Annotated in this window: 101 protein-coding genes (2 of these 101 running past the window's edge); 62 read left to right on the top strand and 39 right to left on the bottom strand. The window is 74.4% G+C overall.

The window, feature by feature from the left end:
* A protein-coding gene (locus CLV37_RS11735; RefSeq protein WP_106210454.1) for a sugar phosphate isomerase/epimerase family protein crosses the window boundary here: on the bottom strand, positions 1-688 show its 5' portion. It extends 65 nt beyond the left edge of the window; 688 of the gene's 753 nt are visible here — the first part of the coding sequence; it begins with the start codon at positions 686-688; its stop codon lies off the left edge, out of view.
* A gap of 86 nt (positions 689-774) precedes the next feature.
* Between CLV37_RS11735 and CLV37_RS11730 the strand changes: the two genes are divergently transcribed.
* Both CLV37_RS11730 and CLV37_RS11725 read left to right on the top strand, forming a co-directional pair.
* The gene (locus CLV37_RS11730) at positions 775-1923 is read left to right on the top strand and encodes a Gfo/Idh/MocA family protein (protein WP_106210452.1); all 1149 of its coding nucleotides are present in this window, start codon (positions 775-777) and stop codon (positions 1921-1923) included.
* Positions 1920-3101 carry a dihydrodipicolinate synthase family protein gene (locus tag CLV37_RS11725; protein ID WP_211298580.1) on the top strand — a complete coding sequence of 394 codons (1182 nt, stop codon included), beginning with the start codon at positions 1920-1922 and terminating at the stop codon, positions 3099-3101. Before CLV37_RS11730 ends, CLV37_RS11725 begins: the two co-directional genes overlap by 4 nt.
* A gap of 23 nt (positions 3102-3124) precedes the next feature.
* On the opposite strand, the gene CLV37_RS11720 is transcribed toward CLV37_RS11725, so the two are convergent.
* From CLV37_RS11720 to msrA, 4 genes are all read right to left on the bottom strand, one after another.
* Positions 3125-4213, bottom strand: a complete 1089-nt coding sequence (locus CLV37_RS11720) for a hypothetical protein (RefSeq protein WP_106210450.1) — start codon at positions 4211-4213, stop codon at positions 3125-3127.
* The gene (locus tag CLV37_RS11715; protein ID WP_106210448.1) at positions 4210-5361 is read right to left on the bottom strand and encodes an ATP-binding protein; all 1152 of its coding nucleotides are present in this window, start codon (positions 5359-5361) and stop codon (positions 4210-4212) included. The genes CLV37_RS11720 and CLV37_RS11715 overlap by 4 nt, the downstream gene beginning before the upstream one ends.
* Before the next feature lie 12 nt (positions 5362-5373).
* The gene (locus CLV37_RS27575; protein ID WP_170127209.1) at positions 5374-6081 is read right to left on the bottom strand and encodes a response regulator; all 708 of its coding nucleotides are present in this window, start codon (positions 6079-6081) and stop codon (positions 5374-5376) included.
* 236 nt (positions 6082-6317) lie between these two features.
* A complete protein-coding gene (gene msrA / locus CLV37_RS11705; protein WP_106210446.1) occupies positions 6318-6986 on the bottom strand; it encodes a peptide-methionine (S)-S-oxide reductase MsrA in 669 nt (222 codons plus the stop codon).
* Positions 6987-7099: 113 nt separating this feature from the next.
* Here msrA and CLV37_RS11700 point away from each other — a divergent pair, with 113 nt between their 5' ends.
* A complete protein-coding gene (locus CLV37_RS11700) occupies positions 7100-8281 on the top strand; it encodes a cystathionine gamma-synthase (RefSeq protein WP_106210444.1) in 1182 nt (393 codons plus the stop codon).
* An 18-nt stretch (positions 8282-8299) separates the two neighbouring features.
* On the opposite strand, the gene CLV37_RS11695 is transcribed toward CLV37_RS11700, so the two are convergent.
* Positions 8300-9544 carry an MFS transporter gene (locus tag CLV37_RS11695; RefSeq protein ID WP_106210442.1) on the bottom strand — a complete coding sequence of 415 codons (1245 nt, stop codon included), beginning with the start codon at positions 9542-9544 and terminating at the stop codon, positions 8300-8302.
* Between the two features lie 171 nt (positions 9545-9715).
* Positions 9716-11731: a vWA domain-containing protein gene (locus CLV37_RS11690; protein WP_106210440.1), complete on the bottom strand. Its 2016-nt coding sequence runs from the start codon at positions 11729-11731 to the stop codon at positions 9716-9718.
* Positions 11732-11968: 237 nt separating this feature from the next.
* Here CLV37_RS11690 and CLV37_RS11685 point away from each other — a divergent pair, with 237 nt between their 5' ends.
* Entirely contained in the window at positions 11969-13450 is a 1482-nt protein-coding gene (locus CLV37_RS11685; protein ID WP_425433618.1) for a CoA-acylating methylmalonate-semialdehyde dehydrogenase, read from the top strand.
* Positions 13451-13509: 59 nt separating this feature from the next.
* Here the strand turns inward: CLV37_RS11685 and CLV37_RS11680 are convergent, their stop codons facing one another.
* Positions 13510-14988, bottom strand: coding sequence for an MFS transporter (locus tag CLV37_RS11680; protein ID WP_106210438.1), 1479 nt, complete (start codon positions 14986-14988; stop codon positions 13510-13512).
* A gap of 222 nt (positions 14989-15210) precedes the next feature.
* Here CLV37_RS11680 and CLV37_RS11675 point away from each other — a divergent pair, with 222 nt between their 5' ends.
* Positions 15211-15897 carry a rhomboid-like protein gene (locus tag CLV37_RS11675; protein WP_146149375.1) on the top strand — a complete coding sequence of 229 codons (687 nt, stop codon included), beginning with the start codon at positions 15211-15213 and terminating at the stop codon, positions 15895-15897.
* Here the strand turns inward: CLV37_RS11675 and CLV37_RS11670 are convergent.
* Positions 15885-17312, bottom strand: a complete 1428-nt coding sequence (locus tag CLV37_RS11670; protein ID WP_106210434.1) for a sigma 54-interacting transcriptional regulator — start codon at positions 17310-17312, stop codon at positions 15885-15887. The two genes, CLV37_RS11675 and CLV37_RS11670, sit on opposite strands and share 13 nt — an antisense overlap.
* A gap of 157 nt (positions 17313-17469) precedes the next feature.
* Here CLV37_RS11670 and CLV37_RS11665 point away from each other — a divergent pair, with 157 nt between their 5' ends.
* Positions 17470-18669, top strand: a complete 1200-nt coding sequence (locus CLV37_RS11665) for an AI-2E family transporter (RefSeq protein ID WP_106210432.1) — start codon at positions 17470-17472, stop codon at positions 18667-18669.
* A gap of 69 nt (positions 18670-18738) precedes the next feature.
* Here the strand turns inward: CLV37_RS11665 and greA are convergent, their stop codons facing one another.
* Positions 18739-19236, bottom strand: coding sequence for a transcription elongation factor GreA (greA, locus tag CLV37_RS11660; protein ID WP_106210430.1), 498 nt, complete (start codon positions 19234-19236; stop codon positions 18739-18741).
* A 123-nt stretch (positions 19237-19359) separates the two neighbouring features.
* Positions 19360-19821, bottom strand: a complete 462-nt coding sequence (locus CLV37_RS27570; protein ID WP_170127207.1) for a DUF4307 domain-containing protein — start codon at positions 19819-19821, stop codon at positions 19360-19362.
* A gap of 139 nt (positions 19822-19960) precedes the next feature.
* On the opposite strand from CLV37_RS27570, the gene mca reads away from it, so the two are divergent.
* Both mca and CLV37_RS11645 read left to right on the top strand, forming a co-directional pair.
* Positions 19961-20839 (top strand): mycothiol conjugate amidase Mca, encoded by an 879-nt coding sequence (gene mca / locus CLV37_RS11650; RefSeq protein WP_106210428.1) that lies wholly within the window; start codon positions 19961-19963, stop codon positions 20837-20839.
* Complete coding sequence (locus CLV37_RS11645; protein WP_106210426.1) at positions 20836-21084, top strand: hypothetical protein; 249 nt, start codon at positions 20836-20838, stop codon at positions 21082-21084. Before mca ends, CLV37_RS11645 begins: the two co-directional genes overlap by 4 nt.
* 1 nt (position 21085) lies before the next feature.
* On the opposite strand, the gene CLV37_RS11640 is transcribed toward CLV37_RS11645, so the two are convergent.
* Positions 21086-22015: a Gfo/Idh/MocA family protein gene (locus CLV37_RS11640; protein WP_106210424.1), complete on the bottom strand. Its 930-nt coding sequence runs from the start codon at positions 22013-22015 to the stop codon at positions 21086-21088.
* A 52-nt stretch (positions 22016-22067) separates the two neighbouring features.
* Between CLV37_RS11640 and CLV37_RS11635 the strand changes: the two genes are divergently transcribed.
* Positions 22068-22430, top strand: a complete 363-nt coding sequence (locus tag CLV37_RS11635) for a hypothetical protein (RefSeq protein WP_106210763.1) — start codon at positions 22068-22070, stop codon at positions 22428-22430.
* Positions 22431-22506: 76 nt separating this feature from the next.
* Positions 22507-24558 (top strand): thioredoxin domain-containing protein, encoded by a 2052-nt coding sequence (locus CLV37_RS11630; protein ID WP_106210422.1) that lies wholly within the window; start codon positions 22507-22509, stop codon positions 24556-24558.
* Between the two features lie 21 nt (positions 24559-24579).
* On the opposite strand, the gene trhA is transcribed toward CLV37_RS11630, so the two are convergent.
* Positions 24580-25251, bottom strand: coding sequence for a PAQR family membrane homeostasis protein TrhA (trhA, locus tag CLV37_RS11625; protein ID WP_106210420.1), 672 nt, complete (start codon positions 25249-25251; stop codon positions 24580-24582).
* A gap of 48 nt (positions 25252-25299) precedes the next feature.
* Complete coding sequence (locus CLV37_RS11620) at positions 25300-26640, bottom strand: extracellular solute-binding protein (protein WP_106210418.1); 1341 nt, start codon at positions 26638-26640, stop codon at positions 25300-25302.
* 172 nt (positions 26641-26812) lie between these two features.
* Here CLV37_RS11620 and CLV37_RS11615 point away from each other — a divergent pair, with 172 nt between their 5' ends.
* The 3 genes from CLV37_RS11615 (at position 26813) to CLV37_RS11605 (ending at position 30409) form a co-directional block, all read left to right on the top strand.
* Positions 26813-27574 (top strand): isoprenyl transferase, encoded by a 762-nt coding sequence (locus CLV37_RS11615; protein ID WP_106210416.1) that lies wholly within the window; start codon positions 26813-26815, stop codon positions 27572-27574.
* A gap of 387 nt (positions 27575-27961) precedes the next feature.
* Complete coding sequence (gene phoH2, locus CLV37_RS11610; RefSeq protein WP_342762268.1) at positions 27962-29308, top strand: RNA 5'-3' helicase PhoH2; 1347 nt, start codon at positions 27962-27964, stop codon at positions 29306-29308.
* A gap of 405 nt (positions 29309-29713) precedes the next feature.
* Positions 29714-30409: an aggregation-promoting factor C-terminal-like domain-containing protein gene (locus CLV37_RS11605; protein WP_146149373.1), complete on the top strand. Its 696-nt coding sequence runs from the start codon at positions 29714-29716 to the stop codon at positions 30407-30409.
* A 42-nt stretch (positions 30410-30451) separates the two neighbouring features.
* Here the strand turns inward: CLV37_RS11605 and CLV37_RS11600 are convergent, their stop codons facing one another.
* Complete coding sequence (locus CLV37_RS11600) at positions 30452-31321, bottom strand: DUF2470 domain-containing protein (RefSeq protein WP_106210410.1); 870 nt, start codon at positions 31319-31321, stop codon at positions 30452-30454.
* A 192-nt stretch (positions 31322-31513) separates the two neighbouring features.
* Here CLV37_RS11600 and rpsD point away from each other — a divergent pair, with 192 nt between their 5' ends.
* Positions 31514-32122 (top strand): 30S ribosomal protein S4, encoded by a 609-nt coding sequence (gene rpsD, locus CLV37_RS11595; RefSeq protein ID WP_106210408.1) that lies wholly within the window; start codon positions 31514-31516, stop codon positions 32120-32122.
* A gap of 147 nt (positions 32123-32269) precedes the next feature.
* Here rpsD and CLV37_RS11590 read toward each other — a convergent pair whose 3' ends face one another.
* Together CLV37_RS11590 and CLV37_RS11585 are read right to left on the bottom strand one after the other, a co-directional pair.
* Complete coding sequence (locus tag CLV37_RS11590) at positions 32270-33868, bottom strand: cation:proton antiporter (RefSeq protein ID WP_170127206.1); 1599 nt, start codon at positions 33866-33868, stop codon at positions 32270-32272.
* A gap of 94 nt (positions 33869-33962) precedes the next feature.
* Positions 33963-35378: a class II fumarate hydratase gene (locus CLV37_RS11585; protein WP_106210404.1), complete on the bottom strand. Its 1416-nt coding sequence runs from the start codon at positions 35376-35378 to the stop codon at positions 33963-33965.
* A gap of 161 nt (positions 35379-35539) precedes the next feature.
* Between CLV37_RS11585 and CLV37_RS11580 the strand changes: the two genes are divergently transcribed.
* From CLV37_RS11580 to CLV37_RS11560, 5 genes are all read left to right on the top strand, one after another.
* Complete coding sequence (locus CLV37_RS11580; RefSeq protein WP_106210402.1) at positions 35540-36841, top strand: extracellular solute-binding protein; 1302 nt, start codon at positions 35540-35542, stop codon at positions 36839-36841.
* Positions 36838-37791: a carbohydrate ABC transporter permease gene (locus CLV37_RS11575; protein WP_106210400.1), complete on the top strand. Its 954-nt coding sequence runs from the start codon at positions 36838-36840 to the stop codon at positions 37789-37791. Before CLV37_RS11580 ends, CLV37_RS11575 begins: the two co-directional genes overlap by 4 nt.
* A gap of 8 nt (positions 37792-37799) precedes the next feature.
* Complete coding sequence (locus tag CLV37_RS11570) at positions 37800-38633, top strand: ABC transporter permease subunit (RefSeq protein ID WP_106210761.1); 834 nt, start codon at positions 37800-37802, stop codon at positions 38631-38633.
* Positions 38634-38641: 8 nt separating this feature from the next.
* Positions 38642-39898 (top strand): ABC transporter ATP-binding protein, encoded by a 1257-nt coding sequence (locus CLV37_RS11565; protein WP_106210398.1) that lies wholly within the window; start codon positions 38642-38644, stop codon positions 39896-39898.
* A 207-nt stretch (positions 39899-40105) separates the two neighbouring features.
* Positions 40106-41425 (top strand): GNAT family N-acetyltransferase, encoded by a 1320-nt coding sequence (locus CLV37_RS11560; protein WP_170127205.1) that lies wholly within the window; start codon positions 40106-40108, stop codon positions 41423-41425.
* Here the strand turns inward: CLV37_RS11560 and CLV37_RS11555 are convergent.
* From CLV37_RS11555 to glpX, 3 genes are read right to left on the bottom strand one after another with little or no spacing between them, the layout of a single operon-like run.
* A complete protein-coding gene (locus CLV37_RS11555; RefSeq protein WP_245885367.1) occupies positions 41396-42235 on the bottom strand; it encodes a PrsW family glutamic-type intramembrane protease in 840 nt (279 codons plus the stop codon). The genes CLV37_RS11560 and CLV37_RS11555 overlap by 30 nt on opposite strands.
* Before the next feature lie 15 nt (positions 42236-42250).
* Complete coding sequence (locus CLV37_RS11550; RefSeq protein WP_106210394.1) at positions 42251-43192, bottom strand: carbohydrate kinase family protein; 942 nt, start codon at positions 43190-43192, stop codon at positions 42251-42253.
* Positions 43192-44157 carry a class II fructose-bisphosphatase gene (gene glpX / locus CLV37_RS11545; protein WP_211298596.1) on the bottom strand — a complete coding sequence of 322 codons (966 nt, stop codon included), beginning with the start codon at positions 44155-44157 and terminating at the stop codon, positions 43192-43194. The genes CLV37_RS11550 and glpX overlap by 1 nt, the downstream gene beginning before the upstream one ends.
* Positions 44158-44347: 190 nt before the next feature.
* Here glpX and CLV37_RS11540 point away from each other — a divergent pair, with 190 nt between their 5' ends.
* Positions 44348-44974, top strand: coding sequence for a DUF4245 domain-containing protein (locus CLV37_RS11540; protein WP_170127204.1), 627 nt, complete (start codon positions 44348-44350; stop codon positions 44972-44974).
* Here the strand turns inward: CLV37_RS11540 and CLV37_RS11535 are convergent.
* On the bottom strand, positions 44971-45216 hold the full coding sequence (locus tag CLV37_RS11535) for an exodeoxyribonuclease VII small subunit (protein ID WP_106210390.1): 246 nt from the start codon (positions 45214-45216) through the stop codon (positions 44971-44973). The two genes, CLV37_RS11540 and CLV37_RS11535, sit on opposite strands and share 4 nt — an antisense overlap.
* 9 nt (positions 45217-45225) lie before the next feature.
* Positions 45226-46488, bottom strand: a complete 1263-nt coding sequence (gene xseA, locus CLV37_RS11530; RefSeq protein ID WP_106210388.1) for an exodeoxyribonuclease VII large subunit — start codon at positions 46486-46488, stop codon at positions 45226-45228.
* 157 nt (positions 46489-46645) lie between these two features.
* On the opposite strand from xseA, the gene CLV37_RS11525 reads away from it, so the two are divergent.
* Positions 46646-47668, top strand: coding sequence for a 4-hydroxy-3-methylbut-2-enyl diphosphate reductase (locus CLV37_RS11525; protein WP_106210755.1), 1023 nt, complete (start codon positions 46646-46648; stop codon positions 47666-47668).
* Here CLV37_RS11525 and CLV37_RS11520 read toward each other — a convergent pair.
* Positions 47655-48809 carry a DNA recombination protein RmuC gene (locus CLV37_RS11520; protein WP_106210386.1) on the bottom strand — a complete coding sequence of 385 codons (1155 nt, stop codon included), beginning with the start codon at positions 48807-48809 and terminating at the stop codon, positions 47655-47657. The two genes, CLV37_RS11525 and CLV37_RS11520, sit on opposite strands and share 14 nt — an antisense overlap.
* A 115-nt stretch (positions 48810-48924) precedes the next feature.
* Here CLV37_RS11520 and ychF point away from each other — a divergent pair, with 115 nt between their 5' ends.
* The 3 genes from ychF (at position 48925) to CLV37_RS11505 (ending at position 55359) form a co-directional block, all read left to right on the top strand.
* A complete protein-coding gene (ychF, locus tag CLV37_RS11515; protein WP_106210384.1) occupies positions 48925-50010 on the top strand; it encodes a redox-regulated ATPase YchF in 1086 nt (361 codons plus the stop codon).
* 75 nt (positions 50011-50085) lie between these two features.
* A complete protein-coding gene (locus tag CLV37_RS11510; RefSeq protein ID WP_146149371.1) occupies positions 50086-52158 on the top strand; it encodes a diguanylate cyclase domain-containing protein in 2073 nt (690 codons plus the stop codon).
* A gap of 129 nt (positions 52159-52287) precedes the next feature.
* Entirely contained in the window at positions 52288-55359 is a 3072-nt protein-coding gene (locus tag CLV37_RS11505) for a PAS domain S-box protein (protein ID WP_106210380.1), read from the top strand.
* Positions 55360-55421: 62 nt separating this feature from the next.
* On the opposite strand, the gene CLV37_RS11500 is transcribed toward CLV37_RS11505, so the two are convergent.
* A complete protein-coding gene (locus CLV37_RS11500) occupies positions 55422-56207 on the bottom strand; it encodes an SDR family NAD(P)-dependent oxidoreductase (RefSeq protein ID WP_106210378.1) in 786 nt (261 codons plus the stop codon).
* 1 nt (position 56208) lies between these two features.
* Complete coding sequence (locus CLV37_RS11495; RefSeq protein WP_106210376.1) at positions 56209-57003, bottom strand: alpha/beta hydrolase; 795 nt, start codon at positions 57001-57003, stop codon at positions 56209-56211.
* A gap of 115 nt (positions 57004-57118) precedes the next feature.
* Between CLV37_RS11495 and CLV37_RS28845 the strand changes: the two genes are divergently transcribed.
* From CLV37_RS28845 to CLV37_RS11455, 9 genes are all read left to right on the top strand, one after another.
* Positions 57119-57727, top strand: coding sequence for a TetR/AcrR family transcriptional regulator (locus tag CLV37_RS28845; protein WP_106210374.1), 609 nt, complete (start codon positions 57119-57121; stop codon positions 57725-57727).
* A gap of 566 nt (positions 57728-58293) precedes the next feature.
* A complete protein-coding gene (locus tag CLV37_RS11485; RefSeq protein WP_211298595.1) occupies positions 58294-59919 on the top strand; it encodes a peptide ABC transporter substrate-binding protein in 1626 nt (541 codons plus the stop codon).
* Positions 59920-60049: 130 nt separating this feature from the next.
* Entirely contained in the window at positions 60050-60976 is a 927-nt protein-coding gene (locus CLV37_RS11480) for an ABC transporter permease (RefSeq protein WP_106210370.1), read from the top strand.
* Positions 60969-61940: an ABC transporter permease gene (locus tag CLV37_RS11475; protein WP_106210368.1), complete on the top strand. Its 972-nt coding sequence runs from the start codon at positions 60969-60971 to the stop codon at positions 61938-61940. The genes CLV37_RS11480 and CLV37_RS11475 overlap by 8 nt, the downstream gene beginning before the upstream one ends.
* Positions 61937-63667: a dipeptide ABC transporter ATP-binding protein gene (locus CLV37_RS11470; protein ID WP_106210366.1), complete on the top strand. Its 1731-nt coding sequence runs from the start codon at positions 61937-61939 to the stop codon at positions 63665-63667. The genes CLV37_RS11475 and CLV37_RS11470 overlap by 4 nt, the downstream gene beginning before the upstream one ends.
* 107 nt (positions 63668-63774) lie before the next feature.
* Positions 63775-63933, top strand: coding sequence for a hypothetical protein (locus tag CLV37_RS27565; protein WP_170127203.1), 159 nt, complete (start codon positions 63775-63777; stop codon positions 63931-63933).
* 115 nt (positions 63934-64048) lie between these two features.
* On the top strand, positions 64049-64672 hold the full coding sequence (locus CLV37_RS11465; protein WP_245885364.1) for a thioredoxin-like domain-containing protein: 624 nt from the start codon (positions 64049-64051) through the stop codon (positions 64670-64672).
* The gene (locus CLV37_RS11460) at positions 64672-65313 is read left to right on the top strand and encodes a DUF305 domain-containing protein (RefSeq protein ID WP_146149370.1); all 642 of its coding nucleotides are present in this window, start codon (positions 64672-64674) and stop codon (positions 65311-65313) included. The genes CLV37_RS11465 and CLV37_RS11460 overlap by 1 nt, the downstream gene beginning before the upstream one ends.
* Positions 65310-65705 (top strand): (deoxy)nucleoside triphosphate pyrophosphohydrolase, encoded by a 396-nt coding sequence (locus tag CLV37_RS11455; RefSeq protein WP_211298579.1) that lies wholly within the window; start codon positions 65310-65312, stop codon positions 65703-65705. The genes CLV37_RS11460 and CLV37_RS11455 overlap by 4 nt, the downstream gene beginning before the upstream one ends.
* A gap of 65 nt (positions 65706-65770) precedes the next feature.
* Here the strand turns inward: CLV37_RS11455 and CLV37_RS11450 are convergent, their stop codons facing one another.
* A complete protein-coding gene (locus CLV37_RS11450; protein ID WP_106210360.1) occupies positions 65771-67423 on the bottom strand; it encodes a BCCT family transporter in 1653 nt (550 codons plus the stop codon).
* Between the two features lie 239 nt (positions 67424-67662).
* Here CLV37_RS11450 and typA point away from each other — a divergent pair, with 239 nt between their 5' ends.
* The 3 genes from typA (at position 67663) to CLV37_RS11435 (ending at position 72994) form a co-directional block, all read left to right on the top strand.
* Positions 67663-69555, top strand: a complete 1893-nt coding sequence (typA, locus tag CLV37_RS11445) for a translational GTPase TypA (RefSeq protein WP_106210358.1) — start codon at positions 67663-67665, stop codon at positions 69553-69555.
* A gap of 286 nt (positions 69556-69841) precedes the next feature.
* The gene (gene mshB, locus CLV37_RS11440) at positions 69842-70891 is read left to right on the top strand and encodes an N-acetyl-1-D-myo-inositol-2-amino-2-deoxy-alpha-D-glucopyranoside deacetylase (RefSeq protein WP_211298578.1); all 1050 of its coding nucleotides are present in this window, start codon (positions 69842-69844) and stop codon (positions 70889-70891) included.
* Positions 70892-71056: 165 nt separating this feature from the next.
* Complete coding sequence (locus CLV37_RS11435; RefSeq protein ID WP_106210356.1) at positions 71057-72994, top strand: AAA family ATPase; 1938 nt, start codon at positions 71057-71059, stop codon at positions 72992-72994.
* 90 nt (positions 72995-73084) lie between these two features.
* On the opposite strand, the gene CLV37_RS11430 is transcribed toward CLV37_RS11435, so the two are convergent.
* On the bottom strand, positions 73085-74074 hold the full coding sequence (locus tag CLV37_RS11430; RefSeq protein WP_211298577.1) for a GNAT family N-acetyltransferase: 990 nt from the start codon (positions 74072-74074) through the stop codon (positions 73085-73087).
* 130 nt (positions 74075-74204) lie between these two features.
* Between CLV37_RS11430 and fdxA the strand changes: the two genes are divergently transcribed.
* From fdxA to CLV37_RS11415, 3 genes are all read left to right on the top strand, one after another.
* Positions 74205-74531 carry a ferredoxin gene (fdxA, locus tag CLV37_RS11425; protein ID WP_106210354.1) on the top strand — a complete coding sequence of 109 codons (327 nt, stop codon included), beginning with the start codon at positions 74205-74207 and terminating at the stop codon, positions 74529-74531.
* Complete coding sequence (gene dapC / locus CLV37_RS11420) at positions 74531-75715, top strand: succinyldiaminopimelate transaminase (protein ID WP_106210352.1); 1185 nt, start codon at positions 74531-74533, stop codon at positions 75713-75715. The genes fdxA and dapC overlap by 1 nt, the downstream gene beginning before the upstream one ends.
* 64 nt (positions 75716-75779) lie before the next feature.
* Positions 75780-77066 carry a citrate synthase gene (locus tag CLV37_RS11415; RefSeq protein ID WP_106210350.1) on the top strand — a complete coding sequence of 429 codons (1287 nt, stop codon included), beginning with the start codon at positions 75780-75782 and terminating at the stop codon, positions 77064-77066.
* On the opposite strand, the gene CLV37_RS11410 is transcribed toward CLV37_RS11415, so the two are convergent.
* Positions 77063-77998 (bottom strand): hypothetical protein, encoded by a 936-nt coding sequence (locus CLV37_RS11410; RefSeq protein ID WP_106210348.1) that lies wholly within the window; start codon positions 77996-77998, stop codon positions 77063-77065. The two genes, CLV37_RS11415 and CLV37_RS11410, sit on opposite strands and share 4 nt — an antisense overlap.
* Position 77999: 1 nt before the next feature.
* Positions 78000-78983, bottom strand: coding sequence for a 2,3,4,5-tetrahydropyridine-2,6-dicarboxylate N-succinyltransferase (gene dapD / locus CLV37_RS11405; protein ID WP_106210346.1), 984 nt, complete (start codon positions 78981-78983; stop codon positions 78000-78002).
* A 70-nt stretch (positions 78984-79053) separates the two neighbouring features.
* On the opposite strand from dapD, the gene dapE reads away from it, so the two are divergent.
* The 7 genes from dapE to CLV37_RS11370 all read left to right on the top strand — a co-directional run bounded on the left by dapE (position 79054) and on the right by CLV37_RS11370 (position 84843).
* The gene (dapE, locus tag CLV37_RS11400; protein WP_245885362.1) at positions 79054-80178 is read left to right on the top strand and encodes a succinyl-diaminopimelate desuccinylase; all 1125 of its coding nucleotides are present in this window, start codon (positions 79054-79056) and stop codon (positions 80176-80178) included.
* Entirely contained in the window at positions 80175-80831 is a 657-nt protein-coding gene (locus CLV37_RS11395) for an LOG family protein (protein ID WP_106210344.1), read from the top strand. Before dapE ends, CLV37_RS11395 begins: the two co-directional genes overlap by 4 nt.
* The gene (locus tag CLV37_RS11390) at positions 80828-81109 is read left to right on the top strand and encodes a DivIVA domain-containing protein (protein WP_211298576.1); all 282 of its coding nucleotides are present in this window, start codon (positions 80828-80830) and stop codon (positions 81107-81109) included. The genes CLV37_RS11395 and CLV37_RS11390 overlap by 4 nt, the downstream gene beginning before the upstream one ends.
* A 3-nt stretch (positions 81110-81112) precedes the next feature.
* A complete protein-coding gene (locus CLV37_RS11385) occupies positions 81113-81607 on the top strand; it encodes a hypothetical protein (protein ID WP_106210342.1) in 495 nt (164 codons plus the stop codon).
* Positions 81604-82851 (top strand): hypothetical protein, encoded by a 1248-nt coding sequence (locus CLV37_RS11380; protein WP_106210340.1) that lies wholly within the window; start codon positions 81604-81606, stop codon positions 82849-82851. Before CLV37_RS11385 ends, CLV37_RS11380 begins: the two co-directional genes overlap by 4 nt.
* A gap of 134 nt (positions 82852-82985) precedes the next feature.
* Positions 82986-83153, top strand: coding sequence for a DUF3117 domain-containing protein (locus CLV37_RS11375; protein WP_106210338.1), 168 nt, complete (start codon positions 82986-82988; stop codon positions 83151-83153).
* A 130-nt stretch (positions 83154-83283) separates the two neighbouring features.
* A complete protein-coding gene (locus tag CLV37_RS11370; RefSeq protein WP_106210742.1) occupies positions 83284-84843 on the top strand; it encodes a leucyl aminopeptidase family protein in 1560 nt (519 codons plus the stop codon).
* An 18-nt stretch (positions 84844-84861) separates the two neighbouring features.
* On the opposite strand, the gene CLV37_RS11365 is transcribed toward CLV37_RS11370, so the two are convergent.
* Complete coding sequence (locus tag CLV37_RS11365) at positions 84862-85518, bottom strand: O-methyltransferase (protein WP_106210336.1); 657 nt, start codon at positions 85516-85518, stop codon at positions 84862-84864.
* Between the two features lie 284 nt (positions 85519-85802).
* On the opposite strand from CLV37_RS11365, the gene sigE reads away from it, so the two are divergent.
* Genes sigE through CLV37_RS11350 form a run of 4 tightly spaced genes read left to right on the top strand, consistent with a single transcriptional unit; the run spans position 85803 to position 88761 of the window.
* Entirely contained in the window at positions 85803-86444 is a 642-nt protein-coding gene (sigE, locus tag CLV37_RS11360; protein ID WP_245885361.1) for an RNA polymerase sigma factor SigE, read from the top strand.
* Positions 86441-87046 (top strand): anti-sigma factor family protein, encoded by a 606-nt coding sequence (locus tag CLV37_RS28080; RefSeq protein WP_211298575.1) that lies wholly within the window; start codon positions 86441-86443, stop codon positions 87044-87046. Before sigE ends, CLV37_RS28080 begins: the two co-directional genes overlap by 4 nt.
* Positions 87043-88368 carry a S1C family serine protease gene (locus tag CLV37_RS11355; RefSeq protein ID WP_211298574.1) on the top strand — a complete coding sequence of 442 codons (1326 nt, stop codon included), beginning with the start codon at positions 87043-87045 and terminating at the stop codon, positions 88366-88368. The genes CLV37_RS28080 and CLV37_RS11355 overlap by 4 nt, the downstream gene beginning before the upstream one ends.
* 9 nt (positions 88369-88377) lie before the next feature.
* On the top strand, positions 88378-88761 hold the full coding sequence (locus tag CLV37_RS11350; protein WP_106210330.1) for a twin-arginine translocase TatA/TatE family subunit: 384 nt from the start codon (positions 88378-88380) through the stop codon (positions 88759-88761).
* Between the two features lie 24 nt (positions 88762-88785).
* Here the strand turns inward: CLV37_RS11350 and CLV37_RS11345 are convergent, their stop codons facing one another.
* Entirely contained in the window at positions 88786-89922 is a 1137-nt protein-coding gene (locus tag CLV37_RS11345; RefSeq protein ID WP_106210328.1) for a P-loop NTPase, read from the bottom strand.
* Between the two features lie 99 nt (positions 89923-90021).
* Here CLV37_RS11345 and CLV37_RS11340 point away from each other — a divergent pair, with 99 nt between their 5' ends.
* Positions 90022-91380, top strand: a complete 1359-nt coding sequence (locus CLV37_RS11340) for a Gfo/Idh/MocA family protein (RefSeq protein WP_106210326.1) — start codon at positions 90022-90024, stop codon at positions 91378-91380.
* A gap of 85 nt (positions 91381-91465) precedes the next feature.
* Here CLV37_RS11340 and CLV37_RS11335 read toward each other — a convergent pair whose 3' ends face one another.
* From CLV37_RS11335 to CLV37_RS11320, 4 genes are all read right to left on the bottom strand, one after another.
* Positions 91466-92512, bottom strand: a complete 1047-nt coding sequence (locus tag CLV37_RS11335; RefSeq protein ID WP_106210324.1) for an NAD(P)-dependent alcohol dehydrogenase — start codon at positions 92510-92512, stop codon at positions 91466-91468.
* Between the two features lie 67 nt (positions 92513-92579).
* Positions 92580-94334 carry a GspE/PulE family protein gene (locus tag CLV37_RS11330; protein WP_106210322.1) on the bottom strand — a complete coding sequence of 585 codons (1755 nt, stop codon included), beginning with the start codon at positions 94332-94334 and terminating at the stop codon, positions 92580-92582.
* Complete coding sequence (locus tag CLV37_RS11325) at positions 94331-94978, bottom strand: DUF1003 domain-containing protein (protein ID WP_106210320.1); 648 nt, start codon at positions 94976-94978, stop codon at positions 94331-94333. The genes CLV37_RS11330 and CLV37_RS11325 overlap by 4 nt, the downstream gene beginning before the upstream one ends.
* Entirely contained in the window at positions 94971-96296 is a 1326-nt protein-coding gene (locus CLV37_RS11320) for a magnesium transporter MgtE N-terminal domain-containing protein (protein ID WP_106210318.1), read from the bottom strand. Before CLV37_RS11320 ends, CLV37_RS11325 begins: the two co-directional genes overlap by 8 nt.
* Positions 96297-96357: 61 nt before the next feature.
* Here CLV37_RS11320 and CLV37_RS11315 point away from each other — a divergent pair, with 61 nt between their 5' ends.
* Both CLV37_RS11315 and CLV37_RS11310 read left to right on the top strand, forming a co-directional pair.
* On the top strand, positions 96358-96960 hold the full coding sequence (locus CLV37_RS11315; protein WP_211298573.1) for a Dps family protein: 603 nt from the start codon (positions 96358-96360) through the stop codon (positions 96958-96960).
* A gap of 145 nt (positions 96961-97105) precedes the next feature.
* The gene (locus CLV37_RS11310; protein WP_106210316.1) at positions 97106-97882 is read left to right on the top strand and encodes a YflT domain-containing protein; all 777 of its coding nucleotides are present in this window, start codon (positions 97106-97108) and stop codon (positions 97880-97882) included.
* 89 nt (positions 97883-97971) lie between these two features.
* Here CLV37_RS11310 and CLV37_RS11305 read toward each other — a convergent pair whose 3' ends face one another.
* The gene (locus tag CLV37_RS11305; RefSeq protein WP_170127202.1) at positions 97972-99528 is read right to left on the bottom strand and encodes an aminopeptidase P family protein; all 1557 of its coding nucleotides are present in this window, start codon (positions 99526-99528) and stop codon (positions 97972-97974) included.
* Between the two features lie 108 nt (positions 99529-99636).
* Between CLV37_RS11305 and CLV37_RS11300 the strand changes: the two genes are divergently transcribed.
* Genes CLV37_RS11300 through CLV37_RS11290 form a run of 3 tightly spaced genes read left to right on the top strand, consistent with a single transcriptional unit; the run spans position 99637 to position 101788 of the window.
* Positions 99637-100305 carry a DUF6758 family protein gene (locus tag CLV37_RS11300; RefSeq protein ID WP_106210314.1) on the top strand — a complete coding sequence of 223 codons (669 nt, stop codon included), beginning with the start codon at positions 99637-99639 and terminating at the stop codon, positions 100303-100305.
* A gap of 35 nt (positions 100306-100340) precedes the next feature.
* Positions 100341-101186, top strand: a complete 846-nt coding sequence (locus CLV37_RS11295; protein ID WP_106210312.1) for a PHP domain-containing protein — start codon at positions 100341-100343, stop codon at positions 101184-101186.
* Positions 101183-101788: a MarC family protein gene (locus tag CLV37_RS11290; RefSeq protein WP_106210310.1), complete on the top strand. Its 606-nt coding sequence runs from the start codon at positions 101183-101185 to the stop codon at positions 101786-101788. The genes CLV37_RS11295 and CLV37_RS11290 overlap by 4 nt, the downstream gene beginning before the upstream one ends.
* Positions 101789-101830: 42 nt before the next feature.
* On the opposite strand, the gene CLV37_RS11285 is transcribed toward CLV37_RS11290, so the two are convergent.
* Both CLV37_RS11285 and CLV37_RS11280 read right to left on the bottom strand, forming a co-directional pair.
* Positions 101831-103597: a DEAD/DEAH box helicase gene (locus tag CLV37_RS11285; protein ID WP_106210308.1), complete on the bottom strand. Its 1767-nt coding sequence runs from the start codon at positions 103595-103597 to the stop codon at positions 101831-101833.
* A gap of 292 nt (positions 103598-103889) precedes the next feature.
* The gene (locus tag CLV37_RS11280) at positions 103890-104114 is read right to left on the bottom strand and encodes a DUF3107 domain-containing protein (protein WP_106210736.1); all 225 of its coding nucleotides are present in this window, start codon (positions 104112-104114) and stop codon (positions 103890-103892) included.
* Positions 104115-104291: 177 nt separating this feature from the next.
* On the opposite strand from CLV37_RS11280, the gene CLV37_RS11270 reads away from it, so the two are divergent.
* Positions 104292-105122 carry a DUF3152 domain-containing protein gene (locus CLV37_RS11270; protein WP_211298571.1) on the top strand — a complete coding sequence of 277 codons (831 nt, stop codon included), beginning with the start codon at positions 104292-104294 and terminating at the stop codon, positions 105120-105122.
* Between the two features lie 12 nt (positions 105123-105134).
* Here the strand turns inward: CLV37_RS11270 and CLV37_RS11265 are convergent, their stop codons facing one another.
* Entirely contained in the window at positions 105135-105653 is a 519-nt protein-coding gene (locus CLV37_RS11265) for a pyridoxamine 5'-phosphate oxidase family protein (protein ID WP_211298570.1), read from the bottom strand.
* Between the two features lie 62 nt (positions 105654-105715).
* Here CLV37_RS11265 and CLV37_RS11260 point away from each other — a divergent pair, with 62 nt between their 5' ends.
* The 5 genes from CLV37_RS11260 to CLV37_RS11240 all read left to right on the top strand — a co-directional run.
* Positions 105716-106087 (top strand): MGMT family protein, encoded by a 372-nt coding sequence (locus tag CLV37_RS11260; RefSeq protein WP_106210306.1) that lies wholly within the window; start codon positions 105716-105718, stop codon positions 106085-106087.
* Positions 106084-107025 carry a methylenetetrahydrofolate reductase gene (locus CLV37_RS11255; protein WP_106210304.1) on the top strand — a complete coding sequence of 314 codons (942 nt, stop codon included), beginning with the start codon at positions 106084-106086 and terminating at the stop codon, positions 107023-107025. Before CLV37_RS11260 ends, CLV37_RS11255 begins: the two co-directional genes overlap by 4 nt.
* Positions 107026-107030: 5 nt before the next feature.
* A complete protein-coding gene (locus CLV37_RS11250) occupies positions 107031-110402 on the top strand; it encodes an ATP-dependent helicase (RefSeq protein ID WP_211298569.1) in 3372 nt (1123 codons plus the stop codon).
* Positions 110402-113755 carry a UvrD/REP family DEAD/DEAH box helicase gene (locus CLV37_RS11245; RefSeq protein ID WP_106210303.1) on the top strand — a complete coding sequence of 1118 codons (3354 nt, stop codon included), beginning with the start codon at positions 110402-110404 and terminating at the stop codon, positions 113753-113755. The genes CLV37_RS11250 and CLV37_RS11245 overlap by 1 nt, the downstream gene beginning before the upstream one ends.
* Before the next feature lie 65 nt (positions 113756-113820).
* On the top strand, positions 113821-115343 hold the 5' portion of the coding sequence (locus CLV37_RS11240; protein ID WP_146149369.1) for an HD-GYP domain-containing protein. 385 nt of this gene lie beyond the right edge of the window; 1523 of the gene's 1908 nt are visible here — the first part of the coding sequence; the start codon lies at positions 113821-113823; its stop codon lies beyond the right edge, outside the window.

Genomic DNA, 115343 nt, shown 5'->3' with positions numbered 1-115343 from the left:
GCACGAACTCCAGCAGGACGTCGTGGTCGCCGCCGGAGGAGGCCAGCAGCCCGACCGCGCGCCGCCACAGCGACTCCCGGCTCGCGAGCGGCTGCCGGGTCGTGCCGGGGGACCAGGAGAACGCGTGGACGGTGCTGGTCCGGGGGAGCAGGACCGCCAGTTCGGCGACGGCGTCGTCGTCGGGGGCGTCGACGGTGGGCTGCCAGTACGTCGTGAGCGCCTCGGTCCCGGTGCGTCCGTCGACGTCGGCGAGCAGGGCGAGGGTCGAGGCCGTCGTGTCGGTGAGGGTCCCGCCGTGCGACTCGGTGCCGATCTGGACCCCGGCGTCGGCGGCGCGGCGCACGGCGTCGGCCAGGGCGGCGACGACGGGTCCGCGCTCGGCGCCGGCCGACCCCTGCGCCCCGGCCCACACGCGGACCCGGGGGGCGCCCAGGGCGACGGCGGTGGCCAGCACGTCGGCGAACCCCTCGCTCACCCCGGCGCGGAAGTAGGACCCGTAGGAGGCCACCCGCAGGCCCGCGGCGGCGGTGCGGGCCGCCACCGAGCGGGCGGTGTCCAGGTCGCCCACGGGCACGTGGACGTCGGCGCCCCACTCCACGGCGGCCAGCCCGGCGCGGGCGGCGACGTCGAGGACGCCGTCGACGTCGAGCTGGCGGAACGTGATCGAGCACAGACCGGGAGTCAGCACAGGCCGGATCCTTGCACGGGCGCCCTCCGCTGGCCTAGCCTCTGGAAAGCGCATTCCCAACACTCTCGGAACTGGAGGAGGCCGCGATGGTGCAACGCCTCGGTGTGGTCATGAACGGTGTCACCGGACGGATGGGGTACCGCCAGCACCTGCTGCGCTCGGTGCTGGCCATCCGCGAGCAGGGCGGGGTCGAACTGCCCGACGGTTCGCGCGTGCAGCTCGAACCCCTGCTCGTCGGGCGCTCGGAGGACAAGCTGCGCGACATCGCGCGCCGGCACGACCTGGAGCACTGGACCACCGACGTCGACGCCGCGCTGGCCGACGACGACTACCCGCTCTACTTCGACGCGCAGCTCACCTCTGCGCGCGAACGCTCCATCCTCAAGGCCATCGAGGCCGGCCGGCACGTCTACACCGAGAAACCCACCGCCGAGACCCTCGAGGGCGCGATCGAACTGGCCCGCGCCGCCACCCGCGCCGGGGTCAAGAACGGCGTCGTGCACGACAAGGTGTTCCTGCCCGGCCTCGTCAAGCTCAAGCGGCTCGTCGACTCCGGGTTCTTCGGCGAGATCCTCTCGGTGCGCGGCGAGTTCGGGTACTGGGTCTTCGAGGGCGACTGGCAGCCCGCCCAGCGCCCCAGCTGGAACTACCGGGCCGAGGACGGCGGCGGCATCGTCGCCGACATGTTCTGCCACTGGAACTACGTGCTGGAGCAGACCATCGCCCCCGTCGAGGCCGTCACCGCCAAGGCCGTCACCCACGTCCCCGTCCGGTACGACGAGAACGGCGAGGCGTACAAGGCCACGGCCGACGACGCGGCGTATGCCATCTTCGAGCTCGAGGGCGGGATCGTCGCCCAGCTGAACTCCTCCTGGGCCGTGCGCGTCGACCGCGACGAACTCGTCGAGTTCCAGGTCGACGGGACCCTCGGCAGCGCCGTCGCCGGGTTGTGGAACTGCCGCGTCCAGCCGCGCTCGGCGACCCCGAAGGCCGTGTGGAACCCCGACCTGGCCGAGCAGCACCGCTACCGCGACGACTGGCTCACCGTCCCCGACAACACCGTCTTCGACAACGGGTTCAAGGCGCAGTGGGAGCAGTTCGTCCGGCACGTCGTGGCCGACACCCCCCACCCGTACGACTTCCTCTCCGGCGCACGGGGTGTGCGGCTCGCCCAGGCCGGGTTGCAGTCCTCCGCCGAGGGCCGACGCGTGGAACTGCAGGAGATCACGCTGTGACGGTCACCGTGGAGCGCGGGCTGACCGGTCAGACGCTCCTGCTGCCCACCGCGGACGGCCTCGTCGAGCACGCCGTCCGCGAACCCGTCGCCTGGGAGGTCCCCACCGGCCCGGCGCGCTCGCGGACGGTGTTCGCCGCCGCGCACGTCGTCCCCCGCGCGGGCGCCGAGAACGTCCCCGGCGCCCCGGCCGACCTCGACTGGGACGCCACCCTGGCGTTCCGGCACCGGTTGTGGAGCCTCGGCCTCGGGGTGGCCGAGGCCATGGACACCGCCCAGCGCGGGATGGGGCTGGACTTCGCCGCGACGACCGAGCTCGTGCGGCGCAGTGCCCGCGAGGCCGCGGCCGTCGGGGGCGCCGTCGCCGCGGGCGCGGGGACCGACCAGCTCGCCCCCGGCGTGCACCCCCTGCCCGCCGTGCGCGCCGCCTACGAGGAGCAGCTCGCCCTCGTCGAGGACGCCGGTGCCCAGCCCATCCTCATGGCCTCGCGCCACCTGGCCGCGGCCGCCACCGGCCCCGACGACTACCTCGCGCTGTACGACGGTCTGCTCGCCCAGGTCCGCCGCCCCGCCGTCCTGCACTGGCTGGGGGAGGTGTTCGACCCGGCGCTGGCCGGGTACTGGGGCTCGCGCGACGTCGCCGCCGCCACCGACGTCTTCGTGGAGCTGGTCCGCCGCAACGCCGCGCACGTCGACGGCGTGAAGGTGTCGCTGCTGGACGCCGAGCACGAGAAGGAACTGCGCCGCCGGCTGCCGGCCGGGGTCCGCCTCTACACCGGCGACGACTTCAACTACCCCGACCTCGTCGCCGGCGACGGGCAGCACCACTCCGACGCCCTGCTGGGGATCTTCGCCGGGATCGCGAACGTCGCGGCGGCCTCGCTGGTCCGGCTCGACGCCGGGGACGTCGCGGGGTTCCGCGCCGCCCTCGACCCGACGGTCCCGCTGGCCCGGCACGTGTTCGGGGCGCCGACCCCGTACTACAAGGCGGGCATCGCGTTCCTCAACTGGCTCGACGGCCGGCAGCCGGGGTACGCGATGGTCGGCGGGCTGCACTCCGCGCGCAGCGCCGTCCACCAGGCGACGACGTTCAGGCTGGCCGACGAGGCCGGTGTCCTGACCGACCCCGTCGGGGCGGCCTCCCGGATGCGGCAGTACCTCGCCGTCCACGGGTTCTGAAGCCCTCCGCGGACCCCTCGGGATCAGGGGCGGAGCTCGGCCCACAGCGAGCCGGCTCCGCCCTCGGTCTGCAGGTCCGTCTCGACCCGCAGGTCGACCCCCCGCAGGTGGGCCAGCCGCAGCGCGGCCGCGACCGCGTCCGCCTCGCGCGCCGACCCGTCGACCGACACCGTCGCCCAGCCCCCGCCGGGCGGCAGGCGGAACGTGACCCGCGCCGTGCCGCAGGCGTTCAGCAGCGGGGCCAGGACGGCCCGCAGCTGCGCCACGAACTCCCGGTCGTGCGCGGCACCCGGACCCCGGTCGTCGACGACGTCGACCTCGCAGCCCCGGTCGCGGGCCGCGCGCAGGCCGGCCCTGACGTCGTCGTCGAGCAGTTCCCGGGCCCGCAGGTCGTCGCGCAGCCGGCGCTCCAGGGTCAGGGCGGCCCGCGACAGCAGCGGCCAGGCGGGGGAGTCCGGCCCGGTCACCGCGACCCGCCGCAGCAGGGGGGCCGCGCTGTGCTCGAGGTCCTCGCGGCGCTGGGCGGCGCTGCGCTCGCGGGCCTCGGCCCCGGCGCGCGCGGCCACGGCCCGGCCGGCGTCGGCCTCGAAGCGGGCCACGTCGCGCGCCGTGCGGTCGAACAGCAGGCGCACCCCCAGCGACGCCGAGAACCACACGATGGCCGGCTGGTTCAGCGCCGCGAAGGCGATGCCCCGGTGCGGCAGGTCCGACGCCAGGAGGCAGGCCCCGAGGACGGCGGCCGAGGCGATCTCCGCGGCCAGGGCCGGCAGCCAGCGCCGGCGCATCACCAGGGCCGAGACGACGATCTGCGTCAGCCCCGGCCAGTAGTTCGCGTACGTGCGCCACAGCGAGTCGTCGAGGAACGGCGTGACCGCCAGACCGCTCACCGGGACCACCGCCGCCAGGAGCAGGGCCGCGGGCAGGCGCAGCTCCAGGGGCCCGCCGAGCAGCGGCCGCACCGCCCACGCGCTGGCCACGAGCACGACGGCGAGCGCCGTCAGCGACAACCACGGCGCCCGGTGCTCGTGCAGGGACAGCAGCGCCACCAGCGGCCCGTGCGAGGACAGCCAGATGACGACGCCGAGCAGGCAGGCGCGCTGCACCCCGCTCACCGGTCCTCCTCCCGCACCGGCACGCTCAGGAGCACGACCGTCCCCACCCCCGGCGCGGACCGGACCAGGGCCCGCCCGCCCACGAGGTCGGCCCGGCGCCGCACGGACAGGGCCAGCCCGAGCCGCGGGGTGGCCGTGCGCGGGTCGAACCCCGCACCGTCGTCGCGCACCTCCACGCGCAACCGCCCGCCGCCGACCCGCACGCGGACCCGGACCGCGGGTGCCGTCCCGCCGGAACCGCCGTGCCGCAGCGCGTTGCGGCACGCCTCGACGGTCGCGGCGCTCAGCGCGTCGAGGGTGTCCTCGTCCAGGGCCCCCGCGGGCGCGGCGGGCAGCTCGACCGCGGCGGCCGGGTGCAGGTCCAGGACGGCGAGGTGCAGGCGGCCGACGGCCTCGGCCACGGTCGTCGGGCCCGCCGCGACGGTGTCGTGGTCGATGCTCGCCAGGGCCCTGGCGGCCGCCGCGCGGGCCCGGAGCCGGTCGGCGTCGTCGCGCACGTGCGCGGTCAGGGACAGCGAGGCCAGGACGTCGTCGTGCACGATGCCGTCCCAGCGCGAGTTCTCCAGCTCCACGGCCCGCGCCGCCGCGGCGGCGGCCGCGGCGCGGTCGGCGCCCGTGCGCGCCGCCTCCACCTGGCGGGCCGCGCCGCGCACCGACAGCACCGCGACCGAGGCGGCCGTCGCGATGACCAGCAGGCCCACCGCCTCCTGGACGCCGACGTCGACGGGCACCGTCCACACCCCCGACAGCTGCAGGGCCAGCCGCAGCCCGAGGTGCAGGCCCGTCAGGGCGAGGGCGCCCGCCAGCGACGGGGTCGCCACCGCGCCGGCGCCCACCGTGACGGGGGACAGCGCCAGCACCCAGGGGACGTCGTCGTCGGCGTCCCGCGCGACGAGGGGGTAGGTGGCGAGCGCGAGGTTCCCGACGACCACGAGCGCCCAGGCCGGGACCCCCGCGGCACCGCGCCGGACGGCCTGCACGAGCAGCAGCCCCAGGACCGCCGCGTACGCGGTGAGCACCGCGACCGACCACGGGACGGGGGCGCCCACCCGGCCGCCGACGAGGTTCGCGACGACGGTCGGCACGATCGAGACCACCGCCAGGGCCAGCACCAGCGCGAGCAGGCGCTGGACCCCGTGCCGGGTCACGAGAGCGCCGGCTCAGTCGGCACTCGGGTCCGGTGCGGCGGGGGAGGCGAGCGGGGCCAGGACGCCGTCCTCCACCGCCCGCCGGTACAGCTCCATGCGCGTGTACGCGGGCCGGTCGACGGCCGCGTACTTGGCGCGGATGCGCTTGAGGTAGCTCTTGGCCGTCTCCAGCGTGACCCCCAGGCGCAGGGCCACCGACCGCGCGGGCATCCCGCCGGCGTACAGCTCGAGCACGCGCAGCTCCTGGGGCGACAGGTGCGAGGTGAGCGCCTCGTCGACCTGCAGGGCGGCCGCGGTCTCGGCCGAGGAGACCGTGTCCCCGTCGGCGACGGCGTGCAGGGCCGCGGCGACGGTGGCCACGGGCCGGTCCTTCAGCAGCACCCCCTGGGCCCCGGCCCGCATGGCCTGCAGCGCCTCGGCGTGCTGCCGGCCCTCGGTGTAGACGAGGACGCGGGAACCGGCCGCCACGACGGCGGCGACGTTCTGCGCCGGGGTCGAGGAGTCCCCCAGGCGCAGGTCGAGCAGCACGACGTCGGGGGGTGGGGACCCCTCGACCTGGGTGAGCAGGTCGGGCACGGTCGGGGCGGTCGCGACGAACTCGATGGACGCGTCGAGGCGCGCCAGTTCGAGCCGCAGCCCCGCCAGCAACGCCGGGTGGTCGTCGACGGCGGCGATGCGCAGCCTCCCCGGCCCCGGGCCGGATCCGGTACTCGTAGCCACGTGAAGATCCCCTCCTGCGGGGAGGGTACCGAGCGCGGGGCCCCTCGGCGTGCCGGACGGCCGAAGGTCCCGCCCCCGAAAGGGGGGTACCGCGACGGTGTCCCGCGCTCCTCGGCTCTGACAGGATCGGGGCAGGCACCCCGCCGGGGGGACGGGTGGCCACGCGAGCGCTGGGGGGCGTACGCAGCAGAGGGGGGACGGTGCCCACGGGCACCGTCCCCCCTCTGCCTCTGCGCTCAGTCCGAGGTGACCAGACCGATCTGGCAGGTCAGGCCGTTCGGGCCGTGGTTGCAGTACCCGTTGGGGACCTTCTGCAGGTACTGCTGGTGGTAGTCCTCGGCGTACCAGAACCGGCCTGCCTCGCTCACGGGACGGATCTCGGTCGTGATGCGGCCGTGGCCGTGCTCGGTCAGCTCGCGCTGGAACGTCTCCCGCGTGCGCTGCGCCGCCTCGAACTGCTCGTCCGTCGTCGTGAAGACCGCCGAGCGGTACTCCGTGCCGCGGTCGTTGCCCTGCCGGTAGCCCTGCGTCGGGTCGTGGTTCTCCCAGAACACCTTCAGCAGCTGCTCCGCCGACGTCACCGTCGGGTCGTAGGCCACCAGGACCGTCTCGGCGTGGCCCGTGCGGCCCGTCGTCGACTCCTCGTACGTCGGGTTGGGCGTGAACCCGCCCTGGAACCCGACGGCGGTCGTCACGACCCCCGGCTGCTGCCAGAAGATGCGCTCGGCACCCCAGTAGCAGCCCATGCCGAACGAGATGACCTGCGTGCCCTCGGGCCACGGGCCCTCCAGCGGGGTGCCGAGGACCGTGTGCGTCGCCGGGACCTCGAAGCGGCGCTCCTGCGAGCCCTTCAGGGCCTCGTCCGCGGTGACCATGGTCGTCTTGAACGGGTTGCCGAACAGCATCCATCGCTCCCTTCAGCGGTGTCGACGGGTTCAACAGCGCGCCGGCGTCATCCGTTCCCCGCGCGGCCCCACCGGTGGACGCCGCGGGGGACGGGCTTCCGTAGGCTCGCCCCGTGACTGACGAGCAGATCCCCGGCTTCTCGACCCGCGCGATCCACGCCGGCCAGGAGGCGGACCCCGCCACCGGCGCCGTCGTGACCCCGATCTACCAGGTCTCCACCTACAAGCAGGACGGCGTCGGCGCGCTGCGGACCGGGCTGGGCACCGGCTACGAGTACTCCCGCTCGGGCAACCCGACGCGCACCTCGCTGGAGACCCAGCTCGCGGCCCTGGAGCAGGGCGCGGCCGGGTTCGCCTTCGCCTCCGGGCTGGCCGCCGAGGACGCGATCCTGCGGGCGCTGTGCCGCCCCGGCGATCACGTCGTCATCCCGAACGACGCCTACGGCGGCACCTACCGGCTCGTGAAGAAGGTCGCCGAGCCGTGGGGCGTGGAGCACACCCCGGTGGACCTGGCCGACCTGGACGCCGTGCGCGGGGCGGTCCGGCCCGGCCGCACCCGGCTGGTGTGGCTGGAGACCCCGACCAACCCGCTGCTGACGGTGGGGGACATCGCCGCGATCGCCGAGATCGCCCACGCCGCGGGCGCGCTGCTCGTCGTCGACAACACCTTCGCCACCCCCTACCTGCAGACCCCGCTGACCCTGGGCGCCGACCTCGTCGTGCACTCCACGACGAAGTACGCCGGCGGGCACTCCGACGTCGTCGGCGGCGCGGTGGTCGTGCGCGACGGCGACGACGGGCGCGGGGAGTCCCTGGCCGAGCGGATCGGGTTCCACCAGAACTCCATGGGCGCCGTCCCGGGCCCGTTCGACTCCTGGCTGGTGCAGCGGGGCCTGAAGACCCTCGCCGTCCGGATGGAACGGCACTGCGACAACGCCGAGCGCGTCGTGGAGTTCCTGCAGTCGCACCCGCGCGTGACGCGGATCCTGTACCCGGGCCTGCCCGAGCACCGCAACCACGACGTCGCGGCCCGGCAGATGAAGCGGTTCGGCGGGATGATCTCGTTCCGCACCGCCTCGGTCGACGACGCGCTGGCGGTGTGCGGGGCGACCGAGCTGTTCACCCTCGGGGAGTCCCTGGGCGGCGTGGAGTCCCTCGTCGAGCACCCCGGGAAGATGACCCACGCCTCCGTGGCGGGGTCGCTGCTGGAGGTCCCCGACGACCTCGTGCGCCTGTCCGTCGGGATCGAGGACGCCGACGACCTCGTCGCCGACCTCGCGCAGGCCCTGGGCTGAGACCCGGCGGGGGCCCGGTCACGCGGTGGCCGGGTCCTCGTCGGCGTGCGCCACGTGGGTCAGGGACCGCCACAGCAGCGCGACGAGCACCGCCGAGCCCGCGAAGGCGAACCAGAACGGCGCGCTCACCCCGAGGTGCTGGGCCAGGACGCCGCCGACCCCGCTGCCGATGGCGAGCCCGCCGAACGTCCCGACGGTGTTCACCGCGCCGACCCGCCCCTGCAGCTCGTGCGGCACGGCGCGCTGGCGGACGGTGATCGACGTGGTGCCCCACACGAAGGCGTGGGCGCCGAACACCACGAAGACCGGCAGCGCGACCCACGGGTTCGTCGTCAGCGCCAGGGCGAGGTGGGTCAGGGTCTCCACGACGAGGCCGACCCGCATGAGGTCGCCGAGCGAGACGCGCCGGGTGATCCAGCCGTACGCCAGCGTGCCCGCGACGCCGCCGACCGCCCCGGCCGTCGTCACGAGGCCGTAGCCGACGGGCCCCAGGCCCAGGCGCTGCGTCGCGTACAGGACGAGGACCGACCAGGCGGCGCCGAACGTGACGTTGAAGGTGAAGATCGTCACGACGAGGGTGCGGACCGCCGCGTGGTGGGCGCTCCAGCGGATCCCCTCGACGACGTCGTGCCACGGTCTCGACGGCGGTCGCGGGTCACGGGCGGGCAGCCGCAACCGGCTGACGAAGACGCCCGCCAGCGCGCACAGCCCGGCCTGCGCGGCGAACGGCGAGGCGGCGCCGAGGGTGAACAGCGCCGCCCCCAGCGGGGGGCCGGCGAGCTGGTTGACCGTCACGAACCCGGTCTGGACGCGGGCGTTCGCCACGGCCAGGTCGTCGCGCCCGACCAGCATCGGCAGCAGCGTGCTCGCGGTGTTGTCGGCGAACACCTCGCAGGTGGCGAGCAGGAACAGGGCCCCCAGGACGAGCGGGACCGTGGCGTGGCCGGTCGCGACGACCGCCGCCAGCGCGACCAGCAGCACCGCACGGGCCACGTCGACCGTCACGACGATCAGCCGCCGGTCGGCCCGGTCGGACAGCACCCCGGCGCTGAGGCCGAACAGCAGCGGCGGCAACCACGCCGCCAGCGCCGCCAGGGCGACGGGGAACGCGTCGCGGGTCAGTGACGCCACGAGCAGGGGACCGGCCGCCAGGGCCAGCCCGTCACCCAGGTTGCTCGCCCAGCTGGAGGCGATGAGCCAGCGGAACCCGGTGCCGAGCCGCCGGGGCAGGACGGTCTCCACGACCCGGGCGGCGGTGCTCACCCGGGCACGCTGCCACACCCCCGCCGTCCCCGGCCATGCCGTTTCCGCCCCGCCGCGATCGAGGAACCCTGTACCGCGATCAAGGAACCCTGTACCGCGATCAAGGAACGTCGTCCGCCGAGGAGGGGCGGGCGTCCTTGATCGCCGCGGAGGATTCCTTGATCGCCGTGGTCAGGAGGCGCGGCGGGCGGAGCGTCGGCCGGCGCGGGCCTTGAGGTAGTCGTCGACGACGTACTGCCCGAGCCGGTCGGGGCTGGGGGACAGCACGCGCCCACCGTTGCGGCGGGCCACGGCGTCGACGAACCGGCGCAGGCCGGGGTCCTCGCCCAGCATGAACAGGTTGATCGTCGCGCCGAACCGGGTGAGCAGGTCCACCTCGTGGACCGTGGCCCGGATCGTCTCGGGCGTCGGCGGCCACTGGAACACGGCCTGGGGCGTGCCGTACGAGTCGTCGAGGTGCGCCGTCGGTTCGCCGTCGGTGATGACGAGGACGACGGGTTCGGCGTCGGGGTGCCGGCGCACGTGCCGGCGGGCGATGCTCAGGGCGTGCTGCAGGTTGGTGCCCTGCACGAAGTCGGGTTCGACCTCGGCCAGTTCCCCGACGGTCATGGGCGCCGCGTGCAGGCCGAACCCGATGATCTGCAGCTCGTCGTAGGGGAACTTCGTCGCGATGAGGTGCGAGAGGGCGAGCGCCGTCTCCTTCATGGGGCCCCAGCGCCCCTCGGCGGCCATCGAGAACGACAGGTCGACGCACAGCGCCACGGCGGCACCGGCCCGGCGTTCGGTCTCGACGACCTCGAAGTCCTCCCAGGACAGCTTCACCGCCCCGCCGGAGGCGGTGCCGCGCTTGAGGGCGTTGGAGACGGTGCGCACGACGTCGAGGGGTTGCTCGTCGCCGAACTGCCAGCGCCGGGTGGCGCCCGTGGGTTCGCCGCCCGACCCGGCGTCGGTGTTCTCGTGGTCGCCGCGGCCACCGGTGTCCAGCCGGCCGAGGACCTCCTGCAGCGCGGTCTGCCCCAGGCGTCGCAACGCCTTGGGGGAGAGCGTGAGTCCTTCGGAGTTCCGCGTCAGCCAGCCCTGCCGCTGCAGTTCGCGCTCGAGTTCGCGCAGGCGCCGCAGGTCGTCGGCGGCGCCGCGGCCGAGCTGGCGTTCCAGCGCCTCGACGTCGACGTCGTCGAGGGTCGCGCCGGGGTGCTCCTGGCCGAGGGAGTCGAGCAGGTCGTCGAGCTCGGAGATGTCCTGCAGGGCGTCGGCGGCCTCGCCGTACCCCAGCGGCTCGTCCCCGCGGCCGCGGACGCGCTCACCCCGGGAGAAGTCGAGGTCGGGCCGCAGGGCGCGCAGGTTGTCGTTGAGCTGGGCCATCTGCGCCTGCAGGTCGACGTCGGAACCCATCGCCTGCTGCATGAGCGAGGACAGTTCCTCGCGCTGCTGCGCGGACAGGGACCGCATCAGCCGGGAGGCCGCGGCGGCGCGGCGGGCGAGGGCGTCGACGAGGTCGTCGAGGGTCTCCACCCCCTCCTCGCCGAGGGTGTCCCCGTGCTTGTCCATGAACTCGGCGAAGTCCTCGGGGGTGTCCTCGCCGCGGGCCTTCTTGGCCAGCAGGTCGTTGAGGTCGCTCATCATGTCCTTGAGCGCCTGCATCGTCTCGGGGCTGCCGTTCTGCAGGGCGTCCTTCATGCCCTTGAACTGCTGGCCCACGACGTCCTCGCGCAGCGCGTCGAGGATCTGCTGGTACTGCTGCCGCGCCTGCTCCGAGGTCCAGGGGTAGTCCTCGAGGTCGCGCACGGCCTGCGCGGTGGAGCGGGGCAGGGCGTCGAGGCGGGCCTCGGCGAAGCGGGCGTCGTCGCCGTCGCGGCCGGCGAGCTCCTCGCGCTCGGCGGCCAGCGCCTGGTCGAGCTGGGCGCGGGCCTTGGTCAGGGCGCCGTCGAGGTCGCCGCGGCGGGCGGCCTCGCGGCGCATCCGGGCCGCGCGGGCCCGCAGGTCGTCCAGGCCGGAGCGGCCGTCCGGGCCGTTGCGCAGGAGGTTGCGCAGGGCCTCGCGCAGCGAGCCGCCGCCCAGGACCTCCCGGCCGACCTCGTCGAGGGCGGCGCGGACGTCGTAGGGCGGGGCCAGCGGGTCGGGTCCGCCCGCCCACTCGCCGTACCGGTACCGACCGCCCCGTCGCCTGCTCCACGCGTCACGTGCCACGACGGCGACGCTACGTCGGCTCCCGCGGGCACGCCACGGGGTTGCCCCGTCGATCCGTCGCCCCCGCGGGAAAGGTCATGACAGTTTGTCTGGACAAAGGTGGGTCGAGGAGTGGCATGATGCTCCCCGATCGCACCGTGGCGGGGTTCGTCCCGCCGCCGACGTCCGAGGAGGGCCTCCGTGACCACCACCACCGCCAGCACCACCGCCGACGCCGGTGCGGCCGAGCTGCCGCACGTGACGCACTGGATCGCCGGTGCCGCCACGGCCGGTTCCGGTGACCGCACGGCGGACGTGTACGACCCCGCGACGGGCAAGCGCACCAAGACCCTGGGCCTGGCCTCCGGCGAGGACGTCGAGGCCGCGGTCGCCGCCGCCAAGGCCGCCTTCCCCGCCTGGCGCGACACCTCCCTGGCCCGGCGCACCACGATCCTGTTCAAGTTCCGCGAGCTGCTCAACGCCCGCAAGCCCGAGCTGGCCGAGATCATCACCGCCGAGCACGGCAAGGTCCTGTCCGACGCCCTGGGCGAGGTCTCGCGCGGTCAGGAGATCGTCGAGCTGGCCTGCGGCATCAACCACCTCGTCAAGGGCGCGTTCACCGAGAACGCCTCCACCAAGGTCGACGTCTTCTCCATCCGCCAGCCGCTGGGCGTCGTCTCGATCATCTCCCCGTTCAACTTCCCCGCGATGGTCCCGATGTGGTTCTTCCCCATCGCCATCGCCGCGGGCAACACCGTCGTCCTCAAGCCCAGCGAGAAGGACCCCTCGGCGGCGAACTTCATCGCCCAGCTGTGGAAGGACGCGGGCCTGCCCGACGGGGTGTTCAACGTCCTGCACGGGGACAAGGTCGCCGTCGACGGGCTGCTGACCCACCCCGACGTGGCCGCGGTCTCCTTCGTCGGCTCCACCCCGATCGCGCAGTACGTGTACGAGACCGGCACGAAGCACGGCAAGCGCGTGCAGGCCCTGGGCGGGGCGAAGAACCACATGCTGGTCCTGCCCGACGCCGACCTGGACCTGGCCGCCGACGCCGCCGTCAACGGCGGGTTCGGCTCGGCCGGGGAACGCTGCATGGCGGTCTCGGCCCTGGTCGCGGTCGACTCCGTCGCCGACGAGCTCATCGCCAAGATCAAGGAGCGGGTGGCGACCCTGCGCACCGGCGACGGCCGCCGCGGCTGCGACATGGGCCCGCTGGTCACCGGCCCGCACCGCGACAAGGTCACCGGCTACGTCGACGCGGGTGTGGCCGAAGGCGCCGAGCTCGTCATCGACGGCCGCGAGGTCGTCCCGGACGGTGACGCCGACGGGTTCTGGCTCGGCCCGACCCTGTTCGACAAGGTCGGTACGGACATGTCCATCTACACGGACGAGATCTTCGGGCCGGTCCTGTCCGTGGTCCGCGTCTCGGGCTACGACGAGGGCCTGGAGCTCATCAACGCCAACCGCTACGGCAACGGCGTGGCGATCTTCACCAACGACGGCGGCGCGGCGCGCAAGTTCCGCAACGAGGTCCAGGTCGGCATGATCGGCATCAACGTGCCCGTCCCGGTGCCGGTGGGGTACTTCTCCTTCGGCGGCTGGAAGCAGTCGCTGTTCGGCGACAGCCACGCCCACGGCACCGAGGGCGTGCACTTCTTCACCCGCGGCAAGGTCGTCACCGAGCGCTGGCTGGACCCCTCCCACGGGGGCCTGAACCTGGGCTTCCCCCAGAACGACTGACCCGCACCCGGCCGCTCCCCGTCACTGCAGGTGGTGACCGGGAGCGGCCGGGGGAGTGCTCAGGCCGGCTGCAGCGCGGCGGGCGCCTTCTCGCGCACGAGAGCGTAGAGCACGACCGAGACGGCCATGACGGCGGCGGCGACGAACACGGCCAGGACCCAGTCACCCGTCGCGTCGCGCAGCAGCCCGCCGACCACCGGGCTGGCGACGGCGCCGATCTCGGCCACGAGGTTGAAGATCCCGAACACCGAGCCGCGGTCGGCCGCGTCCACCAGGTCGCCCGTGATGCTGTGCACGATCGGCTGCAGGGCGTTGAAGAACAGGCCGGCGGTGAACAGCACGCCCCCCATCATCCACAGCGACGGGTGCCCGGAGGCGATGGTGAGGCCGAAGGCGGCCGCCAGCAGCGCGTGCGCCGCGGCACAGGCGATGGCCAGGGGTTTGCGGCCCCGCCCGCGGCGGACCTGCCGGTCCGCGAGCCAGCCGCCGACGGGCATGCCGACGATCCCCGCGCCCGCGTTGAACGCCGCGGTCAGCGACGCCGTGAGCAGCGAGCTGCCGGACACCTCCCGGACGATCTCGACGGACCAGAAGCTGAAGAACCACAGGTTCCACATCACCGCGATGAACGCCGTGTAGACGAGCCACGCGTCGCGGCTCAGCAGGGCCCGCCCGGGCGTGCCGCGGACGTTCTCGCGCGAGACCTGCCGCACCACCCAGGCGATCATCAGCGCCGCCAGCACCCCGGAGCCGACGGCGGTCAGCCAGGACGGCCAGCCGAACTCCTCGGAGAGCAGGAACAGCACGACGATCGCGGCGAAGACGGGGGCGGAGTGCAGCGCGAGCCGGCCCGCCGGGCGGCCCAGGCGCAGCGGTCGGCCGCTCTCGCGGGTGAAGAAGCGCCGGCTGAGCAGGCCCACGACGAGGGTCGCCGCGCCGCAGACGTACAGCGGCATCGCCCAGGCGTGGCCGCCGAGCCCCACCGCGGTCCCGAGGTCGATGAGCCAGGGCGTGGCAACCAGCCCGATGGTCAGCCCCACGGTGAGCCCGCTGGCGACGACGCCGAGGCCCAGCGTGCGCCGGTGCGGCGGGGTGGTGGCGATGACCAGGGTCCGGTCGTTGGAGTAGAAGACCCCCTCGCCGAGACCGGTCAGCACCCGGGCCGCGACGAAGGCGACGAGCCCGGTCACCACGCCGGACAGCACGGTGGTCAGACCGGCCCAGACCAGGCTGACGACGAGCATGTCGCGGTGCCCGAAGCGGTCGCCGAGGCGCCCGCCGGCGTACTGGGTGAGCATGTAGCCGGTGAAGAACATCGACCCGACGAGCCCGCCGATGGTGGCCGGGTTCGCGGCGTCCCCGATGAACCCGGCCCGCTCGGAGATCATCCAGGAGACGATCGGGCCCGTGACGGTGCGGTCGGCGTAGCTGACGACCCAGCCGAGGAAGAGGAAGACCCACACGCGGGTGTGGAGCGGGCCGCCCCCCGACCGGGACAGCCGCAGGGAGGCCGACGTGCCTCCGGTGACCTGGCTCATGCGTCCTCCTCGACGACGGCCGCACCGCGCGACGTCGCGCGGAGCATGCGGGTGCACAGCGACGGAAAGCGCTTGCCTCATGAAACTAGGACGCCACCGGTCACAGGTCAAGGAGCCGCCCCGCGGCTCCGTCGCGACGGGCCGTGCGCCCTCCCGCCCGGTCCTGGCGGGAGGACAGGGCTTCCCCACGCGGGACACGGGGTGCGCACCGACACTGGAGCGGTGCGCACCCTCCTCCGCCCCGGGTGGCTGTCGGCCCGCGGCACCGACCTGGCGGTCCTCTACGTCCTGACCGTCCTGGTCGTCTTCGTCGGCGTCCACCGCGGGACGCCCCGCGAGCAGTACGAGTACGTCCAGGGAGCCAGCACGAACGTCGACAACCTGCGGCACTCCCCGTTCCGGGTGCTCGTCGCGTCCTCGGTCGTCATCCCGCACGCTACGGGGCTCGTGATCCTGCTCCCGCTCGTCGTGGCCCTCGTCGCCGTCCAGCGCTGGCTGGGGCGGCTGGCGACGATCGTCGTGTTCGGCGTCGGCCACGTCGGGGCGACGCTGTTCGTCGCGGTCGTCATCGCCGCCGGCCTCACCCACGGCCGGCTCGACCCGGGCGTGGCCCACGCCCCGGACGTCGGCGTCAGCTACGGGATGGCGTGCCTGTTCGGGCTGCTGGCGGCCCGCGTCCCGCGCCGCCCGCGGTTCCCCTACTGCGTGCTGCCGGTGGCGGGACTGGTGGCCGTCCTGCTGATCGCCCCCGACTTCACCGCCGTCGGGCACCTCGTGGCCTTCGTCGTGGGCCTGGGACTGGCCCAGGTCGCGCACCGGGCCGCGACCTCCGCCGTGGCCGCAGCCGCGGCCGGGGGAGGACGGGACGCCTCCGCCCGGCCGGTGCCGGCCCGCGCTCAGCTGCCGTAGACCGTGCGGCCGTCGTCGAGGACGAGCTTGTCCAGGCGCCGGGTCAGGTGCAGGGACTCCAGGACGAACTCCACGCCCGACGCGGCCCGCCCGGGCGTGGCGTCGGCCAGCCCGAGCCGGTCCAGGACCTGCGCGAGCCCGGCGACGGTCCCCACCTGCTCCAGCAGCCGTTCGGCCGGGACCAGGTCGCCGGTCTCGATGGTCCGGCCGCCGGTGACGAGCTCGGAGAACCCGGACAGCTCCGCCCCGCCCAGCAGGGACCGGTAGGTCTCGGCGATCGCGGTGCGCAGCAGGTGCTCCAGGACCTCGATCTCACGGCCCTCCTCGCCCTGCTCGAACTCGACCTTGCCGCCCAGGACGCTGACGACGGTGTGCAGGTCGCCCACGCGCGCCACCGGCGCGGTGACCTCCCCCGACAGCGCGTGCCGGCGCAGGGCCGCCGCCGAGACGGTCTCGGCCGCCGCGATGGAGAAGCGCGCCGAGACGCCCGAGGCGGGGTCGACGGCCGGGGACTCGCGCACGCCCCGGGTGAACCGCGCGATGACCTCCAGCAGGTGCTCGGGCACCTCGGCGACCGTGGCGGCCTCCTGTCGGACGAGGTCGACCTCCAGGGACAGCTCCAGCGGGTAGTGGGTGCGGACCTCGGCGCCGAACCGGTCCTTGAGCGGGGTGATGATCCGCCCGCGGTTGGTGTAGTCCTCGGGGTTGGCGCTGGCCACCAGCAGCAGGTCCAGCGGCAGCCGCAGCTGGTACCCGCGGACCTGGATGTCGCGCTCCTCCAGCACGTTCAGCAGGGAGACCTGGATGCGCTCGGCGAGGTCGGGCAGCTCGTTGATCGCGAAGACGCCGCGGTTGGTGCGGGGCACGAGGCCGAAGTGGATGGTCTCGGGGTCGCCCAGGGCACGGCCCTCGGCGACCTTGACGGGGTCGACGTCGCCGATGAGGTCGCCGACGGACGTGTCCGGCGTGGCGAGCTTCTCGCCGTAGCGCAGCGAGCGGTGCAACCAGGCCACGGGCAGGTCCTCGCCCTCCTCGCGCACGCGGCGGCGGGAGGCGGGGGTCAGCGGCGCGTAGGGGTGCTCGTTGAGCTCTGAGCCCTCGATGACGGGGGTCCACTCGTCGAGCAGGCCGACCAGGGAGCGCAGCAGGCGGGTCTTGCCCTGGCCGCGCTCACCGAGCAGGACGACGTCGTGCCCGGCGAGCAGGGCCCGTTCGAGTTCGGGGGCCACGGTGTCCTCGTAGCCGACGACGCCGGGGAAGCGGTCCTGGCCGGCCTTCATGCGGGCGACGAGGTTGGCGCGCAGCTCGTCCTTGACGGACACGTGCTCGTGGCCGGAGGCGCGCAGCGCGCCGAGGGTGCGGGGCAGGTCGGCGGGGGGTTCGAGGGGCAGCGTGGAGGTGTCGCTGGTGCTCACACGGGTGAACCTACGTCCGCTCCGCCGAGTTGGCGACGGGGTCCGGGGCGGGCCCGCGGCCCGGCCGCGGGGGCGCCCCGTGCCCGCGGTGTGGTGGAACCGTGCTCGTCCCGGCCCCCGCAGGCCCCCTGACCTGCACGGGGGCAGGATGATCCCCATGTCCGAACGCCCCCCGGGACCCGACGCGGTCCACCGTCCGTACGTCAGCCCGGCCCTGCGGACGGCCGCCGACTGGTCGTGGCGGTTCGTGATCGTCGTCGCCGGTGTCGTGCTGCTGGCCTACGGCCTCAGCTTCGTCAGCGAGATCTTCATCCCGGTGCTCATCGCCATGCTCATCACGGCGCTGCTGTCCCCGGTGGTGAACCTGCTCAACCTGCGGCTGCACGTGCCGCGGGCCGTCTCGGTGCTCGTGACGCTGCTCGTGGCCGCGGGCATCGTGGCCGGCCTGGTGACGATCGTGGGCTCGCAGGCCTCCAGCCAGTGGTCCAAGCTCGCCGACTCGGCCACCCAGGGGGTCACCGAGGTGGAGCGCTGGCTGTCCACCGGCCCGCTGCACCTGACCTCGACGGCGATCTCCGACTACGTGTCGCAGATCGAGACGGCCATCTCGGACAACAAGAACACCCTCATCGCCGGGGCCACGGGGGTCGTGTCCACGGCCGGGCACGTCGTCGCCGGGTTCTTCATCTGCCTGTTCACGTCGTTCTTCTTCCTGCTGGAGGGGCGCCGGATCTGGTCCTGGCTGCTGCACCTGCTGCCCGTCCCGGCCCGCGACCCGCTCGACGACGCCTCCCGGCAGTCGTGGGTGACGCTGACGCACTACATGCGGGCCACGATCATCGTGGCCTTCGTCGACGGCCTCGGCGTGGCGATCGGCGCGGCGGTCCTGAAGGTGCCCCTGGCGACGTCGCTGGGGCTGCTGGTCTTCCTCGGCGCCTTCATCCCGATCGTCGGTGCGCTGCTGTCGGGGACGGTGGCCGTGCTCGTCGCCCTCGTCGCCCACGACTTCGTGACCGCCCTGATCATGCTGGGCGTGGTGATCCTCGTGCAGCAGGTCGAGTCGCACCTGCTGCAGCCGTTCCTCATGGGGCGCGCGGTGGCGGTCCACCCGCTGGCCGTCATCCTGGCCGTCGCGGGCGGGGCGACCGTCTTCGGCATCGTCGGGGCCCTGTTCGCGGTGCCGCTGGTGGCGGTGCTCAAGACCGGGGTCGGGGCGCTGGCCCGTGGTGGCCGCCCCAGCGAGGAGGTCCGCCAGATCGAGGACTCCGACGCCCCGCTGGCCCCGGACACCCCCGCGCCCAACGACGCCACCGAGCACGAGCGGCCCGTCGCCGGTGACGGGGAGCTGCGGCGCTAGCCGGCAGGTACGTGGTGGCGCGGCGCTCGGGGACCGGGCGCCGCGCCACCGCGCGCCCGGAGCGGGCGCTCAGCCGGTGTACGGCTCGGAGCTGACGACCTTGACGGGGAAGACCTTGCCGTTGGGGGCCGTGTACTGGACCTCGTCACCGGGCTTGTGGCCCAGGATGGCCGAACCGAGCGGGGACTTCTCGGAGTAGACGTCGAGACCGGCGGCGTCGCCCATCTCCCGGCTGCCGAGCAGGAACCTCATCTCGTCGCCCGCCAGTTCCACGGTCACGACGTGCCCGAGGGAGACCTCGCCCGCGGCGGACACCGGGGCGTCGCCGACCTGGGCGGTCTCCAGCAGGTGGCGCAGCTGCCGGATGCGCAGCTCCTGCTTGCCCTGCTCCTCCTTGGCCGCGTGGTAGCCGGCGTTCTCCTTGAGGTCGCCCTCCTCGCGCGCCTGCTCGATGCGCTTGGCCAGTTCCGTGCGGCCTTCACCGGCGAGGTGCTCGTACTCGGCCTTGAGGCGGTCGTAGGCGTCCTGCGTCAGCCACGTGGTGCTGCCGGTGGTCGTCTCGCTCACGGTCTGCTCCCTGTCACGTACCTCCCGGGAGGCCTCCTGCCCCCCGGCGCAAAAAACCGAGTCGCCCGGCCCCGCGACCGCGGGAGCGAGCGACTCGAAAGGACAAGCCTAGCCCCGAAAGGCTCAGGAGGACACCGCCGAACAGGACTCGACCCCGACGGTGACGGCCCTCGACGTGGTCCTGACCTGCACCGTCTCCTCCACGTCCCTCTCGGGCGAGGCGGGCACGTCCACCTGCAGCAGGCCGACCTCGGAGGAGGAGTCGTCCAGCGCGTGCACCTGGCAGCGCACGGCCGTCCCGGGGTCGCGGGTCACGCTGAACCGGATCTGCGCCGTCCGGTCGTCGAGGACCTCGTGGCTGATCTCGGTGTACGAGGGCCCCTGGGACTGCGCGACCGCCAGCCACACGCCGTACGCCAGGACGAGCGCGGCCCCCACGACCGCGGCGGCGAGCCGCGCCGGGCGCCGGTACCACGGCGGCCCGCTGCGCGGCGGGCGACGGCCGTACCGGGCGGCGAGGACGTCGGGGTCCAGGGGCCGGTCGGCGGGTCGAGGGACGTCCCGGGGGGCCTGGGGGCTGCTCACGAGGTCGGGGCTCCTGCTGCGGGGGCGGGCGGGTCGAGGGCGGTGCTCGGTGGGCGCCGCGGATCGGCGAGGATGGACCCCGATGGTCGCACCCCCGCCGCGGGGGTGACGACGGCAGACCTGTGTGAGAGGAGCCACGGTGGCGGAGACGTTGCGGCTGATGGCCGTGCACGCCCACCCGGACGACGAGTCCAGCAAGGGTGCGGCGTCGATGGCCAGGTACGTGGCCGAGGGCGTCGAGGTGCTCGTCGTGTCGTGCACGGGCGGGGAGCGCGGGGACGTGCTCAACCCCCGGCTGAAGGAGAACGCGTCGCTGCTGCGCGACATGGGGGAGTACCGCCGGCACGAGATGGCCGAGGCCGCCCGCATCCTCGGGGTGCAGCACCGCTGGCTGGGCTACGTCGACTCCGGGCTGCCCGAGGGGAATCCGCTGCCGCCGCTGCCGGCGGGCTGCTTCGCGCTGACGCCCGAGCAGTTCACCGTCGACGCTCTCGTGCACGTCGTGCGCGAGTTCCGCCCGCACGTCATGACGACGTACGACGAGTCCGGCGGCTACCCGCACCCGGACCACATCATGACCCACACGGTGTCCCTGGCGGCCTTCCACGCCGCCGCCGACCCCGAGCGGTTCCCCAAGGCCGGCGAGGCCTGGCGGACGTCGAAGCTCTACTACCACGCCAGCTTCTCGCGCGACCGGATGCGCACCTTCCACGAGGCGCTCATCGCCCAGGGCAAGGAGTCGCCCTTCGCGGAGTGGATGAAGCGCATCGCGGAGGAGGAGCCCGGCAAGCGCACCGAGCTGGAGATCACCACGCGCGTGGAGTGCGGGGAGTTCTTCGAGACGCGCGACCGGGCGCTGCTCGCGCACGCCACGCAGATCGACCCCGACGGCTGGTTCTTCGGCGTCCCCCTGGACCTGCAGCGCGAGCTGTGGCCGACCGAGGACTTCCACCTCGCCATCAGCCACGTGCCCACGACGACGCCCGAGACCGACCTGTTCGCGGGGCTGCGGCCGTGATCACGTCGTTCCTGCTGGCCACGGTGACTCCCTCGGCGACCGCGACCCCGAAGGTCGACGCCGACCTCGTCACCCCGGGGCTGAAGGGCTTCCTGATCCTCTTCGTGCTCGCGGTGGCCGTGTACTTCCTGGGGCGCAGCATGGCCCGCCGCATCCGGCGGGTGAACCTCGAGGCGCGCGCCGAGGCCGAGGCGAAGGCCGAGGCCGAGGCCGAGGCTCGGGAGCGCAGCGGCCCTCAGGGCTGAGTCAGGGCTGGGGGACGGCCGTCGTGGAGCCCGGCCGCGCGAGGTGCTCCTCGACCGCGGCCAGGACCGCGACGGCCCGCGCCGCGTTCGCCGCGTCCAGCGGGTCCGGCTCACCCGTGCGCGCGGCCTCGCGCAACCGGTCCACGGCCCGGCCGAACCCCTCCTGCGGGGTGCCGCCGAAGCGCGGCAGGTCGTGCCGGCCGCCCGGGCCCCAGACCGTCGCGAACGACCCGCCGGTCCCCACCGGGGCCGTCAGGGTCAGCGCCAGCGCCGTGCCGGCCCCGTTCGCGTGCTCCAGGGCCACGGTCACCGCGTCGCGCGGGCCCCGGGCCGCCGCGAGGCGCTCGACGTCGCCGAACAGGTCGTGGACGACGCTCAGGGCGTGCGGTCCGGTGTCCCACAACCCGCCGCGCTCGCGCCGCCAGGCCGAGCCCGCGTAGGGGTTGCCCGGGGCGTCGATGGTGCCCGCCCAGCGGAACACCCCGCCCTCCCACGGGCCGTGCTCGGCCGCCAGCGCGCGCATCCCGTCCAGCCAGCCGGTGATGTCGGGCTGGAACAGGTACGTGAGGTACTCCACCGAGGCGACCGCGTTGCGCTGCACCGCCTCCACCACCCGCACCGCGTCCTCCAGCGAGGTCGCGAGGGGTTTGTCCAGCAGCAGGTGCCGGCCCGCGTCCGCGGCGCGCACCGCGACGTCGGCCTGCACGTCCGGCGGCAGCGCCACCGTCACGGCGTCGACGTCGGCGAGCAGGTCGTCGAGGTCGGCGTAGGCGCGGGTCCCGTGCTCCTCGGCGGCCGCCCGGGCGTGGCCGGGGTCGCGGCCCCAGAAGCCGACGAGCTCGACGTCGGGGTGCGCGCGCAGCGCCGCGCCGTGGGTGGTGCGGGCCCAGTGCCCGGTGCCGAGGACGCCGAACCGGGTGGGGGTGCTCACGCGGACGACGCTACCGGGCTGCCCGCGGGTGCGGTGGGCTACCGTCCTGGGCGTGATCGAGGCGGGCTCGCGGCGCAGGAACCAGCCCGCCCCGCCGCACGTGGTCTGCGAGGCGCTGGTGCACCCCGACCGCGACCCGGCGCGGCCCTGGCTGGACCTGCGCCCCGACGAGGTCCGGCCCGAGGTGGTGGACCTCGACGCCCCGCACCTCGTCGTCTGGTCCTCGCTGTGGCCCGTGCGCCCCGACGCCCGGCTGCGCTTCGACCTGCCCTGGGACGCCGGGCACCAGGGGACCGACCTGCGCTGGACCCTGTTCGTCGCCGGCGAGCTGCCGGGTCCGTCGCTGCTCGGGCACCTGCGCCGTCGGGTGCAGCAGCTGATCAACGCGGACCTGCGGTACTCCTTCGGGCAGTGAGGAACCCGCGGCGCTCGTGTCCGTGGTGATCGCGTCCCGGGTGTCCGGGGTCCGGACCCCGTGACACGGTGGTCCCGTGCCCAACCGCCTCGCCCGCTCCACCAGCCCCTACCTGCTCCAACACGCCGACAACCCCGTCGACTGGCAGGAGTGGGGCGCCGAGGCGTTCGCCGAGGCCCGCCGCCGCGACGTGCCCGTCCTCGTCTCCACCGGGTACGCGGCCTGCCACTGGTGCCACGTCATGGCCCACGAGTCCTTCGAGGACGAGGCCACCGCCACCGAGATGAACGCCTGGTTCGTCAACGTCAAGGTCGACCGCGAGGAACGCCCCGACGTCGACGCCGTCCACATGGCCGCCACGACCGCGATGACCGGGCAGGGCGGCTGGCCCATGACGACGTTCTGCACCCCCGACGGGCAGGTCTTCTACGCCGGGACGTACTTCCCGGACCGCCCGCACCCGCAGCTGCCCTCCTTCCGGCAGGTGCTCGCCGCCGTCAGCGAGGCGTGGCGGGAACGCCGGGAGGAGGTCCTCGCCTCCAGCGAGCGGATCGCGGCGGCGCTCGCGGCCATGGTCCCCGCGTCCGGCGCGGTCCCGGGGCCCGACGACCTCGAGGCCGCCGTGGCGCGGCTGGCCGCCGAGGAGGACGTGGTCCACGGGGGCTTCGGCGGGGCCCCGAAGTTCCCGCCGTCGATGGTGTGCGAGTTCCTGCTGCGGCACGCCGCCCGCACCGGCTCGCCCGTCGCGGCCGGTCTGGTGCAGCGGACCCTGACCGCCATGGCCCGCAGCGGCACCGCCGACCAGGTCGGCGGGGGCTTCGCCCGCTACGCCGTCGACGCCGGCTGGGTCGTCCCGCACTTCGAGAAGATGCTGTACGACAACGCCCTGCTGGCACGGGTCTACCTGCACTCCTGGCGCGCGACGGGTGACGCCGAGCACCGCCGCGTCGCCGAGCACGCCTGCGAGTTCCTGGTCCGCGACCTGCGCACCCCGCAGGGCGCCTTCGCCGCCTCGCTGGACGCGGACACCCCGGTGCCGGACGCCGACGGGCACGTCCGGGCCGTCGAGGGGGCCACCTACGTGTGGACCCCGGGCGACCTCGTCGAGGTCCTCGGCCTCGACGACGGGCCGTGGGCCGCGGAGCTGCTGGGGGTCACCGAGGCCGGGACGTTCGAGCACGGCACCTCCACCGCGCGACTGACGCGGGACCCCGGGCCGGAGGTGGAGCGCTGGGAACGGGTCCGCGAACGCCTCGCCGCCGCCCGCGCGGACCGTCCCCAGCCGGCCCGCGACGACAAGGTCGTGCTGGCCTGGAACGGGCTGGCGGTCGCGGCGCTGGCCGAGGCGGGGGCGCTGCTGGAGCGGCCCGACCTGCTGCTCGCCGCGCACGAGGCGGCCGGGTTCCTGCTCGACGTCCACCGCGTCGACGGGTCCTGGCGGCGCGTGTCCCGGGACGGCGTCGTGGGCCGGCCCGCGGCGGTGCTGGAGGACCTCGCCGACCTCGCCGAGGGGCTGCTCGCCCTGCACGCCGCGACGGGGGAGCGGCGGTTCTTCGACGTCGCCCTCGAACTGGGGCAGGAGGTCCTCGCCCGGTTCCGCGGTGAGGACGGGTTGCTCGACGTCGCCGACGTCGACCCCGCCCTGTCGGCCGCGCGCGCCGGGGCGGGCTCCCCGTCCGACCCCTCCGACGGCGCGACGCCGTCGGGGGGCTCCGCGGCGGCGGGGGTGCTGCTCACGCTCGGGGCGCTGACCGGTGAGGCACGCTTCCGGGACGCCGCCGTGGCGGCGCTGGGGGCCGCGGGGGCGGTCGCCGCGGCCTCGCCCCGGTTCGCGGGGTGGGGCCTGGCCGTCGCCGAGGCCCTCGCGGACGGGCCGCGCGAGGTGGCCGTCATCGGTGCGTCGGCGGACGCGGGGACGGCCGCGCTGCACCGGGTCGCGCTGGCCGGGACGGCCCCCGGGCTCGTGGTGGCGCGCGGCGTGCCCGGCGACGCGGTCCCGGAGCTGCTGGCCCAGCGCGACCTCGTGGGCGGTCTGGCCGCGGCGTACGTGTGCCGCGGGCAGGTGTGCGAGGTGCCGACGACGTCTCCGCAGGACCTGGCCGCCGCGGTGGGCGCACGCGGGGAGTGAGGCGGGAGGTCAGGCGGGGGCTCAGGCGGCGAGGGAGTACGTGGCCAGGGAGATCCCCACGTAGTGCGCCGCGAACGCGACGACTGTGAACGCGTGGAACACCTCGTGGAAGCCGAACCACCGCGGGCTCGGGTTCGGCCGCTTCGTCCCGTAGGCGACGGCCCCGAGGGAGTACAGCAGCCCGCCCACGACGACCAGCACCGCGACCGCGGTCCCGCCGCCGCGGGCGAAGTCGCCCAAGTAGCCCACCGCCACCCAGCCCAGGGCCAGGTACACCGGGGTGTACAGCCAGCGCGGGGCGCCGATCCAGAACACGCGGAACGCGATCCCGGCCAGCGCACCCGCCCACACGATCGTCAGCAGCCCCCGCGCCTCGGCGGCCGGCAGCGTCGTCACCGCCAGCGGGGTGTAGGTGCCGGCGATGATGAGGAAGATGTTGCTGTGGTCCATCCGGCGCAGCACGCCGGCCCACCGCGGTGACCAGTCCCCGCGGTGGTACACCGCGCTCGTGCCGAACAGCAGGGCCGCGGTGGTCGTGAAGACCGCCGCGGCCCAGCGGGCGCTCGTCGTCGGGGCCAGGCACACCAGCACGACACCGGCGGCCAGCGCCGCCGGGAACGTGCCGGCGTGCAGCCAGCCGCGCAGCCTGGGCTTGACCGCGGCCAGGGCCGCGCGGGGCAGGTCGGTCTCCACGACCCGACCGTAACCGTCGCGGCTGCGCCCCGGACACCTACCGCGGTACTACCCCGCGAGGGTGGCGTTCATGTTCTTCGCGAACTCCTCGGGCGTGATGGCGAGCCCGAACAGCTTCTCGATGTTGTCCAGCAGCGTCTCGGCCTGCGTCGGCGACAGCGCCTGGTCCCAGGACTGCTGGAAGACCTTCGCGCCCGAGGCCGTGTCGTAGATGAACTTCAGCCAGTCGGCGTCGTCGGACCCGCTGAACTCGCTGTCCGAGCCGTTGACGATCGGGACGGCCCCGGACTCCACCCACGCCTTGACGGTGGCGTCGGTGACCAGACCCTCGGCGAGGAACTTCTTCGCCGCCGTCTTGGCCTCGTCGCTGGCCTTGGAGGACAGCGCGTAGTAGGAGGACGGGTTGCCGACGGTGTCGGTCGGGTCCCCCTTGCCGCCCGTCACGGTCGGGAACGACGACCACGCCAGGTTGCCGCCGGTCACGAAGTCGCCGCCGTCGCTCTTCATCGACGAGTACGTCCACGCCCCGTGCAGCATCATCGCCGCCTTGCCCGAGTACAGCAGCGCCTGGTCGGCGTTGGAGTCGGCCGTGATCGAGGCGAACCCGTTGATGAAGCCCTTGGCCTTGACCAGGTCCTGCACCTTGGTCAGCGCGGTGATGGAGTCCGGGTGCGACCACGCGTCGGGCTTGCCCTGGTAGATCGAGTCGAACAGCTCCGAGCCGCCGATGCGGTCGTAGAGGAACTCCAGCCACATCATGTTCGTCCAGCGCGACTGCCCGCCCAGGGAGAACGGCGCGATGCCCGCGGCGTTGAACTTCGGGACCAGGGCCATGACGTCGTCCCAGGTCGTGGGCAGCTCCGCCCCCACCTGCTGGAACAGCTTCTTGTTGTAGAACATGACGATCGGGGAGACGTTCTCGCACGGGACGGCGTAGATCTTGTCGTCGACCGTGGCGGCCCCGAAGGCGCTCGCGAACAGCTTGTCCTTCAACGCCGCGTTGTCGGCGAAGAACGACGTGAGGTCCTCGACCTGGCCGTTCTTCACGTAGTCACGCAGCCCGCCGCCGCCCCAGGTCCAGATGATCGTGGGGCTCTGGTTGGCGCCGATGGCCGTGCGGATCTTCGTCTTGAAGGCGTCGTTCTGGTACGTCGACACCGTCAGCTTGGAGTCGGGGTTGGCCTTGTTGAAGGCGTTGACCGAATCCGTGCGGATGCCCTCGGCGGGCTGACCGGTGAGGATCCAGATCGTGGCGGCGCCACCGCCGCCGCCACCCGAGCCCGAGCTGCCGGCCGGGCCGGAGTCCCCGCAGGCGGCGAGGGCGGTGCCGACCAGCGGCGCGGACAGGGCCAGGGCCAGGAGCGATCGGCGAGAGGTCGTGGCGGACATGCGGTTCCTCCGGGACGAGCCGCGTCGTCGCGGCAGCGCGGACCCCGGGCGGGGCCGGGGCCACCGACGGCGCCGTCGGTGACAAGAACTTAGGTAACCAGTGGCAACCGGTCAAGGAAGACGCCCCGTGCGGCGTCCGACCGTGTCGGGCCCGGGTATAGCGTGAGCGCCGATGGGCCTCCGCGATCTCCTCTACGGCGCGTACGGGCGGCGGCTGGAACGGTCGCTGGACCCCGACGTGCTGCCCCGCCACGTGGGCATCATCCTCGACGGCAACCGCCGCTGGGCCAAGGCCTTCGGCGCCCCCAGCTCCCACGGCCACCGCGCCGGGGCGGACAAGGTCGTCGAGGTCATGGGCTGGTGCGCCGACGAGGGCATCGAGGTCGTGACCCTGTACCTGCTGTCGACGGACAACCTCAACCGTTCGGCCGACGAGCTCGAGCCCCTCATCCGGATCGTCGAGGACGCCGTCGCCCGGGTCGCGGCGACGAAGCGGTGGAAGGTGCACCCGGTCGGCTCCCTCGACCTGCTCCCCGAGCCCAGCGCGGCCCGGCTGCGCGAGCTCGCGGAGCAGACCGCGGACATCACCTCCGGGGTCGTCAACGTCGCCATCGGCTACGGCGGCCGGCAGGAGATCGCCGCCGCGGTCCGTTCGCTGCTGCGCGAGCACGCCGACCGCGGGACCTCGATGCGCGACCTCGCCGAGGTGCTCGACGTCGAGCACATCGCCGACCACCTCTACACCAAGGGCCAGCCCGACCCCGACCTCGTCATCCGTACCTCGGGGGAGCAGCGCCTGTCCGGCTTCCTGCTGTGGCAGAGCGCGCACTCTGAGTTCTTCTTCACCGAGGTGCTCTGGCCCGACTTCCGCAAGGTCGACTTCCTGCGCGCGCTGCGGTCCTACGCCGCGCGGGAGCGGCGGTACGGCGCCTGAGGCGTGACGGCACGCTGACTCCCCGGTCCCGATCAAAGGGACCGGGGATGGAGCCAGCGCGCAGCGCTGGACAACGTGCCGATTCCCACCCCGCGCCGCGCCCCAGGGAGGTCGCCCGGATGTCACCCACTCGTCACAGCCCCGCGCGTGTTCCTGCCTGCGCGCGGGGGCCGGGGGACTACCGTCGGGAGCGGACGGGGAGCAACCGCTGCCCGCCCTCGGGAGGTCACCGTGCACGCTGCCCAGCGCAGCAGGGAGGCCCGGCCCCGGGTCGCCCGCACGACGACCTGAGTCCCGGTCCGCCGCTGCTGAGGGGAGTCCGGGCGCGCACGCGCACCGGGTTCCCGAGAACGGGAGACGTTCGTGGCCACCACCTCCAGCCCCGCCGTGCCGAACACCTCCGTGTCGACCACCTCCGTGCACCCCGACCCGACCCGCCGCACGTTCGTCCTGGACACTTCCGTCCTGCTGTCCGACCCCGGCGCCCTGTTCCGCTTCGCCGAGCACGACGTCGTCCTGCCGCTGGTCGTCGTCAGCGAGCTCGAGGGCAAGCGCCACCACCCCGAGCTCGGGTACTTCGCCCGCGAGTCGCTGCGGCGCCTGGACGACCTGCGCATCGAGTTCGGGCGTCTCGACCAGCCCATGCCCGTCGGCGACCAGGGCGGGACGCTGCGCGTCGAGCTGAACCACTCCGAGGTCTCCACGCTGCCGTCGGCGCTGCGCAACGGCCCGCTGGCCACGGCCGGCGACACCCGCATCCTGGCCGTGGCCCGCAACCTGGCCGACGAAGGTCACGACGTCACCGTCGTCTCCAAGGACGTCCCGCTGCGGGTCAAGGCGTCCGCGGTCGGGCTGACCGCCGACGAGTACCGCGCCGAGCTCGCCCCCGACTCCGGCTGGACGGGCGTCGTGGAGCTCGACGCCAGCGCCGAGGACGTCGCGACCCTCTACGACGACGGCAGGCTGGACACCCCCGAGATCCGGGAGCTGCCCGCCAACACCGGTGTCGTCCTGTCCTCCCCGCGCGGGCACGCGCTGGGCCGGGTCACCGCCGACAAGCACCTGCGCGTGATCAAGGGCGACCGGGAGGCGTTCGGCGTCCGGGGCCGCTCGGCCGAGCAGCGCATCGCGCTCGACGCCCTGCTCGACTCCACCGTCAGCATCGTCTCCCTCGGTGGCCGGGCCGGGACGGGGAAGTCGGCGCTCGCGCTCGCGGCGGGTCTGGAGGCCGTCATGGAGCGCCGCGAGCACCGCAAGGTCGTGGTCTTCCGGCCGCTGTACGCCGTCGGGGGGCAGGACCTCGGGTACCTGCCCGGCACCGAGGCCGAGAAGATGGGGCCCTGGGGGCAGGCGGTCTTCGACACCCTCGAGGCGGTCGTGGACCCGCGCGTCGTCGAGGAGGTCTTCGCCCGCGGGATGCTCGAGGTCCTGCCGCTGACCCACATCCGGGGCCGGTCCCTGCACGACTCCTTCGTGGTCGTCGACGAGGCGCAGTCCCTCGAGCGCAACGTCCTGCTGACGGTCCTGTCGCGCATCGGGCAGAACTCCAAGGTCGTGCTGACCCACGACGTCGCCCAGCGCGACAACCTGCGGGTCGGTCGCCACGACGGCGTGGCGGCCGTCGTCGAGGCCCTCAAGGGCCACCCGCTGTTCGCGCACGTGACGCTGACGCGCTCCGAGCGCTCGCCGGTGGCGGCGCTCGTGACGGAGCTGCTGGCCGACTTCGGGGCGTGAGTCGACTCTTGATACGCGTGGTTCCGGCTCCGGGTTCGTGCCCAGAGCCGGAACCGGACCCGGTTCCGGTGCGTCGAAACCTCAGCCCATAGCGCGATCGGTGTGAGAAGTTCCACAAAAGTCGACAGACCGTCGCTCATTCGTGACCTCACCGTGACGAACCGGAGGGTCTGAGTTTGCCTGGACGCGGGTCCGCGGGGCAGCGTTGCCGTCCGACAGCACCTCCGAGCCCCTGGTCGACCGGCACGCCGGCCGGCCGCGGACGTCGGCCGCCCGGACGCACGACGCGTCCCGCGGCCGACCGGGTCCCACGGTGCAGCCCCCTGCGAGGGGGTTGCCACGGCCCGGCCGACGAGGTGGACAGCTCGACCGGGCGTGGGCCGGGAGAACGTCGGAAGGTTCGGCTTGCCGCCCCACCGCCCCACCGCGCCCACGGACGAGCAGACCGCTCAGACCCCTCAGGACCGGAAGACCCGCACGGCCCGTCGCCGCTGGTCGTGGATCGCCGCCCCGGGCGTCGTCGCCGTCTCGGCGTCCGTCCTCGCCGGCGCCGCCCTCACCTCGGGCCCGGCCCCCCGCGCCGAGGCCGCCGTGCCCGACCACCTCGTGGTCGCGGCCACCGCCGAGCGCCAGAGCACCACTTCGGACAACTGGTTCCAGCAGGCGGACGTCCGCGTCGCCAGCGACCAGCGCGTCGCCGCCGAGCAGGCCGCCGCGGAAGCCGCTGCGGCCGCCGAGGCCGCGCGCCTGGCGGAGGAGGCCCGGCAGGCCGCGGCCGCCGAGGCCACCCGGAACGCGCAGCGCGACCCGAGGGGCATCGCGAGGATCATGGTCGCGGACCGCGGCTGGAACGACGCGCAGTTCGGCTGCCTGGACTCGCTGTGGACCAAGGAGAGCGGCTGGGACTACACGGCCGACAACCCCTCCTCGAGCGCCTACGGGATCCCGCAGGCCCTGCCCGGCAGCAAGATGGCCTCCATCGCCGCCGACTGGGAGACCAACCCCGTCACCCAGATCACCTGGGGGCTGAACTACATCGCCAGCCGGTACGGGACCCCCTGCGGCGCGTGGTCGCACTCCAGGGCCAGCAACTGGTACTGAGCACGCCGAGCACCCGCGCAGGCGCGTGACCCCTCGGGGGGATCACGCGCCTGCGTGCATGCAACCCGTTGCGGCGCAGGGACGTTCGAAGAGCCGGCAGAGGGCGCGGGCGACGTCGTGCTCGTGCGTGACGGGTTCGGCGAACCCGGCGCGCAGGGTCGTCGTGCCATCGCCGACCGTCACCAGGACGTCGAGGCCGTAGCGGTCGGCGCCCACGACGGCCACCTCGCGCGTCTCGCGGGCCTGCTCCGCGGGCAGGGTGTCCAGGACCCAGCCGACGAGCGCGTCGCGGTGGTGGGTCTCCAGGTGCGCGACGAGGCCGTCCTCGTCGTCGTACAGCGGGTCCGGGGCGGCGGCGGTGAACTGCTCGTCCTCCAGCAGGTGCACCCCGCCGGCCGTCGTGACGCGCACGTCGGCCACCTCCAGGCGCCAGATCGAGCGCGTGGTGCCGACGTCCAGCAGGGCGCCCAGGGGGCGGACGGCGGCCGCGGTCTGGGCCACCCGGCGCTGGTCGGCAGGCAGGACCGCCTCGACCCAGCCCGTCACGCACAGCCGGGCGCGGGGCAGGGCCGCCTGCCCCGGCGGGACGTCCAGGACGTCCAGGACGGCCGGGACCCCGCGCCAGCGGGCGTCGGTCTCGAGCTCGACCAGCCTGCGGTGCACCGGGGAGCCGTCCTCGAGCAGCAGCAGCAGTCCGCCCCACGCGTCGGTGAGGTGCTGGACGGGGTGGCTCTCGGTGCGCGGTTCACCGGCCCGGCGCTGCACCGCGGTGGCCCGGGCGAAGACGTCGTCCGCGCCGGGCTGCCGCTGGTGGGGGCAGGCCGCGTCGGTGCGCGGCAGGTGCAGCGTCCCGGTGACGGTGCCCACGGCGAGCGTGCGGGCCCACTGCGCGGGCGTCGGGCGGGTGGTCACCCGCACCCCGTCGGAGGCCGTAGAGTTGGAGTCGGTGCGTTCCGAACCCCCAGTCCGATGGGGATCCGGTGCCGTGGCCCGTTCGATCCCCTGGATCCGGTGGTCCACAGTGCCTCCTCGGTGCGCGATCGTCCTGGCCGGTCGAGGGCTTCTCGACTTTGGTCAGGCTCACCTTACGATCAGGAGAGTGGAATGAACAACGCCCGACCCAAGGTGCGCATCAGCCGCGCGCTCGGGGTGGCCCTCACGCCGAAGGCCGCCCGCTTCATGGACCGCCGTCCGTACCCCCCGGGCATGCACGGCCGCAAGCAGAAGAAGGCGTCGGACTACGCGACGCAGCTGCGCGAGAAGCAGCGTCTGCGCTACCAGTACGACGTGAGCGAGACGCAGCTGCGTCGCGCCTACGACCTCGCCAAGCGCAAGCCTGGCAAGACCGGTCAGAACCTGGTGCAGCTGCTCGAGACGCGTCTCGACGCCGTCGTCTGGCGTGCCGGCTTCGCCCGCACCATCTACCAGGCCCGCCAGATGGTCGTGCACCGCCACATCGTCGTCGACGGCCGTCGCGTCGACCGCCCCTCGTTCCGCGTCGTCCCCGGCCAGACGGTCGAGGTCGCGCCGCGCTCGAAGGCCAAGACGCCGTTCATCGTCGCCCGTGAGGGCGGCTGGAGCGACAACGAGATCCCGGGCTGGCTGTCCGTGGAGCGCGAGGACCTCACCGCCACGGTGAACGCCCTCCCGGTCCGCGAGCAGATCCCGGTGACCTGCGACGAGCAGCTCGTCGTCGAGTACTACTCGCGCTGAGCCTGCCGCACCGCGCTCGACGGGCGCCGATCCCCACGGGGGTCGGCGCCCGTCGTCGTTCCCGGGTGGTCGGCGTGGTTCCGGCACGTTGACTCCACGGTCCCGATGAACGGGACCGTGGAGTCAACGTGCCGAAACCCCGGGCGCTCACAGGCGGGGGGAACCCCGGTGGGCGAGGGACGCCTCGTCGAGGTCGAGCTGTTCCAGCGCCTCGCGCACGGCGTCCTCGGACACCTCGCCGGACTCCTCGGCCGCCAGCAGCGCCCCGCGCTGGGCGACGAGCGTGCGCCGGCGCACCTCGACGGCGCGGGCCGCCGTGGGGCTCGTGCCCTCGTTCTCCTCCTGCTCGGCCAGCCGGGCCCGCGAGAGCCGGTCGGCGCGTTCCAGCAGGGCGTCCACCAGGTCCCGTTCGCGCGGGTCGGTGGCCTCGTCGCGGGCGACGCGCAGCACCTCGAACATGCTCGCGCGGGAGACGTCCTGGGCCTTGCGCCGTTCGGCCTCGCGCCAGGTGCGTTCCCGCGACGTGTCCAGGTGCAGCCTGCCGATCAGCGGCGGCAGCGTGGAACCCTGCAGCAGCAGCGTCCCCACGGCGACGACGAACGCGAGGACCTGCAGGTCGGCGCGGTGCGGGAAGTCCTCGGGGATGCCGGCGGCCGCGGCCAGCGTCACCACGCCGCGCATCCCGGTCCAGGCGAGCACGACGTCCTCGGCGGGGCTGTAGTGCCTGCCGCCGGGGGAGAACCTGCCGTGCAACAGGTTCCGCATGAGGAACCCGCCGCCCAGGACCCACGCGACCCGGACGAGCACGACGGCGGCCAGGACCACCAGACCCGCGGCCAGCAACGACCAGGCGCGGGAGCCGTCGGTGACGGCATCGGCGAGCAGGAAGTGGAACTGCAGGCCGAGGTAGGCGAAGACGAACGCCTCGAGCAGGACGTCGACGACGTTCCAGATCTCGCGCTCGGCCAGGCGCGTGGCGTACACCGCGGACAGCGAGTGCCGCGACAGCACGAAACCGGCCACGACGACGGCGAGGACCCCGGACCCGTCGACGGCCTCCGCGACGGCGTACGCGGCGAAGGGCAGCAGCACCGCGAACGCCGTCATGAGCGAGGGCTCGGTGAGCTTGGCGCGGACGGCGGCGGCGAGGTGGCCCAGCGCGAACCCCACGGCCGTCCCGATCGCGGCGGTCACGAGGAAGAACAGCACCGGGTTGGCGGGCAGGAAACCGTCGTCGTCGGAGTGGGTGGCTGCGGCGACCGTCACCGAGAACAGGGTCAGGGCGGCGGCGTCGTTGACCAGGCTCTCGCCCTTGAGGGTGTTCAGGACCCGTGACGGCAACCCGAGCCGGCCGCCGATCGCGACGGCCGTCACCGCGTCGGGCGGGGAGACCACCGCGGCCAGGACGAGCGCCGTCGACAGGGTGACCCAGGGGATCGCGAGGCTCGCGACGAGCCCCACGACGGCCGTCGTCACGACGACGAGCAGCACCCCCAGGTTCGTGATGGACCGCCAGCGCCGCACGAAACCGCTGAGGGAGAAGTCCTGCGTCGTGGAGAACAGCAGCGGCGGCAGGACGACCGTGAGGATCGCCTCGGGGGACAGTTCCACCCGGGGGACGCCGGGGACGAAGGACACCGCGGCCCCGGCGATCGCGAGCAGCAGGGGAGGTTGCCAGCCGCGGCGGGCGGCGACGATCGTCAGGGCGAGCGCGGCGAAGACGACGATCAGCAGCTGGGCGAACACGCCGCCCATCCAACCCGATGCCGACTCCTGGGGATCCTCCGACGTCTCAGAGTCTCGTGAGACGTTCGAAAGTCCCCAGGAGCCGGGAGGGGGACTACGGGTGGGTCATCGACATGACGTCCAGGGCGGCGTCGAGCTGCTCCTCGCTCACCTCGCCGCGTTCGACGAAGCCGAGGTCGATCACGGCCTCGCGCACCGTCGAACCGGTCGCCACGGCGTGCTTGGCGACCTTCGCGGCGGCCTCGTAGCCGATCGCGCGGTTCAGGGGCGTCACGATCGAGGGGGAGGACTCGGCGTAGCGGCGGCACGCCTCGACGTCGGCCTCGAGGCCGTCGATCGTGCGGTCGGCCAGCAGCCTGGCGGCGTTGCCCAGCAGGCGCGCCGACTCCAGGACGTTGCGGGCCATGACGGGGATCTGGACGTTCAGCTCGAACGACCCGCTGGCCCCGGCCCAGGCGACGGTGGCGTCGTTGCCGACGACCTGCGCGCACACCATGAGCGTGGCCTCGGGCACGACGGGGTTGACCTTGCCCGGCATGATGGAGGACCCCGGCTGCAGGTCCGGCAGGCGCAGCTCGCCCAGGCCGGTGCGGGGACCGGAACCCATCCAGCGCAGGTCGTTGCAGATCTTGGTGAGGCTGACGGCGACGACCTTCAGCGCCCCGGACAGCTCGACGAGCGCGTCGCGGGCGCCCTGGGCCTCGAAGTGGTCCTCAGCCTCGGTCAGCGGCAGACCCGTGTCGGCGGCCAGCAGCTCGATGACGCGCTGCGGGAACCCGGGCGGGGTGTTGATGCCCGTGCCGACCGCGGTGCCGCCCAGCGGCACCTCGGCCACGCGGACGACGGTCGCCTCGACGCGCTCGATGCCGCGCCGCAGCTGGGTGGCGTAGCCGGCGAACTCCTGACCCAGGGTGACCGGGGTGGCGTCCATCAGGTGGGTGCGGCCCGACTTCACGACGTCCGCCCACTCGTGCGCCTTGCGCGCCAGCGCCAGCTCCAGGTGCCGCAGCGCCGGCACGAGGTCGTTGACGACGGCCGAGGTGGCGGCGACGTGCACCGAGGTCGGGAAGACGTCGTTGGACGACTGCGAGGCGTTGACGTGGTCGTTCGGGTGGACGGGGGAGCCGAGCCGCTCGGTGGCCAGGGTCGCGATGACCTCGTTGGCGTTCATGTTCGAGCTGGTGCCCGAGCCGGTCTGGAAGATGTCGACGGGGAAGTCGGCGTCCCAGCGGCCGGTGGCGACCTCCTCGGCGGCGTCGGCGACGGCCTGGGCGAGGTCGCGCTCCAGGACGCCGAGCTCGGCGTTGGCGAGGGCGGCGGCCTTCTTGATGCGCGCCAGGGCCTCGATGTGGGCCCGCTCCAGCGGCGTCCCGGAGATCGGGAAGTTCTCCACGGCCCGCTGGGTCTGCGCGCGGTACTTCGCGGCAGCGGGGACCCGGACCTCCCCCATGGTGTCGTGCTCGATGCGGAACTCGTCGCCGGACTGCGGGGAGGGGGCTTCACTGGCCATGGGGGTCATCCTGCCAAGCCCGCCCGCGAGGTGGGGCACCCGGTGGTGCGGATCACGGGGAGCTCACGATCCGCTCCTGGGTGCGTGCTCAGGGTGCGCTGTGAGAACGGCCGGTGTAGGCATGGCCCACAGAACCGGACGACGAAGTCGGAGGAGGGACTGTGGCTGGCCGATGGCGCACCCGGCTGGGGATCCTGAGCGCAGCGACGGTGCTCGCCGGGGGTCTCACCGCCTGCGGAGGCTCGAGCACGGCGTCGGGGACCCCGACGCTCAACTGGTACGTCAACCCCGACAACGGGGGACAGGCGAAGATCGCCGCCGACTGCAGCGAGCAGTCCGGGGGCGCGTACACGATCGACACGTCCATCCTGCCCCGTGACGCCGCCGCCCAGCGCGAGCAGCTGATGCGCCGGCTCGCGGGCAACGACAGCTCGATCGACCTCATGAGCCTGGACCCGGTCTTCGTGCCGGAGACGTCCGAGGCGGGGTTCCTGGCGAAGGTCCCCGCCGACCTGCAGCAGCAGTGGTCCGACGGCGTCGTCGACGGGGCCGTGCAGGGAGCGAGCTGGAAGGGCGAACTCGTCACCGCCCCGTTCTGGGCCAACACGCAACTGCTGTGGTACCGCAAGTCCGTCGCGCAGGCCGCCGGGCTGGACGTGACGAAACCCCTCACGTGGGACCAGCTGGTCCAGGCCGCGAAGGCCCAGGGCACGGCGATCGGCGTCCAGGGGCAGCGGGCGGAGTCCATGACGGTGTGGGTCAACGCGATGATCGCCTCCGCCGGGGGCGAGGTCATCGAGAACCCCGACGCCAAGGGCCCCGACATCCGGCTCGGGCTGGAGTCCGACGCCGGGAAGGCCGCGGCGAAGGTGATGCAGGACATCACCGCCGCGGGTGTCGGCGGGCCGGGCATCGACAACCGCGACGAGGCGGCCACCGCCAACCTGTTCCAGCAGGGGGGCGCCGCCTTCATGGTGAACTGGCCGTTCGTCTACGCCCAGGGCAAGTCGGCGGCCGAGGAAGGCACGATGGACCAGGCGGTCTTCGACGACTACGGCTGGACGACCTACCCCGCGATGAGCGAGGGCCAGGAGGCCAAACCCCCGCTCGGCGGCATCGACATCGGCGTCAGCGCGTTCAGCGAGCACCAGGACGCGGCGTTCCAGGCCGTCTCCTGCATCGTCTCGGAGCAGAACCAGGCCGCGTACATGGTCTCCGACGGCAACCCGGCGGCGCTGGAGTCGGTCTACGACGACCCGCAGGTCCAGGAGGCGTACCCCATGTACGACACCATCCGGACCTCCCTGCAGGCCGCCGCGCCGCGACCGCAGACGGCCTACTACAACGAGGTGAGCCAGGGCATCGCCGACCAGTGGCAGCCCGTCTCGGGGGTCACGGACCGCACCCCGGGCGCCTCCCAGGAGTACATCGGTGAGGTTCTCCGAGGGGAGAAGCTGCTGTGAGCCAGGTCGAGACGCGGTCGGCGGGGGACCTGTCGGTCTCCCGGCCGGCGAAGAGACGGGCGCGGGGTTCGGACAAGGCCCGGGCCGAGGCGCGCCTCGGCTGGTACCTCGCCGGCCCGGCGTTCGTCATCCTCGTGGCCGTCACGGGCTACCCGATCCTGCAGGCGCTGTACGAGTCGCTGTTCAGCTACCGGCTCACGGCCCCGGGCGACCGGGAGTTCGTCGGCCTGAAGAACTACGGCGTGATCCTCACGGACAGCCTGTGGTGGAAGGCCCTGGGCAACACCGCGATGATCACGGTGGTCACCGTCGCCGTGGAGCTCGTCATCGGCTTCGCGCTGGCCATGGTCATGCACAAGGTGCTCGGCTGGCTGCGGCCGATCGTGCGCACGGCGATCCTCGTCCCCTACGCCGTCATCACGGTCGTGTCCGCCTACGCGTGGCAGTACGCCTTCGGGCTGACGACGGGTTTCATGAACGTCGTGCTCGGCCTCGACGACTTCGACGTGTTCGCCAACAAGTGGAGCGCGCTGGCGGTCATCTGCCTCTCGGAGATCTGGAAGACCACGCCGTTCATCTCCCTGCTGCTGCTCGCCGGTCTGGCGCAGGTCCCCTCGGACATGACCGAGGCGGCCAAGGTCGACGGCGCGACGGCGTGGGAACGGCTGTGGAAGGTGACGCTGCCGAACATGAAGGCGTCGATCATGGTGGCCCTGCTGTTCCGCGCGCTCGACGCGTTCCGCATCTTCGACAACGTCTACATCATGACCAAGGGTGCGGCGGGGACCGAGACGGTCTCCTCCCTGGCCTACAACCAGACGATCTCCCGCCTGGAGATCGGGCTGGGGTCGGCGGTCTCGGTGCTGCTGTTCGTGTGCGTCCTGGCGATCTGCTTCATCGCCATCAAGGTGTTCAAGGTCGACCTGGCCCGGGCGAGAGGTGAAGGCTGATGGGTGCGATGTCCGCGAAGGAGAAGACCGGCTGGTACGTCGGGGCGCTCCTCATCGTCCTGTACGCGATCGTGCCGGTGGTCTACATCGTCTCGATGAGCCTGAAGTCCGAGGCCGCGCTCAGCGAGAAGACGTTCTTCCCCACGAACGCGACCTGGGCCAACTACCAGGGCATCTTCGCCGGCGACGGGGCCGACCTGTTCCTGCCGGCGCTGCGGAACTCGATCATCACGTGCCTCGTCGCGACGTTCATCGCGGTCGTGCTGGCCATGTTCGCGGCCTACGCGATCGCGCGGCTGGACTTCCCGGGCAAGCGGGTCGTCCTGACGAGCGCGCTGGCCGTCGCGGTGTTCCCCGTCATCACGATGGTGACGCCGCTGTTCAACCTGTGGCGCCAGATCGGGCTCTACGACACGATCCCCGGTCTGATCATCCCCTACCTGGCCCTGACCCTGCCCATCTCGATCTGGACCATGTCGGCGTTCTTCCGGGGCATCCCGTGGGACATGGAGCAGGCCGCGCAGGTGGACGGGGCCACGAGCTGGCAGGCGTTCCGCAAGGTGATCGTCCCGCTCGCCGCCCCCGGGGTGTTCACCACGGCGATCATCGCGTTCTTCATCGCCTGGAACGACTTCGTGTTCGGCATCTCGCTGACCTCGACGTCGGACGCGCAGCCGGTCCCGGCGGCGCTGTCGAGCTTCACCGGGTCCAGCTACTTCGTCCAGCCGACGGGGGCGATCTCGGCCGCGGCCGTCATCGTCACGATCCCCGTCGTGGTCCTGGCGCTGGTGTTCCAGCGCCGCATCGTCGCAGGTCTCACCAACGGTGCCGTGAAGGGTTGATCTGAACCATGGCTCGCATCGAACTGAAGAACATCGTCAAGAAGTACGGTGACGGCTTCCCCGCCGTGAACGACGTCAGCCTCGACATCGCCGACGGCGAGTTCGTCATCCTCGTCGGCCCCTCCGGCTGCGGGAAGTCGACGCTGCTGCGGATGATCGTCGGGCTGGAGGACATCAGCGACGGGGACCTGCTCATCGACGGCGAGCGCGTCAACGACCTCGCCCCGCGCGACCGCGACCTGGCGATGGTGTTCCAGAACTACGCCCTCTACCCGCACCTGACGGTGGGCGAGAACATCGCCTTCCCGCTGCGCCTGAACCACTCCAAGGTGCCCGAGGCGGAGGTGCGCGAACGGGTCCAGCGCGCGGCGGACATGCTCGAGCTCAACGAGCACCTCGACCGCAAGCCCGCGAACCTGTCCGGGGGCCAGCGCCAGCGCGTCGCCATGGGGCGGGCCATCGTCCGCGACGCCAAGGCGTTCCTGTTCGACGAGCCGCTGTCGAACCTCGACGCGAAGCTGCGCGGGCAGATGCGCACCGAGATCGCCCGCATGCAGCGCTCGCTGGGCACGACGACGGTCTACGTCACGCACGACCAGACCGAGGCCATGACCCTCGGCGACCGGGTGGCGGTCCTGCGCAAGGGCGTCCTGCAGCAGGTGGCGAGCCCGCGCGAGCTGTACGAGCAGCCCGTCAACCTCTTCGTGGCCGGGTTCATCGGGTCCCCGCCGATGAACTTCCTGCCCGCCCGGGTGAGGGGCACGACGTTGCAGCTGCCGTTCTGCGAGGTGCCGCGGCCCGAGCAGGTCGACGGCAGCTACGAGGGCAAGCTGCTCATCGTGGGGGTGCGCCCGGAGCACTTCGACGACGCCGACGTCACCGACGCCCCGGAGGCGGCCGTGACGTTCTCCGCGCAGGTCGACGTGACCGAGTGGCTGGGCAACGAGCTGTACGCCTACATCCCGTTCGAGGCCGCCGACGAGACCCGCGAGCAGCTGGCCGAGCTGGACCGGGAGCTGGACGGGGAGAGCCTGCGCTCCCAGCTCGTCGTGACGCTGGACGCCATGAGCGGGGTGCGCGACGGGGACACCGCGAACCTGTGGTTCGACCCGCGGCGGATGCACGTGTTCGACCCGACGACGGGGGTGAACCTCACGCGCGACGAGGCGAAGGCCGTCAAGATCGGCGAGCAGTCCGAGGCGCTGCGCAAGCGGTCGCTGGAGCGGGCCCAGAGCGCCGGGGCCCGCTCCCCGGCCCACGCCTGACCTCCGCGGTCGCCGACGTGCCGCGGCGGTCGGGGTCCCGACCGCCGCGGGGCGCAGATCACGGCCCTGAGTGAGGCTCCGGTGACGCTGCGTCGATAGTGCGACGCCGCGTGGGGAGGGTCCGTGCTCGTGTCGTGAGGCGCGGTTAAGGTGCGCGCACGGGTCCTGCGCACGGGTGGGGCCCATCTCGTGCGGGGGGTGGTGGCGGTGACGGACCTCGCGCTGCCCCCGCACCGCACGGCCGACCTCGAACTCGTCCAGGACCCGGCCCAGGGGCTGTCCGTCACCGTCCGCCGCCACCTCGACAGCGCCCCCGTCCCGGAGTGGCGCGTGCTCGCCGCCCGCGCGGGCCAGTCGCCCTTCACCGGTCCCGACTGGCTGCGCGCCGTGCACACCCACCTCGGGGCGGGGGAGCCGCTGCTCGTCAGCGTCCGCCGCGACGGGCGCCTGCTGGCCTTCGGGGCCTTCGCGCTGCTGGGGGGTCCGCGGCCGCTGCTGACCTTCCTCGGGGCCGGCGGCAGCGACTACGCCGCCGTCCTGGCCGACCCGGACACCGGCGTCTCCGTGGCGCGGCTGGTCGCGGCGGTCCTGGACGGCGCCGTGCGCGAGGCCCCCGGGGCGGTGCTCGACCTCGAGCAGGTCCCCGCCGGCGGCGAGCAGGTCGAGCTGCTGACGCAGTGGGCCCTCCACCGCGGCTACGCCGTCCGCACCCTGCCGCAGGCGACCGTCCAGGTCGTCCCGCTGCCGGCCACCGTCGCCGAGCACGACGCGGCCCTGGGCCGGCACGCGCGCCACGAGGAACGGCGCCAGTGGCGCCGGCTGGCCGAGCTCGGCGAGCTCGTCGTGGCCGACGACCTGCTGGACGGCCTGGCCGAGCTGCGGGCGCAGGACCCCGAGGCCGCCGCCGACCGGCTCGAGGAGCTCGTCACCGAGCTGGCCGAGGTCGACGACGCCCACCCCCACGCCGCCCGCCGGCGCCGGCCCTGGCGCGGGGCCTCCGGCCGCACCCTGACCGAGGTGCTGTGGTCGGCCCCGGCCGGCACGGTGCAGCTGTCGGGGCTGCGGGTCGACGGCGAGCTCGTCGCCTACGCGTTCTGCCTGGCCGGCCCGCGCGCGCTGCACGGGTACGTGCAGTCCTACCGGTCCCGCTACGCCGCGACCGGTCCGGGGACGCTGCTGCTGCTGCGCCTGCTCCGGCGCGCGATCGTGTCGGGGTTCACCGAGCTCGACCTGCTGCGCGGGGACGAGGCCTACAAGAAGCGGCTGGAGCCGGTGGCCCGGCGCACGGTGCGCCTCGTCCTGACCCCGACGGGGCAGGACCTGCTGCCCGGGCTCGTCGACCGCTTCGGCGTCCTGCGGCGCACCTACCGCGACGAGATCCGCCGCCACGAACGGCTCGACCGCTCCTACGACGCGCTCGCGGGCGCCCTCGACCGCTTGCGCGGGGAGGTGTCCCGCCGCCGGGCCGCGCTCCCAGGGCTCCCGGGGCTACCGGGGCTACCGGGGGTCCGGCGCCGGCGCCGCTGACGTCCCCCGGGCCGCCTCGCGGCGGTGGGCGCGGTGCACGAAGACGAACAGGACGACGAGCCCCACGACGGCCACGACGAGGTGGACGAGCTGGCTGCCCGAGGAGTCCCACGTCGCGTGCAGGGCGACGGCGGCGGCGTAGGTCGCCACGAAGGCCCACACCGCCCGGACCCGGTGCCGGGCCGTCGGGATGCGCCACAGCACCGCCACCGTCATGCCCGTCCAGGCGATGTGGCACGCCGGGGACAGCAGGCCCCGCAGCAGCAGCTCGCCGTCGACCGCGGCGATGCTCCGGGCGCGCAGCAGTTCCTGGAAGCCGTACCCCATGGTCTCCAGCACCGCGAACCCCGTGCCGGCCGCGACGCCCACGACGACCCCGCCGCGCGGGTCCTTCGGCCGCAGCACGAGGAAGAGGACCAGCGGGACGATGAGCTTGGCGAACTCCTCGATGACCCCCACGAACAGCATCGGGACGGTCCCGAGCGTGCGCAGGGTGTCGTACTCCAGCGTCCCCGCGGTCACCGTGCCCACGACACCGCCGGCGATGGCGACCGTGGCGACCAGCCAGCCGCGCACCGCCGGGCCCCCCGGCCGCGCCCGGCCGCCGGTCTCGGCGAACGCCAGGACGGTCACCGGCACGGTGATCGCGCCGATGAGCAGCAGCGAGGGGAAGAAGTTGAGGTTCTGGGTGCGCACCATGACGCGCAGCACCACGACGTAGGCGACCACCCCCGCCACCAGGACGGCCAGCCAGGAGAACCGGGCCGCCCGCCGGCGGGCGGTGGTGGTGCGTGTCAGGGTCTGGTCCACGCCGTCAGGGTGTCGTCAGGGCAGCCCCGCCGCCAGTTCGGCGCGCGTGGGCGGGTTCGCCCCCGCCCGGGAGCAGGTGATGGACGCCGAGCGGATCGCGGTCGTCACGAGGTCCTCGAAGGTGCCCAGGTCCAGGCGCCGCAGCCGGGGCAGCGCGCCGCCGCCGAGCAGGTCGTGCTCGGCGAGGGCGTGCAGCAGGCCGGACATGAACGCGTCGCCGGCCCCCACGGTGTCGACGACGTCCACCCTCGGGGCGGGCACGTGCAGCGTGCCCGGCCCGGAGACGGCGACCGCGCCCCGGCTGCCGCGGGTCACGACGACCAGGGCCGGGCCCCGCGACTGCCAGCGCCGGGCGACGTCCTCGACGTCCTCGCCCGGCAGCAGCCAGGCGATGTCCTCGTCGGAGGCCTTCACGACGTCGGCGGCCTCGACGAACTCCTCGACCCGGGCCAGGGCCCGGGCGGGGGACTCGAAGAACGCCGGCCGCACGTTGGGGTCGTAGCTCGTCGTGGCCCGGCCGCGGACCGCCCGCAGCAGGGCCAGGGCCGAGTCCGCGCCGGGGCTGACGGCCGCCCCGATCGAGCCGGTGTGCACCAGCGCCACGTCGTCCGGCAGCGGCGTGCCCGGCAGCCGCCAGACCAGGTCGAACTCGTAGGTGGCCTTGCCCTCGGCGTCGATCTCCGCGCGCGCCGTCGACGTCCGGTCGCCGTCGACGGCGCCGGGCAGCAGCCGCACCCCGCCGGAGTCCAGGTGCGCGCGCAGCAGCCGACCGTGGGCGTCGTCGCCGAGGCGGGTCAGCAGCGCGACGTCGTGCTCGAGGCGGCCCAGGCCGTACGCCACGTTCAACGGCGACCCGCCCGGGTGCTCGACGCTGTCCGTCTCGCCCGCGCGGTGCACGACGTCGACGAGGGCCTCGCCGACGACGACCGTGCGTGCGCCGGCCGAGGGGGTGCCCATCAGCGGGGGCCGGTGAAGTCGACGGCCGAGTAGGCCTGCAGCTTGGACAACCGGTGCTCGCTCTCCACCTTGCGGATCGTGCCGGACTTGCTGCGCATCACGATGCTGGAGGTGGTGATGGTGTCCCCGCGGTAGCGGACCCCGTCCACCAGCTCGCCGTCGGTGATGCCCGTGACGACGAAGTAGACGTTGTCGCTGGCCACGAGCGCCTCGGTGTCCAGGACGGCGTCCAGGTCGTGCCCGGCGTCCAGGGCCTTCTGCCGCTCGTCGTCGTCGCGGGGCCACAACCGGCCCTGGATGGTGCCGCCCAGGCAGTGCATGGCGCAGGCCGTGATGATGCCCTCGGGGGTGCCGCCGACGCCCAGGAGCAGGTCGACGCCGGTGCCCTCGCGCGCGGCCATCACGGCCCCGGCGACGTCGCCGTCGGAGATGAACTTGATGCGGGCCCCGGCGTCGCGGACCTCCTGGGCCAGCTGCGCGTGCCGCGGGCGGTCCAGGATGCAGACGGTGACGTCCTCCACCCAGCGCTTCTTGGCCTTGGCCAGCTTGCGGACGTTCTCCCGGATCGGCAGCCGGATGTCGACGACGTCGGCGCCCTCGGGACCCACGGCGAGCTTGTCCATGTAGAAGACGGCGCTGGGGTCGTACATGGTGCCGCGTTCGGCGACGGCCAGGACCGAGACCGCGTTCGGCATGCCGCGCGCGGTCAGGGTGGTGCCGTCGATGGGGTCGACCGCGACGTCGCACTCGGCCCCGGAACCGTCGCCGACGCGCTCGCCGTTGTAGAGCATCGGGGCGTTGTCCTTCTCGCCCTCGCCGATGACGACGGTGCCGTTCATCGAGACCGTGCCGATGAGGGTGCGCATGGCGTTCACGGCCGCGCCGTCGGCCTTGTTCTTGTCCCCGCGCCCGACCCAGCGGCCGCCGGCCATCGCGGCGGCCTCGGTGACCCGGACCAGTTCCATGGCCAGGTTGCGGTCGGGGGCCTCGTCGCCGACGGCCAGGGCGGGGGGCAGGGTGGTGTGCTGGGACACGGGTGGGACCTCCTGGGGCGACAGCCGCTCTCGCGGTTGGGCTTGCGGGATCCGGTGCCCCCGGGCGGGCCGCCGGCGACGCTCGTCGTCGGCTGCCGACTCTATCCGTCACCATGGGGACGTGAGCACGCCCGAGACCACCCCGTCGGCCGAGCAGATCGCGGCGGGAGAAGACCCGCGAGGCGTTCCCCCGGCCCCCCGCCGGGGCGGCAACGTGCAGTCGATGGTCCTGTCGATGGCCGTGATCCTGGCCTTCGTCGCCGTCGTCGTCTGGCTGATCCCGCGCCCCAACGCCATCGAGCAGCCCGCGGTCGACGTGCGCAACGCCGCGGCCGGGGCCGTCTCGCAGCTGCCGTTCAACCCCGTCGTGCCCGACGTGCCGCAGGGCTGGACGGCGACGTCGGCCAACGTCAACCGCTCCACCGACGGCGTGCTCACCTGGCACGTCGGGTACCGCACCGACGGCGGGAAGTACCTGGCGCTGGAGACCGCGCAGGGCACCACGCGGACCTGGCTGAAGGCGCAGACCCAGAGCGGGGACGCCGACGGCGAGCAGACGATCGACGGGCAGGCGTGGCAGCGGTACCTGCAGCCGGACCGCGAGCGCTACTCCCTGACGCGCACCCAGGACGGCCAGACCCTGCTCGTGACCGGTGAGGGCGGCTACGACCTGCTGGCCCAGCTCGTCACGGCCGCCGAGCAGGGCTGGGCCGACGCCGGCACCCCGTGGGGCGTCAAGGAGGGCTAACCGGCCCCGGGCCCGCCCTCGCGGGCGGCGTCGAGGCGCGCACGGGCCCCGTCGAGCCACTGCTGGCAGCGGTCGGCGAGGGCCTCGCCGCGCTCCCACAGCGCCAGCGCCTCCTCCAGACCCGTCCCGCCCGTCTCGAGCCGGCGCACGACGTCGGCGAGCTCGTCGCGGGCCTGCTCGTAGCTGAGGTCGGACGGCGCGAGCGGTTCCGCGGTGGGCTCCGTGCTGGGTTCGGGGGGCACCGGGCGAGGCTACCCAGCGGTGGCGGCGACCTCGCCGTCGGGAAGCCGGATGCGCAGCCGGGTGCCGTCGGGGGCGTCCCCGGGGACGCGGACCAGGCCGCCGTCGGGCCGCTGGACCACGGCGTACCCGCGCAGCAGCGTCGAGCGGGGCGACAGCGCCCGCACGCTGGTGCGCAGGTGCTCGACCTCGACCCCGGCCCGCTCCAGCCGGTGCTGCACCGACCGGCGGGCGCGCTCGCGCAGCGCGTCCACCTCCGCCGCGCGGGTCTCGACCAGGACGTGCGGGGCGGCCAGGACGGGACGGCTGCGCAGGGCGGCCAGGGCGTGCTCCTCGCGCTCGACGCGCGCGGCGACCCCCCGCCGGGCCCGGGCCCGCAGCTGCGCGACCCCCGCCAGCTCCTCGGCGACGTCGGGCACGACGAGCCGGGCGGCGTCGGTGGGCGTAGAGGCGCGGACGTCGGCGACGAGGTCCACCAGCGGGGAGTCGACCTCGTGCCCGATGGCGGACACGACCGGGGTGCGGGCCCTGGCCACGGCCCGCACGAGCGCCTCGTTGCTGAAGGGCAGCAGGTCCTCGACGTTGCCGCCGCCGCGGGCCAGGACGACGACCTCCACGTGCGGGTCGGCGTCCAGCTCGGCCAGGGCCTGCACCACCTCGGTGACGGCGTTCGGCCCCTGGACGGCGACCTCGCGGACCTCGAAGCGCACCGCGGGCCAGCGCAGGCGCGCGTTCTCGACGACGTCGCGCTCGGCGGCCGAGGCCCGCCCGCAGACCAGCCCCACGGTGTGCGGCAGGAACGGCAGCTCCTTCTTGCGCGAGGCGTCGAACAGCCCCTCGCTGCGCAGCACGCGCTTGAGGTGCTCGAGGCGGGCCAGCAGCTCGCCGACGCCGACGGGCCGCACGTCGTCGGCGGCCAGGCTCAGCGACCCGCGCTTGGCGAAGAACTCCGGCTTGGCGTGCACGACGACGCGGGTCCCGTGGCCCAGGCCGTCGGGCAGCGCCTCGCGCAGCCGGGACAGGACGCGGCGCGCGATCGTGACGGGCAGCGACATGTCGGTGTCGGCGTCGCGCAGCGTCACGAAGACGACGGAGGCGCCGGGCCGGTCGTTGACCTGCACGACCTGGCCCTCGACCCACGTCCAGGGCATCTTGGCGATGTAGGCGTCCATCTTGGCCGCGAGCAGGCGCACGGGCCACGGGTTCTCGGCCGTCGTCTCCCCGGCGGTGGTCGGGCGGCGCGCGGGGGGTGGGGCGGTCGGGTCGGCGGGCACCGCGCCATCCTCCCAGCCGCGTCCGGTCGCGCGGGCGCCCGGCGGTGTCCGGGGCCCGACCTACCATGGGGGCGTGACCCAGAGCGTGACCGGAGCTGCGACCGAGGCCCAGGCCCCCGCCGACGAGAGCGCCGACGACTGCAACGACACCTCCCTGCTGAGCACCCCCGCGCAGCGCGCGGCCTGGGACGGCGGCAAGCGGGTCCTGCTCGCGGCGCCGCGCGGGTACTGCGCCGGCGTGGACCGCGCCGTCATCGCCGTGGAGAAGGCCCTCGACCTGTACGGGGCGCCCGTCTACGTCCGCAAGGAGATCGTCCACAACAAGCACGTCGTCAAGACGCTGCAGGCGCGCGGGGCGGTCTTCGTCGACGAGACCGACGCCGTCCCCGAGGGCGAGCACCTGGTGTTCTCGGCGCACGGCGTCAGCCCCGCCGTCCGCGCGGCCGCCGAGGCGCGCTCGCTGCAGACGATCGACGCGACGTGCCCGCTGGTGACCAAGGTGCACAAGGAGGCCGTCCGCTTCGCCAAGCAGGACGCCGAGATCCTGCTCATCGGCCACACCGGCCACGAGGAGGTCGAGGGCACCGCGGGTGAGGCCCCCGAGCACATCACGATCGTCGACAACCCCGACGTGGCCGACCGCATCGAGGTCAAGGACCCCGACAACCTCGTCTGGCTCTCGCAGACCACGCTGAGCGTCGACGAGACGATGGAGACCGTCCGCCGGCTGCGGCAGCGCTTCCCGAACCTGCAGGACCCGCCCAGCGAGGACATCTGCTACGCCACGTCGAACCGTCAGGTGGCGATCAAGAAGATCGCCCCCGAGGCCGACCTCGTCATCGTCGTGGGCTCGGCGAACTCCTCCAACTCCGTGCGGCTGGCCGAGGTCGCCCTCGACGCCGGCGCGAGGGCCGCGCACCGCGTCGACAACGCCGGGGAGATCGACGACGCGTGGTTCGCCGGCGTCACGACCGTCGGGCTGACCTCCGGCGCCTCGGTGCCCGAGGTGCTCGTCGACGAGGTCCTGGCCCACCTGCGCGAGCGCGGCTACGGCGCGGTCGAGGAGGTCACGACGGCGATGGAGGACCTGCAGTTCGCGCTGCCCACGGACCTGCGCCGCGACCTGAAGGCCGCCAACGTCACCGGGGGCCGCCGGACGCTGCCCGTCACTCCCGTCTGAGCGCGGCGACCGGCTCCTCCAGCAGCTCCGGCGCCGTCAGCGGCCGCACGGTGTCCTCCAGCGGCCGCGGGGCGGGCAGGTCCTCGTCCGCGAGGTCCAGGTCGCGGATGCGGCGGGCCGAGACGAGCACCCGCCGTTCCAGGGTGCCGACGAAGCGGTTGTAGTCCTCGACCGCGCGGTGCAGCGTCCGGCCCAGGGCTGCGGTGTGCCCGCCGAGGGTGCCGAGCCGCTCGTACAGCTCGCGGCCGACCTCGAACAGCTCCCGCGCACCGCCCGCCACCGCGTCCTGCTGCCAGGTGAGCGCGACGGTGCGCAGCAGGGCCAGCAGGGTCGTCGGGGTCGCCAGCACCACGCGCCGGGACATGGCGTGCTCGAGCAGGGCCGGGTCGGCCTCGCACGCCGCGGCCAGGAACGCCTCGCCCGGCACGAAGCAGACGACGACGTCGGGGGAGTCCTCGACGGCGCTGGGGTACTCCTTGGCGGCCAGGGCGTCGACGTGCCCGCGCACGGCCCGCGCGTGGGCGGCCAGCTCGCGGCGGCGCTCGCCGTCGTCGGCGGCCTCGCCCGCGCGCAGGAAGGCGGCCAGCGGGGCCTTGGCGTCGACGACGACGTGCTTGCCGCCGGGCAGGTTGACCACCAGGTCCGGGCGCACGGTCCGCCCCGAGCGGGTGGTCAGCGTGGACTGCTCGGAGAAGTCGACGCGGTCGAGCATCCCGGCGTGCTCGACGACGCGGCGCAGCTGCACCTCGCCCCACGACCCCCGCGAGGAGGAGGCCCGCAGCGCCCCGGCGAGGGTGGCGGTCTGGTCGCGCAGGGCGTCGGTGCCCTCGGCGACGGTGCGCAGCTGCTCGCTCAGCCGCGCGAACTGCTCGACGCGGTCGCGCTCGAGGGCCGCGACCTGGGCCTCGACGCGCTGCAGGCTCGCCGCGACGGGGGTGACGGTCGCCGTCAGCTCGTGGCCTGCGCCGACGCGGTCCTCCAGCTCGGCGACCCGGGCGCGCAGCAGGTCCCGCTCGGTGCGCACGGCCTGCGCCTCGGGGTCGGTGCGGGCGCGGTGCACCCACCGCGCGAGCAGAATCCCGGCCACCACCCCGGCCGCCAGGCCCGCGAGCAGCCCCACGAGGAGAGCGACGACGTCCATGCCCAGGGACTGTGCCACGTCGGTCCGACACGCCGGTGCGACTCCCCGGGGCCCGCGGCACCCCGTGCCCTCGCCGCCGGGTCCGGGCGGGCGCAGACGGTAGGCTCTGGTTCCCGTGGCTCTCACCATCGGCATCGTCGGACTGCCCAACGTCGGCAAGTCCACGCTCTTCAACGCCCTGACCAAGAACGACGTGCTCGCGGCGAACTACCCGTTCGCCACCATCGAGCCCAACGTCGGCGTCGTGGCGCTGCCCGACCCGCGGCTCGACGAGCTCGCGAAGGTCTTCTCCAGCGAGAAGACCGTGCCCGCGACCGTCTCCTTCGTCGACATCGCGGGCATCGTCAAGGGCGCCAGCGAGGGGGAGGGGCTGGGCAACAAGTTCCTCGCCAACATCCGCGAGGCCGACGCGATCTGCCAGGTGACGCGCGCGTTCTCCGACCCGGACGTCGTGCACGTGGCCGGGTCGATCGAACCGGCCGACGACATCGCCACGATCCACACCGAGCTCGTCCTGGCCGACCTGCAGACCCTCGAGCGCGCGATCCCGCGCCTGGAGAAGGAGGTCAAGGGCAAGAAGACCGACGCGGCCGTCCTGCGGGCCGCCGAGGCCGCCTCGAAGGTCCTCGACTCCGGCCGCCCCCTGTCGGCCGCGACGAAGGCCGACGACGTCGACGTCGCCGCGCTGCGGGAACTGGGCCTGCTGACCACCAAGCCCTTCATCTACGTCTTCAACGTCGACGAGACGGTGCTGGGCGACGAGGGGCGCAAGCAGGAGCTGCGCGACCTCGTGGCCCCGGCCGAGGCCGTCTTCCTCGACGCCAAGCTGGAGTCCGAGCTCGTCGAGCTGTCCGCCGAGGAGGCCGCCGAGCTCCTGGAGTCCGTGGGGCAGGACGAGTCCGGCCTCGACCAGCTCGCCCGCGTCGGGTTCGCCACCCTCGGCCTGCAGACCTACCTGACCGCCGGCCCCAAGGAGTCGCGCGCCTGGACCATCCACCAGGGCTGGACCGCCCCGCAGGCCGCCGGGGTCATCCACACCGACTTCCAGCGCGGCTTCATCAAGGCCGAGGTCGTCTCGTTCGCCGACCTGCTCGCCGCCGGGTCGATGGCCGAGGCCAAGGCCGCCGGCAAGGTGCGCATCGAGGGCAAGGAGTACGTCATGGCCGACGGGGACGTCGTGGAGTTCCGCTTCAACGTCTGACCCGTCCCGGACCACCTCGCCGAGGGGGCAGCCGGACGGATCAAGTCGAGGCCCGCACCGGCCGACGTGACCGAGGTGAACCGAGACGACTGGCTCGCCCTGGCGCAGACGGAGCTGCAGGACGCGACGACCGGTGCGCCCACCGCCGTCGTCGCCGGGCCGGCCCCCTCGGCCGAGGGCGCCCGGCTCGCGGCGCTGCACGAGTACGGCCTCCTCGACACCCCCGCCGACGACGAGCTGTCGGCCGTGGTGCGGGCCGCCGCGGTGGTCGCCGGGGTGCCGCACGCCACGCTCAACCTCATCGACGAGCACCGCCAGTGCCAGCTGACCACGGTCGGCTTCGAGGGCGCGGACTCGGCGCGCGCGGACTCGATGTGCGCCCTGCACTTCGAGGACGGCGAGGTCGTCCACGTCACCGACGCCTCCCTGGACGGCCGCTACGCCCGCAACCCGTGGGTGGACGGCCGGCTCGCGCGCGTCCGCTTCTACGCCTCCGCCCCGCTGGTCACCCCCGCCGGGCACGCCCTGGGCTCGCTGTGCGTCTTCGACACCGTCCCCGGGTCCCTCAGCGAGCGCCGGCTCGACGTCCTGCGCGACCTGGCCGGGGTCCTGGTCGCGCTGTTCGAGCGCCGGCGCCAGGTCCGGCGGGAGGCCGAGCAGCGGCGGCAGGCCGCCGAGGCGCGCGAGCTGGCGGTCCTGGCCATGGCCGAGTCCGAGGCCCGCTGGGAGCTGAGCGAGGTCGTGGCCGAGACCGTCGACACCGGCCTGGTGACCGTCGACGCCGACGGGCAGGTCACCTCGCTGAACCGCGCCGTGCGCCAGTGGCAGGGCCCCTCCCACCTCGAACGGCCCACCTACCTGGCCGCGGACGGCGCCACCGCCCTGGAGGCGCACGAGCTGCCGTGGCTGCGCGCCCTGCGCGAGGGGGCCGTCCAGGGCGCCGAGGTCGTCCTGGCCGCGCCCGGCCGGGCCCCGCGCACCCTGGTGTGCTCGGGCCGGGCGATGAGCCGGGCCGACGGCACCCCCCTGGGCGCTGTGGTCGCCCTGAACGACGTCACCCGCGACCGCGAGCGCGAGCGGGCGCTGGCCGAGGCCCACGCGGAGACGGAACGGGCGCACGCGGCCATCGCGCAGGCCCACGCGGCCCTGGAGCAGCACACCCGGCGCGTCCAGGCCCTGGCCGACGCCTCCCGCGCCCTGGCCGCGGCCCAGGAGCCGCAGGAGGCGGTGTGCACGCTGCTGCGCGAGCTCACCGGCGCCGACGCGGCGTACCTGCTGCGCCCGGCGACGGTCGACGGCGTCGACGGGCTGCGGGCCGTGGCCCTGTCCAACCTGCACGCCGGTGACGTGTTCTACCCGGCCACCGCCTCGTCCCTGGCCGGGACCTGCTTCACCTCCTCGGCCCAGGTCTTCGTCGCCGACGTCCGGACCCACCCGCTCGCCTCCCGCCGGCACGTCGAGTCCAGCGGGGTCGTCTCCGGGCTCTGGCAGCCGGTGGTGCTGCCGGGGCAGCGCACCGTCGGCGTCCTGGGCGTCTTCTGGCGCTCCCCGCTGGCCCAGCTGCCCGAGCACGACGTGCTGGCGCTGCAGACGCTGTCGGGGGAGGTGGCCCACGCCGTCGAGCGCGCCGACCTGCTGCAGCGCCTGGAGCGGGCCGCCGAGCGCGACCCCCTGACCGGGCTGGCCAACCGACGCCGCTGGGACGAGGCGATCACCGGGGAGGTGGCCCGCGCCGCGCGGACCGGGGCACCGCTGAGCGTGGCGCTGCTGGACCTGGACCGCTTCAAGGCCTACAACGACACCTACGGCCACCTGGGCGGGGACGTGCTGCTGCGCGAGTTCGCCGCCGCCGCCGCCGACTGCCTGCGGGAGGTGGACACCCTGGCCCGCTGGGGCGGGGAGGAGTTCGTCCTGGCCCTGCCCGGGTGCACGGCCGAGGCTGCCGTGGCGGTGGCCGACCGCATCCGCGCGGCCGTGCCGCGCGGGCAGTCCTGCACCGTCGGCATCGCCCAGTGGCAGCCGGGCCTGGGGGCCGACGACGTGATCGCCCGCGCCGACGAGGCCCTGTACCGGGGCAAGGAGGGCGGGCGCGACGCCACCGTCGTGCACGGGGCGGACGACCCCGTCCCGGTGGGCCCGGCCGCGTGAGCGTTGCGCCACGGGGGTGACACCCCTCGAGCCCAGCGGCGCACCGGCCGATGTCGGAGAGTGACGGCGTCCCGCGCGGGACGACCGCACGACCCCGTCCACCGTCCCGGCCCCGGTTGGAGGCTCCCCGTGCCCGTGCCCGTGCCCGTGCCCTCGACCGGTGCCGTGCTGCGCAGCGCCGCTTTCGCCGTCGTGTTCTGCGCCGCGGTGCTCCTCGGACGGATGACCGTGATGGACGGCACCAGCCTGAGCCTGGTGTGGCCGGCGGCCGGGGTCGCGGTGGTGTGGTTCGCCGCCCAGCGGCGCGCCGGGACGCGCTGGCTGGACGTCGTCCTGGTCTCGGCGGCGACCTTCGTCCTCAACGCCGTCACCGGGGCGTCCCCGGCGCTCGCGGCCTGCTTCGTGGGTGCCAACCTGGCGCAGGTCGCCACCTTCGGGGCGCTGTTCGCCCGGTGGTGCCCGGACGCGTGGGGCGCCGGGGGCCGTGAACCCCTCACCGGGGTGGCGCAGCTGATGCGCCTGCTGGCGGCGGCGGTGCTGGCCACCGGCGCCGGGGCCCTGCTGGGACCGACCTCGGTGTGGGCGCTGACGGGGCACTGGTCGTGGCTGACGGCGCTGGTGTGGATGACGCGCAACACCGCCAGCATCCTGCTCGTCGCCGCCACCGCCTTCCGCGTCGGCTGCCTGCTCAGCGCCCGCCGGGACGCCTCCCGCGAGGCGTCCGCCGACACCGGCCGTCCGGCGGGGCCCGCTGTGCTCGCCCCGGTGCGCTGGCCCCGCGGTGGGCGGCTGGTCGAGCTGGCGCTCGCGCTGGCGTGCTCGGTGCTGGCCTACGCGCTGGTCTTCGGCGTCTACCACCGCCTGCCGGTCGCCTTCCCCCTGATCGCGCTGTCGGCGTGGGTGGCGCTGCGCTTCGACACCACCATCGTCCTGGTCCACGACCTGCTCATGGGCGTGGTGGCCGTGCTGCTGACCCTGGCCGGGGACGGCCCGTTCGCGATGATCGCCGACGACGCCACCCGTGCCGTCGTCGTGCAGCTGTACGTGGTCGTGCTGGCCGTCCTGGGCCTGGCGCTGGCCATGGGCCGCGACGAGCGCGACCTCCTGCTGGCCGCGATGGTCGCCTCCACCGCCGCCAGCGAACGCTCGGCGCGCGAGGCGGCCGCGCTGCGGGTCGTCGCCGAGGAGCAGCGCGCCCTGGCCGAGCGGGCCCGCCGGGAGGCCGTCGAGGCCGCCGCCGAGGCCGAGCTGCGCGGGGAGTTGACCCGGGCGGTGCTGGACTCGGTCGACGTCGGCATCGTCGTGGCCGACGGCGACGGCCGCCTGACGCTGTTCAACCGCGCGGCGCAGGCCTGGCACGGCCTGGACGCCGACGCCGGACTGGAGCCGGACGAGCACGCGGGCCGCTACGACCTGTTCGCCGCCGACGGCACCACCGCCCTCGCCGCCCACGACGTCCCCCTGGCGCAGGTCATGCGCACCGGCGCGGTCACCGGCGCCGAGATGGTCATCGCCCCCACCGGCCGCGAGGCGCTGACCGTGCTCTGCTCGGGCCGGCGGATGAGCCGCGCCGACGGCACCCCCCTGGGCGCCGTGGTCGCCATGACCGACGTCAGCGCCGACCGGGCCCTGCGCCGGGACCTGGAGAGCGCCCGGGCGCAGGCCCGTGAGCAGGCCGACCTGCTCGGCGCGGCGTTCGAGGCCTCGATGGTGGGCAACGTCCACCTCGACCTCACCGGCACGGCGCTGCGCGTCAACGCCGCCGCCGCGGCCATGCTCGGCCACGACCCCGCCGACCTCGTGGGACGCAGCTGGGGGCAGCTCGTGCACCCCGAGGACCGGAGCGCGCGCAGGGAGGCGATGCGCGAGTTCCTCGCGGGCCCCCGGGGGACCGGCTCCGGCGGGACGACCGCCCTGGGCGGTCAGGTGCGCCACCTGCACCGCGACGGGCACGTCGTGCACACCCAGGTCTCCTCCGCGCTGGTGACCGACGGTCGGGGACGGCCGGTGCACCTGGCCAGCCAGATCGTCGACGTCAGCGCCCGCGTCGCCGCCGAGGAGGCGGTGCGCGGTCAGCGCGACGTGTCCACCCGGTTGCTGCGGGCCCTCAGCGACCTGGGCGAGGGGGTCCTGGTCGAGCACGAGGACCAGATCACCTACGCCAACGACGCGCTGGCCCGCCTCACGGGGCGCCGCACCCCCGCCCTGCTGGCCCTGCCGACGTCCCTGCTGCTGGTCCCCGAGGCCGAGCAGGAGGCCTGGTCGGCCCGCCGCGCGTTCGCTCCCGGTCAGCTGGGGGCCGGCGCCTCGACGGTCACCGCCCTGCGACACGCCGACGGGACGAGCGTGCCCGTGGAGGTGACCACCGTGCCGCTGCCCGACGCCGGGGGCCGGGCCACCCTCACCCTGGTCCGCGACCTGTCCGAGCGGTTGCGCGACCAGGCGGCCCTGGCCGCCTCCAACGACCGGCTGCGCGAGGCCAACCGCCTCAAGGACGACCTGGTCGCCACCCTCAGCCACGACCTGCGCCAACCCCTGTCGACGACCACGGGCTTCGCCGAGCTGCTGCTGGACGAGTGGGACGAGATCGGCGAGGACGAGAAGCGACAGCACCTGGGCCGCATCCACCGGGCGGGGCGCTGGGCCGACGACCTGCTGGAGGACATCCTCACGATGGCCCAGCTGGAGGCCGGCACCCCGGTTCCGCGGACGGCGCGCGTCCACCTGCCGGCGCTGGTCGCCGACGTCGTGGACCGCCTCCACGTGCAGGCCTCGCTCGTGGACACCACCGGGGTGCAGGACCTCACCGTCCTGGCCGACCGGGGGCACCTGCAGCAGGTCCTCACCAACCTGGTGGCCAACGCCTTCACGTACGGCGCCCCGCCGGTGCGGCTGACGGCCCGCCGCCGGGGGGACCAGGTCGCCCTCGACGTCGTCGACGCCGGTGAGGGGGTCCCCGAGGAGTTCGTGCCGCGCCTGTTCACCCGTTTCGCGCGGGCCACCACGGGCGTCGCGGCGGACCGCAAGGGCACCGGTCTGGGGCTCTACATCGCCCGGCAGCTGGCCAACGCCAACGGCGGTGACCTCACCCACCAGCCCGCCGCGGGGGGCGGCTCGCGCTTCACCCTCACCCTCGACGCGGTCGACGCCGTGGACGCCGGCGCGCGCGAGGCCCTGGAGCGGGCCGTCGGGCTGGCGTGAGGCGCGGCGACCGCTACCGCGCCCGCCGGCCCGTCGGCCCGTCGGACCCGCACCGGCTGGGCTCACAGGGTCGTGACCAGCCCCCCGTCCACGACGACGTCGGTGCCGGTCGTGTTGCCCGAGCGTGCGCTCGCGAGCAGCAGGACGACGTCGGCGACCTCCTCGGGGGTGGTGAACCGCCCGCTGGGGGCGGCGGCGGCCTGCTCGCGCACCACCTCCTCGGCGCTCGTGCCCCGGGCGCGGGCGACGGCGTCGGCGACCCCGCCGCCGGCCAGCCACAGGTCGGTGCGGACGGGCCCGGGGCTGACGGTGGTGAACCGCACCCGCGAGCCGAACTCCTTGGACAGGGACTTGCTCAGGTTGCCCAGCGCGGCCTTGGCCGCGCTGTAGTCGACGACCCCTGGGTCGGGCAGGAACGCGTTGACCGAGCTGACGGTGACGACGTCGGCGCCGGGCCGTTGCAGCAGGTGCGGCAGGGCGGCGCGCAGGGTCCGGACGGCGACGAGGAGGTTCACGTCCAGCGCCCAGGCCCAGTCCGCGTCGGTGAGGGCGAGGAACCCGTCGACGCGGGCCTTGACGGCGCCCACGTTGTTCACGAGCACGTCGAGGCCGCCGAAGCGCGTCACCGCCTCGGCGACGACCCGCTCGGGACCCCCGGGCGCGGTGAGGTCGGCCAGGACGGGGTGCACGGAGCCGGTGGCGGCCAGGGCGTCCAGCTCGGCGCTGCCGCCCCGGGCGGCGGCGACGACGTGCGCGCCCTCGGCGGCGAAGGCACGGACGACGGCCAGCCCGATGCCCCGGCTCGCGCCGGTCACGACGACGACCTTGCCGTCCAGTCCGAGGTCCACGTCAGAACCCCTTCTCGCGCAGCCAGGTCAACGTGGCCTCGGCCACGTCCCGCCACCCGTGGTCGATGGTCAGGGAGTGCCCGCGGTCGGCGAAGCGCAGGAAGTCGGTGGTCGCCGAGCTGTGCCGGTACTGCTTCAGCGTGGCCCGGGTGACCGCCTCGGGGACCGTGTGGTCCTCCCCGCCGGCGACGAGCAGCAGGGGACCGCGGCCGGCGTTGGCGGTGTCGACCCTCGCGGGGGAGTGCGGGTCGAAGTTCGCCGACGCCGCCTCGAAGAGGGGTCTGCCGGGGGCGGGGATCGTCCAGCGCTCGAACAGCGCGTCGGACTCCTGCTCGTCGAGGGCGTTGCCGAAGGCGAACCGGAACTGCTCGGCGGTCAGGGACACCGCCCGGTGCCGGTTCGCGGGGTTCTTGAAGACGGGCAGCGTGGCGCGCAGGGCGCTCAGCGGCACCGGCAGGACGCCCTTGATCTGGGCGGCGTCGACGGCGACGGCGGCCACCGCGAGGTCCTCGCCGAGCAGCCGCTGGGCGATCATCCCCCCGAAGGAGTGGCCGACGAGGACGGGACGCGTGGGCAGGGCGGCGATGACCTGGGCGTAGTGGGCCACGACGTCGTCGATGCCGTGGTCGGCGAGGGCGTCTGGGTGGGCGCGCGCCTCGGCCACGGTGTCCGGGTCGCCGGGCCAGCCCGGCGCCGAGGCGGTCCAGCCGCGGTCGGTGAACAGGTCGACCCAGTCGGCCCACGAGGTCGCGTGCAGCCAGAGGCCGTGGAGGAAGAGGACGGGGGGAACGGGCACGGGGACCTCCGATGGGTGTACCGACCGATCTACCTACCTGTCGCGTAACCTAGAGCCACCGCTGCACCCGCCACAAGGCCCCGCCCGTCGACACCCCGGAGGACCGACGCACCGCATGAGCGCCCCACCGAGCACGACCGGCCGGCCCTCGGCCGCCCGCGAGCGCATCCTCGACACCGCCGACCGGCTCTTCTACGCCGAGGGCGTCCACCCCGTCGGGATCCAGCGGATCATCGCGGAGGCGCAGGTCACCCGGGTCACCCTCTACCGGCACTTCCCCGCCAAGGACGACCTCGTCACGGCCTACCTCCAGCGGCGCGCGCAGGCCGACCACGACCAGGTGGGCGCCGTGCTCGCACGCCACCGCGACGATCCGCGCGCTGCCCTGCGCGCCCTGGCGGTGGAGCTGACGGCCGACGACTTCGGCGCGGTGCGGCGCGGGTGCCCGTTCGTCAACGCCTCCGCGGAGTTCCCGCAGGGGCACCCGGTCCGCCGCCACGCCGAGGAGATCAGGACGTGGGTCACGGGGGAGCTGCGCCGGCTCCTGGAGGACGCGGGGCACGACAGCCCGGCGCGGACGGCGGTCCAGCTGATGATGCTGCGCACGGGGGCCGTGGTCGCCGCCGCGCTCGAAGGGGGACGGGCCCTGGGGGAGGACTTCGTCGCCGCGTGGGACGGGCTCGTCGACGCCGGGATCCCGGGTGGCCGGACGGGTCCGGGGTGAGCGGGTACCACCGCTTCGTTTCCGGCAGGGAACGACGAGGTCTCGATCGTGTTCCAGGAGGTCCGTGGTGCTGGGCACGGCGGCGCGGGTGCGCCATGCTGCACGGGCGGTGGGGTCGACGGGGATCCCACCGCTCACACTCCCGCGCCGCGTCCGTCACCCGGGCGACCGCACGGCGTCCAGTTCGCAACGACATCGTTACCTGAGGCCCGCAGTAGGCCGTCCGGGTCGCTGACCTGCTACGTCGTGCGTCGATCGGGTAACAAGACGTGATCTTTCGGCTGCGGAGCGCTCCGTGACGGGGGACACTGGGCGGGAGCGTCCGGCCCCTGCGCGGGTCGGTGTTCACACGCGTCAGGAATCGGGTTGCCCGGGTGTTAACGTGCTGCCCGACCTGTAGAGGTGGACATCCTGCGCGTCGGGAGTCGCCACAGCTGGGCAACGTGCCCACCCAGTCATCGCTTGCGAGGAGGAGTTCCACCTTGAGCAGCTTCGAGAAGGACGACCTGAAGCCGGTCCAGCGCATCGGTGTCGTCACCGGGTCCGCGTTCAGCCGTCGCAACGGCCTGAAGGGTGCGCTCGGCCTCGCCGCCCTCGCGACCCTGGCGGCCTGCGGTGGCAACGACGACGACAACGGCGGCTCCGGCAACGGGGGCGGCGGGGGCGGCGGCACGGGCGGCGACGTCGTCGTCAACGGCTCCGAACCGCAGAACAAGCTCATCCCCACCAACACCAACGAGGTCGGCGGCGGCCGCCTGCTCGACTCGCTGTGGGCCGGCCTCGTCTACTACAAGGCCGACGGGACCCCCGAGAACGACCTCGCGGACTCCATCACGTCGACCGACGCGCAGAACTACACCATCAAGATCAAGACCGGCCAGAAGTTCTCCGACGGCACGGCCATCACCGCCAAGAACTTCGTCGACGCCTGGAACTACGGCGCGCTGGGCACCAACAAGCAGCTCTCCAGCTACTTCTTCCAGCCCATCGAGGGCTTCGACGCGGTCCAGGCCGACCCGCCCACCGCGCAGACGCTGTCCGGGCTCGCCGTCGTCGACGACACCAGCTTCACCGTCAAGCTCGTCCAGCCGCAGTCCGACTTCCCCCTGCGCCTGGGCTACTCGGCCTTCTACCCGCTGCCGAGCAACGCCTTCGACGACATCGACAAGTACGGCGAGAACCCGGTCGGCAACGGCCCGTACAAGCTGAAGGAAGAAGGTGCGTGGCAGCACAACGTCCGCATCGACTTCGTCAAGAACGACACCTACGACGGGCCCCGCAAGGCGCAGAACGACTCCCTCGCCTTCGTCTTCTACGAGACCTACGACGCGGCCTACGCGGCGCTGCAGTCCGGTGACCTCGACGTCCTGGACAACATCCCGCCGTCGGCGCTGGCGACCTACCAGGACGAGCTCGGCAAGCGCGCCGTGAACCAGCCGTCCGCGGTCTTCCAGTCCTTCACCATCCCGCAGAAGCTCGCCCACTTCGAGGGCGACGAGGGCAAGCTGCGCCGCCAGGCCATCAGCTACGCCATCGACCGCGCGGCCATCTGCAAGTCCGTCTTCAGCGACACCCGCACCCCGGCCAAGGACTTCACGTCCCCGGTCATCGCCGGGTACTCCGAGACGGTCCCCGGCAACGAGGTGCTGACCGCCGACGCCGCCAAGGCCAAGCAGCTGTGGCAGCAGGCCGACGCGATCTCGCCGTACTCCGACACCTTCACCATCGGCTACAACGCCGACGGCGGGCACCAGGAGTGGGTCGACGCCGTGACGGCGCTGCTGCGCCAGACGCTCGGCATCAAGGCCGAGGGCGCGCCGTACCCGACGTTCGCCGCGCTGCGCACCGACATCACCAACCGCACCATCAAGGGCGCCTTCCGCAGCGGCTGGCAGGCCGACTACCCGGGCCTGTTCAACTTCATCGGGCCGCTGTACGCCACGGGCGCCGACTCCAACGACGGCGACTACTCCAACCCGCAGGTCGACTCGATGCTCAAGCAGGCCGAGGGCACCACGGACCAGGACGCGGCGAACAAGATCCTGCAGGAGGTCCAGACCATCCTGTTCACGGACCTGCCCGCCATCCCGCTGTGGTACTCCAACGCCTCCGGCGGCTACGGGGAGAAGGCCTCGAACGTCGAGTTCGGCTGGAACAGCGTCCCGCTGTACTACCAGGTCACCAAGTCCTGACGTGAGGTCCGGGGGTGGGTCGGAGGTCCGGCCCACCCCCGTTCGCGCGTGGACGCACGGGCGCGACACTGATCACCGACGTTGAAAGCAGGGACGGCCAGCGACGGCCGTCCCCCCGAGGAGGCTCGTGATGGGTTGGTACATCGGGCGCCGTCTGTTGCAGATGGTGCCCGTCTTCTTCGGAGCCACGCTCCTCATCTACGCCCTGGTGTTCGCGCTGCCCGGCGACCCCATCCGGGCCCTGTTCGGGGACAAGCCCGTCAGCCCGACGGCCCTGGCGCTGCTGCGGGCGCAGTACCACCTGGACAAGCCCTTCTTCGTCCAGTACCTGTACTTCCTCAAGGGCGTCTTCACGCTCGACTTCGGGACCTCGTTCTCGGGCCAGCCCGTGATCAGCCAGATCACCCGGGCCTTCCCGGTCACGATCAAGCTGGCGATCGTCGCCCTGGTCATCGAGGCCGTGTTCGGGATCGTCTTCGGCTTCCTCGCCGGCCTGCGCCGCGGCGGGATCTTCGACTCCACCGTCCTGTTCCTGTCCCTCGTCGTCATCGGCATCCCGGTGTTCGTGCTCGGCTTCGTCGGGCAGTACTTCATCGGGATCAAGTGGGGGATCGCCCGGGCCACCGTGGGCGGTGACCCGGCCTGGGTCGACCTGATCCTGCCCGGGGCGGTGCTGGGGGCGCTGTCGTTCGCCTACGTCCTGCGCCTGACCCGCAACTCCGTGGCCGAGGGCCTGTCCGCCGACCACGTGCGCACCGCGACGGCCAAGGGGCTCTCGCGCCCGCGGGTCATGACCGTGCACGTCCTGCGCAACTCCCTCATCCCCGTCATCACCTTCCTCGGGACCGACCTCGGCGCGCTCATGGGCGGGGCCGTGGTCACCGAGGGCATCTTCAACGTCCCCGGGGTGGGGAACCTGCTCTACCAGTCCGTCATCCGGCAGGAAGGCCCGACCGTCGTGTCGGTCGTGACGATCCTGGTGCTCGTGTACCTGATCGCCAACCTCGTCGTCGACCTGCTCTACGCCGTCCTGGACCCGAGGATCCGCTATGTCTGAGAACACCGTGGGCAGGCCCGGCGGCACCGCCGTCCGTCCCGGCCAGGAGCACTTCGTCGCCCCGCTGGAGGAGACCCCGCTCGCCGCGGTCGACGCGGTCGACGAGTCCGCGCCCAGCGGCGGGCTGTTCACCGAGGCCTGGCGCCAGCTGCGCAAGCGGCCGCTGTTCATCGTCCCGAGCCTGATCATCCTCGCGCTCGTCGTGGTCTCGGTCTTCCCGTCGTGGTTCACCTCGACCGACCCCCGGTTCGTGGACCTGGCCTCCTCGCTGGCCGGTCCCTCCGACGCCCACCCCCTGGGCGTCACCAAGGCCGGCACCGACGTCTACGCCCGGCTGGTCTACGGGGCCCGCGCCTCGGTGAGCGTCGGGATCCTCACGACGCTGCTCGTCGTCGTCGTCGGCGGCGTCGTCGGGGCCCTGGCCGGCTTCTTCGGGGGATGGCTCGACGCCGTGCTGTCGCGCGTCGGGGACATCTTCTTCGCGCTGCCGCTCATCCTCGGGGCGATCGTCCTGCTGCAGATGCTCAAGAGCCGCAACGTCTGGACCGTGGCGCTGACGCTGGCGCTGTTCGGCTGGCCGCAGGTGGCGCGCATCATGCGCGGGGCCGTGCTGCAGGTGCGCACGGCCGAGTACGTGACGGCCGCCAAGTCCCTGGGCCTGTCACGGATGGGCACCCTGGTCAAGCACGTCGTGCCGAACGCCCTGGGGCCGGTCATCGTCGTCGCCACCATCTCGCTGGGGACGTTCATCGCGGCCGAGGCGACGCTGTCGTTCCTGTCCGTCGGGCTCCCGCCGAACATCGTGTCCTGGGGCGGTGACATCTCGCTGGCCCGCACGACCCTGCGCACCGACCCGGCGATCCTGCTGTGGCCCTCGCTCGGGCTGTCCCTGACGGTCCTGTCGTTCCTCATGCTCGGCGACGCCCTGCGCGACGCCCTCGACCCGAAGGGCCGCACCCGATGAGCCCGCTCACGCCGACCGTCGACCGGACCAAGCCGCTCCTGCAGGTGCGCGACCTCGAGGTCGACTTCACCTCCGGCGGCCGGGCGGTGCACGCCGTCCGCAAGGCGAACTTCACGGTCTACCCCGGGCAGACCGTCGCCATCGTGGGGGAGTCCGGGTCCGGCAAGTCCACCTCGGCGATGGCCGTCATCGGCCTGCTGCCCGGCACCGGCAAGGTCGTCGGCGGGCAGGTCCTGTTCGACGGCCGGGACATCGCCCACGCCTCCCGGCGCGAGTACGTGAACCTGCGCGGCAAGCACATCGGCATGGTCCCGCAGGACCCGATGTCGAACCTGAACCCCGTGTGGAACATCGGGTTCCAGGTCAAGGAGGCCATCGAGGCCAACGGCATCGCCCGCGGGTCGGCGGCGAAGAAGCGCGCCATCGAGGTCCTCGGGGAGGCCGGGCTCGGCGACGCCGCCCGCCGGTACAAGCAGTACCCGCACGAGTTCTCCGGCGGCATGCGCCAGCGCGCCCTCATCGGCATCGGGCTCGCCTCGCGCCCCCGCCTGCTCATCGCCGACGAGCCGACCTCCGCGCTGGACGTGACCGTCCAGCGGGGCATCCTGGACCACCTCGACTCCCTGACCTCCGACCTGGGCACGGCGGTCCTGCTCATCACGCACGACCTGGGGCTGGCCGCCGAGCGCGCCGAGCACCTCGTCGTCATGTACAAGGGGCAGGTCGTCGAGTCCGGCCCGGCGCTGCAGATCCTGCAGGCCCCGCAGCACCCCTACACCCAGCGGCTCGTCTCGGCGGCGCCCTCGCTGGCGTCGCGGCGCATGCAGTCCGAGCACCGCGCGCAGGTGGTGGAGCAGGCCGAGGCCCGGGCCGAGCAGGCCCACGAGATCGTCGCGGCCCAGACGCCGGTGACCGTCCCCGACCAGGTGACCGCCGACGTCATCGAGGTCAGGAACCTCACCAAGGAGTTCACGATCCGCGGCGCCGGTCCCCGCGGCGAGAAGCTCCTCGCGGTCGACGGCGTGAACTTCTCGGTGCGCCGCGGCACCACCCTGGCCGTCGTCGGCGAGTCCGGCTCGGGCAAGTCCACGGTCGCGCAGATGGTGCTGAACCTGCTGCCGGCCACCTCGGGGGAGGTGCTCTTCGACGGGGTCGACATCACGACCCTGGACCGCAAGCAGCAGTTCGCCTTCCGGCGCCGCGTCCAGCCCATCTTCCAGAACCCCTACGGCTCGCTGGACCCGAGCTGGAGCATCTTCTCCTCCATCGAGGAGCCGCTGCGGGTGCACCGGGTCGGGGACGCCAAGAGCCGCGAGGCCCGCGTGCGCGACCTGCTGGACAAGGTCTCCCTGCCGCAGAGCTCGCTGCGGCGCTACCCCAACGAGCTGTCCGGCGGCCAGCGCCAGCGCGTCGCCATCGCCCGCGCCCTGGCCCTGCAGCCCGAGGTCGTCGTGTGCGACGAGGCCGTCTCGGCCCTCGACGTGCTCGTGCAGGGCCAGATCCTGCACCTGCTCAACGACCTGCAGGCCGAGCTGGGGCTGACCTACCTGTTCATCACGCACGACCTCGCCGTCGTGCGGGAGATCGCCGACGACGTCGTGGTCATGCAGCGGGGCAGGCTCGTCGAGCACGCCAGCGTCGACGAGGTCTTCACCAGCCCGCAGCAGGAGTACACCAAGGCCCTGCTCGAGGCCATCCCCGGCGGGAGCATCCAGCTCGGGGCCTGAGGCCGGCGCCCGGGGGGCCTCCCACGCCGCTGGGCCGGAGGTGGGAAGTCCCTCGGAAGCAGGCCGAGGGGCTGTCTCGCAGGCGGTCCGGGGTCTACGGTGATCGGATGCAGTTCATCGCACTCGTCGTTCTCGCCGTCGCCGCCGGGATCGCCGTCGTCATCTGGCGCACCAGCCCCCGCCACCGGGTCGCTGCCGTCGCCCGGTACGACCACGGGGACCGGGCCCGCCGTGCCCGCGAGGAGGCCCGCCGCCAGGGCCTGTGACGTGACTCACCCGGCGCGTGTCGCCGCCGGGTGAACCACCCCGCGGGCCGCACCGTTGCAGTCCAGGAGAGATCGCCACACCCGCCGTGGCGGCGCCACCACGACGGGAGAGAACGTGGCCGAGAAGGACCCGAGCGCCGCGCGGCAGGACCGGGCCGCGCGCGTCCTCGCCATGCAGCAGGCCGAGAAGGCCCGCGGGCGCCGCCGGGTCGCGCTGCTCGTCGCGATCCCGACCGTCGTCGTGCTCGCCGTCGCCGGCACCGTCGCGGCCGTCTTCCTCAACCGGCCCGCGCCGCCGTCCCTGGCGGCCGTCCAGACGTACGACTACGTCGGCAGCCAGCACAGCACCGAACCGCAGACGTACGAGGAGAACCCGCCGGTCGGGGGGCCGCACAACCCCGTCTGGCTGAACTGCGGCGTCTACGACGCGCCCGTCCCGAACGAGAACGCCGTCCACAGCATGGAGCACGGCGCCGTCTGGATCACCTACCGGCCCGACCTCGCGGCCTCCGAGGTGGACCGGCTGAAGGAGGACGTCGCGGGGGAGACGTACACCGTCCTGTCGCCCTACGAGGGTCTGCCCTCGCCCATCGTCCTGTCGGCCTGGAACCACCAGCTGAAGATCGAGAAGGCCGACGACCCGCGCGTCGACGCCTTCCTCGAAAAGTACGTGCAGGGTGCCCAGACGCCCGAGCCCGGCGCACTGTGCTCCAACGGCACCGGGACGCCGACCGGCTGATGCGCGCGCTCACGGCCCGGCAGGTGCTGCTCGCCGTGGTGGGGTTGCTGCTCGCGCTCGTGCTCGGCGTCCTCGCCGGCCGCGCCCTGCCCACCGCCCCGGGCGCCAACTCCGTCGACGTCGGGTTCTCCCGCGACATGGCGACCCACCACGCCCAGGCGGTGTCCATGGCCTACACGGCGATCCAGACCGCCCCCAGCGCCGAGGTCCGTCAGCTCGCCGTCGACATCGCCTCCACCCAGGGCAACCAGCTGGGCCGCATGCAGCAGCTCCTGCAGTCCTGGGGGCAGCCCGTGTCCTCGGCCGGGACCCCCGTGATGGCCTGGATGGCCGGGACCGACCTGCACGCCCGCCACGAGGTCGAGCAGGCCCAGGGCCGCGTCATGCCCGGCATGGCGACCCCCGCCGAGATCGCCCGGCTGAACGGCGAGACCGGGCAGACCTTCGAGGTCGACTTCCTGCAGCTCATGCTGCGCCACCACGCCGGAGGGATCGAGATGGCGCAGTTCGGCGCCGAGCACGCCACGACCAGCGAGGTCCGCGCCCTCGCCACGGCCATCGTGAACAGCCAGCGGGCCGAGTCCCAGCTCCTCACCGACTACCTCACCGCCCGCGGCGCGCAGCCCCTGGCGGCCTCGTGAGGCTCGTCGTGGGGGCCGCCATCGTCGACGCGCTCGACGCGCCGACGCGGTTGCTGGCCGCCCGCCGCAGCGCCCCGCCGGCCCTGGCGGGCAAGTGGGAGCTGCCCGGCGGCAAGGTCGAGGCGGGCGAGACCCCCGTCGAGGCCCTGCACCGGGAGCTGCGCGAGGAGCTCGGCGTCACGGCCCGGCTCGGCGCCGAGGTCGTGCACCCCGACGGGGCGTGGCCGCTGACGCCCGCGCTGCGGATGCGCGTCTGGTGGGCCGTCGTGGACGGCGAGCCGGCCCCGCTGGAGGACCACGACGAGCTGCGGTGGCTGCCGCGCGGGCAGTGGGGCAGCGTCGACTGGCTGCCCGGCGACGTCGCCCTCATCGCCGCCCTCGAGCGGGCGTAGCGGGCCGGTGGGTGGGCGTCGTGGTCCGGCGCGCAGCGCCGGACCACGAGCCACCACCCCGGGGGTCAGTCCTCGGAACGGACGGGGCTCGCCCAATCGTGGTCGATGGCCGTGACCCGCGGGTCCCGGCGGTCGCCGCTGCGCCGCTTCTGGGTGGTCACCGCCGGGTCGCGCACCAGGTCCTTCACCAGCGCGACGGCCATCACGACCATGAGGACGAGGAACGGTGCCGCGGCGATGATGGTGATGTCCTGCAACGCCTCCAGGCCACCGGCGAAGAACAGCACGATGGCGACCAGCCCCATCAGGGCCCCCCACACCGCGGTCAGCCACTTCTGCGGCTCGTCGACGCCGTAGGAGCTCAGCGAGCCCATGACGATGCTCGACGCGTCGGCCCCGGAGACGAAGAAGATCGCGACGAGCACGACGACCAGGACGGACGTGAACCCCGCCCACGGGAACTGGTCGAGGAACGTGAACATCTGCGACTCCTGGTCCGCGATGCCCGCGATGTCGGCGCCGCCGGTGCCCTCCACGAACCTGCGCTGCAGGTCGATCGCGGCCCCGCCCAGGACGGAGAACCACACCAGGCTGACGGCCGTGGGGACGAGCATCACGCCGATGACGAACTCGCGGATGGTCCGGCCCTTGGAGATCTTGGCCAGGAAGGCGCCCACGAACGGCGTCCACGAGACCCACCACGCCCAGTAGAAGAGCGTCCAGGCGCTCAGCCAGTCGGTGCCGCCGAAGGCGCCCGTGCGCGTGGCCATGTGCGGCAGGGCGGTGAGGTAGTTGCCCAGCGAGGCGGGCACCAGGTCCAGCACGAAGACCGTCGGTCCCACGACGAACAGGAAGAACAGCAGCGCCAGGGCCAGCACCATGTTGGTGTTCGACAGCCACTTGATGCCGCGCTCGATCCCGCTGATCGCCGAGACGACGAAGCAGACGGTCAGGACGGCGATGATCGCGACCTTCACGGTCGTCGAGTTGGGCACGCCGAAGACCTCGGTCAAGCCCCCGTTCATCTGCGCCGCGCCCAAGCCCAGGCTCACGGCCGACCCGAAGAGCGTCGCGAAGATCGCGAAGACGTCGATGACCCGGGCGGCGCCCCGGCCGCGGCGACCGCGCAGCAGCGGGGCGAACGCGGCCGAGAAGCCGCCCGCGCGCTCCTTGCGGTAGCTGGAGTACGCCAGCGCCAGGCCGACGACGGCGTAGATCGCCCACGGGTGCAGGCCCCAGTGGAACAGCGAGTAGTCCATCGCCTCGCGCGCCGCCGCCTGCGACCCGGGCTCGGCGTCGCCCTGCGGGACCGTCATGAGGTGCGTGACGGGTTCGGTGACCCCGTAGAACATCAGGCCGATGCCCATCCCGGCGGAGAACATCATCGCGACCCAGGACGCCCGCGAGTGCTCGGGCCGGTCCTCGTCGCGGCCCAGGCGGATGCGGCCGTAGCGGCTGAAGGCCAGGACGAGGGCCAGGACGACGAAACCGGTCGCGCCGAGCACGAAGGCCCAGCCGAAGTCCTGCACGACCACCTCGAGGACGGCGTCCGCGCCGGCCTTCAGCTGGGTGGGCCACACGGCCCCCACGAGGAGGAAGAGGATGACCACGCCCGCGGCGACCGCGAACGTCCGGCGGTCGACCGGGGGACGGGCGGGGGAGGGGGGTGAGGAAGGGGTCGCAGACGTGTCGGATCGGTGCTCAGGCGGTGCGGACATGGCGCCGAGGGTGGCACGGAATGACTAGTCCGGGCCAACCAGCGGTGGTCACGACGAGCCATCTCGAGGGCATCGCCGCAGGTCAGGCGGGTGCTTGTGCCCTCACGCGGCGCTGGGCCGCCAGGGGTGGCCCAGGCGCGGATAGACTGGGGTGTCAACCCTCCCGACCGGCCTGCTCGCTCGTGCGCGCGCGGGGGTCCGGACACGTCGAGACTTCGAAGAGCGGATCGAGAAACCCCATGCCCTTGAGCACCCGCGAAGACCTGCGCAACGTCGCGATCGTCGCCCACGTCGACCACGGCAAGACGACGCTCGTCGACGCGATGCTCTGGCAGTCCGGCGCCTTCCGCGCCAACGCCGACGTCAACGAGCGCGTCATGGACTCCGGCGACCTCGAACGCGAGAAGGGCATCACCATCCTCGCGAAGAACACCTCGGTCCGGTACTCCGGCCCCGGTGCTCCCGAGGGCGGCATGACCATCAACATCATCGACACCCCCGGCCACGCCGACTTCGGTGGCGAGGTCGAGCGCGGCCTGTCCATGGTCGACGGCGTCGTCCTGCTCGTCGACGCCTCCGAGGGCCCGCTGCCGCAGACGCGCTTCGTGCTGCGCAAGGCCCTGGCCGCCGGCATGCCCGTCGTCATCCTCGTCAACAAGGTCGACCGCCCCGACGCGCGCATCGCCGCCGTCGTGGAGGAGACCTACGACCTGCTGCTCGACCTCGCCGCCGACGTGGAGGGCATCGACGCCGACAAGCTGCTCGAGGTCCCCGTCGTGTACGCCTCGGCCAAGAACGGGCGCGCGTCGCTGACCCAGCCCGCCGACGGCGGCCTGCCGGACTCCGAGGACCTCGTCCCGCTGTTCCAGACGATCCTCGACACCATCCCCGCGCCGACGTACGACCCCGAGACCCCGCTGCAGGCGCACGTCACCAACCTCGACGCCTCGCCGTTCCTGGGCCGCCTCGCGCTGCTGCGCATCTTCTCCGGCGAGCTCGTCAAGGGCCAGCAGGTGGCGTGGTGCAAGCACGACGGCACCATCGAGCGCGTCAAGATCACCGAGCTGCTCGTCACCGAGGCCGTCACCCGCGTGCCCGGTGAGAAGGCCGGCCCCGGGGACATCGTCGCCGTCGCCGGCATCGAGAACATCACCATCGGCGAGACCCTGGCCGACCCCGAGGACCCGCGCCCGCTGCCCCTCATCACGGTCGACGAGCCCGCCATCTCCATGGTCATCGGGACGAACACCTCGCCCATGGCCGGGCGGGTCAAGGGCTCGAAGGTCACCGCGCGCCTGGTCAAGGACCGCCTGGAGTCCGAGCTCGTCGGCAACGTCTCGCTGCGCATCGTGCCGACCGACCGCCCCGACGCGTGGGAGGTCCAGGGGCGCGGTGAGCTGGCCTTGGCCATCCTCGTCGAGCAGATGCGCCGCGAGGGCTACGAGCTGACCGTCGGCAAGCCGCAGGTCGTGCTGCGCAAGGACGAGAACGGCAAGACCCTCGAGCCGTACGAGAACCTCACCATCGACTCCCCCGAGGAGTTCCTCGGTGCCATCACCCAGCTGATGGCCGCCCGCAAGGGCCGCATGGAGACCATGACCAACCACGGCACCGGCTGGGTGCGCATGGAGTTCTACGTCCCCTCCCGCGGGCTCATCGGGTTCCGGACCGAGTTCCTCACCGACACCCGCGGCACCGGCATCGCCCACGCGCTCTTCGCGCAGTACGACCACTGGGCCGGCGAGATCCGCACCCGCCAGTCCGGCTCCCTCGTGGCCGACCGCGCCGGGGCGGCCACCGCGTTCGCCATGACGAACCTGCAGGAACGCGGCCAGATGTTCATCGAGCCGACCGCCGAGGTGTACGAGGGCATGATCGTCGGGGAGAACTCCCGCGCCGACGACATGGACGTCAACATCACCAAGGAGAAGAAGCTCACCAACATGCGCTCGTCCACCTCGGACGAGTTCGAGCGCCTCATCCCGCCGCGCCACCTGTCCCTGGAGCAGTGCCTGGAGTTCTGCCGCGAGGACGAGTGCGTCGAGGTGACGCCCGAGGCGGTGCGCATCCGCAAGGTCGTGCTGGACGCGAACCAGCGGGGCAAGACGGCGTCGAAGGCCAAGAAGGGCTGAGGCTGCGCCTTCGGGGCTCCGCGTCGTCGGGGCTGGGTCGGTCGCCGGGCAGCGCGACGGTGGAGTCGTCGGACTCTCCGTTCGCGCCGAGCGGTCGCTGACCTCGCCTTCGCACGCAGGGCGCTCTCTCCGGACGTCCGACGACTCCACCGTCGCGTCGCCCTCTGGCCTCGCCTCAGGTGGTCGAAGACCTCCCGGTCGTGATCAGGCACCCCTGTCCGCCACGCTGCGCGTGGCGGATGGGGGTGCTTCTGCGTGCGGGGGGTGCGGGGGATTGGATGGGGGCATGACGACGACGCCTCCGGAACCGCCCGACGACACGCCCGTGCTGGGCGGGGACCCGCTGGAGATCGCCGCCGACGTCGTGGAGGACGTGGCGGGGGAGCTGGCGCCCGAGGAGCTGGCGGCGATGGACGCGCTCGACCAGCCGCGGCGGGTGCTCTTCGTCCACGCCCACCCCGACGACGAGACGATCGGGACCGGGGCGACCATGGCGCGGTACGCCGAGGCCGGGGCGACCGTCGTGCTGCTCACGCTCACGCGCGGGGAGCTGGGGGAGGTCATCCCGGCCGACCTCGCGCACCTGGACCCCGACGCCCTGGGCGCGCACCGGGTGCAGGAGCTGGCCACCGCCATGGAGGCCCTGGGAGTCACCGACCACCGGTTCCTCGACCGCCCCGACGGCAGCGGGTACCGCGACTCCGGCATGGTCTGGCTCGAACCCGGGCGCGCCGCCGTCGGCGACGACGTGGACCCGCGGGCCCTCGCCGCCGCCGACCCCGAGGAGGTCGCCGCGCAGGTCGCCGCCGTCGTGCGCGAGGTCCGGCCCCAGGTCGTCGTCACCTACGAACCCGGTGGCGGGTACGGGCACCCCGACCACGTCCGCGCCCACGAGGCGACGCTGCGCGGGCTCGTCCTGGCCGCCGGGGACCAGCACGACGGCACGGTGCCGTGGCAGGTCGCCAAGGTCTACGAGATCGTCCAGCCCGAGACTGCGACCCGGCAGGCCCTGCGCCAGGTCGCGGACTCGGGGGCCGCCGGTGCCGCGGACCCCGACGGTCCGCTGCCGAGCGTCGTCGTGCCTGACGAGCAGGTGACGACGGTCGTCGACGGGACCGGGCAGCTGCCGGCGAAGATCGCCGCCCTGCGGGCCCACGCGACCCAGATCAGCCTGGACCTCGACGCCGAGGTCCCCGTCATGCGGCTGTCCAACGGCGTGCCGCAGCCGATCTGGCCCGTCGAGCGGTTCCGGCTCGTGCACGGGGTCGCCTCCGGCCCCTTCGACGCCGACGGGCACGAGACCGACCTGTTCGCCGGGGTGGCCCCCGCCGGGTGAGACGGAGCAGCGGGCACGGACGTGTTCACCCGACCACTCTCCGTTGCTCCGGCCGGGTGAACGCGATCGTCCGAACGCGTCACCGTGGGTGGCCGTGCGTGAGCACGCGGGGTTGGGTGGACCCACGCCCGGAACCCGCCGGGCGGGATCCGAGAGGAGCCGCCCGTGGCTCACGACCAGCGCGTGGCCGCCGCCCCGCCGACCGCCCGCACCGGCCGCGACAGCGCCGACGTCGGGCGGGCCCGCGAACGCAACCGCCGCCGCCGCACCCGGACGCTGCTGCTCGTCGTCCTGGCCGCCGTGCTCCTCGTCGACGTGCGGCTGGCCACCGGCGGGTCCCTCGTCCCCGTCCTGCCCGCGGTCGACCCGATCTACGTCATGGTCGGCGTCTTCTTCGCCCTGATGATCGCGCTGCTGCTCGGGCAGACGCTGGTCTCGGGCCGCTCGCCGCACGTCGTCTACCGGCCCGAGCAGATCGACGTCTCCCTCGACGACGTCGTGGGCCTGGACCCGGTCAAGGAGGACGTCGAGCGCAGCCTCGACCTGTTCCTCGCCGCGCGCACCTTCCGCACCCGCATGGGCGGCCGGCCCCGCCGCGGCCTGCTGTTCGAGGGCTCGCCGGGCACGGGCAAGACGCACATGGCCAAGGCCATGGCCCGCGAGGCCGGGGTCCCGTTCCTCTTCGTCTCCGCGACCAGCTTCCAGTCCATGTGGTACGGCGCCACCGCCCGCAAGCTGCGTTCCTACTTCAAGGCGCTGCGCAAGGCCGCCCGCCGCGAGGGCGGGGCCATCGGGTTCATCGAGGAGATCGACGCCATCGCCGGGGCGCGCGGTGGGATGAGCGCGATGAGCCCGTCCGCCACGAACGCGGTCGTCGGCTGCGGGGGGCTGACGAACCTGCCGATGACGCTGCCGACGGCTGGGCCCGCGACGAACGCGGCGGCGCTGCAGGTCGAGCGCCTCGCCTCCAGCGAGGGCGCCAGCGGCGTCGTCAACGAGCTGCTCGTCCAGATGCAGTCCTTCGACGAGCCCACCGGCGCCGAGCGGGTCCACGGCTGGTTCGTCGACACCGCGAACCGGTTCCTGCCCGAGCAGCGGCGGCTCAAGCGCCCCGTGAGCGAACCCGTGGAGGTCCTGCTCATCGCCGCCACCAACCGCGCCGACTCCCTCGACCCGGCCCTGCTGCGCCCGGGCCGCTTCGACCGTCGGATGAGCTTCGGCCTGCCCGACAAGGCCGGCCGGCGTCAGCTCGTCGACCACTTCCTGGCCCGCAAGGCCCACGAGAGCGCCCTGGACGACCCCGAGCGCCGCGACGCCCTGGCCGGGATCACCAACGGCTACTCGCCCGTCATGATCGAGAACCTGCTCGACGAGGCTCTCGTCAACGCGGTGCGCCGCGACGGCGACGGCATGAGCTGGGCCGACGTCGAGCACGCCCGCCTGGTCACCGAGGTCGGCCTGGGCCAGCCCGTCGGCTACACCGACCACGAGGCCCGGCTCATCGCCACCCACGAGGCCGGGCACGCGGCGGTGGCCTGGCTCGTGGCCCCGCAGCGCCGGCTGGAGGTCCTCACCATCGTCAAGCGCGCCAACGCCCTGGGCCTGCTCGCCCACGGTGACGCCGAGGACGTCTACACCCGTTCGCGCACCGAGCTCGCCGGGATGATCAGGATCGCCTTCGGCGGGCAGGTGGCCGAGGAGCTGTTCTTCGGCGACGTGTCCACCGGCCCCGCCGGCGACCTGCAGTCCGCGACGTCGGTCGCCGCGCAGATGGTCGGCTCCGCCGGCATGGCCGGCACGCTCGTGTCCTTCGCGGCCGTCCAGCAGGGCGCCTTCGCCGACGGCAACCTCGTCTCCCGCGTCCTGGGCGACGCCGAGGGACGTCGCCTCGTGGAGAAGCTGCTGAGCGAGCAGAAGGAGTCCGTCCGCGAGCTCCTGGAGCGCAATCGGCACCTCGTGGCCGCCCTGCGCGACGCGCTGCTGGAGCGCCACGAGCTCATCGGGCACGAGATCACCGACGTGCTCGAGGCGGCCCGTCGGGAGCACGAGACCCCGCGCGTCGTCGACCTGCGCGACCCGGCCCCCGCCCGCCGGGAGTCCTGAGACACGCTCGTCCCCGGCGCGAGGCACACCTCGCGCCCCGCGGAGGGGGGTCCGCGGGGTGCGAGGTGTGCCTCGCGCGTGGTGGGACGGTCAGGGGGCCACGCGGTAGTGGTAGGCGTGGTGGACGCCGAAGCCCTGCCCCGCGTAGAGGGCCCGGGCCGCCTCGTTGTCGGCCTGCACCTGCAGGTACGTCGAGGCGGCGCCGCGCTCGCGGGCCCAGTCGGCGACCTCGGCGAGCAGCCGGCGGCCCAGCCCGCGGCGGCGGTGCGACGGCGAGGTCTCCACGGCGGTCACCCCGGCCCAGCCGGGGGACAGGGAGCCGCGGGCGATCGCGACCGTCCGCGCCCCGTCCACGACCCGCACGAACACCTGCTCGTCGGCCGAGACGAGGATCCGGCGGCCCGCGGCGGGCACGGTCGGGGAGCCCTGGTAGTGGTACTGCGCGAGCCAGGCGTCGTCGGGGGCCGGGCCCGTCTCGACGTGCAGCCCGTCGGGCAGGGAGGCGTCGCGGGCGCCGGGCAGGTCGTCGGTGGCGGCGGTCATCACCAGCGTCGGGGTGAGCACCGTCCAGCCCCGCGCGTCGAGGACGTCGGCGACCCCGCTGGGCCCGTCGACCTCGTGCGCGACGGCGACCTGGGGACGCAGACCCCGGGCGGCGTAGAACTCCTCGACGACCGCGACCGCCCGCACCAGGGGCACGCCCGGGTCACCCACGGCGAGCGCGGAGTTGGCCCGGCCCGTGAACCCCTCGCTCGCGCGCAGCCGCCAGCCGCCCAGGTCGAGGCGCTCCAGCGGGCGCCAGTGCTCGGCCATCACCCGTTCCAGGTCCTCGACGCCGATCGCGGCGTGCGGGGCGGCCCGGCGCGCCGGCGGCGGGGGCACCGCCTTGGCCGCCAGCACGTCGGCCCGGGCCACGACGACCTCACCGCGGCGGGTCGCGACGGTGAGCGTGGTGTCGTCCGCGCAGACCAGGTCGCCCAGGGCGTCGGTGGCCGAGCCGTCGGGCAGCCGGTGCCGGACCACGACCCGCGCGCCGACGGTCAGCTCGCGCACGAGGTGCGTGGGGCTCGGTCCTGGCACGGGTGGTCCTCCGGGGGTGGCGCGGTGCTGCTGCGGGGCCGGTGCGGTGGGCGGCGAGCACCGGCGGTGCCCGTCGGGGATACTACGTAGCGCGTCCGGCCGCCCGTCCGCCGGAGGAGGAGGACATCCAGTGACCTACGTCATCGCGCAGCCCTGCGTCGACGTCAAGGACAAGGCCTGCATCGAGGAGTGCCCTGTCGACTGCATCTACGAGGGCAAGCGATCGCTGTACATCCAGCCCGACGAGTGCGTCGACTGCGGGGCCTGCGAACCCGTGTGCCCGGTGGAGGCCATCTACTACGAGGACGACGTCCCCGAGCAGTGGTCCGCCTTCACCGCGGCCAACGTCGTGTTCTTCGACACGATCGGCTCCCCGGGGGGCGCGGCCAAGATGGGGCAGATCGACGCCGACGCCGCGGTGGTCTCCGCGCTCCCGCCGCAGGGCGAGGGGCACTGATGAGCGCGCCGGCCCACCTCGTCCCGGCGCCGCCCGGGGAACGGCGGAGGGTCGGCGCGTCGCTGCCGGACTTCCCGTGGGACTCCCTCGCGGCCGCCAAGGCGCGGGCGCAGGCCCACCCGGACGGGATCGTGGACCTGTCGGTCGGCACGCCCGTCGACCCCACCCCGCAGGTCGTCGTCGACGCCCTGCGCTCGGCGGCGAACGCGCCGGGGTACCCCCAGACGTACGGCACCGCGCCGCTGCGCGAGGCCGTGGCCGCCTGGTTCGCCCGCCGCCGCGGCGTCCCGGCGCTCGACCCCGACGGCGTGCTGCCGACGGTCGGGTCCAAGGAGCTCGTGGCCTGGCTGCCGTTCCTGCTCGGCCTGGGGGAGGGCGACGTCGTCGCCCACCCCGCGGTGGCGTACCCGACGTACGACGTCGGGGCGCGGCTGGCGCGCGCCACCCCGCTGGGCGCCGACACCGTCGACGAGCTCGAGGCCGCCTGGGACGGCGGCGCCCGGATCCGGCTGCTGTGGCTGAACTCCCCGTCGAACCCGACGGGCGCGGTCCGCTCGGTGGCCGAGCTGACCGCCCTGGTCGCCTGGGCCCGCGCGCACGGCGTCGTCGTGGCCTCCGACGAGTGCTACGCCGAGCTCGGCTGGAGCCCCGAGCACGACACCACCGCCGGGGGGCTGGTCGCCTCCGTGCTCGACCCGCGGGTGTGTGGTGACGATCACACCGGTCTGCTCGTGGCGTACTCCACGTCGAAGCAGTCGAACCTCGCCGGGTACCGCGCGGCGTTCCTGGCCGGCGACGTCGCCCTCGTGCGCGAGCTCCTCGAGCTGCGCAAGCACGCCGGGATGATCGTGCCGTGGCCCGTCCAGGTCGCCCTGCAGGCCGCCCTCGGCGACGACGAGCACGTCGCGCACCAGCGCGAGCTGTACCGCGGCCGCCGCGAGGTGCTGCGGGAAGCGTTGCAGGGCGCGGGTTTCCGCATCGACGCCTCCGCGGCGGGGCTGTACCTGTGGAGCACCCGCGAGGAGGGTTCGCGCACCACGGTCGACCTGCTGGCCGAGCGCGGGATCCTCGCCGCGCCGGGGGACTTCTACGGCCCGCCGGGGGCCCGGCACGTGCGCATCGCCCTGACGGCCACCGACGAGCGGGTCTCGCGCGTGCCGGAACGGCTCGCGGGCCTCGGCTGAGCGCGCGCGCAGGGGTGGCGGACCTGCGTCGCGGACCGTCGTCGGGGACGGGTACGGTCGCGGCATGGCTGACTCCGTGACGCTGAAGCACGCAGGTGGCGAGCTCGATCTGCCCGTGACCCCTGCCACCGAGGGCGCCGCCGGCTTCGGCATCGGCAGCCTCCTGAAGGAGACCGGGCTGGTGACCCTGGACTCGGGGTTCACCAACACGGCGTCCTGCACGTCGGCGATCACCTACATCGACGGCGACGCGGGGATCCTGCGCTACCGCGGGTACCCGATCGAGCAGCTCGCCGAGCACTCGACGTTCGTGGAGACGAGCTTCCTGCTCATCCACGGTCACCTGCCGTCGGAGAGCGAGCTCGCCGACTTCACCGCCCGCATCCAGCGGCACACCCTGCTGCACGAGGACCTCAAGCGGTTCTTCGACGGGTTCCCGCGCGACGCGCACCCGATGCCCGTGCTGTCCAGCGCCGTCAGCGCGCTGTCGACGTTCTACCCGAACTCCCTGAACCCGTTCGACGCCGAGCAGGTGGAGCTGTCCACCGTCCGGCTGCTGGCCAAGCTGCCCACGATCGCCGCCTACGCGCACCGCAAGTCCCTGGGCCAGCCGCTGCTGTACCCGGACAACCGGCTGGGCCTGGTGGAGAACTTCACGCGCCTGGCGTTCGGCAACCCGGCCGAGGACTACGAGCTGGACCCGGTGCTCGTCAAGGCGCTGGACCAGCTGCTGATCCTGCACGCCGACCACGAGCAGAACTGCTCGACCTCCACGGTGCGGCTCGTGGGTTCGGGCCAGGCCAACCTGTTCGCCTCGGTCTCGGCCGGCATCCACGCCCTGTCCGGCCCGCTGCACGGCGGGGCGAACTCGGCCGTGCTGGACATGCTGGAGTCCATCAAGAACTCCGGCGACGACGTCGACACGTTCATGGCCCGGGTCAAGAACAAGGAGAAGGGCGTGCGCCTGATGGGCTTCGGCCACCGGGTGTACAAGAACTACGACCCGCGCGCGGCCATCGTGAAGAAGACCGCCGACGAGGTGCTGTCCAAGCTCGGCAAGCGCGACGAGATGCTCGACATCGCCATGCGGCTCGAGGAGATCGCGCTGCACGACGACTACTTCATCGAGCGCAAGCTGTACCCGAACGTGGACTTCTACACGGGCATCATCTACAAGGCCATGGGCTTCCCCACGAAGATGTTCACCGTGCTGTTCGCCCTGGGCCGCCTGCCCGGCTGGATCGCGCAGTGGCGCGAGATGATCAACGACCCGGCCACGAAGATCGGCCGCCCCCGCCAGGTGTACGTCGGCGAGGGCGCGCGCGACTACGTCGGCATCGAGGGCCGCTAACCGCCGAGCCGGATCTGGACGCCGCCCCGGGGCAACCCGGTGGCGGTGCCCACCCACCCCCGGCCCGAGCTCGACCGCGTCCAGCGCGAGCCCTGCACGCTCACCTCGGTGATCTGGTAGCGCTCGGCGCCGGCCACGGCCCAGCCGCCGACGGCCCACGCGAGCCGCTCGGCGTCGTCCCCGTCGAGGGTGAAGGCCAGGGCGCGTCCGCTCGTGCCGGCCACGACCCGCGGCGTCGCGGTCGTCACCTCGGTCGTCGCGGCGTCGGCGACGCGCTGGGCCGTCGGGGTCAGCCGCTCGTCGTCGCCGGCCTCCTGCGGGGTGGTCACCGGCCGCAGGTGGCAGGTGAAGCCCCCCGGCGTGTTCCCGGTCAACGCCGAGGCGACCAGGCGCGCCTCGGCCTCGTGGTCGCCGTAGGCCAGCGGGAACCCGCTGCGCTGCACCCGCTGCGCGGCGTCGGTCACCGGCAGGTCGCGGTAGCCGTCCACCTTCACCAGGGCGTCGTAGAAGGCGTTCGTGGCGAAGACGGGGTCCTGGACCTGCTCGGGCGTGCCCCAGCCCTGCGAGGGCCGCTGCTGGAACAGCCCCAGGGAGTCCCGGTCGCCGTGGTCGAGGTTGCGGATCCCCGACTCCTGCACGACGGTCGCGATCGCGATCGTCGCGGCCCGGGCGGGCAGCCCGCGGCGCACCGACAACCCGACCACGGTGGCGGCGTTGGCCGCCTGCTCGGGCGACATCGACGTCGAGTCCGGACCGACGGTGGCGGAGCAGCGTTCGCGCACCGCGGGGGCGTCCGGGCTGCGGGTGACCCACACGACGCCGCCCGCCACGACGACCGCCGCGGCGGCGAGCGTCGTGACCAGGCGCAGGCGGCGGGTGCGCCGGGTGCCGGGGGAGGGTCTGCGTGGTCGGGGGGGTCTGCGGGTCGCCACCTCAGTTCGCGTGCAGCGCCGCGTTGAGCTCGACCTTGACGCCCCTGCGCGGCAGCGCCTCGACCTGCCCGGTCATCGAGTTGCGGCGGAACAGCAGCCCGTCCGCGCCCGACAGCGTGCGGGCCGAGACCGTCTGCTGGACCGTGCCGTCCTCGCCGAGCAGCGAGACCTTGGTGCCGGCCGTGATGTACGTCCCGGCCTCCACGACGCAGTCGTCGCCCAGGCTGATGCCCGTGCCCGAGTTCGCCCCCAGCAGCGTGCGCTCGCCGATGCGGACGACCTCCTTGCCGCCGCCGGACAGCGTCCCCATGATCGAGGCGCCACCGCCCACGTCGGACCCGTCGCCCACGACGACGCCCGCCGAGATGCGGCCCTCGACCATCGAGACGCCGACCGTGCCGGCGTTGTAGTTGACGAACCCCTCGTGCATGACGGTCGTCCCGGCCGCCAGGTGCGCCCCGAGGCGGACGCGGTCGGCGTCGGCGATGCGCACGCCCGTGGGCGTCACGTAGTCCGTCATGCGGGGGAACTTGTCGATGCCGAAGACCGTCACGGGCCCGACGTTGGCCTTCAGCGCCAGCCGGGTCCGTTCGAAGTCGGCCACCGCGCACGGGCCGTGGTTGGTCCACACCACGTTCGCCAGGACCCCGAAGATGCCCTCGAGGTTCGCGCCGTGCGGGGCGACGAGCCGGTGGGAGAGCAGGTGCAGGCGCAGGTAGGCGTCCGCGGTGTCCCGCGGGGCCTCGTCGAGGTCGATCTCGACGGTCAGCACGCGCTGCTTCGTGCGGCGGTGGATGTCGTCGTCCTCCAGGGAGGCCAGCTCGGCCGGCACGCCGTACGAGCTCGTCGAGGCCGGGTCGCCCAGGGCGGGGAAGGGGAACCAGACGTCGAGCACCGTGCCGTCGGCGGCGTACGTCGCCAGGCCGTGGCCCCAGGCCCGGCGGGTCTCGTGGGGGCTGCGGGGGTCGGTGCTCTGCGCGCTCACCCGCCCGACCCTACAAGCGCGGGCGCGACGGGCCCACGGTCCGTCCGGGCGCGTGGCTAGGGTGAGTCGCGTGAGCGTCCCCGCACCCGTCCTGGACCTGGCCGACCCCGCGATCGACGTCGTCGAGCTGACCCGGCGGGTGTGCGACATCCCCTCGGTCAGCGGCGACGAGCGGGCGCTGGCCGACGCCGTGGAGTCCGCGGTGCGCGCCCTGCCCGGCCTCGAGGTGACCCGGGACGGGGACGCCGTCGTCGCGCGGACCGTCCTGGGCCGCGGCGAGCGGGTGCTGCTGGCCGGCCACCTCGACACCGTCCCGCTGACCGACCCGCCCAACCTGCCGGTCCGGCGCGAGCAGCACCCCGTCGACGGCGACGTCCTCGTGGGGCGCGGCACGTGCGACATGAAGGGCGGCGTCGCGGTGCAGCTGGCCCTGGCCCGGCGCGTGGCCGCCGCGGGGGCGGCGAACCGGCGCGACGTCACGTTCGTCTTCTACGACCACGAGGAGGTCGAGGCGGCCAGGAACGGCCTGGGCCGCCTGGCCCGGCACCGTCCCGACCTGCTCGCGGCCGACTTCGCGGTCCTGCTCGAACCGTCCTCGGGGATCGTCGAGGGCGGCTGCAACGGCACCCTGCGCGCCGAGGTCACCACGACGGGCACGGCCGCGCACTCGGCCCGGCCCTGGCGCGGGCACAACGCCATCCACGACGCCGCGCCCGTGCTGGCCCGCCTCGCCGGGCACGTCCCGCGCGAGGTCGACGTCGAGGGGCTCGTCTACCGCGAGGCCCTCAACGCCGTCCTGATCTCCGGCGGGATCGCCACCAACGTCATCCCGGACCGCTGCGTCGTGACCGTCAACTACCGCTTCGCCCCCGCCGTGGACGCCGCCGGGGCCGAGGCGTACGTGCGGGAGGTCTTCGCGGGCTTCGACGTGCGGGTCGTCGACGCCGCCGACGGCGCCCGCCCGGGCCTGCACCTGCCGGCCGCCGCGGACTTCGTGGCCCGCACGGGGACCGCGCCGCTGCCGAAGTACGGCTGGACGGACGTCGCGCGGTTCTCCGCCCTGGGCGTGCCCGCCGTCAACTACGGCCCCGGCGACAACGCCACCGCCCACGCCGACGACGAACGCTGCCGCACGGCCGAGGTCGAGCAGTGCCTCGAGGTCCTGTCCGGGTGGCTGCTGGGAGCGGGCGCGTGAGCACGATCTGCCTGTACGGCAGCGCCTCGGGCGGCATCGCCCCCGCGCACGTCGAGCTCGCCGCCCGGGTCGGGCGGCTCATCGGCGAACGCGGCCACGACCTCGTCTACGGCGGGGGCGGGACGTCCGTGATGGGCGCCGCCGAGGCCGCGGCCCGCGCCGCCGGGGCCCGCACGACCGGTGTCATGCCGCAGGCGCTGCTGGACCTCGAGCTGCCGCCGGACGGGCTCGGGGAACTGGTCGTCACCGACGACATGCGCCGGCGCAAGGCGGAGATGGACGCCCGCGCGGACGCCTTCGTCGTGCTGCCCGGGGGCCTGGGCACCCTGGAGGAGCTGTTCGAGATCTGGGTCGCCCGGACCATCGGCATGCACACCAAACCCCTGGCCGTCCTCGACTGCGACGGGCACTACGCGGGTCTGCGGACCTGGCTGGAGGGCCTCGTCGCGCGCGGGTTCGCCCGGCCGCTGGTCTTCGACGTCATCCACTGGACCGACGACCCCGCCGACGCCCTGGACTTCCTGGAGGCCGCACCCCGCGAGCGCGTGACGCTGCCGAGCTCGGAGATCGTGGGCTCCTTCGCCGAGTTCCCCACCGACGGCCCCGGCGGTTCGGGGGCCCCCGCGCAGGGGGCGGGGGGGAGCGCGCCGTGACGCTCGTGCTGCTGGTCCTGGTGCTGCTCGCGATCGGCGCGGTGGTGGCCGTGGTCACCGGCCGCATCAGCGGGGGGATGGGCCCGGCCACCTCCACGCGCCCCTACCGGGGACTGCCGGAGGGGCCCGTCACGGCCTCCGACGTCGACGCCGTCCGGTTCTCCCTCGGGGTCCGCGGCTACCGGATGGACGAGGTGGACGCGGTGCTCGACCGGCTGCGCGAGGAGATCCGCGAACGCGACGACGAGCTGGCCGCCTGGCGCAGCGTGGAGGACTGAGACGTGAGCACCGGCAGCAGGAGCGTCGACTTCACCGCCACCGCGGTCGTCCCCGGTCGCGTGCGGCACGTCTTCGACGTCCTGACCGACTGGCCCCGGCAGACCGCCTGGGTGCCCGCCACCGTCGTCGCCCGGGCCGAGGGCACGCCCGTGGGGGCCGTGGGGGAGCGCTTCGTCGCCACCTCCAGGCTCGGCCCGTTCACGCTCGTCGACGCCATGGAGGTCGTCTCCCGGGTCGCGCCGGACGTCGCCCGGGGCGTCGACGGACGGGTGGGCATCGTCAAGACCGGGGACGTCCTCGGCGGCACCGTCGACCTCGTCGTGCGCTCGCTCGGGCCCGGGCGGGTGGGCGTGGAGTGGACCGAGCGCATCGTGGTCCGCCGGCCCCTGCTGGCCCGGCTGGCCGGCTGGGGCGGGCCGCTGCCGGCCCTGGCGGGCCGCCTCGCGTTCGAAGCCGTCCTGCGGCGGGCGGGCGACGACCTGCGCTCGCCGTCGTGACGGCGCTGGAGGCCCGGACGGGACCGTCCTGGCGCTCCCGCGCCCTCTCGCGGCTGCTGCTGCACTGGCTGCGGCTGCCCGCCCCCGCGCGCGTCCTGGCCGTCTACGCCCTCGCCCGGCTGTTCACCGCCGTCGTGCTCGCCGAGGTCGCCCGCTTCCAGGTCGCCAGCGACTGGACGTCCGAGCACCCCGGGTACGGCGGCATGCTCGGGCTGTGGGACGCGACCTGGTACCGCCGGATCGCCGAGGACGGCTACCCGCGCTCGGTGCCGCTGGGCGCCGCGGGCGACCCGCAGCAGTCGGCGCTGGCGTTCTACCCGCTGGCCCCGCTGCTGGCCCGGGCGCTGATGACGACGGGCCTGTCCTTCGAGGCGGCCGGCGCGACCGTCTCCCTGCTGACCGGGGCCGGCGCCGCCTGCGGGGTGCACGCGCTGCTGCGCCGGGTGCTGGCCCGGCGCACGAGCGCGACGCTCGCCCGCCGCGGGGCGTGGGCCGCGACGGTCCTGTTCTGCGTCTCGCCGCCCGCGCTGGTCTTCCAGGTGCCCTACACCGAGGGCCCCGCCCTGGCGCTGCTCGTGCTCTTCCTGCTGTGCCTGGTCCACGGCCGGTACGCCCCCGCCGCCGCGGTCGCGGTGCTGCTGGGCCTGACGCGCCCGGTGGCGGTGCCCCTGTCGGTCGTCGTGGTCGTGCACCTGGGCCTGCGCGCGTGGGCGGGGCACCGGGCCGGGGCGCACCTGGGTGGGCGGGAGGCGCTGCGCTGCCTGGGGCTGCTGGCCGCCTCGGGGGCCGCGGGCCTGCTGTGGCCGTTCCTGGCCTGGCGGCTGACCGGGCAGCGCGACGCGTACACCGCGACGATGGGGGCCTGGCGCGCCGGCGGTGAGGTCGTGCCCCTGGAGCCCTGGTGGGGCGTCTCGCAGTACGTCCTGGGGCCCGCCGGGCCGCTGCTGCTGATCGCGGCCGTCGTCGCCTACGTGGCCTGGGTGCTCTCGCGCCGCGCCCGCGTCCTGGGGCCCGAGCTGCGGACCTGGTGCCTGGCCTACGTGGGGTACCTGCTGCTCGTCCTGGACCCGTTCACCAGCCTCTTCCGGTACCTGATCTTCCTCTTCCCGCTGGGCGCACTCGTCGCGACCCGGCCCGGGCGCCGGCTGCCGCTGACGGGCTGGGTGGTGTGTTCGCTTGCGCTGCAGGTGGTGTGGATCGCCTGGCTGTGGCGCTTCTCACCCCCGGCGGACTGGCCGCCGTGATCCGGGCGTGACCCGCCCGTGATCGTCGGCGTGCCCCTGGACCCGATCGGGGTCCGCCGTGGGGGATGATGTACCCCAACACGTCGGCCCTCCGGGTCCGGCGCGCACGAGAGACGACGAGAGGGAGCACGCCGATGGCGGCCATGAAGCCGAGGACCGGGGACGGTCCGCTGGAGGTCACCAAGGAAGGGCGCGGCATCGTCCTTCGGATGCCGCTGGAAGGCGGGGGCCGGCTCGTGGTGGAGATGACTCCCGACGAGGCCAAGGCGCTCGGAGAGGCCATCACCTCGGTCGTCGGCTGAGGTACCAGCGTGGGGCGGGCACCGGTGACGGTGCCCGCCCCGAGCCGTCTGCACCACCGGAGCGAGAGTCGGGACCCCTGTGAGCACCTCCGTCCAGTCCGAGCGCCAGTCCGAGCGCGTGCCTGAGCGCGTGTCCGTCCCCGCGGTCGCCGCCGCGCCCGACCTGCGCCGCTGGACGCCGCCGGTCGTGGAGGTCCGCCGCGGCGGCGTCGTCGGCGCCGACCTCGCCGGGCTCGACGTGCTGGCCGTGCCCGTGGCGGCCGGCGAGGGCGCCGACGCGCCGCTGCAGCCCCGTCCCGGCGCCGCCGACGCCGCCGTCCGGTACGGCATCGACCTCGCCGCGGTCTGCGCCGCCGAGGACGTCACCGGCGCGGTGGCGACCACCACCCGCTTGCCCGTGCCCGCCCCCGAGGGCAGCCCGCACCGGCTCGTCGTCGTCGGGGTGGGGGACTCCTCCGTGACGGCCCTGCGGCGCAGCGGGGCCGCGCTGGCCCGCGCCACGGGGTCCCGCGACGTGGCGACGACGCTGGCCGACGGCGTCGGGTCGGCGGGCACGCGCGCCTTCGTCGAGGGCTTCGTGCTGGCCTCGTACTCCCCGCCCGTCAGCGGGCGCAAGGCCGCCGCCAAGGACGAGGCCGACGGCGGCGCGCGGCGGCTGGTCCTGTTCGGCGACGTCGACGTCGCCGACGTGCGCCACGCCGAGGTGAGCGCCGGGGCGACCGTCCTGACCCGCGACCTCGCGGCGACGCCGTCGAACCTCAAGGACCCTCGGTGGATGACCGAGGAGGTCCGCGCGCTCGCCGCCGAGCTGCGGCTGAAGGTCGAGGTCCGCGACGAGGCCCGGCTGCGCCGGGAGGGCTTCGGCGGGCTGCTGGCCGTCGGCGCGGGCTCGTCCTCGCCGCCGGCGCTGGTCCAGGTGGGCTGGACCCCCCGCGCGACGCCCGGGGCGCCGCACGTCGTCCTGGTCGGCAAGGGCATCACGTACGACACCGGCGGCCTGGGCATCAAGCCCCGCGAGTCGATGGTCGCGATGAAGACCGACATGGCCGGGTCGGCCGCGGTGCTGGCCGTGGTGGCCGCCGCGGCGCGGCTCAAGCTGCCGGTGAAGGTCACGGGGCTGCTCGCGCTGGCCGAGAACGCCTTCGGCGCCTCCTCCTACCGGCCCGGTGACGTCGTGACCCACTACGGCGGGCGCACGACCGAGGTGAACAACACCGACGCCGAGGGGCGGCTGGTGCTCGGCGACGCCCTCGCCTACGCCGACGCCGTGCTGGCCCCCGACGTCCTCGTCGACGTCGCGACCCTCACCGGTGCGGCCGCGCTGGGGCTCGGCAAGCGCCACGCCCCGCTGTACTCGCCCGACCCGGCCCTGGTCGACGAGCTCCTCGCAGCCTCGGCCGCGACGGGCGAACGCCTGTGGCACATGCCGCTGGTGGAGGACTACGCGGCGGCCATCGACTCCGACCTCGCCGACGCCCGCCAGGTCACGACGACCCCCGGCCACGGCGCCGGCTCGATCGTCGCGGCCCTGTTCCTGCGTCCCTTCGCCGGCGCCCGGCGCTGGGCCCACCTGGACATCGCCGGCACCGGGCGCGCCGACGGTCCCGAGCACGAGGTCACCCGCGGTCCCACCGGGTTCGGGGCGCGGTTGCTGCTGGAGTGGCTGGAGACCTCGGTCGCCGCTCGCTGAGACCGGCGGGCCCCGGGCCTAGGAGTGCTTGACGGCGACGAGCAGGCCGTCACCGGAGGGCAGCAGCGTGGGGAACCAGTTGCCGTCCTCCAGCACGACCCGGGCCACCTCCCGCAGCGCGACGGTGGAGGTGTCCCGCACCGCGGGGTCGACGACCCGGCCCTTGAACAGCGCGTCGTCGACGACGAGCACCCCGCCGACGCGCAGCAGGCGGTGCGCCTGCTCGAGGTAGGCGGAGTACTCCCGCTCGTCGCCGTCGAGGAGCACCAGGTCGTAGGCGCCGTCGGTGAGGCGGGGCAGCACCTCGAGGGCGCGGCCGTTGATGAACCGGGCGCGGTTGGTGCGGATGCCGTCGTCGGCGACGGCCTCACGGGCCGCGCGCTGGGCCTCGCCGTCCGAGTCGATGGTGGTGACCACGCCGTCCTCGCCCATGCCGCGCAGGAGGCTGAGCAGGGAGACCCCGGTGCCCGTGCCGACCTCGACGACGGTGCGGGCCCCGCCCGCGGCGGTCAGCACGGTGAGGGTGGCGGCGACGCCGGGGGAGACGGGCTCGAGGTCGAGGTCGGCGGCACGCTCCCTCGCCCGCTGCAGCACGTCGTCCTCGGGGACGAACTGCTCGGCGTAGGCCCAGCTGGCGGGCTGCTTGCTGGTCGGGCGAGACGAAGACGTCGGCACGTGCGCAATCTAGTGCACGCGCGTGATCTCACCCGCCGTGCTCGATCCGTCGCACGCCGTGCAGACGATGTCGAGCAGCGGTGCGCGGACCGTGCACGACCCGTGGACCGCGCCCACCGCGTCACGCCCGGGAACCGCGCAGGTCAGACCTCCGTTGGACCCTTCGACGCCGACCGGCTGGTTCTGGCGGCGCAGGCTGGCCGAGACGATGGGAGTGGGAGACCATGGGAGCAGTGGCGGTGCCGTGCGCGGCCCCCTTCCCCGCCCGTTCCAGGAGGAACACCGTGAACGACGACACCGGCGAGACCGCCGGGCGTTCTGGCCTTCCCGCCGTGGACCCCGCGACCCTGTCGCCGGCGGTCGCGGCCTCGACGTGGGTGCCGCCCACGTGGGAGGAGGTCGTCCGGGACCACTCGGCACGGGTCTACCGGCTCGCGTACCGCCTGACGGGCAACCGCCACGACGCCGAGGACCTCACCCAGGAGGTCTTCGTCCGCGTGTTCCGCTCGCTGTCGAACTACCAGCCGGGGACGTTCGAGGGCTGGCTGCACCGCATCACCACGAACCTCTTCCTGGACCAGGTGCGCCGCAAGCAGCGCATCCGCTTCGACGCCCTCGCCGAGGACGCGAACGAGAAGCTGGCCAGCACCGACGTCGGCCCCGAGCGGGCCTACGAGCACCGCAACCTCGACGACGACGTCCAGCGCGCGCTGGACGCCCTGCCGCCGGACTTCCGCGCCGTCGTGGTCCTGTGCGACATCGAGGGCCTGTCCTACGAGGAGATCGCGGCGACGCTGGGCGTCAAGCTCGGGACGGTCCGCTCGCGCATCCACCGCGGCCGCGCGCAGCTGCGCGCCGCCCTGGCCCACCGGGCCCCGCGCCCCGCCGCGCCGGTCCAGCTCGCCTACGGCGAGGAGAACCGGTGAGCGGTCCGCACCTCGGACCGCGCGTCAGCACGCTCGTCGACGGCCGCCTCGCCGCGGACGTCGAGGCCCGCGCGGCCGAGCACCTGAGGACCTGCCCCGAGTGCGCCGACGCCGTCGAGTCCGAGCGGCTCGTGCGCGCCCGGCTGCAGGCGATGACCACGCCCGAGCTGTCCGAGGACCTCGTGCTGAGGTTGCTGGAGATCGGCGGCCCCAGCGGTCCGTTGCGCCCGCGCGACGCGCCCATGGCGAACCCGGCCCGGCCCGTCGTGGGGGTGGCGCCCCCCTCGCGGACCGACCCCGTCCGCGCCCGGTCCGGGCGCGGTCCGGCCGGCCGTGCCGTGCGCCGGGTGCGCCGCCGCCCCGTGGCCGCCGCCCTGGCCGGGACCTTCACGCTGCTGGGGGCCGGGATCGTCGGCGTCCTCGTGCTCGGCGGGGTGCCGACCGTGGGCAACGCCCCCGTCGCCGAGCTGCGCACCACCCCCTCGGCCTCCCCGACGACGTCCTCGACGCCGACGACCGGCCTGCCGGTCAGCCGGACCGTGCCGCCGGTCACGCCCAGCCCGGCCGGGCCGGTCGGTGCGACCGCCTCCGCGACCCCGTGAGCACCCCGCCGTCGGGCGACGGGTGGTCCCGGCCCCCGCAGGAGGGCTCCGAGCCCCCCGGCGGGTGGGCCGACCCGGCCGCTCGCCGGGACCCGTGGAGCACACCGACCCCGGGGCCGGCGAGCTCCTGGTGGCAGCCCGCGGACCCCGCGGGCGGGCACGACGCCTTCCCGCCCCCGGCGCCGGGCGAGCCCGCCACGGCCGTCGCCGCCGCCGCCCGGCCGCGCCGGGGTTCGCCCGCGCGCTGGATCGGCACGGGCTCCCTCGTCCTGCTCCTCGGGGTCGTCGGCGGCTTCGCGGGCGGTCTGCTGCAGGACGAGCTGTCCGACGGTGGCGGCACGTACCCCTCGGTCACCCTGCCCTCCCCGTCGGCCGGGTCGACCCAGCGCCCCGCGGGCACGGTGGCGGGCATCGCCGCGACGGCCCTGCCCAGCGTGGTCGCGCTGCAGGTCGAGGGGCAGGAGGGCAGCGGCACGGGGTCGGGCTTCGTCCTCGACGCCGGGGGCGACGGCGGCACGTTCGTCCTGACCAACAACCACGTCGTCGCCGGGGCCTACCGCGACGGGATCGTGGTGGTCCTGCAGAGCGGTGAGCAGATCCCCGGCACGGTCGTGGGCGCCGACACGTCCTACGACCTCGCCGTCGTGCGCGTCGACCGCACCGGCCTGACGCCGCTGCCCTTCGGGGACTCCGACGCGGTGGTCGTGGGGGACCCCGTCGTCGCGGTGGGAGCCCCCCTGGGGCTGCAGGGCACGGTGACCGAGGGCATCGTCTCGGCGCTGAACCGGCCGGTCACCGCGGGGGAGTCGGCCTCGGAGGCGTCCTACATCCAGGCCATCCAGACCGACGCCGCGATCAACCCCGGCAACTCCGGGGGGCCGCTGCTGAACTCCGCGGGGCAGGTCGTCGGGATCAACTCCGCGATCGCCTCGCTGCCCGGCGTGGACGGGCAGGCCCAGAGCGGCAGCATCGGTCTGGGGTTCTCGATCCCCTCCCAGCAGGCGCGGCGCACGGCCGAGCAGCTCATCCGGACGGGCCGGGCGGTCCACCCCGTCATCCGCGTCTCCCTCGACAGCACCTACACGGGGCAGGGCGTGCGGATCCTCGACGAGCCGGGAGCCGTCGCCTCCGGCGGCCCGGGCGACCGCGCAGGCCTGCAGCCCGGCGACGTCGTGCTGTCCATCGACGGGCGGCCGGTGACCGAACCGGCCGAGCTGATCGTCGACATCCGCGCTCGCGAACCCGGTGACGTGGTGACGTTGTCCGTCCGTCGGGGTGGAGAGACCGTGGACGTGCCCGTCACCCTCGACGCCGACGGTTAGGATCGCCCCGTGTTCGGCATCAACGGGGGCGAGTTCCTCGTCCTCCTCGTCGTGGCGCTGGTAGTCCTCGGACCCGAGCGGCTGCCGCACTACGCCGAGCAACTGGCCAGTCTCGTCAAGTCCGCACGACGCTTCGCCAAGGGCGCCCAGGCGCAGATGCGCGAGGAACTCGGCCCCGAGTTCGACGACATCGACTGGCAGAAGCTCGACCCGCGGCAGTACGACCCCCGCCGCATCGTGCGTGAAGCCCTCACCGAGGCGTGGAACGACGACGACGACGAACCGGCACCGAAGAAGGTGACGGCCAACGGGTCGGCCGGCGCGGTCGACCTCGGCAAGAAGCCGTCGGAGGCGAAGCCGTCGCCCGTCCCCTACGACGAGGACGCCACCTGACGGTCGCCGTCCGGCGCCGGCCCCTCAGGCGACGCTGACCCCGAGCCGGCGCCCCGCGAGCCCGCGCGGACGCCGGGCCAGGGTGCGCGCCAGGTCGCGCAGGACCGTCGCGGCGGGGGAGTCGGGGTGCGAGAGCACGACGGGCGTCCCGGCGTCGCCGCCCTCGCGCAGCGCCACGTCCATCGGGACCTGCCCGAGCAGGGGCACCTCGGTCCCCAGCGTCTGCGACAGCGACCGGGCCACGGCCGCGCCGCCGCCGGAGCCGAAGACCTCCATGCGCTGCCCGTCGGGCAGCTCCAGCCAGCTCATGTTCTCCACGACCCCGACGACGCGCTGCTCGGTCTGGCTCGCCACCGCCCCCGCGCGTTCGGCCACCTCGGCCGCCGCGACCTGCGGGGTCGTCACGACGAGGACCTCGGCCGTGGGCAGCAGCTGACCGACGCTGATGGCGATGTCGCCGGTCCCGGGCGGCAGGTCGAGCAGGAGGACGTCGAGGTCGCCCCAGAACACCTCGGAGGCGAACTGCTGCAGGGCCCGGTGCAGCATCGGCCCGCGCCAGGCGACGGGCTGGTTGCCGGGGACGAACATGCCGATCGAGATGACCCGGACCCCGTGCGCGACGGGCGGGATGATCATGTCCTCGACCTTGGTCGGCTTGCCCTGCACGTCGAGCAGCCGGGGGATCGAGAAGCCGTGGACGTCGGCGTCGAGCAGACCGACGCGCAGGCCGTCCGCGGCCATGGCCGCGGCGAGGTTCGCGGTGACGCTGGACTTGCCCACACCGCCCTTGCCGGAGGCCACGGCGTAGACGCGCGTCAGGTTGCCCGGGTCGTTGAACGGGATGGTGGGCGCGGCGCCCGTCGTGCCGCGGACCTTGGCGGTCAGCTCACGGCGCTGCTCCGGCGTCATCTCCCCGAGGTGGACGCGGACCGAGCGCGCGCCCTCGACGGTGCGCACGGCGGCGGTGACGTCGCGGGTCAGGGTGTCGCGCATGGGGCAGCCGGCCGTCGTGAGCAGCACCTTGACGTCCACGTGGCCCGCGTCGTCGACGTCGACGCGCTCGACCATGCCCAGATCGGTGATCGGGCGGTGCAGTTCGGGGTCGTCCACGGACGTCAGAGCCTGCAGGACTGCGGTGCGCACGCTCTCGGGGCCAGGCATGGCCCCAGGGTACGTGGCGGTGGTTGACCGTCCCGAACGGCGGTGACAGGGTAGGCCGGAAAGCGCTTCCCTTTCGCCAGCCCTCGCCGTGGAGGAACCTTGTCCGCTCGCCGCTACGCGCTCGTCGGGACCGGCTCCCGGGCGACCATGTACCTCGACGCCCTCGCCGGGGCCCACGCCGGCGACGGCGAGCTCGTCGCCCTCGGGGACACCAACCCCGGCCGGGCGCAGGTCCACCAGCGGCGCCTCGTCGCCGCCGGTCTGGCCGCGCCGGAGCTGTTCGACCCGGCCGACCTCGCGGACGTCGTGCGCCGCCTGGGGATCGACCGCGTCGTCGTCACGACCCCGGACCGCTTCCACGCCGACTACGTCGTGGCCGCCCTCGACGCCGGCGCCGACGCCGTCGTCGAGAAACCCCTGACCACCACCGAGGACGGCGTGCGCCGCATCGCCGAGGCGGTCGAGCGCACGGGGCGCGAGGTCCTCGTGACCTTCAACTACCGGTACGCCCCGCGCAACAGCGCGCTCAAGCGCGTCATCGCCGACGGCGAGATCGGCGAGGTCACCTCCGTCCACTTCGAGTGGGTCCTCGACACCGCCCACGGCGCGGACTACTTCCGCCGCTGGCACCGGCAGAAGGAGAACTCCGGCGGCCTGCTGGTCCACAAGAGCTCCCACCACTTCGACCTGGTGAACTGGTGGATCGCCGGGACGCCCACCCGGGTCTACGCCAGCGGCGGGCTGCGCTTCTACGGCGCCGAGAACGCCGCCGCCCGCGGCCTGGGGCCCCGGCCGCCGCGCGGGACGTCGGAGGCCGGGCGCGCCGACGCGTTCTCCCTCGACCTGGCCGCGAACGCGACGTACCGCGAGCTGTACCTGGAGAACGAGGGGTACGACGGGTACCTGCGCGACCGCGACGTCTTCGACGCCGGCATCACCATCGAGGACAACCTCGCCCTCGTCGTGGACTACGCGGTGGAGCGCGGGACCGCGACGATGTCCTACGCGCTCAACGCCCACTCCCCGTGGGAGGGGTACGTCGTCAGCGTCAACGGGACCCGCGGTCGCGCCGAGCTGACCGTGGTCGAGCGCGGCTCGGTGCCGCTGGCCGACGGGGTCGTCGACCCGAGCATGCACCCCGAGGGCGTGGGGCGGGACGAGACCCGGCCGGTGTCCGAGCGGCTCGTCGTGCAGCAGCACTTCGCCGCCGCCCGCGAGGTCGAGATCCCCACCGGTGAGGGTGGCCACGGCGGCGGCGACGCGCTGCTGCTGCGCGACGTGTTCGCCGGGCCGTCGGCGGACCCGTTGGGGCGCACCGCGTCCTGGCGCGACGGGGTCCGGTCCGTCGTCGTCGGGATCGCGGGCAACGCCTCGCTGGAGACGGGGCGGGCCGTCCGCACGACCGACCTCGACCTGGGCCCCGGCGCGCTCGCCCTCGGCGCCGTCGCCGCGTCGTAGGACCCCGCCCGAAGCACACCTCGCGCCCTGCGGGAACGTTCCCGCAGGGCGCGAGGTGTGCCTTCGGCGGGCTGGAGCGGCCGGGTCAGAGGGAGGGGACGACGACCGCGCGCCCGGTCAGGGTCCCGGCGGCCAGGCGCTCGTAGGCGGCCGGGGCGTCGGCCATCGCGAAGGTCTCGGTGTGCACGTCGAACACGCCCTGGTGGGCCAGGTCGACCAGCTCGATGAGCTCGGAGCGCGACCCCCAGTAGGGGACCGTCACCGACGCCTCGTAGGCCTGCCGGAAGAAGCCGACCTGCGCGGCGGCGGGGGTGTTCGTGATGCCGACGATCGTCACGTCGGACTCCACGTCGGCCACGGCCATCGCGGTGTCGATGGTCGGCTGCGCGCCGACGAAGTCGAGGACGAGCTGAGCGCCCCGCCCGCCCAGCAGCCTGCGGACGTTCGCCGCCGCGCCGGCGTCCGACAGCACGACGTCGTGCGCGCCGACCGCGGTGGCCAAGGCGAGCTTGTCGTCGGTGACGTCGAGGGCGATCACGCGCGCGGGGGACAGGGCGCGCAGGATCTGGATGGCCAGGTGGCCCAGGCCGCCGGTGCCGATGACGACGGCGGCCGAGCCCGCCCGCAGCTTGCCCAGCGACCGCTTGATCGCGTGGTACGGCGTCAGGCCCGCGTCGGTCAGCGGGACGGTCTTCACCGGGTCGAGGTCGCCGATCGGCACGAGGTGGCGCGGGGAGTCGACGACCATGAACTCGGCCAGCGCGCCGGGGGCTCCGAGCCCGGGCGGGTAGATGCCCAGCTCGGCGGCGCGGGGGCAGTAGTTCTCCTTGCCCTGCGCGCACAGGTGGCAGACGCCGCAGCCCCACGGGCCGTAGACGACGACGTTCGTGCCGACCTCGACGCCCTCGGCGCCGGGGCCGAGCTCGACGACGCGGCCGGCACCCTCGTGGCCCAGGGTCAGCGGCAGGCCGTAGGTGTACTGCTCGGCCGGCAGGTTCATGACGAAGTCGTCGGAGTGGCAGATCCCGGCGGCCGTCACCTCGAGCAGGACCTGGCCCGGCCCCGGCGTGGGCCGCTCGATCTCCACGACCTCCGGGGCGCCCCCGATGGTCCGGTACTGGACTGCGCGCACGGCAGTCTCCTCTCCTCGGCGAGTGGTTCGCCGAGGAGCCTACGCCCCTCAGATCAACAGGTGTCGGTCAGCCCGCGGTGACGCGGATGACCTCCTCGAAGGTCGTCTCCCCGCGCATCGCCTTGGCCAGCGCCGACTCGCGCAGGCTCTTCATGCCGATGCGCTGGGCCTCCTCCAGCAGCGCCGCCTCCGTCGCGTCGTGCATGAGCACCTTGCGCACGCTCGGGGTCACGTCGAGCACCTCGTAGACCGCCGTGCGGCCCCGGTAGCCCGACCCGCCGCACTCGGGGCAGCCGGTGCCCTTCAGCGGCGTCGCGTCGAGGATGTCCTCGATCGTCAGGTCCAGCAGCGCCAGGGTGTCCTCGTCGGGGATGTACCCGTCGGCGCACGAGTCGCACGGCTTGCGGACCAGGCGCTGGGCGATGGCCGCCGTCAGCGAGGACGCCACCAGGAACGGCGCGGCCCCCATGTCGACCAGGCGCGTCAGAGCCCCGACGGCCGAGTTCGTGTGGAGCGTCGAGAGCACGAGGTGACCCGTCATCGACGCCTTGAGCGCCAGCTCGGCCGTCTCGGTGTCACGGACCTCACCGATCAGGACGATGTCGGGGTCCTGGCGCAGGACCGAGCGCAGCCCGGCCGAGAACGTCATCCCGACCTTGGCGTGCACCTGCACCTGCGTGATGCCTGGCAGCTGGACCTCGACCGGGTCCTCCAGCGTGATGATGTTCTTCTCCGGCGACATCGTCGCGTGGATCGCGGCGTACAGGGTGTTCGTCTTGCCAGAGCCCGTCGGGCCGGTGATGAGGACCAGACCCTGCGGCACCGACAGCGCCTTGTTGAAGATGTCCAGCTGCTCGGGCTCGAAGCCCAGCGACTCCAGCGACGGGACGTCGTCGCCGCGCGTCAGCAGACGGATGACGATCTTCTCCCCGTGCAACGCCGGCAGCGTCGAGACGCGGCAGTCGATGGCCGCCCCGTCGACCATCACGCGCGTGCGGCCGTCCTGGGGGATGCGGCGCTCGGAGATGTCGAGACCGGAGATGATCTTGATGCGGCTGATGACGCTGGGCGCCACGCGCTTGGGGGCGCTCATGACGTCGCGCAGCAGGCCGTCGACGCGGAACCGCACGCGCAGCTGGTCGCGCTGGGACTCCAGGTGGATGTCGGAGCAGCGCAGGCGCACGGCGTCGGACAAGATCCGGTTGACGAGCTTGACGATGGGGGCGTCGTCGTCGACCGAGCCGTTGAGCGCGGCCAGCGGGTCCTCGTCGTCGTCGTCGGTGGCGTCCTCGACCATCCGCGAGACCTGCGAGGTGTCCTCGGTCAGGGACCACGCGCGCGCGAGGTGGTCGCGGATCTGGGAGTCCATCGCCACGACGACGTGCAGCTCGGGCGTGCGGGTGTACAGCTTGACGTCGTCGAGCGCGAGGACGTTCGTCGGGTCCGCGGCCGCGACCAGCAGGTACTCCGGCGTCTTGTCCAGGACGAGCACCCGGCAGCGCTCGGCGACCGCGCGCGGCAGGATCCGCACGACGTCGGGGGCGAGGTTGATGCGCGAGAGGTCGACGTGCTCGAGGTTCAGCAGCTCGGCCAGGCACTGGGCGAGCTCCGCCTCGGACACCATGCCCAGGTCGACGAGGATCTGACCCAGACGGCGGCGCGGGCCCTCGACCGTGCGCTGCTCGGCCAGCGCCACCTCGAGGTCCTCCGGGACCAGCAGGCCCTTCTCGACGAGGACGTCACCCAACCGCTTGCGGACCTGGGGGGCAGGCTGCGGTGCGGCGGTGCCGGGTGCTCCGGTGGCGTCGTCGAGAGTCGTCACCCTGCAGGTGTCGGCAGATCACCCTCCGGACCTGAGTCCGCGCTCGCGGGCACGGCGGGAGCCTCGGACGGCACCCGCTTGCGCTTCTTGCCGTTGCCCTTGCGCTTGGCGTCGCGCGAGGGCGAGGCCGAGACGGTGACGCCCTCGTCGGCCAGCTCCTCCAGGATGGAGCGCAGCTCCGAGCGGACGAAGTCGCGGGTCGCCACGTCGCGCAGCGCGATGCGCAGGGCCGCGACCTCCCGCGTGAGGTACTCGGTGTCGGCCAGCGCGCGCTCGTCGCGCGAGCGGTCCTGCTCGTTGAGGACGCGGTCGCGGTCGTCCTGGCGGTTCTGCGCCAGCAGGATCAGCGGCGCCGCGTAGGACGCCTGCAGCGACAGGACCAGCGTCAGGAAGATGAAGGGGTAGGAGTCGAACCGCCACGCCGCCGGCGCCAGGGTGTTCCAGCCGGCCCAGAACGCGACGAACGCCGTCATGTAGACGAGGAACCGGCCGGTCCCCATGAACCGGGCGAACTGCTCCGAGGCCCGGCCGAACGCGTCCGGGTCGAACTCCGGGCGCGCCAGCAGCTGCCGGCGGGTCTCGCGGGGGGTGTCCAGGGACACGGGGCGCCGCTCCTCGCGGCGCGCGCGACGCAGCTCAGGCACCGGTGCCCCCCGCCGGGCCGGCGCCGGGCGCGCCGATCCCCTCGAGGTCCTCGTCCTCGTCGGCGTCGCGCCAGTCCTCGGGCAGCAGGTGGTCCAGGACGTCGTCGGCGGTGACCGCGCCGAGCAGGTGCCCGTCCTCGTCGACCACCGGCAGGCTCACGAGGTTGTACGCCGCCAGCCGGCGGGTCACGGCCTGCAGCGTCTCCTCCGGGGCCAGGGGGTCGATGTCGTTGTCGAGGATCTGCCCCAGCGCCGTCTGCGGGGGTTCGCGCAGCAGCCGTTGCAGGTGCGCGGTCCCCAGGTAGCGGCCCGTGGGCGTCTCCAGCGGGGGCCGGCAGACGAACACGGCGGTGGCCAGCGGCACGTTCAGCTCGGTCCGGCGCACGTGCGCGAGGGCCTCGGCCACCGTGGCGTCCGGGGCCAGCACCACCGGGTCGGTCGTCATGAGCCCACCGGCGGTGTAGTCGTCGTAGGCCAGCAACCGGCGGACCGGCTCGGCCTCGTCGGGGTCCATGAGCTGCATGAGCCGCTCGGCCTGGTCCGTGGGCAGCTCCGAGAGCAGGTCGGCGGCGTCGTCGGGCTGCATCTCCTCCAGGACGTGGGCCGCGCGCCCGCCCTCGAGCCCGGACAGGATCTCGATCTGGTCGTCCTCGGGCAGCTCCTCCAGGACGTCGGCGAGGCGCTCGTCGTCCAGGGCGGCCGCGACCTCTCGGCGCCGCTTGGGCGTCAGCTCGTGGATGACGTCGGCCAGGTCGGTGGCCTTGAGCTCCTCGAAGGCGGCCAGCAGGTTCGTCGCGCCCTGGTCCAGGTCGGCCGAGGCCAGGCTCAGCACGCCACCCTGCAGGTCGTCCAGGCCGACGGTCAGGGTGTCCCCTCGGCGGCGCAACCGCCCGGCCAGCCCGCGCGGGGCGGTCCCGCGCCGCACGAACAGGCGGGTCAGCTGCCAGTCGCGGGCGCGCACCGCGTCCAGGCCGAGGTCCTCGATCGTCGCCGGGCCGCTGCCGTCGGCGAGCTCGACCGTGCGGTCGAGCAGCTCGGCCAGCAGCAGCGTCTCGGTGCCGCGCTGCTCGAAGCGGCGCATGTTCACCAGGCCCGTCGTGATGACCTGGCCCGCGTCGATGCTCGTGACGCGCGTCATGGGCACGAACACGCGGCGGCGGCCGGGCACCTCGACGACCAGGCCGATGACGCGCACCGGGCCGCGCGGTCTGAGCATCCCCACCACGTCGCGGACGCGGCCGACCTGGTCGCCCTGCGGGTCGAACACCGACGTGCCGGCCAGCCGGGCGGCGAAGAGGCGTGTGGTGGAACCGGTCACACCGTGCAGGCTAGAGGTCTTCCGGCTCGCGAGCGGGCAGGGGCGCTCCTACGGTGACGCCATGGCCAAGGAGAGCAAGAAGATGACGTCCGAGGGCACCCCCCGCTTCACCATCCCGGGGATGACGACCGAGCAGGGCGCGCAGATCGCCCGGCTCCTGCAGGACCGGCTCAACGCCCTCACGGACCTGCACCTGACGCTGAAGCACGTCCACTGGAACGTGGTCGGCCCGCACTTCGTCGCCGTCCACGAGATGCTCGACCCGCAGGTCGACGCCGTGCGCGAGATGGCCGACACCACGGCCGAGCGCATCGCGACCCTGGGGCTGTCGCCCGTCGGGACCCCCGGCGCGCTGGTCGCCGACCGCGGCTGGGACGACTACTCGATCGGGCGGGCGGGGGCCATCGAGCACCTCGGGGCCCTCGACCTGGTCTACAGCGGGGTCATCACCGACCACCGCGCGGCCATCGAGACGACCGACGACCTCGACCTCGTCACCCAGGACATGCTCATCGCCCAGGCCGGCCAGCTGGAGCAGTTCCACTGGTTCGTGCGCGCGCACCTGGAGACCTCCGGCGGGCAGCTGTCGACCTCGGAGGCCAGCAGCGAGGTGGCCGCGGCACGCGACGCCGGCGGTCGTGCGGGCGCCAAGCGCAAGGCCTGAGCACCGGCCGGGAGCCGCGGACGTGGGGGCACGTTCGCGGCTCCCGCCGCGTTGGGCAAGATGACGGGTGATCTCCAGCGAGAGGTCGCCCACCCGATCCCGCGCCGACGTCGCGGGACGGGCCGGCCACCGGTGAGGACGTCCCATGTCGAACCTCGGACCCATGGGTCCGCAGCGGATCAGCACCCCCACGCCGCCCCAGGGGGAGGCGATCGGCCGCTACGACACGTACTCCGAGGCGCAGCGCGCCGTCGACTTCCTCTCCGACGAGCACTTCCCGGTGCAGAACGTGACCATCGTCGGCAACGGGCTGCAGATGGTCGAACGCGTCACCGGCCGGCTCACCTACGGCCGCGCCGCCGGGGCGGGCGCCGCGTCGGGCGCGTGGTTCGGTCTGCTCATCGGGCTGATGCTCAGCGTCTTCGGCCCCGGCGGGACGGGGGCGCTCGTGACGGGCATCCTCGTCGGCGCCGGCTTCGGGATGCTGTTCGGCGTCATCTCCTACGCGCTGACCGGCGGCCGCCGCGACTTCACGTCGAGCTCGCAGATCGTCGCCTCGCAGTACACCGTGCTGTGCCTGCCGCAGCTGGCCGGTCAGGCCCGCGACGTGCTGTCCCGCCTGCCCAACGGCCTGGGCAAGGGCACCGGCCCGGCCGCCGGCGCCGCCCCCTGGGGCGCCCCGGAGCAGCCGCCGACGCGGCCGTGGGGCCCGCCGCCCGGAGGTACCCAGCCGTACATGCCGCCGCCCGAGCCCGGCTCGGCCCCCTCCGACCAGCCGCCGCCGCCCAGCTTCGAGAAGGAGCCGGAGCCCGCGCCGATGGACCTGTCGGGCCCGACGTACGCCGAGAAGGTCGAGCAGGCCCGCCGCGAGCGCCGGGCCGCCGAGGCGCGGGCGCGCGAGGAGCAGGGCGGCTCGCAGTAGTCCCGGTGTCCGTTCCGGCACGCTGACTCCCCGGTCCCGGTGAGAGGCACCGGGGAGTCAGCGTGCCGGAACGGGACAGCGCACCGGTCTCAGCGCAGGGAGGCCATCCACGCCTCGACGGCCTCGGGGGTCCGCGGCAGCGCGGCGCTGAGGTTCTCGACGCCGTCGGCCGTCACGAGCACGTCGTCCTCGATCCGGACCCCGATCCCGCGCAGCTCGACGGGGGCGAGCTCGTCCTCGGTCTTGATGTAGATCCCGGGTTCGATCGTGAACACCATGCCCTCGCGCAGTTCGGCGTCGAGGTACATCTCCTTGCGGGCCTGGGCGCAGTCGTGGACGTCGAGGCCGAGGTGGTGGCTCGTGCCGTGCGGCATCCAGCGCCGGTGGAACTGCCCGTCCTGCTCCAGGGAGGTCTTCGCGTCGACCGGGAGCATGCCCCACGCGGACAGCCGCTCGGCGACGACGGTCATCGCGGCCTCGTGCACCTCGCGGAACCTCACCCCCGGCTTCGCGACGGCGAACGCCGCCTCCGCGGCGTCGAGCACAGCCTGGTAGACGCGCCGCTGGGGCTCGGTGAACGTGCCGTCCACGGGCAGGGTCCGCGTCACGTCGGCGGTGTAGAGGGAGTCGACCTCGACCCCGGCGTCCAGGAGCAGCAGCTGCCCCGGTGAGACCGCCCCGTCGTTGCGGATCCAGTGCAGCGTGCAGGCGTGGTCGCCCGCGGCGGAGATGGTCTCGTAGCCCACCGCGTTGCCCTCGACGCGCGCGTTGCCGTCGAAGGTGGCCTCGACGACGCGCTCACCGCGCGGGTGGCCGACGGCGCGGGGCAGGGCCCGCACGACCTGCTCGAAGCCCCGGGCGCTGGCCGCGATCGCCTCGCGCAGCTGCCCGACCTCCCACGCGTCCTTGACCAGGCGCAGCTCGGACAGGGCCGTGACGAACTCGTCGTCGGTCTTGTCGGGGACCTCCCCGCGCAGCGGCGTGACCAGCGTCGTCACCCCGGGGTCGGCGTCGGGCACGAGGCGCAGCCCCTTGGCCTCCGCGCGGCTGGCGCCGACCTCCTCGGCCAGGGCGCCGATGTCGTGGCAGGCGAGGCCGGTCTGCGCCGCCAGGGCCGCCAGCGACTCGCGCGGGCCGACCCACAGCTCGCCGTAGCGGGCGTCGGCGAAGAACTCCTCGGTGTCCCGGCCGGCCTGCGGGCGGACGTAGAGCACCGCCTCGTGACCGTCGTGGCGCGGGTGCAGCACGAGGACGGCGTCGGCCTCGCGGTCGGTGCCCAGGCCCGTGAGGTGGGCGAAGGCCGAGTGCGGCCGGAAGCGGTAGTCGGTGTCGTTGGAGCGCCGCACCAGGGTGCCGGCCGGGACGACGAGGACCTCGCCGGGGAACAGCGCGGACAGCGCCTCGCGGCGGCGGGCCGCGAACGGGGCCACCTCCGCGAGGGTGAGGTCCTGGGCCGGGCGCGGGCCCCAGCCGTCGGCGATGAACCGGCGGAAGGCCTCCGAGCGGGGAGTGGTGCGGTGGTCGGTCTCCTCGCCCACGGCCGGGGCGACCGTCGCCCCGCTCGTCTCGGGCGCCTGGACGTCCAGGACCTGCTCGACCCCCTCGATCGGGTCGGACGTGTCGGTGCTCGTCTGGGAGGAAGTCACCCCGTCATCATCGCCCCGACCGGTGCGGGTTGTCCCGCCACCGCGCGCACCGGACACGCTGCGTGAGCACAGGTTGACGATCGACGGGCATCGGGGCCACCGTGGGGTATGGGCGGTACAGCGCAGTGCCCCCGCTGCGACTCCGCGGTGAGGGCACCCAGCATCTGGCACTCCGGACACACCTGCGCGGTGCACGGGGAGGTGGTCCCCCTGCAGCCGCCGCACCCGGCCGACTCCGAGCACCTGGCCTGGATCGCCCGGCACTCCGACGTCCCCGTGTGGCTGCCGTGGCCGCTGCCGGACGGCTGGCTCGTCACCGGGACCCGGTGCGTTCGCGACGACAAGCACGAGGCGCAGGCCGTCGTGGTCGCCGTCAGCGGCCCGCACCACGGCCCGGCGGGCGGCCCGCGCGTCGCGGACCTGCTGCTGGTCTCCGAGCAGCCCGGCACAGGCCTGGGGGCCCACCTGGCCGGCCGCGACGACCTCGACCCCGGGGAGGGGCTGGTGACCGGCCGGCCCGCGGTGCGCCTGCACGCCGCCGGAGCCTCCACGCCCCTGTGGAGCGTGCCGGCCGACGGCGACCGCGCGGTGCTGGTGGGGGAGGCCGGGGCCGTCTGGCTGTGGGCGCTGCTGTGGCCCGCGACGGCCGGGGTGACGCTGCTGGACGACCTGCACCTCGTCGACCTGCGCGATCCCGCCCACGAGCTCGACGTGCCGTGCGGGGCGCCGTCGCCGCGACTGCACTGGGCCCGGCTGGACGTGCCCGCGCGCGCGTGAGCGGGCACCGGCCCCGGACCGCGTAAAGTCGTGTCGTGCGCATCGACCTGCACACGCACTCCACGGCGTCCGACGGGACACAATCCCCGGCCGACGTGATCGCCTCCGCAGCGCAGGCCGGACTCGACGTCGTCGCCCTCACCGACCACGACACGAGCACGGGCTGGGCGGAGGCCACGGCCGCGGCCGATCGAGAAGGGCTCCGGTTCGTGCCGGGGGTCGAGATCAGCTGTCTGCTCCGTGGGGTGTCCGTGCACCTGCTGTCCTACCTCCACGACCCCGACGACCCCGCCCTCGTGGCGATGCTCGCCGAGTCGCGCAGCTCCCGCGTGGGCCGCGCCCGGCGCATGGTCGAACGCCTCGGGCCCGACACCGGCCTGAGCTGGGCCGACGTCGAGGCGCAGGTCCACGGGCCCGCGACCATCGGCCGTCCCCACATCGCCGACGCCCTCGTGGCGCGCGGTGTCGTCGCCGACCGCGACGAGGCCTTCGCCACCCTGCTGTCGGGGCGCGGCAAGTACTTCGTCCCGCAGACCGCCCCGGACCCCCTCGAGGCCGTCCGGCGCGTCACGGCCGCCGGCGGGGTGCCGGTCATCGCGCACCCGGCCGCCTCCAAGCGCGGCAGCTGCATCGACGACGGCGAGATCGAGGCGATGGCCGCGGCCGGGATGGCCGGCCTCGAGGTCGACCACCGCGACCACTCCGACGCCGAGCGCGCGCACCTGCGCGACGTCGCCCGCTCCCTGGGCCTGTTCGTCACCGGTTCCAGCGACTACCACGGCACCGGGAAGCGGAACCTGCTGGGGGAGAACACGACCGACCCCGAGTCGCTGCAGCGCATCGACGCCCTGGCGGCCGAGCGGGTCGTGCACCCGGCGTGAACTGGCAACTGTTCGGCGAGTCCTTCGTCACCCTGTTCGTCATCATGGACCCGCTGGGGACGGTCCCGATCTTCCTCGGGCTGACGGCCAGCTTCAGCCCCGCGCAGCGCTCGCGCGCTGCCCGGCAGGCCGTGGTCGTCGCCTTCGGGGTCATCGTCGCGTTCGCCGTCTTCGGGCAGCGCATCCTCGACTACCTGCACATCAGCCTGCCGTCGCTGCAGGCGGCCGGTGGGCTGCTGCTGCTGCTCATCGCCCTGGAACTGCTGACCGGCAAGGGCGACGAGCCGACGAGCACGGTCGGGGTGAACGTGGCGATGGTCCCGCTGGGGACCCCGCTGCTCGCCGGGCCCGGCGCGATCGTGGCGACGATGGTCTTCGTCCAGCAGTCGCACGGCGTGCGCGACTGGACCGCCATCGCCCTCGGCGTCATCGCCGTGCACGTGACGCTGTGGCTCGCCATGCGCTTCGCCGGGCTCGTCCACAAGCTCCTCGGCGACTCCGGCGTCCTGCTCGTGACCCGGGTCGCCGGTCTGCTGCTGTCGGCCATCGCCGTCCAGCTCATCGCCGACGCCGTGCGGGCCTTCGTCGTCGGCACGACGTGAGCCCGGGGTGCTGGGCACCCCGGGCTCACGCGCTCGGCTCCGTCAGTCGGTGACGGGGCCAGTCGTCCCGTTCGTCGTCTCGGCGCTCGCCGTCGACCGCGTGCGGCGACGACGGCGGGGAGCCGGCGCGCCGGCCTCACCCGCGTCCCCGTCGGCGACGACCGGCGCGCCGGTCCCGTCCGTGCCGCCGGTGGTCCCGTCGACCGGCTGAGCGTCGGTGCCCGCGTCGGTGCCCGCGTCGGTGCCCACGTCGACGCCCGAGCGGGTGCGGCGGCGGGTGCGGGTGCGGCGGGGCCGCTCCTCGCGGGGCTCCTCGACGCCCTCCTCGACACCCGCCGCAGCGCCTTCGCCCACCTCGGGCGCCCGGTCGCGGCCGCCGCGTCCACCGCTCTTGCGGTCGCCGCCCCCGCGACCGCCGCGGCGGCCCTTGGCGGCGCCGACCTCACCGAGGTCCTCGACCTGCTCGGCCTCCAGCCCGGCGCGCGTGCGCTGCGTACGCGGCAGCCGGCCCGTCGTGCCGGCCGGGATGCCGAGGTCGTCGAACAGGTGCGGGGACGTCGAGTAGGTCTCCACCGGTTCGCCGAAGCCCAGGCCCAGCGCCTTGTCGATCAGCGACCACCGGGGCATCTCGTCCCAGTCGACGAACGTGACCGCCACCCCGGTGTTGCCGGCGCGACCCGTGCGCCCGATGCGGTGCAGGTACGTCTTCTCGTCCTCGGGGCACTGGTAGTTCACGACGTGCGTGACGTCCTCGACGTCGATGCCGCGGGCGGCGACGTCGGTGGCGACCAGCACGTCGACCTTGCCGTGCCGGAACGCGCGCAGCGCCTGCTCGCGCGCCCCCTGGCCCAGGTCGCCGTGGATGGACGCGGCGGCGAAGCCCCGCTCGGTCAGCTGCTCGGCCACCGAGGCCGCCGTGCGCTTGGTGCGGCTGAAGACGATCGTCAGCCCGCGGCCGGTGGCCTGCAGCATCCGGGCCAGCACCTCGACCTTGTCGAGGGCGTGGGCCCGGTAGGCGAACTGCGTGATGGCCGCGACGGTGGCGCCGTCGTCGGTGGGGTCGACCGCGCGGATGTGGGTCGGCTGACGCATGTACGAGCGCGCCATCGCCACGACCGGGCCGGGCATCGTCGCCGAGAACAGCATCGTCTGGCGGGCGGGGTTGGTCTGCGCCAGCAGCCGCTCGACGTCGGGCAGGAAGCCCAGGTCGAGCATCTCGTCGGCCTCGTCGAGCACGACGCACACCACGTTGGACAGGTCCAGGTGGCGCTGCTTGGCCAGGTCCAGCAGTCGGCCCGGCGTGCCGACGACGACGTCGACGCCCTTGGTCAGGGCCTCGATCTGCGGTTCGTACGCGCGGCCGCCGTAGACGGTGAGGATGCGCACGGGGTAGTTGCGGCTCGCGGTCGTCAGGTCACCGGCGACCTGGACGGCGAGCTCGCGGGTGGGGACGACGACGAGCGCCTGCGGCTTGCCGGGGTGCGGCAGCCGGTCGTACTCGGGGTCGCCCTGGACGGCGGTGCGCTGCAGCAGCGGCACGCCGAAGCCGAGCGTCTTGCCCGTCCCCGTCTTGGCCTGGCCGATGATGTCGTGCCCGGTCAGCGCCACCGGCAGCGTCATGGCCTGGATGGGGAACGGGGTCGTGATCCCCGCGCCGGCGAGGGACTGCGCGATGCGCGGGTCCACGCCGTGCTCGGCGAAGGTGCCGATGTGGTGCACCGGCAGCGACGTCTCGTCGGTCCCGGTCTCGTCGGTCCCGGTCTCGTCGGTCCCGGTGGGGGTGGTCTCGGTAGTGCTGGTGTCGGTCATGCGTCTCCCGTGCGAGGGGCGACGGCGGCGGCGCCCGCGCGGGACCCGCGGGTGAGGCTCTCGGCAGTCGAGGAGCCAGGGGCGGGGAACGTCGTCAGGCGGGGCGTGCAGCCGCGTCGCGGCAGTCGGCAGCCGATCGTGACTGGCGACCGGGCAACCCTGAACCCCACCATGGTAACCGGCGGCACCGCCGGCGTGACGCCGTGCCGATCATCAGCCGATCATCAGCGGATCACCGAGCGCACCGGAGGGGGTGACGCCGTGCGCCACCGCCCCCCGCGCGTCCGCCGGTTCAGGAGATCCCGAACCCGACCTTGCCCTTCTCCTGCACGCCGATGTCGAGGTAGCCGATGCTCGCGGCGGGCACCACGACCTGGCGGCCCTTCTCGTCCGACAGCTTCAGCACCGTGCCGGCCGTGAGGGCCTCCGCGACGGCGGCGGTGATCTCCTCGCTGGTCTGGGCCGACTCGAACACCAGCTCGCGTGCGACGTTCTGCACGCCGATCCGAACCTCCACCGCAGTCCCCTCCAGGGTCTCGCTGATCTGGACTCGTTCCACGGCCGAACGGGCGGCCGCCGCTCCACGCTAGTCGTGCCCGCCCGGCGGCGGCGTTCCGGTTCGCCCCCAGCGGACGGACGGACCGCGCCGGCGGCCGGTCCGCAGGCCGCGCACGGGCGGTGACATGCTGCGGCCGTGGCCGTCCCGCACCCCGCCTCCGCCCGTCGCGCCCTCGTCCTGGGCGCCGTCGGGCTGGCGCTCGCCGCGTGCACGGGCAGCCCCGGCTCCGCGAGCACCCCCGGGACCGCGGCGGGGAGCACCTCGGGCCCCGCCCCCTCCGGGTCGACGGCCTCCCCGACGACCCCGACGACCCCGGCGGCCACCTCGGCGGCCACCCCGGAGACGACCCCGCAGACCCCCACGGCGACGACGCCCGCGCCGCCGGCCGGTCTCACCGCGGCCGACGTCACCGCCGGCGTGCTGCGCCGGGAGGTCCCGCAGTCCGGCGACGGGACCCTGTCCGTCGTCCCCGGTTCCAGCCCCGCCCCGCCGTCGGCCCGCGTCCGCACCGTGCGCGTGGAGGTGGAGCAGTCCCTCGTGGACGCCGGCGTCCTCGACCCCGCGGCCTTCGCCGACTTCGCGCTCGGTGTCCTCAACGACCCCCGCAGCTGGGGCGCGGGGGGCACGATGAGCTTCGCCCGGACCGACGGGGACGCCGAGATGCGCCTCGTCCTGGCCAGCCCGGACACCTCCGCGGCGATGTGCCGGCCGCTGCGCACGAACGGGACGCTGTCCTGCCGCCACGGCGACGCCGCGATCCTCACCTGGTACCGCTGGGTGGAGGCCATCACGGACTACGGCGAGGACCGCACCGGCTACCGCCAGTACGTCGTCAACCACGAGATCGGTCACGCCCTGGGCCACGGGCACGACCCGAACCCCGGCCCCGGCCGTCTCGCCCCGGTGATGATGCAGCAGACCAAGGGGCTCGACGGGGCCCTGCCCAACCCGTGGCCGAACCCGTAGCTCCGGTGCGGCTCAGCGGGTCACGGTCCGCACGGCCCGCCCGGGGGCGAGGCTGCGGATCCGCAGCACCGCGGCCTCGCCCTCGCCGTCGAGTTCGGTGAGCACCACCGAGGTGAGCTCGAGGCGGAAGAGCACGAACGGGGGCGGGGGCCGGCGCTCGTCGGTGTAGGCGGCCAGCAGCGCCTCGTCGGTGACCTCGACGGCGCGGCCGGTCAGCTTCGCGTCGCCGCCGGCCATCGACCCGTCCCCGGGGTTGGCGTGCAGCGCGAACCGGGGGTCGCGGCGCAGGTCGTCGACCTTGCGCGCCGGCACCATCGAGCCGAGCAGCAGGTCCCCGCGCCAGCGGTCCACCTCGGTGCCCCACACCCGCGGTGAGCCGTCCCTCGTCAGGCAGGCCAGGACGTGGTGCTTGGTGGCGGTGAACCGGGCCAGCACGGCCGCGGCGAACCCGGGGTCCGCCGTCTCCACCTCGCTCCAGCGCAGCGGCGGGGGACCGGGTGGGAGCGGGGTCGGTGGTGGGGACGCGCTCATGCGCCGCACCCTGCACCACGGGTCCGACACGACCCGGTGCGCGCCGTGGCAGGCTCGGGGGAGTGGACCCGCACCTGCCCGAACGCGCCGAGGAGATCCTCGAGGTCGTGCACGCCATCCCGCGCGGCCGCGTCCTGACCTACGGCGACGTCGGGGCCCGGGTCGGGGACCGCGGGCCCCGGTTCGTGGGGAACGTGCTGCGCCGCTTCGGGTCCGACGTCCCCTGGTGGCGCGTGCTGCGCGCCGACGGCAGCGCCCCGCCACCGCTGGCCGACGAGGCGCTGCGCCGCTGGCGCGCGGAGGGGACCCCGCTGCGCCGGCTCGCGCACGACGCCGCCGACGTCCGCGTCGACCTCGGCGCCGCGCGCTGGGACGCGGGGGAGTGGACCGCGCCCTGGGAACCGGGCGTGCCGGTGGCCGGGGAGGCGCGGTGAGCCTGGTCGCGGACCTGCGGACCGCCCGGCGCCGCTTCTCGGTCGAGTTCTCCCCCGCGCACGACGAGGCCACCGCCGCCCGGCAGTGGCGGGCCGTCGAGCGGCTGGCGCCCCTGGGGCCGCTGTTCGCCTCGGTCACCTACGGCGCCGGCGGCGGGGACCGGGACGGCACCGTCGAGCTGGCCGGGCGGCTGGCCCGCGAGACGCCGCTGCGCCCGGTCGCGCACCTGACCGCCGTCGGGCAGCCCGCCGTCGCGCTGGGACGCGTCGTCGACGACCTCCTCGCCCGGGGGGTGCGCGACGTCCTGGCGCTGCGGGGGGACCCCGACGGCGACCCCCGGGCGCCCTGGACCCCGCACCCGGAGGGCTTCCAGCACGCCGACCAGCTCGTCCGGCTCGCCCTGGAGCACGGGGTCGACAGCGCCGGGGTCGCGGCGTTCCCGCTGGGCCACCACGAGTCGCCCGACCTGGAGACCGACCTGCGGCACCTGCTGGGCAAGGTCCGGGCCGGGGCCGGCTGGGCCGTCGCCCAGCTGACGTACGACGTGGAGGACTTCCTGCGGCTGCGCGACCGCCTCGTCGCGGCCGGTTGCGACGTCCCGCTCGTGCCCGGCCTGCTGCCGGTCACCAGCCCCCGCGTGCTGGAGGTGACCCGGCGGCTGACCGACGGGCACGAGCCGTCGTGGCTGCACCGCCGGCTCGCACCGCTGCTCGACGACCGCGGGGCCTTCCGCGAGGAGGGCGTGCGGGTGGCCGTCGAGGACGGCCGGCGGCTGCTCGCCGAGGGGGTCGAGGTGCTGCACCTGTACTCGCTCAACGCGGCGTCCAACGTCGAGACGCTCGTGCGCGAGCTGGGGCTGGCCGCGCCCTCGGCGCCGGCCCCGACGTCGCAGGGGACGGCGGAGGAGGGGTCGTGTCGGACCCCTGTGGTTCCGTGACGGACGTGCTTCGAGACCAGCAGGACCCGCGCGGTGCCCGGGACGAGGGCGCCCGGGGCGGGGGCGGTGAGCCCTCGCGTCGCCCCCCGGCGCCGCGGCTGCGCCGGGCCGAGGTGGTCGCGCGTCCCGCCCCGCGGCCGGACGCGCGCCAGGAGGAGGTCCTCGCGACCCGCCCCGGCCACGGTCCGCTCGTCGTCCTCGGTGCCCCCGGCAGCGGGCGGACCCGCACGCTGCGCGAGCTGGTCGCCACCCGCGTCGAGCGCGACGGCGTGGACCCCGACCGCGTCCTGGTCCTGGCCCCGACGCGGCGCGCGGCCGACCTGCTGCGCGACGAGCTGTCCGACCGCCTGCGCCGCACGACGGGGCAGCCCGCCGCCCGCACCCCGCAGTCCTACGCCTTCGAGGTCCTGCGCCGGGTCCACGTCCTGGAGGGCCTGGAACCGCCCCGGCTGATCTCGGGTGCGGAGCAGGACACGATCATCGCCGAGCTCCTGCGCGGGCACCTCGACGCCACGGCCGACGACCAGGACTCCGACCCCGACCCCGACCTCGACCCGGCGGGGGTCGTGGTGGCGCCCGAGTGGCCCGAGGACGTCCCGCGCGACTCCTGGGGCCTGCGCAGCTTCCGCAACGAGCTGCGGGACCTGCTCATGCGCGCGGTGGAACGGGACCTGCACCCCGACGACCTGCGGGCGCTGGCCCGCCGGGAGGGCCGTCCGGAGTGGCTCGGCGGGGCGAGCGTCCTGGAGGAGTACCTGCGGACGAACCTGCTGCGGTGGGTCAACGCCTACGACCCGGCGTCGGTCGTCAACGAGGCGGTCAAGGCGCTGCAGGGCGACACCGACCTGCTCACCGCCGAGCGCGGCCGCTGGGACCTCGTCGCCGTCGACGACGCCCACGACCTGTCCGAGGCCGGCCTGCGGCTGCTGGGAACCGTCGCGGGCGGCCGCGACCTGGTCCTGACGACCGACCCTGACTCCGTGACCCAGGGCTTCCGCGGCGCCGACGCGCGCGCGGCCGCCACGCTGGCCGACCGGTTCACCCTCCAGGGCGAGCCCGCCCGCACCGTCGTGCTGGGCACGGACCACCGTCAACGCCGGGCGCTGCACGGTGTCACCCGCGCCGTCTCCGCGCGCGTGGGGGCCCTGGGCGGGGCCCGGCAGCGGGCGGCCGCCGCGCGGCGCGAGGGCGAGGGGCTCGTCGAGGTCGCCGTCCTCGGCTCCCCGACCCAGGAGGCCGCCTGGGTCGCCCAGCGGCTGCGCCGTCGCCACCTGCTCGACGGGGTGCCCTGGGCGCGGATGGCCGTCGTCGTGCGCTCCGCCGGACACACGGCCGCGCTGCGCCGCGCGCTGACCCAGGCCGGTGTCCCCCTCGCGGTCCCGCTCGCCGAGGTCCCCGTGCGGGACGAACCGGCCGTGCGGCCCCTGCTGGCGGCGGTCGGGGCCGTGCTCGACCCCGCCGAGCTCACCGACGCCGTCGTGCACGACCTCGTGACCTCACCCGTCGGCGGAGCCGACGTCGTCGCGGTGCGCCGGCTGCGGCAGGCGCTGCGGCGCGCGGAGCTGGAGGCCGGCGGCGGGCGCAGCAGCGACGTCGTGCTCACCCGCGCGCTCGCGCAGGTGCTCGCCGACCCCGACGCGCCCGCCGCGGGGGACCTCGCCCTCCTCCAGGGCCCCCCGGACGCCCCGGACGCCCCGGACCCCGCTCTGGACCCGGCCCTGCGCGTCGCCGCCGTGCTGCGGGCCGGGCGCCGCGCGGCGCTGGCCGCCGACGCGAGCGCCGAGACGGTGCTGTGGGCCGTCTGGGACGCCACCGGCCTCGCCGCGCGCTGGCAGCGGTCGGCGCTCGCGGGCGCGACGTTCGAGGGGGCCGACGCCGGCCGGGCCGACCGCGACCTCGACGCCGTCCTCGCCCTGTTCGAGGCGGCGGGCCGCTTCGTCGACCGGTTCCCCGGCAGCGGCAGCGCCGGGCGCTTCCTGGCGCAGCTGCGCGCGGCCGAGGTCCCCGAGGACACCCTCGCCGACCGCGCGCCCGACGCCGGCGCCGTGACCCTGACCACGCCCCAGGGCGCGGTCGGGCGCGAGTGGGACCTCGTCGTGGTGGCCGGCGTCCAGGAGGGCGTCTGGCCCGACCTGCGCCTGCGCGGCTCGGTCCTGGGGGCGCAGGCCCTCGTCGACGTCCTCGAGGGCCGCGACAGCGGCGGGCCCGGCGCGCGCCGGGCCGTGCTCGAGGACGAGCTGCGGCTGTTCCACGTCGGGGTCTCCCGGGCCCGCGACGAGCTCGTGGTGACCGCGGTGCGGACCGAGGACGAACGGCCCTCGGCGTTCGTCGGCCTGGTCGCCGCCGCCGCCGGCCTCGAGGACGCGGGCGAGGAGGAGCGGCCCGTCGCCGCCGTGCCCCGGGCCGTGTCGCTGCCGGCGCTGGTCGCGCGGCTGCGGCAGGTGGTCTGCGCCCCCGCCGCCGTCGAGACCCCCGCCCGCCGGGCCGCGGCCGCCGCCCGGCTGGCGGCCCTGGCCCGCGCCGGCGTGCCCGGCGCCGACCCCGGCGACTGGTACGGCGTCGAGGACCTCACCGACGACGGACCCCTGCGCGCCCCGGACGCCGAGGTCGCCGTCTCGCCCTCGCGCGTCGAGAGCTTCGAGCGCTGCGGTCTGCGCTGGCTGCTGGAGAGCTCCGGGGCCCGCCCCACGGACTCCACGAGCCAGTCGATCGGGAACCTGGTGCACCGCATCGCCTCCGAGGCCCCCGACGCCGACGCGTTCGAGCTGCGCCGGCGCCTGGACGCGCTGTGGCCCACGCTCGGGATGCCCGACGGCTGGGTCGCGGACCGGGCCCGGGCCCGCGCAGACCGGATGGTCGACAAGCTCGCCGAGTACTACCGCGAAGCCCGCCGGGAGGGCCGCACGCTCGACGGTGTTGAGCTCGACGTCGACGTCACGGTCGGGCGCGCCCGCGTCCGGGGCCGCGTCGACCGGCTCGAACGCGACGCGCAGGGCCGGCCCGTGGTCGTCGACCTCAAGACCGGCAAGACCCAGCCGTCGAAGGCCGACCTCGCGCGGCTGCCGCAGCTGGGCGTGTACCAGCTGGCCGCCGAGGAGGGCGCCTTCCGCACGCTCGGGTCCGCCGCCGGGTCGGGGGGTGCCGCGCTGGTCCAGCTGGGCGGCACCCAGAAGAAGGCACCCCAGCAGCACCAGGTGCCGCTGGCCGAGGACGAGGACCCGCACTGGGCGCGCGACCTGGTCGCGCGCGCCGCCGAGGGCATGGCCGCCGCGACCTTCGAGGCGGTCGTCGGCCCGCACTGCAGCTACTGCCCGGTGCGCAGTTCCTGCCCGGCCCAGGACGCCGGGCGCAGCGTCGTCGAGGAAGGGGGGCGCTGATGCTGTCCGCGCTGGACATCGCCGCCCGGTTGGGCCGGCCCGCCCCGACCCCGGAGCAGGTCGCCGTCATCGAGGCCCCCGTCGAGCCGATGCTCGTCGTGGCGGGGGCGGGCTCGGGCAAGACGGAGACGATGAGCTCGCGGGTGGTGTGGCTCGTCGCGAACGGCCTCGTCGCCCCCGAGGACGTCCTGGGCCTGACGTTCACGCGCAAGGCCGCCGGTGAGCTGGCCGAACGGGTGCGCCGCCGGCTGCGGGCGCTGCGCGCGCACGGGCTGGGTCCCTCGGGGGCGGACGGGGACGGGCTGGGCGAGGGTGAACCGGTCGTCTCGACCTACCACGCGTACGCCGCGTCGCTCGTCACCGACCACGGGCTGCGCCTCGGCATCGAGCCGCAGTCGACGGTGCTGTCCGACGCCGGTGCGTGGCAGCTGGCCTCGGAGGTCGTCGAGACCTGGCGCGGGGACCTGCCCGGGATCGACGCCGCGCCCTCGACGCTGGCCGCGGCGCTGCTGCAGCTGGCCGGGGAGTGCGCCGAGCACCTCGTCGACGCCGACGCGGTGCTGGGTCTGGTCGACGAGGTGGAGGCGTACGTCCGGACCCTGCCCAAGGACGACAAGAGCGTCGCGACGTTCGGCGCGGGGGTCCCGGGCGAGCCGTACGCCAAGGTGGCCGCGATCCTCGGTGTCCAGCAGGCCCGCAAGCACGTCGTCCCGCTGCTGCGCGAGTACCAGCGCCGCAAGCGCGAGGCCGAGCAGCTCGACTTCGGCGACCAGGTCCTGCTCGCCGCGCGCCTGGCCGAGGAGGTGCCCGCGGTCGCGGCCGCCGAGCGGGCCGCGCACCGCATCGTGCTGCTCGACGAGTACCAGGACACCAGCTACGCGCAGCTGGCCCTGCTGCGGTCCCTGTTCGGCGGGGGGCACCCCGTGACGGCCGTGGGGGACCCGCACCAGTCGATCTACGGCTGGCGCGGCGCGAGCGCGGGCAACCTCGTGAGCTTCCCCGCCCACTTCCGCCGCGCCGACGACACCCCCGCCCCGCAGCTGCCGCTCGCGACGAGCTGGCGCAACGACTCCGGGGTCCTCGCGGCGGCGAACCTGGCCGCCGCGCCGTTGAACGCGACCCTGGCGGCCGGCACCGTCGCGGTCCTGCGGCCGCGCCCGGGTGCCGGTGCCGGCCGGGTGCGGACGGCGTTCGCGAGCACGGTCGAGGAGGAGGCCGCCGAGGTCGCCGCGCGGCTGGCCGAGGTGTGGCGGGCCGACTCCGAGCGCCTCGCCGTCGAGCGCCGGGCCCTCGAACGCGGTGTGCCCGGCGCCGACCCCCGGCCGCGCCGCACCGCGGCCGTGCTGTGCCGCAAGCGGTCGCAGTTCGTCGTGCTGCAGAAGGCGCTGCGCGAGGCGGGGCTGCCCGTCGAGGTGGTGGGTCTGGGCGGCCTGCTGTCGACGCCCGAGGTCGCCGACGTCGTCGCCACCCTGCACGTCCTGCACGACCCCGGCCGCGGGGACCACCTCGCGCGCCTGGTGACGGGCGCGCGCTGGCGCCTGGGGGCCCGCGACCTCGCGACCCTCGGGGTCTGGGCCCGGCAGCTGCAGCGCCGTCGCACCCACCAGGGCGAGGCGGAGGTCGACCCCGTCGACGTCGTCGTGCTGCCCGACGAGGTGGAGACCGTCAGCCTCGTCGAGGCCCTGGACGAGCTGCCCGCCCCCACCTGGACCGGGCCGGACGGCCGCGGCCTGTCGCCACGGGCCCACCGCCGGCTGTCCCGGCTGGCCGCGACGCTGCGCCGGCTGCGGACCCGGACCCACCTGCCGGTCGCCGACCTCGTGGGGGAGGTCGAACGCGCCCTCCTGCTCGACGTCGAGGTCGGGGCCCGGCCCGGCAGCTCCCCGTCGTTCGAGCGGGCCAACCTCGACGCCCTCGCCGACGCGGCGGCCTCGTTCTCGGCCAGTGCCCAGCGCCCCGGGCTCGGCGGGTTCCTGGCCTGGCTCGAGGCGGCGGAGGTCCGCGAGCGCGGCCTCGAGCCGGGCGCCTCCGACGTGGCGACCGACGCCGTCCAGCTGCTCACCGTGCACGCCAGCAAGGGGCTGGAGTGGGACGTCGTCGCGGTGCCCGGCCTGGTCGAGAAGAACTTCCCGGCGACCGGTGACACCGCCCCCGGCTGGCTGGGCGGGACGAGTTCCCTCGGTGTCCTGCCGTACCCGCTGCGCGGGGACCGGGCCAGCCTGCCGGAGTTCGGCGTCTTCTCCGCCTCGACGCAGAAGGAGCTCGACGAGGCGCGTGAGGAGTTCCTCCTCGGCTGCGGCGACCACCAGCTCGCCGAGGAACGCCGGCTGGCCTACGTCGCCTTCACCCGCGCCAAGGAGGAGCTCCTGCTGTCGGGGGCGTACTGGGACGACGCGACGAAGCCCCGCGAACCGTCCCGGTTCCTGCGCGAGGTGCTCGAGGCGCCCCCGGGGGCGGTCCCCGGGCTCGTCTCGCTGCCGCCGGCCCCCTCGCCGGGACCGGACGCGGTGAACCCGCGCACCGCGAACCCGCAGCGCGTCGTGTGGCCGGTGGACCCGCTGGCCTCGCGCCGCACCGAGGTCGACGCCGGCGCCGCGCTCGTGCGCGCCGCGCTCGCGGGCGAGCTGCCCGCCGTGGACCCGGCCCTCGACCCGGCCCTCGACGAGGAGGTCCGCTCCTGGAGCGAGCAGACCGAGCTCCTGCTCGGCGAGCGCGCCGCGGCGCGCCAGGTGCCGGGAGTCCTGCTGCCCGCCCACCTGTCCGCCTCGCGCCTGGTCGCCCTGGCCCAGGACCCCGACGCGCTCGCGCTGCAGCTGCGCCGGCCCGTCCCGCTCGAACCGCGCCCGGCGACCCGGCGCGGGACGGCGTTCCACGCGTGGCTGGAGCAACGGTTCACCACCAGCTCCCTCCTCGACCTCGTCGACCTTCCGGGGTCGGCCGACGAGGACGCCGCCGACGACCGTGAACTGGCTGCGCTGCAACGCACCTACCTCGCCTCCGAGTGGGCGTCGCGGGACCCGGAGTTCGTCGAGGTGTCCGTGGAGACCCCCGTGGCCGGTCTCGTCGTCCGCGGCCGCATCGACGCCGTGTTCGCGACGACGGGGGCCGACGGCCGGACCCGCTGGGACGTCGTCGACTGGAAGACCGGTCGCCCGCCCGAGGGGGAGGCCGCCCGGGCCCGGGACGTGCAGCTCGCCGTCTACCGGCTGGCGTGGTCGCGGTGGCACGGCGTACCGCTGGAGGACGTCAGCGCGGCGTTCTTCTACGCCTCCACGGGCGAGACGGTGCGTCCGGTCGACCTGTTCGGGCCCGGGGACCTGGAACGGCTGGTGCTGTCGGTACCGGTGGGGTGAACGGGACCCCTCCACCCGGGTGAACGCCCCTCAACCAGCGCCCCCCGGCGGTCGACGGTCCACCCGTGGCAGGCGGACCGACGCAGAACTACGCGGCAGGAGGGACGAGCTGGCGACCCCGCCCCGTGCTGGCGGCGCTCGTCCGTGGGACCGCCTCGTTCGGTCCGGTGCTGTTCGCGCTCGGCGTGGGGGCGGCGGCGGCGCACTGGGCGCCGGCCTCGCGCGTGGGGGTGCCGCCGGTGCTGTGGCTGGTCCTCGTCGTCGTCCTGCCGACGTCGGTGCTCGTGGCCCTCTCCCGCTGGCTGCGACGGCTCGTGCCGCTGGCCTCCATGCTGCGGCTCAGCCTCGTGCTGCCCGACCGCGTGCCCAGCCGGTTCGAGGTCGCGCGCCGCACCTTCTCGCCCGCGGCCCTGGAGCAGGACCGCGCGGGGGACGGCGCGGACGAGTCCGCGGAGCGCCTGCTCGCGCTCGTCGGCAGCCTCGCGGCGCACGACGCCCGCACCCGCGCGCACGGTGAACGGGTCCAGGCCTACGCCGCCCTCATCGGCCGCGAGCTGAAGCTGCCCGAGGCCGACGTGGAACGGCTCAGCTGGGCCGCGCTGCTGCACGACGTGGGCAAGCTGCACGTGCCCGTCGACGTCATCAACAAGAACGGGCGCCCCACCGAGGCCGAGTGGGCGCAGCTGCAGCAGCACCCCTGCCACGGCGCGCGCCTGGTCCAGCCCCTGCGCTCGTGGCTGGGCCCGTGGCTGGACGGTGTGGACCAGCACCACGAACGGTGGGACGGCGCCGGCTACCCCCGGGGGCTGGCCGGCACGGACGTCTCCCTGGCGGCGCGCATCATCGCCGTGGCCGACACCTACGACGTCATCACCTCGGCGCGTTCCTACAAGAAGCCGATGCCCGCCGAGCAGGCCCGCGCCGAGATCACCCGCTGTGCCGGGACCCAGTTCGACCCCGACGTCGTGCGGGCCTTCCTGTCGGTGGGCATCGGGCGGCTGCGGCTGGTCGCGGGACCGGCGACCCTGCTCGCGGCGTTGCCGGGCGTCGGGTCACTGCCGGCGCAGGCGCTGTCGTCCGTGGCCGCCATCGGGCAGACGGCCGGTGGCCAGGTCCTGGCGGCCGTGCTCACGGCGACGGTGGGAGTCGGTGCGAGCACCGCCGCGGCCTCGGTGGACCTGCCGACCGCCTCCGCCGCCACCGCCCGTCCCGCGGCCGACCACGCCACCACCCCTCCCGGCACCGTTCCCACCGGCACACCCACCGGTGCGCCCCCAGCCGCTCCCGTCCCCACCTCCGACGCGCCCACGGCGGCCGCCGCGTCGTCGTCCACGGCGGCGCCGACCCTGGGGCCCGGGGCGGCCACGCCCCCCGCGGGGCAGGGCACCGCCCCGCCTCCGACGAGCTCGGCGCTGCGCGACGCCTCCCCGGCGTCGACCGTCCGCAGCCGTCCGGCGGCCACCGCGGTCCGCAGCACGCCCACCGCCCGACCGACCGTGACGCCCGTCCGCAGCCCGGTTCCCACGAGCCGCCCGACGGCGTCGCCCGCCGCCAGTCCCACCGCCAGTCCCGCCGCCGTCCCCACGTC

It is taken from the genome of Kineococcus rhizosphaerae, from assembly GCF_003002055.1.
GTDB classification, from domain to species: Bacteria; Actinomycetota; Actinomycetes; order Actinomycetales; family Kineococcaceae; genus Kineococcus; species Kineococcus rhizosphaerae.
Note: the sequence above shows the minus strand (reverse complement) of the source record. Positions and strands in the feature narration are given on the sequence as shown.

Excerpts from the sequence above, each read along its gene's own strand:
- CLV37_RS11730 (WP_106210452.1), top strand. The coding sequence starts at position 775 with ATGGTGCAACGCCTCGGTGTGGTCATGAACGGTGTCACCGGACGGATG.
- msrA (WP_106210446.1), bottom strand. The coding sequence starts at position 6,986 with ATGCTGTTCGGCAACCCGTTCAAGACGACCATGGTCACCGCGGACGAG.
- CLV37_RS11680 (WP_106210438.1), bottom strand. The coding sequence starts at position 14,988 with ATGAGCCAGGTCACCGGAGGCACGTCGGCCTCCCTGCGGCTGTCCCGG.
- CLV37_RS11665 (WP_106210432.1), top strand. The coding sequence starts at position 17,470 with ATGTCCGAACGCCCCCCGGGACCCGACGCGGTCCACCGTCCGTACGTC.
- CLV37_RS11620 (WP_106210418.1), bottom strand. The coding sequence starts at position 26,640 with ATGTCCGCCACGACCTCTCGCCGATCGCTCCTGGCCCTGGCCCTGTCC.
- CLV37_RS11615 (WP_106210416.1), top strand. The coding sequence starts at position 26,813 with ATGGGCCTCCGCGATCTCCTCTACGGCGCGTACGGGCGGCGGCTGGAA.
- rpsD (WP_106210408.1), top strand. The coding sequence starts at position 31,514 with ATGAACAACGCCCGACCCAAGGTGCGCATCAGCCGCGCGCTCGGGGTG.
- CLV37_RS11585 (WP_106210404.1), bottom strand. The coding sequence starts at position 35,378 with ATGGCCAGTGAAGCCCCCTCCCCGCAGTCCGGCGACGAGTTCCGCATC.
- CLV37_RS11570 (WP_106210761.1), top strand. The coding sequence starts at position 37,800 with ATGTCCGCGAAGGAGAAGACCGGCTGGTACGTCGGGGCGCTCCTCATC.
- CLV37_RS11565 (WP_106210398.1), top strand. The coding sequence starts at position 38,642 with ATGGCTCGCATCGAACTGAAGAACATCGTCAAGAAGTACGGTGACGGC.
- CLV37_RS11550 (WP_106210394.1), bottom strand. The coding sequence starts at position 43,192 with ATGGGCACCCCCTCGGCCGGCGCACGCACGGTCGTCGTCGGCGAGGCC.
- glpX (WP_211298596.1), bottom strand. The coding sequence starts at position 44,157 with ATGGAACTGGTCCGGGTCACCGAGGCCGCCGCGATGGCCGGCGGCCGC.
- CLV37_RS11520 (WP_106210386.1), bottom strand. The coding sequence starts at position 48,809 with ATGGACGTCGTCGCTCTCCTCGTGGGGCTGCTCGCGGGCCTGGCGGCC.
- CLV37_RS28845 (WP_106210374.1), top strand. The coding sequence starts at position 57,119 with ATGAGCGCCCCACCGAGCACGACCGGCCGGCCCTCGGCCGCCCGCGAG.
- CLV37_RS11480 (WP_106210370.1), top strand. The coding sequence starts at position 60,050 with ATGGGTTGGTACATCGGGCGCCGTCTGTTGCAGATGGTGCCCGTCTTC.
- CLV37_RS11475 (WP_106210368.1), top strand. The coding sequence starts at position 60,969 with ATGTCTGAGAACACCGTGGGCAGGCCCGGCGGCACCGCCGTCCGTCCC.
- CLV37_RS11470 (WP_106210366.1), top strand. The coding sequence starts at position 61,937 with ATGAGCCCGCTCACGCCGACCGTCGACCGGACCAAGCCGCTCCTGCAG.
- CLV37_RS27565 (WP_170127203.1), top strand. The coding sequence starts at position 63,775 with ATGCAGTTCATCGCACTCGTCGTTCTCGCCGTCGCCGCCGGGATCGCC.
- CLV37_RS11460 (WP_146149370.1), top strand. The coding sequence starts at position 64,672 with ATGCGCGCGCTCACGGCCCGGCAGGTGCTGCTCGCCGTGGTGGGGTTG.
- CLV37_RS11450 (WP_106210360.1), bottom strand. The coding sequence starts at position 67,423 with ATGTCCGCACCGCCTGAGCACCGATCCGACACGTCTGCGACCCCTTCC.
- typA (WP_106210358.1), top strand. The coding sequence starts at position 67,663 with ATGCCCTTGAGCACCCGCGAAGACCTGCGCAACGTCGCGATCGTCGCC.
- mshB (WP_211298578.1), top strand. The coding sequence starts at position 69,842 with ATGACGACGACGCCTCCGGAACCGCCCGACGACACGCCCGTGCTGGGC.
- dapC (WP_106210352.1), top strand. The coding sequence starts at position 74,531 with ATGAGCGCGCCGGCCCACCTCGTCCCGGCGCCGCCCGGGGAACGGCGG.
- CLV37_RS11415 (WP_106210350.1), top strand. The coding sequence starts at position 75,780 with ATGGCTGACTCCGTGACGCTGAAGCACGCAGGTGGCGAGCTCGATCTG.
- CLV37_RS11375 (WP_106210338.1), top strand. The coding sequence starts at position 82,986 with ATGGCGGCCATGAAGCCGAGGACCGGGGACGGTCCGCTGGAGGTCACC.
- CLV37_RS11345 (WP_106210328.1), bottom strand. The coding sequence starts at position 89,922 with ATGCCTGGCCCCGAGAGCGTGCGCACCGCAGTCCTGCAGGCTCTGACG.
- CLV37_RS11315 (WP_211298573.1), top strand. The coding sequence starts at position 96,358 with ATGGCCAAGGAGAGCAAGAAGATGACGTCCGAGGGCACCCCCCGCTTC.
- CLV37_RS11310 (WP_106210316.1), top strand. The coding sequence starts at position 97,106 with ATGTCGAACCTCGGACCCATGGGTCCGCAGCGGATCAGCACCCCCACG.
- CLV37_RS11300 (WP_106210314.1), top strand. The coding sequence starts at position 99,637 with ATGGGCGGTACAGCGCAGTGCCCCCGCTGCGACTCCGCGGTGAGGGCA.
- CLV37_RS11285 (WP_106210308.1), bottom strand. The coding sequence starts at position 103,597 with ATGACCGACACCAGCACTACCGAGACCACCCCCACCGGGACCGACGAG.
- CLV37_RS11265 (WP_211298570.1), bottom strand. The coding sequence starts at position 105,653 with ATGAGCGCGTCCCCACCACCGACCCCGCTCCCACCCGGTCCCCCGCCG.
- CLV37_RS11245 (WP_106210303.1), top strand. The coding sequence starts at position 110,402 with ATGCTGTCCGCGCTGGACATCGCCGCCCGGTTGGGCCGGCCCGCCCCG.